Origin of the sequence: Nitrospirillum iridis (genome assembly GCF_014205765.1) — a bacterium.
Classification (GTDB): Bacteria; Pseudomonadota; Alphaproteobacteria; order Azospirillales; family Azospirillaceae; genus Nitrospirillum; species Nitrospirillum iridis.
The window spans coordinates 56,937-171,904 of the sequence record NZ_JACIIZ010000002.1 but is presented as its reverse complement, the minus strand read 5'-3'; the positions used below and the strand labels follow the sequence as shown (position 1 = coordinate 171,904).

Here is a 114,968-nt window from a genome sequence, read left to right as displayed (position 1 = left end):
GAAACACCTGCCCCAATGGATGCGGGCGTCCGGCTACTGGCTGCGGGGCGAGGCCGGCGCACACGAGAACCTCTGATCCCGTTAGCTATAGAGATCGGTGCGCACCGCATGGTCGTAATGCGCATCGATCGCCCGCCCCTCGGCAGCGGTCTTCCGGGTCATGGCGGCCAGCATTTGGCCAGGCGTCGGCAGGCTGCCCCGTTCCAGCCGGGTGGCAGGGTCCCATAGGCGTGCCCGGTTCAGCGCCTTGCCGCAGTGGAACAGGACCTCATCCACCGTCACCACGACGACGACCTTGGGAACCTTGCCGCCCTCCGCGAGATCGGAGCGCAAGGTCGCGTCTTGCGTCAGGCGGCCGCGCCCGTTGATACGCATGAAGACATCCAGGCCGGGGAAGAGAAACAGCATTCCCAACCGGTCGTCCGCCTGAAGGTTGCGCATGGATTCGATACGATTGTTGCCCGGCCAGTCGGCGAACGCCACGGTCTTCGGGTCCAATGTCCGTACGAAGCCAGGCGGCCCGCCGCGCGGCGACGCGTCCAGTCCACCATCCCTTCCGGTGGCCAGGCAAAAGAAGACCGCCTTGCGCAGATACTGGATATGGAAGTCGATCAGTTCGGGCATCACCGCCTTCTGGACGTGTTCCATGGGGGGATCGTAGAGCGCGTCCAGGTTCGGAGTGTCGGCATGCTGGGCGGACATCTGTCTCTCCATGGGGCTCAATCCAATCCAGCCTTGCCCGGTGCCCAATAGGCCTTGGCCTGGCGCCGTGACGCCGCGACGCCCTGGTCCTTCAGTGCCCGGGTCAGTTGCTGGATGGCTGGCGCCCGGCCAGTCAACGTGATCGCCGCCCCGTCACGGGCGGCACGTGTCAGCGCGTCGGCGGCCGCCGTCAGGTGGCCGTCGCCGGCAAGCCGGCCAATCAACGTCGCATCCCCCAGTCCCACCGCATCCAGCACGGACCGGGCCTCCGCCTGGTCCGACACCTCGAAGACACAGCGGAAGCCGCTGCCCAGCGCGATACGGCAGGCCAAGCCCAGGGCGAACGAGGTCTCATCCCCGAACAGCGCCCAAGGCCCCTCGCGGTCCGGAAAATCCAGGGAACGGCGCGGGCCCATGAACTGGCAGTGGTCTCCGACCCTCAGCCCCTCGGCCCACCGGCTGCCCGGTCCGTCACCGTGGGCGAACACCAACAGCTGTGTCGTCCCCCTGATCCCCTCCCAGGACACCGGGGTATAGGTACGGGCGGCCAGACCGGTGCCCATGGCGACCTGTATCTTCTGCCCCGGCGCCCACAACATGCCCTGAAGCGCCTCCCCCTCCAGCCGGATCCGACGGAAACGCGGGGACAAACGCTCAATCGCCCCCACGCGGGCGGAGCGCATGAACCACCGCAGCAAAGTCCGCGTCACAGCGCCCGGTGCCGCTGCGGGGACGTCGCCCCGCTCCCGGCCCAGTTCCTGATTGTCCACCATCGATACTCCCAGGCCCGGCCCAGCGCCGGCGTCCGGGAATTGGTATCTCGATGGGGGCTTGGCGTCATTGGCCAATCATGCCAAATAATTTCGAGAATCCGCCAACATGCGCATGACGGAGCGGAAGCAATTCCATGCCCATTCTGAGAGACTTGGCCGGCAGCGACGGCGACTGGCCAGCCGGTCTGATCAACCCGGATGAGGTGCCCCGCCCCATCGCCGCGTTCGGCGTCATCGGGCTCACCACCGGCATCGAACTGGCACCCCACCGCCACCGCAAGGCGCAGCTGCTGATGGCCTTGCGCGGCATCCTCACCTGTGAGGCTGAAAACGGCCTGTGGATGGTGCCACCCAACTGCGCCTTGTGGATTCCAGGCGGAACGCTGCACGCCATCCAGGTGTCGGGGACGATCGAAGGCTATAACGCCTTCATAGATCCCGCCGAAACGGCGGCGATGCCCGCGCACTGCTGTACGGTGGCGGTGACGCCGCTGCTGGTGGCCCTGCTGGTCCGGGCGTCCGCCCTACCACAGCTCTACCCCGAGGCCGGCGCGGAGGCCCGCCTGGTCACCGTCCTGCTGGATGAAATCGCGGCGGCGCCGGAGGAACGCCTCCACCTGCCCATGCCCAAGGACGACCGCCTGCGCCGGCTGGCAGCCTTGATGATGGCGGCGCCGGGAGAGCGCGGGACCCTGGAGCAGTGGGCCAGACGCACAGGCCTCAGTGGGCGCACCCTGGCCCGCCTCCTGGCGCGGGAAACAGGCATGAGCTTCGGCCAATGGCGCCAGCGGCTGACCATCATGTTGGCCCTGCAGCGGATGGCGGAGGGGGCGCCGGTCCAGCAGGTGGCGCTGGACCTGGGCTATGAGAGCGCCAGCAGCTTCGTCACCATGTTCCGCAAAGTCCTGGGCGCTCCACCCGCCCAGTACATGGCCCGGCAGCGGGAAACCGATTCCATCAGAATCCCATGACCGCGTTTTCCACCGGTAGCTGCCGGTGGCGCGGTTGCGGCGCCTGGTCGGGCCGCCAGGCCTGTCCCTTGTCAAGCGCGTCGGCATCGGGCACCACCCCGGCCAGGGTGAAGGCGTCGAAGACGAAAGGCAGGCCGTCCGCCGCCGCGACGTGGCCCTGGTCGCCCACCTGCAGATGCAGATGTGGCGCGTCGGACTGGCCGGAATTGCCCAGGCGGCCCAGCACCTGGCCCCGGCGCACCGCCTGGCCCGGCCGCACGGCGATGCTGCCGGGAATGAGGTGGGCGTAGACCACGTAGACACCCCCGATGTGCAGGATGACCTGGTTGCCGGCGATGGTATCCAACGTGGCCTTCTGCGCCGCCGGCTGTCCGGGAACATTGTCGGGCAGGCCGTCCCGGATGCTTTCGATCACGCCGTCGGCGACCGCCAGGATCGGTTGGCCGTAACCGGCCCAGGAATCATTGCTCGCCTGGTCCCCACTGAATTCCCGGCCGTCCTCGCCCAGCTTCATGAAGTCGATGGCGTAGCGCTCCGGCACCCGCGCCTGGCCGTCCACCACCATGAGCGTGGTGCGGTGGATGGAGGTGTTGGACAGCGCGTTGAAGGCCACCCACCCCAGCCCCATGAGCGGGGACGACAGGACGACGGCCGGCGTCCGGTCCAGCGGGACCGGAACGGTCGCGTTCAGCGTGGTGTCGGGCAGTCCGGGCCTGAACGGCGCGATGCTGAGCCCCAGGCGCACGTCGCCCACCATGATCCCATCCGACACTGGAACGTCGAAAAGGGCGACGGCGAAGCTGTTGCCGCCAATGGTCGCCGGCGAAGGCCCGCCCTCCGCGGAAGGCTCTGCCGCCTTCCCCCCCGGTCTCTGCAACAGCTCCGCCAAGGCTTTGTCCTCGAACCGGCCCAGCGCCTCCGGCTGCTCCACCGTGCCCAGGCGCAGGGCCGACAAGGTCAGGGGAAGCGTCGAGAAATTGGAGATCACCGCCTCGAACACCAGGTGCCGCCCGTCGGTCGTGGGGACCACGCTGGCGGGTCGCAGCACGCGGATATCCAAGGGCGTAATGGAATGGGCAACCGGCTCCGCCTGTTGGGCGTAAACAGGCACGGTCGTGCCGAAGGTCAGGACGGCACTGACCACCACGCCCAGGACGTAACGGCGGACCATACGGCCTCCCGAAACATGGTTAACGACACGGCCGAGAATGCCGGATCACGCGCGCCGGTCAAGACAAAGTCCCGGCCGCCGATGAGCCCCCGAATACCTCACTGCCCGCGCAGATCAATGAAACATGAGGAACCGATTAACGCCCGGCCTATCCTCCCGGTCACTACGCCAGGTCGTATTGGTCGACAACATGTCCACAGCATGAGTTTCGACCATTCCGGTGAGGGTCCCATGTTTTCGCGCGTTTACCTGCCCCTAGTCGTGGCAATCGGGCTGGCGACGCCTGCCTGGGCCGCAGGTCAAGCCACCAAAACGGAGGCTGTGGCCATGGTGACTCGCGCCGTCGCCCACCTGAAAGAGGTGGGGCGCGAAAAGGCCCTCGCCGATTTCAGCACCGCGGGCGGGCCCTACACCGACCGTGACCTTTACGTGGTCGTGTACGATCTGACCGGCACATGCCTGGCGCACGGCGCCAACGCGAAACTCATCGGCAAGAACCTGAGCGACGCCGAGGATGTGGACGGGAAGCTCTACATCCAGGAGCGCATGGCCCTCGCCAAGGCTAACAAGACCTTCTGGCAGGACTACAAGTTCACAAATCCCTCCACCAAGAAGATAGAACCCAAGGAAATGTACTGCCAGGTGGACAGTGATCTGGCTGTGTGCTCGGGCATCTATAAGCAGTAGCCCCAGACAGGCGGTAGAGTCCGATCGATCATCCAATTTTGATTTCTGGAGGCTGGCATGTCGATCGCCAGACGGGTTTCTTTACTCTTTTTCCTGCTCGCTGGTGCGACGCTGTGCCTCAATCTCGTTCAAGTCGTATCGGTTCATCGACTGGCGACCAAGGCCGACTCCGCCTTTGTCCAAGGGGTGGAAAGCGACGCCATCATCGACAATTTCACCATCACCCTGGCCAACCAGCGCAGAGCGCTTTACGAACTGGTGGCATTGGCGGCCACCGGCGCGCAGGCGGACAAGGTGCGGGTCGCCAAGGAGCAGGTCCAGGCGCTGACGGCTCAGGTGGACCGGGGGAGCCCCCAATTCCTTGCCGTCGCGACCGCCATCGGCCAAGTCCAGAATCTGGACGCGCTGGAACCCCTTCTGCGCAAATACGTCAAGAAAAGCGCCGACCTTCTCGACATCATCGATGGCGATGTCGCCACCACCCTGACCTTCAGCGGCAGCCTGGAACGGGCGGCGGCAAGCCTGCAGGAGACCATCACCGCCATCAAGGGCAGGGAGGCCGCCATCCTGGATGGGGCCAAACGGCAGGTGTCCCAATCCATCCTTGTCACCTATCTCGTGCTAGTGATCGGCGCCTTGGTGCTGGGTAGCGTCATCACCGCCATGTTCCGCTTCATCACCAAAGGCATCGCCCGTCCACTCGCCACCCTCACGGACATCGCCCACCGATTGTCCGCCGGGGCCCAGGATCTGGCCATCGAGCCCGCCCTTAGCCGCCGAAGTGATGAGATCGGACGCATGGCGGCGGCCATCGCCGTCCTGGTGGATCACGAAACCGAACGTTCCCTGCTGCACCATGAGCAAAGCAAGGCCGCCGACAGCGAGCGCAAACGCGCCCATCTGATCGCCAACCTGTCCGCCACCTTTGACAGCGCCGCCCGGTCCACGTTGCAGGAAACCCTGGCCGGCGTGCGGCAGTTGGAGGAAACGGCGCGGACCATCGCCCTGGGCGCGAATGAAACCCGCGACGCGTCGACCGGCATGGCCAGCGCCATCGATACCGCCGCGGACAATGTCCATAAGGTTGCGACCGCCACGACCCACCTCGCCGACGCGCTGACCGAAATCCGGAACCGGGTGGACGTATCCATAGGTGCCGCGCAGGACGCGGTGGCGGAGGCGGAACGGACGGATACCCTGGTAAAAGGTCTGACCGGTGCCGCCGACAAGGTGGGCATGGTCGTCAAGATGATCTCCCAGATCGCCGGACAAACCAATTTGCTGGCCCTGAACGCGACCATCGAGGCGGCGCGCGCCGGCGAAGCCGGCCGCGGGTTCGCCATCGTCGCCGCCGAAGTGAAGTCCCTGGCGCGCCAAACCGCGCAGGCGACGGAAGAGATTGGCGGTCAGATCGGCGAAATCCAGGACGTGGCCCAGACCGCCGTCGCGGCCTTGAACGCCATCGCCACGACCATAGAGGCGATGCGTGACTCCAGCCTGGCCGTCGCCGGCGCCGTGGAGGAACAGACGCGCATGACGGATGAAATCGTCAGAAGCGTGCATCTGGCTGGCGAAAGCACGGCCCAGGTCACCACCCGGGTGGAAAGCGTCCTCCGCGGCGCCACCGGGGCCACGGAAGCCTCACACAACCTCTCGGGCGCCGCCCAGGGGCTGACTCATCGGTCGGAGGCCTTGGCCGCGGCCATCAGCCGATTCCTGGATGACGTGCGCACGGCTTGAGGTCCCATCCATCCACCACCGTCGCAAAGGACGGGTGCCCCGTCAGGGCGTCTCCAGGCGCTTCAGCAACTGGAGCGCCGCGACTTTCTCCGCCGCCCGTTTGGACGGGCCGCTGCCCATCTCGCTGCCCTTGCCCTGGACGGCCACCCGCACGGTGAAGACCGGCTCATGGTCCAGCCCGCTACGCGACACCTGCTCATAGACCGGGAGGGGCAGACCACGGGCGAGTGCCCATTCCTGCAGGGAGGTCTTGGGCTCCACCGGGGGCAGTTCCGCGGCGTCGATGCGGCCCGCCCAATGCCTGCGGATGAAGGCGCCGGCCACATCGAGGCCGCCATCCAGGTAAAGGGCGCCGATCACCGCCTCGCACGCGTCCGCCAGGATGGCGGGCTTGGCCCGGCCGCCGGCGTCGGCCTCACCCGGGGCCAGGCGCAGATAGCGGCCCAGATCAAGGTTTTCGGCCACGCCCGCCAGGGCCTCGGCCCGCACCAGCGCGGTGTGGCGCTTGGCCAGGCCGCCCTCGTTCTCGTCGGGGAAACGCTCCAGCAGCCAGCCGGCGATGACCAGGCCCAGCACCCGGTCGCCCAGGAACTCCAGCCGTTCATAGTGACCGGTGGCGGCGCGGGGACCGCGTCCGATACCAGCCACGCTGGGGTGGGTCACCGCCTCCAGCAAGTGGCGGGGATCGGTGAAGACATGGCCCAAGGCGGCGGCCAGCGTCGCGACATCGGCACCGCCGGTGTCCAGCGGGTTGGCGCCAGGGGCGACGGGCGTGCCCATGGCGTCAATGCGCCTTGTTGAAGATCTGGCCGAAGCGGATGGCGGTCGGCCACTTCCAGATTTCCCAGAAGTGCACCCCCTCCTCCAGCGAGAAGAACTTGAACTGGGCCTTGCCCACCAGGTTCTCCAGCGGCACGTAGCCGACGACGGTCAGGACGCGGCTGTCCTGGCTGTTGTCGCGGTTGTCGCCCATGCAGAAAATGTGGCCCTCGGGCACGGTGTAGACCGGCGTGTTGTCCAGGCCGCCCTCGTCACCCATGATCTCGATGATGGTGTGCTGCACGCCGTTGGGCAGGGTCTCGATATAGCGCGGCACGCTGCTCTCGCGACCGAACGGCGTCTCCATCGTGTAGTCCGCGATGCGCTCGCGCTTCACCGGCTCGCCATTGATGTGCAGGATGCCGTCTATCATCTGGATGCGGTCGCCGGGCAGGCCGATGACGCGCTTGATGTAATCCTGGCTGGTATCGGTCGGCAGGCGGAACACCACCACGTCGCCCCGCTCCGGCACGCTGCCCATGATGCGGCCATGGAACAGCGGCAGGCCCAGCGGCAGGGAGAAGCGGCTGTAGCCGTAGCTGAACTTGGACACGAAAACGTAGTCGCCGATGAGCAGGGTCGGGATCATGGATCCCGAAGGGATGTTGAACGGCTCGAACGCCACGGTGCGCACGCCCAGCGCGATCACCAGGGCATAGATGACCGTCCGCACCACGTCGCCCCAGCTTTCCGCCTGCGGTTGGGTGGCCGCGCGGCCGACGCGATCATTCTGGCTCATAGGACGAAACAACCTCGTAGAGTGGGTGGCACCGATCTAGCGGCCCCACCAGGATTTTCAAGCGATACCACTGTTGCCCGGGCCATTGCCAACCCCATCGGCCGGCGCCGCGGTGATGATGACGAAGGCCTCGGCCAGCGGCGGCTCATCCGTCAGCGTCAGGTGGATGCGGGCCACCATGCCCGGCGGGGTCATCGCCCGCAACCTCTCCAAGGCGCCACCGGTGAGACATAATGTCGGCTGGCCGCTGGGCAGGTTGATGACCCCCATGTCGCGGTGGAACACGCCTTCACGGAAGCCGGTGCCCAGCGCTTTGGAGCAGGCCTCCTTGGCGGCGTAGCGCTTGGCGTAGCTGGCGGCCCGGCCGCCGGACTTGGCGCGACGGTCCGACTTGGCCTGTTCCACATCGGTGAACACCCGCTCGACGAAGCGCTGTCCGAAGCGTGCCAGCGTCTTCTCGATGCGGGTGATGTCGATCAGGTCGTTGCCGATGCCCAGGATCACGCTCCCGGGCTGGAAAGCGCCGGGACTCATCAAATGGCCCGCGCCTGGTCCATCAATACGCGCATCTGGCGGATGGCGCCCTCCAGGCCGACGAAGACGGCCTCGCCCACCAGGAAATGGCCGATGTTCAATTCCCGCAGCTGGGGCAAGGCGGCGACCGGCACGACATTGTCGAAGCGCAGGCCGTGGCCGGCGTGGCATTCCAGGCCGATGGCCTCCGCGTGCCGGGCGGCGTCCGCCAGACGCGCCAGTTCCATCTCCACCTCGGCGGCGTCCTCGGCATCGGCGTAGCGGCCGGTGTGCAGTTCCACCACCGGCGCGCCGACCTTGCGGGCGGCGTCCAGCTGGTCCCGTTCAGGCGCGATGAACAATGACACGCGGATGCCGGCGTCGTTCAGGCGGCCGATGAGGGGGGCAAGATGATCGTATCCGCCGACCACGTCCAGCCCGCCCTCCGTGGTCCGCTCCTGCCGGCGTTCCGGCACCAGGCAGGCCGCATGCGGACGGTGGCGCAGGGCGATGGCCAGCATCTCCTCCGTCGCCGCCATCTCCAGGTTCAGCGGTAGTGAAATCTCCGACATCAGGCGGTCGATGTCGCTGTCCCGGATGTGGCGGCGGTCTTCGCGCAGGTGGGCGGTGATGCCGTCCGCACCAGCGTCGGCGGCCAGATGGGCGGCGCGCAGCACATCGGGATGGGCGCCGCCACGGGCGTTGCGGATGGTGGCCACGTGGTCGATGTTCACGCCCAGTCGCAGGCGCTGGCCCGGGAAGTTGGACGGCGGCACGAGGCTCATATCAATCTCCGGCGGACCTGGGCTGATGTTCCAGGACCGGATGGTGGTGGCTGGCGGCGATACGGTGATGCTTGTAACGCGCGATCAGGGGACGCAACACCATAAAAACCAGGGGCCAGGTCAGGGCGGCGGAGAGGAACCCGCCCACCGTCATGGGCGCCACCACCTGCCAGGCGCTGTGGCGCAGCACGTTCCACGAAAGCTCCATGGGGCCGTTGCCGTGGGGATGCGTGTGCAGGACGAAGCACCCCAGGCGGTAGGTCGCCAGCCAGATGAAGGGCCAAGTCACCGGATTGCCGAACAGGGTGCCCAGCAGCGAGGCGGCGATGGAGCCGCGCAACAGCCAGGCGAGCCCGATGGACAGCGGAAAGTGCACGCCCATGAAGGGGGTCATCGCCATGGCGACGCCGCTGGCGAAGCCGGCGGAAATGCCGTATGGCGTGCCGGGCACGCGGCCCACGCGGTGCATCCAATACCGGCCGGCCCGGCGCCAACCCATGGTGGGCCAGAACGTTTCCTTCACGGCTTCAGCGAATGGCCTTTTTTCACGTCGGCGGAACATAAGCCTGCTGCCCCTGGGATGAGTGTCGGCGGGTGGGTGTCGCCCTCCTGACAAACCTGCACTGTTTTAGACCTAGGGACGACACGGCGCCAGCGCCGTATCACCTTCGTCTAGGCCGTTCGCGCCACAAGCCCCACGGCGCGGCCGGCCCCTCCCCTGCACCGTCTTTTCGCCGGTCAGCGGCCCCGGGCGCGGTCAACGGAATTGATGACCGGCGTGGCCCTGAGGGCGGCGATGATATTGGTCAGATGTTTCACATCATGCACGTCGATATCGATCAGCATCTCGAAAAAGTCGGTCGTCCGGTGGGTGATCTTCAGGTTGGTGATGTTGCCGGCGTTCTTGCCGATCACCGTGGACACGGTGCCCAGGCTGCCCGGCTCATTCGCCACCACCACCGTGATGCGGCCCACCTTCTCGTCCGCACCCTCGGCCTCGTTGTCCCAGGAGACGTCGATCCACCGCTCCGGACTGTCGTGGAAGCTCTCCAGCGTCTCGCAGTCGATGGTGTGGATGGTGACGCCCTTGCCCGTGGTGACGATGCCGACGATGCGGTCACCCGGCAACGGGTGGCAACAGCGGGCATAGTGCACGGCCATGCCCGGGATCAGGCCCTTGATGGGCAGCGGGCTGTCCTTGCCCTTGGGCTTGACCTTGCCGCGGGTCAGCTGGACGATCTTCTCGTCCGGCGTCACCTGCTGCACAACCTTGTGCCCGGGGAAGACGGCGTTGAAGACGTCGCGGGCGCCGGCCAGGCCGGCACCGATGGCGGCGATCAGGTCGTCGACCGACTGGTACTGGAAGATCTTGAGGACGCCGTCCAGCGCCTTGTCCGAATAATCGTAGCCCTCGTGGCGGAAGATCTTCTGGATCATCGCCCGGCCCAGCTCGATATGCTGGGCGCGTTGCTGGGTGCGGATATAGCGGCGGATGCGCGCCCGGGCCTTGCCGGTGACGACGAAATTTTCCCAGTCCGGCGATGGCGTCTGCGCCTTGGAGGTCACCACCTCCACCTGGTCGCCGTTCTGCAGCTGGCTGCGCAGCGGCTGGATGCGGCCGTTGATCTTGGCGCCGACGCAGGTGTCGCCGATCTGGCTGTGCACGGCGTAGGCGAAATCCACCGGCGTGGCGCCGCGCGGCAAGGCGATCAGGTCGCCCTTGGGCGTGAAGCAGAACACCTGGTCCTGGAACAGTTCCAGCTTGGTGTGCTCCAGGAACTCCTCCGGCCGGACCGCGTGCTCCAGGATGTCCAGCAGCTCGCGCAGCCAGCGGTATTGCCGGCCTTCCGTCTTGGGCTGGTTGCTACCGTCCGACTTGTAAGCCCAGTGGGCGGCCACGCCCAGTTCGGACACCTCATGCATCTCGTCGGTGCGGATCTGCACCTCGATGCGCTGACGCTCCGGCCCAATGACGGTGGTGTGCAGCGAGCGGTAGCCGTTGGGCTTGGGCGTGGAGACGTAGTCCTTGAAGCGCCCGGGGACCACCGGATAGCGGGCGTGGATGACGCCCAGCGCCTGGTAGCACTGCTCGATGGAGTTCACGGTGATGCGGAAGGCCATGACGTCGGACAACTGCTCGAACGTCACGTTCTTGCGCTGCATCTTGCGCCAGATGGAATAGGGCGCCTTGCGCCGGCCCGACACGGTGGCCTCGGGCAGGCCGTTCTCGTGCAGCGTGTCGACCAGCTCATGGATGATGCGGTCGACGCGGCCGGCCCCCTGCTCCTCCAGATCCTGCAGGCGCTTGGTGATGCTGTCGTAGGCGTCCGGGTTCAGTTCCTTGAACGACAGCTCTTCCAGCTGGTCCTTCCAGCGCTGGATGCCGATGCGCTCGGCCAGCGGCGCGTAGATCTCCAGCGTCTCGCGAGCGATGCGCTTGCGCTTCTCCGGCTTGGACAGGTAGTGCAACGTCTGCATGTTGTGCAGGCGGTCGGCCAGCTTGACCAGCAGGACGCGGATGTCTTCCGACATCGCCAGCACCAGCTTGCGGAAGTTCTCCGCCTGCTTGGACTGGTCGCTTTCCAGGTTTTGCAGCTCGATGCGCGACAACTTGGTCACGCCATCCACCAGCCGCGCGATCTCCGGCCCGAACAGGCGCTGCACCTCTTCCAAGGTGGTCAGCGTGTCCTCGACCGTGTCATGCAACAACGCCGTGATGATGGAGGCGCTGTCCAGCTTCAGCTGGGTCAGCAGACCGGCCACCTCCAGCGGATGGGAAAAGTAGGGGTCGCCGGAAGCGCGCTTCTGCGAGCCGTGCGCCTTCATGGAGAAGACGTAGGCGCGGTTGAGCTTGTCCTCGTCCGCGTTGGGATCGTAGGACCGGACCCGCTCAACCAACTCGTACTGACGCATCATGAACGCCCTGCCCGGCCCCTGGCCTTAGCGAGAGGGGCCTTGGCAAGGGCGAACCGCGCGGTCACGAAGCAGCCCATGGGTGGAAAACCAGGAGGGACGGGACGTTCACGCACGACCAGCCCCATCACCGGCTCAGAGGCCCTCGTCGTCGCCGAGGTCCTCACCTTGCGCCAGTTCCTCGGCGACCTCGCCCTCACCCGCCAGATCGTCGTCCTCACCGGGGGCGGCCTGCACGGCCCAGGCCTGCTCGCCAGCCATCAGCTCGATGATCTCTTCCTCAGGCTCGTCCTGTTCCTGAACGCGCTGATGGCCCTTGATCAGGGCGTTCTTCAGGTTCTCCAGGACCACCGTCTCGTCCGCGATCTCGCGCAGGGCGACGACCGGGTTCTTGTCGTTGTCGCGATCGACCGACAGCGGCGCGCCGGCCGCCACGTCCCGCGCCCGCTGGGCCGCCATCATCACCAGCTCGAACCGGTTCGGAACCTTCAGGACGCAATCTTCAACGGTAACGCGGGCCATACCTTGCTCACTCCAACAACGAAATGGGTGCCGGGAATAGGGGCACTGAACACCATCCCATAGTTATAAGGGGCCGGTTTCCCGGTTGCAAGGAAGCCGACATTCCCCGCCCCCACTCTGTGGCATGGATGCCACGCGCGAAGACGTTGCGGGAAAAACGTCGCCGGCCCCCGTTCAAATGCGGGCGCCCACCGCATCCAATGGACCGCCCGCGCCGTAATGCGGATGGTCGTCCGAACCGGGACCCAAACCGGGAGACGACCACCCCTCGGACCGGAGACATCCATGCGCGCCCATCTCGCCATTTCCTGCTGCTGCCTCGCCCTGGCGGCGACCCTGTACCCGACCTTCGACGCGACGGCGGCCACGGTTGTCGTCACCCAGAAGGGCCGCGCCTTCGTGCCCTCCCAGATCAAGATCATGGTCGGCGACACCATCACGTTCCGCAACGATGACGTCGTCCCTCATCATGTCGTCTCGCACACCCCCTTGTTTCCCTTCGACCTGGACCTGGAGCAGCCGGGCCAGGAACGGTCACAGACCTTCACCCAGGCGGGCCAGGTGATCGTCGGCTGCGACCTGCACAGCAGCATGGAAGTGGTCGTGGACGTGGTGAAGGCGGCACAGTAAGGCCCCGCCTTGACGTGCCCGCCTTGACGATAAGGCCCCCGATGGCGGCGTCATCGGGGAGGGGACCGGGGCCGGCGGGGCGGATCAATCCACCCGCCGGACCTCACCCGTGTACAGCACCGGCCCGGTGGGGGCACCCGTGGGTGACCCGCCCTTGGGCTCCAGGCTGATGGCCAGGACCACGGCCCCGCCCGCCAATGTGGTTCGCGGCAACGGCAGCCGTTTTCCGGCCTGAACCAGGCCAACGGCCCGGGGCGCGGCCCCCTTGGTGATGCTCCACAATTCCAGATCCTTGCCGGCTGGCGGCTTCCAGGCCGCCAGCGGCGTCAATTCCACGGTCCCGCGGGTACGGCTCTCCACCAGCCAGGTCGGCTGGCCCTGCCCCTCGGCCGCCATCAACGCCAGGTAGCGAGGCGCCCGCTCCGGCACCACCGCGAACCAGGCCAGGGATGCCGCCAGGGCGGCGGCGCCGGCCGCCGACCAGCGCCAGACACCGGGCGAGCCCCAGGCACGCCGCAGGACATGCACCGTCCCCCCGCTGGACCGGCGCCCCGCTGACGCCGGCCCGGCGTTCAAGGCGGTCTCGATCCGGGGCCACAGGTCGACCGGCGGAGCAACCGGTGGCGCCAGGGCGGTCAAGGGGGCCAGGCGGCTTTCCCAGGCCAGCACGGCCGCGCGCAAATCGGGACGGGTGTCCAGCGCGCCCGCCACGGACCGGGCCTGGTCGGCGTTCGCCGTTCCCAGCACGTACTCACCCGCCAGCGTGTCCAGGTCTTCAGGATGATCGGGGATCATGCCGCCAGGCACTCCTTCAAAGAGGACAGGCCGCGCCTGATCCAAGACTTGACCGTACCCAGCGGGGTCGCCAACCGCTCCGCCACCTGCCCATGCGACAGGCCTTCCACGAAGGCGAGAACGATGGCGCGCCGGCTTTTCTCATCCAGCCTATGCAGGCAGCGCGTCACGCCGGCGGCGTCGCGCGCGTCCTCCAGGGCCCGCAAGGGATCCGGCGCGTCATCGGCGGCATCGGGGATGGTGTCGGTGAGGCTCTCCCGCCCCATGCGACGGGCGGCGTCCAAGGCCCGATAGCGGACGATGGAGGTCATCCAGGCCGCCGCCGACCCCATGCCGGTGCTGAAGGCCCCGGCGTTGCGCCAAATCTGCAGGAAGGCGTCATGCAGGGCGTCCGCCGCCACCTCCGGCCGGCGCACGATGCGCAAGGCGACACCATGCAGTCGCGCCGCCTCGCGCTCATAAATCTGGCGCAACGCGCCCTGGTCGCCCTGCGCGACGCGGCCCATCAAAACCTCAAGACTGGTCATCGCCGTCACCGCCCCACCTCCGTCGCCCCGACACGCCCCAGTCGTGTCCCCCCATCTACGCTGGAAACGGAAGGTTGGATGAGGACGCATCCAAATTCAATTGTGCGACGTAAAGGGGGTGATCCTCCTGAAACGCGACGGAGCTTTTGCAAGCGATGCGTCTTTGTTCACTTCTCCCGGCCAGCCTCTGCGGGCTTTTACTGCTCGCCGGCTTGGCCCGCCCCGCCGCCGCCAATGACACTGGCGGCAAACTGCTGGCGACCGGCGGCGTGACCCAACTGGAAGGGGCCGCCGGCGGCGGCCTGACGCCATGGGCGGTCATCGGTGGTTACGAAACCGTCGATCAAGTGGGTGCCAACGCCTTTTACACCCGGGTGCAATCCGGCAGCTACAGCCTGAACAGCTATGGCGCGTTGGTCGGCATCGCCAACCGCGTGGAGTTGTCCGTGGCCCGGCAATCCTTCAACACCGAGGATGTCGGCGCCCTGCTGGGACTGGGCAAGGGGTACACCTTCAACCAGACCATCGTGGGCGCGAAGGTGCGCCTGGCGGGCGACGCGGTGCTGGAGCAGGACAGTTGGCTGCCGCAGATCGCTGTGGGCGCGCAATATAAGCACAACGACCAGGGGGCCGTGCTGCGCGCCATCGGCGCCCGGCATGATGGCGGCACCGACTTTTACGTGTCGGCCACCAAACTGTTCCTGGCGCAAAGCCTGCTGGTCGACGCCACGGTGCGGTTCACCAAGGCCAACCAGATCGGCATCCTGGGGTTCGGCGGCAAGGACGACAGCTATCATGTCGAGCCGGAGGGCAGTGTCGCCTATCTGCTGTCCCGCGATTTCCTCATCGGGGCCGAGTACCGCAAGAAGCCGGACAACCTGGCCATCGCCCATGAGGACGACTGGTACGACCTGTTCGTCGCCTGGGTCCCCACCAAGAACATCTCGGTCACCGTGGCGTTCGCCCCCTTGGGTAACATCGTCATCCGCGACCATCAGAACGCCGCCTACCTGTCGCTGCAGGTTGGCTTCTAAAACCAATCAAGGACTCAATCCATGCGCCCTCACCTGATGTTCACCGGGGCCTCGTCCCGCGCGGCCGTGACCGCCCTCGCCCTGGCCCTCACCCTGAGCGTCGGCCCCGTCCACGCCGCCCGCGCCGATGACGCGACGTTCCAGGCCTTCGGTGGAAAGGCCGGCCTGCAAAGCCTGATGGAGGATTTCATGGCCAACCTGCTGGCGGACGCCCGCACCCGGCCCTTTTTCGAGAAGGCGAACCAGACCCGCATCAAGGCCCAGCTGGTAGACCAGTTCTGCCAGGCGCTGGAAGGCCCATGTCACTACAAGGGTCTGGACATGGCATCCGCGCACAAGGGCCTGCCCCCGATCTCGCGGGAGCATTTCAACGCCCTGGTGGAAGACCTGCAGGACGCCATGGACAAGCACCACGTCCCGTTCACCGCACAGAACAAGCTGCTGGCCCAACTCGCCCCCCTGCATCGCGACATCGAGCATCCCTGACACCGGCATCGGCCAGGGCGGCGCACGCCTTCTTCAGTTGTCGCGGCGGGCATCCACCCGCCGCGATCATAGCGGTTCCGTCACCTGGCCCGGCGGCAGCGCGGCGATCAGCGCGGCCAGATCCAGGCCGGAGACGGGATGGCGCCAATCCGGCGCCAGGTCGCGAAGGGGCAACAGGACGAAGGCCCGCTGGTGCAGCCTGGGATGCGGTAGCAGGGGCGCGTCGGCGCTGACCTGATCATCATAGGCCAGCAGGTCCAGGTCCAGCCCCCGGGCCTCGTTCACCCGGCGGCGGACCCGCCCGAAATCCGCCTCCACCTTATGCAGCGACGCCAGGAGGCCGGCGGCGTCCAGCGCGGTCTCGACCCGCAGGACGCCATTGACATACCAGGGCTGATCGGACGCCGGCACCGGCGCGCTGCGGTACCAGGGCGATTGCGCCGCGATCGACACCCCCTCCGCCGCCAAGGCGCGCACGGCGGCGGCCACCACCTCCAGTGGTCCACCGACATCCGGCACCGACAGATTCGACCCCACCCCCACGAAAATCATTCCCAGCCCCCCGCACAGCGCCCCAGCCCCCGCGCGCGGCACCCGTCCCTTGCGCGGAGCGGCCCCGGATGGTTGAACGGAATATGTTCCAGCGGCTTAATTTCGCGGATTTCCACCATTTTGATAACCTCAAATGGGAGACGGGGCTTTAAATCGGCGCGGTGCGACCATATCTCGCTTGAACCCGTTAACCTATTCACTTTATGTAAAGAGCTTGATGGTTTGGCAAAAAGCCGACATGCTACTCATAATTGAGACCATTGCATTTCTAGCCATATGATATTCAAAGGATACAAAAATGCTGCATTACCCTGAGGAGCGCCTTGCCCTTTTCATTGATGGCGCCAACCTGTTCGCTGCCGCCCGCGCCCTCAATTTCGATATCGACTATAAGCGTTTGCTGAATTTCTGCGGCAAGAAGGGGCGCCTGATTCGCGCCTTCTACTACACCGCCCTGGTCGAGGATCAGGAGTATTCGCCCATTCGGCCACTGGTCGATTGGCTGGACTATAATGGCTACACCATGGTCACCAAGCCGACCAAGGAATACACGGACGCCTCCGGGCGCCGTAAGATCAAAGGCAACATGGACATCGAACTGGCCATCGATGTCATGGAGATGGCGCAGCACCTGGACCACATCATGCTGTTTTCCGGTGATGGCGACTTCCGCCGCCTGGTGGAGGCGGTGCAGCGCAAGGGCGTGCGTGTGTCGGTGATCAGCACGGTGCGGTCCACCCCGCCGATGATCGCCGATGAACTGCGCCGCCAGGCGGACAATTTCATCGAACTGATGGATCTGGCGCCCGATATCGCCCGCGCCCATGCGCCTCGCCCGGCGGTGGATGCCATCCAGCATCTCGACACCACGCCGTTGGAATGATATCCGGCGCCCCACACGACATGTAAGCGGGCGCCCTTTCCATGACGCAGAACCTGACGCCGCCGCGGGATAGCCATTCCCCCGCCCCTCCGGGGCATGACTGCTCCCCTGCCCCTCCGGGGCATGACTGCCCATTGTGTCCCCGGCTGGTGGACTACCGCCTGCGCAACCGCGCGGCCTTCCCCGACAAGTTCAACGGGCCGGTGCCGTCCTTCGGCGGCCTGGACGCGCGCCTGCTGGTGGTGGGCCTGGCGCCAGGCCTGCGCGGCGCCAACTTCAGCGGCCGCCCCTTCACCGGCGACTATGCGGGCGACCTGCTGTACGCCACCCTGCTGAAATTCGGCTTCGCCCGGGGACAGTACCTGGAACGGGCGGACGACGGCTTGACGCTGATCGGTGCCCGCATCACCAACGCCGTGCGTTGCGTGCCGCCGGAAAACAAGCCCACGCCGGAGGAGTCGCACACCTGCCGCCCCTTCCTGGTGGATGAGCTGGCAGCCATGCCGAACCTCAGGGCAATCGTGGCGCTGGGGTCCGTCTCCCACACCAGCGTCATCCGCACCTTTGGCCTGCGCCAGGCCGCCCACCCTTTCGGCCATGCCGCCCGGCATGACCTGGGCACGGGGGTGACGCTGTTCGACAGCTATCACTGCTCCCGCTACAACACCAACACCGGCCGCCTAACCGACGCCATGTTCGAGGACGTGTTCCGCGCGGTGCGCCTGGCGGTCGACGCCTGACAAAAAGGCCGGGGAAAACCCGGCCTTCCGTCGCCACCTGTCAGCCCTTGGCCCGCATCAGGCGGGCCTTGTCGCGCTGCCAGTCGCGCTCCTTCTCCGTCTCGCGCTTGTCGCCCTTCTTCTTGCCCTTGGCGACGCCGATCTCGACCTTGGCGTAGCCACGGTCGCTGAAGTAGATCGACAGCGGGATCAGGGTGACGCCATCACGGCGGACGGCGGCGAACAGCTTGTCCATCTCCCGGCGGCGGACCAGCAGCTTGCGGGGCCGTCGCGGCTCATGCTGGAAGAAGCGGCCCGCCAGCTGGTATTCCGGAAAGTGGGCGTTGATGAGATACAACTCCCCATCCCGCTCCCCGGCGTAGGACTCGGCGATGCTGACCCGGCCGGCGCGAAGCGACTTCACCTCCGTCCCGGTCAGCATGATGCCCGCCTCGATCGTTTCGTTGATGAAAAAATCGAAGCGGGCGCGCCGGTTCTGAGCGGCGTATTTACGTTCGTCGGCGCGTGCCATGGCGGTTTTACCGGCCCTTCCTATCAGCCCAACAGTCCGGTATGGACCAGGGCCGCGCGCACCATCTCCTGGGTCGCGGGCGTGGTTTCCACCAGCGGCAGACGCAGCTCCGGACGGCAGAGGCCCAGCAGATGGGCGGCGTACTTCACCGGCGCCGGGCTGGTTTCCACGAACATGGCGTGGTGCAGCGGCATCAGCAGGTCGCGGATGCGGGCCATCTCCACCATGTCGCCGCGGTTCCAGGCGTTGTGCATCTCCGCGCACAGGCGCGGGGCCACGTTGGCGGTGACCGAGATGCAGCCCACCCCACCCTGGGCCAGGAAGCCCGTGGCGGTGGCATCCTCGCCCGACAGCTGGATGAAATCGGCCCCGATTTCAACCCGGGTGCGCAGGGGCCGCGCCAAATCGGCGGTGGCGTCCTTAACCCCAACGATGTTAGGCAACGCGGCGAGGCGGGCCATGGTGGCGACCGACATGTCGATCACGCTGCGGCCCGGAATGTTATAGATGATGATGGGCAGGTCGGCCGCATCATGGATGGCTTTGAAATGCTGGTAGAGACCTTCTTGCGTCGGCTTGTTGTAATACGGCGTCACCACCAGGGCGGCGTCGGCCCCGACGGCCTTGGCATGCTTGGTCAGGCTGATGGCCTCGGCCGTGGAGTTGGAGCCGGTGCCGGCGACCACGGGGACGCGGCGGTCCGCCACCTCGACGCACAGCTCGACCAGACGGCGGTGCTCCTCATGGCTGAGCGTGGGGGATTCGCCGGTGGTGCCGCAGGGGACAAGACCGTGCGTACCCTCTTTGATCTGCCAGTCCACCAGGGCCTGAAAGGCGCGCTCGTCCACCTTACCGTCGGAAAACGGCGTGATCAGGGCGACGAGGGAACCGGCGAGGGTGGGCGTGGCGGTGGTCATCTCTGCAATCTCCGTGGGCATTCGACCCGAAAGGCGCGAACCTTAGCGGCCCAGCCCCTGGGTGACAAGCGACGAGAAACGGCCCCCTGGGCCCCATTGCGACGGGGGCTGGCGGCCTTGCTGCTGCCATTGTCGCTGCTGGCCTGCCCGATCGCGGCGTCGGCCCAGTCCTCCGTCGATATCGGCACGTATCGCGCGGCCTTCAAGGCGGCCGACAAGGGCAAGTGGGGCGAGGCCCACCGCCTGGCGGAACGGGGCCACGACGCCCTGGCCGACAAGGTCCTGACCTGGATGGACCTCAGCCGCAGCGACACCGACGCCAGCTTCCAGGACCTGAGCGACTTCATCGACAAGAATCCGGACTGGCCCGGCCTGGCGGCGTTGCGCCGCAACGCCGAAATGCGCATGCCCAACTTCGGCGACACGCCGACACGCGACTGGTTCGACAAGCATCCGCCGCTGACCACTGCCGGCTTCAACCGCTATGCCGACGCCCTCCTGAACCTGGGTGACAGCGAGAAGGCCATCGGCCTGATCCGCGATCGCTACATCAAGGGCAACTTCGGCGTGGTGGACGAGCGCACGTTCCGCACCAAGTACGTGGCCATCCTGCGTCCCGCCGACCACTGGGCCCGCCTGGACCGCCTGCTGTGGGAGAATGACGAGGAGGACGCGCGGCGCATGCTGCCCATCGTCGATCCCGGCCACCAGGCCGTGGCCCTGGCGCGGCTGGGCATGGCCGACCTGGATCCGGGGGTGGAGCGGCTGCTGCAACAGGTGCCCGCCCCGCTGATGACCGAACCCGGCATCACGTACGAGCGGCTGCGCTGGCGCCGGCGCAAGGACATGGACGCCGCCGCGCTGGAGATCGTGGAGAACCTGCCCAAGGACGTGGGAAAGGAATTGGGCCATCCCGAGGCCTGGTGGATGGAGCGGCACATCCTGGCCCGCCGGCTGATGGACCAGGGCCAGATGCAGCGGGCCTACCGGCTGGCCGCCAACCACGGCGTCACCGACGGGCTGGGCTTCATCCAGGCGGAGTTCATGGCCGGCTGGCTGTCGCTGCAGTTCCTGAACAAGCCGGAACAGGCGCTGGACCATTTCACCCATTTATATGAAGGCGTGTCGTCACCGATCGGACAGTCGCGCGGCGCCTATTGGGCCGGCCGGGCCTGCGAGAAGCTGGGCAACCCCGAGCGCGCGCGCCAGTGGTACGAGCTGGCCGCCCGTATGGGCAGCACCTTCTACGGCATGATGGCGCAGGAGAAGCTGGGCCAGGCGGAGGCCATTCCCATCGCCCCCACGCCGTCCGCCGACGCCCATGCCAAGTTCGAGAAGAAGGAACTGGTGCGCGCCGCCCGCCTGCTGGACAAGGTGCTGACGGACGATGACGACCGGGTCGACCTGTTCCTGCGCAAACTGACACAGGACGCCAAGACGCCCGACGATTTCGTGCTGGTGGCCAAGGCGGCGCTGGAGATGCATCGCCGCGACCTGGGCGTGGGCATCAGCCGCCAGTCGCTGAGCCAAGGCATCGTGCTGGCCGACGCGGGCTATCCCATCATCTCCTCCCGCCTGCCGCCGCAGCCGGAACCGGCCCTCATCCATGCCCTGATCCGGCAGGAAAGCAGCTTCAAGGTCGACGCCGCCAGCGGCGCCGGCGCGCTGGGCCTCATGCAGCTGATGCCGCCCACGGCGCAGCAACTCGCCCGGCGCGAGGGCATGAAATACGCCGTCACCAAGTTGACCCATGACGCGGACTTCAACATCCGCCTGGGCAGCCTGTATGTGCAGGACCTGCTGGACCGCTTCGGCGGGTCCTACATCCTGGCCATCGCCGCCTACAACGCCGGCCCCGGACGCGTCGCCAACTGGCTGCGCGATTATGGCGACCCGCGCATCGACGCGGTGGATCCGGTGGACTGGGTGGAAACCATCCCGATCTATGAAACGCGCAACTACGTCCAGCGCGTGCTGGAAAACCTGCACGTCTACCGTATTCGGACGGGCACCCGGCAACTGCCCATGACAACCGACCTGAAGCGGGGCACGGCCGGTTAGGATGGACGGCACCTTTTGGTTAATTCGCGCAAAAGGTTAGGCAATTCACCTATAAGCCCACTGTTAACTTGCGATTAATGAGCGGGGCCCTATCCTACGGGGGTAAACAGCACCCACTAGGAATGCGCGATATGGCCTCTGTTCCCCTGGCGCCGCAGTCCCTGCCCGCCCCCCTGTTGCAGGCGGCGGCCGTCCATAACCGATTGGTGGCCGCCTTCATTCAACTGACCCGTGCGGAACTGGCGCGGCAACGCGACGACTACGCCCGCGACAGCCTGAATGAACTGTTGGACGTGCTGAAAGCGCAGCTGACGGCCTATGACACCCGGCTTGCGCGCAGCGGACATGAGGCGGCGAACCAACCCTGATACGCACTCAAGGGAACGACCACGGCACCCGTCACGAGTCGCGCTCCCAAGGCCCATCCGTTCCCAACTTTTCGGCCGCTGAAGGGCTTGACCCACACCACCAGCGTGCACGGAGCGATTGTCGCGGAGACCCGAAAGATGAATACTATTGTATTCTCACAGCTAAACAGCTCTAAAGAAGGAAACCGCGAGGACAGGTTGAGTGGGCCGGGATAATGCCAGTTGTCAGCATCGAGACATCTCCATACTCTCGCCCCAATTCTGACTTCCTACCTTAGTAGGTAATGTTGTCGTCCCATCCGATGAACTGAGGTGGTGCGTCATCGACTTGGAGTAGTGCACATGCCCCGCAGGACTAAGAACACGGTTGTTGCCGAACTTGAAGGCAAGATTGAGAGCCACGTCGCGAGCCGTATCCGCCTACGTCGCGGTCTTTTGGGGATGAGCCAATCGGATCTCGCCCGGGCATTGGGTATTACATTCCAACAGGTGCAGAAGTACGAGCGTGGCTCCAACCGCGTTTCCGTCGGCAAACTGTATCGCCTGGCCGAAATCCTGGACGTGCCGCTGACCTTCTTCTTCGATGACCTGGAAAGCGGCGCCGACCGGCCCGCCCCCACCACCTTCAGCGCGCCGGACGAGGGTTCGCCCCTGCTGTCCCGTCGCGACCTGGACTTGCTGCGCGCCTGGCGCAACGCGCCGGCCGACATCGCCGACTGCGTGGCCGGCCTGCTGCGCGCCGTGTCCCACGATGAGGACGTCGCGGACGCCCCGGCGTCAGCCCCCGCGCCCGCCACCACGGCGGACGATGCCGCCTCGGATGAATCGAAGCCCACCCGCCGCCGCCGCGGCGCCGTCTGGGACCCGGCCGACATGTACAAGGCGGCCGCCAAGCCGCAGAAGCGCGGCAAGACGGCCCCCACGGCGCCATAAAGGCGCGCGGACGACACCATATCGACCACGGGCGCGGCAACCCACTGCCGCGCCCGTTTCGTTTGGTCCGTCTTTTCCGTTTTGGCGCCCCGCGACCGCCCCGACATACGGGGCGCATCTGCGCTCTGACCCGTGCGGCCTATTCATCCATCCGCTGCTGGCTGTTCATCACCCGGCGTACCCGCTCGTAAAGGGAGGCCCGGGCCAGGGCGGCGTCCAGGCGGTCGAGCGTCGACATCACGTCGGCCGCCTCGGCATCAAGCTCAGCCGCCACCACGTCCATCGCCGCCCAGACGGGCGCCAGCCGGCCATAAAGCGCCCGGCCCCGGTCGGATAAATCAAGCCGCCGGCTGCGCGCGTCACGGGGATCCGCCTGGGCCTCGATGAGACCCGCCGCCTCCAGGGAACGGCGGGTCTGACTGACCGACGGCTGGGTGATGCCAAGGGCCCGGGCCAGTTCCGCCACCGACGACGGACCTTGCTCGGCCAGCTGCTCCATCACCCCCCACCACCGCTGCTCGAACACGACCCCGAGGTCGGCATAAATCCGGCCGGCATCCTGGTCCATGCGTTCAACCAGACGGCGCAGGCGGCCACCGATCGCCAGGGGGCCACGCTTGCGGGTGTGATCCGTCGCCATCCGTTCCTCGTTCTTGCATTTGCATAGGCGCCTAACTATTATCCGGGCGGCCCTGGATTGCATACCACTTGGTTACGAAACCAGCGAAGGGGGGATCATGCGGCGCGTTTCCGAAATGCCGATAGGGCGCTGTGCGCAGGCGGCGGCGCTTCTTTGCCTCCTGGCATTGGCTCCGCCACGAGCAAGCGCGCAGCCCATGGGCACGATCCAGGAGAGTTATCCGGCCGACCAGGTCCAAACGGATCTGGACACGCTGTATCAGCGGCTGAAGACCGATGCCTTCGATCTTTTCGCCTTCACGCCGGAGGCTGATCTGGACAATCTCCACCAGGCACTGAGGGCGGGCATCACACGGCCCATGACACGGGGCCAGGCCGAGGAGCGGTTCCAGCGCCTCGCAGCGGCGGCCCACCAAGGCCATACGCGGGTCGAAGGCGTATACGGCGCCTGGGCGGCCTATCAGAAGGCGCAGGCGCGCGCGTTCCCCTTCGCGGTCCGCATCCGGGACGGCCGGCTTTATGTCTCCGCCACTCTCAGCGGTGATCCGCATCTGCCGCCGGGCGGCGAGATCATGGCCATCGATGGCGTTCCGGCGGTGCTGTGGCTGGATCGCGCGCGCGCCCATGTCTCAGCGGAGACGACGGATCTCGCGGACAGCATCCTGGAATACGACTTCCCCATGTACCTCTGGGTGGAGGTCGGCGCCCGGTCCCGTTTCAAGGTGCGCGTGAAGGCGGCCAACGGGGACACGCTCGACGCCGATGTCGCCGCACGAACGGCATCCGAAATCGCCGCAGCGGCCAGCCGGCAGCCTCCCCGCCTGGATCTGGAGCATCCCTTGCGGGATGCCCGCATCCTGGCCAATGGCGTCGGCTATCTGCGCCCCGGTCCGTTTTACAACGAGGCGGCCAAGACCGGCGCGGAGGAATGGGACGTGACCGCGTTCCGGAGGTTCATCGACAACGCCTTCGGCATGTTCGCGGCGAAGAACGTGCACCGTCTGATCATCGACCTTCGCGGCAATCCCGGCGGCGACAGCCTGTTCAGCGACGTCATGGTCTCCTGGATCGCTGACAGGCCCTATCGATTCTTTTCATCGTTCAAGATACGGGTCAGCGCGGACGCCATCGCGGCGAACCAGGACCGGATCCTGCATGACGCGGTCGCGGCGGGCCCGATCTCCCACCGCTTCGCCGAGTTGTACGCCACGGCCAATCTGGGCGACGTCGTGGACTTCACCCTTCCGGAAACGCAGCCCAACCCAAGCGGACGGTTCCAGGGCACGGTGTACGCCCTGATCGATCGACACAGCTATTCCAACGCCGTGGCCGTCGCCGCCACCCTCCAGGACTATGGGTTCGCCAAGGTTCTGGGCGAAGCGACCACCGACATGGCGACCGCCTATGGCGCCATGGAGCGATTCACCCTGCCCGCCACCGGGATCGTCGTCGGCTTCCCCAAGGCGCATATCGTGCGCCCCAACGGCGATACGCGGCCCAAGGGTGTAACCCCGGACATCGTGATCCCCGCGCCGTTGATCGAGACACCGGATGACGCCATGCTTCAACGCGCGGCGGCGATCGCCGCCGCGGGCGGCCAAGGCCAACCGTAGCCTGGCGCCCATGGACGGGTCGGCTGGTTCAGCCCTTCTTCACGAATTCCGCCCGCAGCACCAACCCTTTGATGGTGTCGTGGCGGCAGTCGATCTCCTGCGCGTCGCCGGTCAGGCGGATGGAACGGATGACGGTGCCGCGCTTCAGCACCTGGTTGGCGCCCTTGACCTTCAGGTCCTTGATCAGGGTCACGCTATCGCCGTCGGCCAGCAGGTTGCCCACGGAATCGCGCACCTCGACCACGCCCGCCGCCGCGCCCGCCGCCGCGTTGGCGGCAGCCTGGCTGGCCGGGATCCACTCCCCGCTGGCTTCGTCGTAGACAAATTCTTCATTGTCTGAACTATTCATCGGGCACCTTGATCCTTGCGCAGGCAACGCCGTCGCCCGGAAGGCCTGATGGCACGGGCGCGGCGTTGTCGTGTTTGTCTGAACGCGGGGGAACCTAGCGGACGGACGGGCGGGCGTCACGCCCGAATGCCGAATAGGCGCCCCGCACATCGGCCGCCATGCCCGACATGGCCCCGAGGAAACTGGCCCCTTCTCCTTGTAAAGCGTCGGCGACACCATCAGCCAGCCCCCCAAGGGGCTTTGCCCGAGCAGATTGCTTCAGTACCGCCGACTTGATATGGTCCGATTGTCGAAAAGAGAGCGGGCCAATTGGTAGCATGGCCTGTCCGGCACCGCCGGAAGTCTCGCTCGTGAGAGACCGCGACACCCTGGGGCTGATTTCAGCTCTTCCGGGTGCTCGCGCCGTTTTTCCGGTCAGGGCACCCCTATTATCAAGGTGCGCCGGATGGAAAATCCCCCTCATAGATCGTTGATCATCGGCCATGGTGCCGCATCGGCCGCGCATTGGCCGATACCGTCGCCACGCCCGGGCGCAGTCGCCCCCATGGCGACGTCCGGCGGGCAACCGCCGCACCCCAGGTCCTGATCGCCCCGGCGGGCTTCGTGCGCGCGAGGGGCGGAGGCTTCTTCACACGCATCGTGGACCGACCGCCGGCAACGACCGTGGTTCCCATCAATCTCAAGACATTAGGACATCCCGATGAACGTCATCATAATTGGGGCCGGCCTCGGCGGTCTCTGCCTTGCCCAGAGTCTCAAGCGCGCGGGCGTGGGCGTCAGCGTATTCGAACGCGACGAAGCGCCGGAGGCACGCCGGCAGGGTTACCGCCTGCATCTCGACGCCGATGGGGTCGCCGGACTCAGGGCGGCGTTGCCGGAGGACCGCTTCGCCCTGTTCGAGGCGACCTCCATGGTCCCCCTGCGGTACACCACCATCCTGGGCACCGACTTCGCCATACGGCGCCGCTTCGTGACCGATGAATACAGCCGGACGACCCACCATCTCGACGCGGGGATTGCCACGCACCTCAACGTCGACCGGGCGACCCTCCGCGAAATTCTGCTTTTGGGGTTGGAGGACGTGGTGCGGTTCGGCAAGGCCCTGACCCATTATGAAAGCGGCGAGGACGGCGTCACCGCCTGCTTCAACGACGGTTCGCGCGTGCGGGGCGACCTGCTGGTCGGCGCGGACGGCGCCGCTTCCGCCGTCCGGCGCCAACGTCACCCCCAGGCGCCATGGATGGATTCGGGTGCCCGGTCCATCTATGGCCGGCTTGATCTCGACGTGGCGCGTCGCCTTCTGCCACCGTCGGCACTCGCCGACGTCTTCACCGGTGCCGCCGACGAGCGGAAGCTGCTGCTGGGTGTCGGGCCGGTGATCTATCCGATGCGTCCCGAGCTCGCCGCCGCCGCCCTGACGCCCGGCTGCACGCTGTCGCCCCGCCAGGACTATGTCGGATGCATCATCGCCGGCCGCAAGGAGCATTTCGGCGACGACGCGACGCTGCGCACGCTGGACAGCGTGGGGCTGCAGCGGCTCGCCGCCCGCCTCCTCAGCGGCTGGCCGGCACCGGCCAGCGACGTCGTGCTCGCGGCCCAGCCCGAATCCTTCTTCTACATCGAGATGAGGTCCAGCATTCCCACGACCTTCGACCGGCCGACCAATGTCACGCTGCTCGGCGACGCCGTGCACACGATGACCCCAAGCCTGGGGCGCGGGGCCAATGTGGCGTTGCGCGACGCGGCATCGCTGGGGCAGACGATCCTGACGGCGCTGCGGTCCGGCCAACCCATGGCCGATGCGCTCGCCGGCTATGAGGCGGAGATGCAGCGCTATGGCTTTGATGTCGTGCGCCACTCGGCCGACATGGGGGCGCGCTTGTTGGGACAGGATCCGCTGCCGGACGCATGACCGGCACCTGCCGTCGGCGCGGACATCGGGCTAAGAAGGCCGCGCCGATGGCAGGTTGTCCCACGTGGCCGCGGGGGCAACCCCGTGGCGAAGGACTCAGGCCCAATGCGGCCAAGGCGCCCCCACGGGAAGGCATCCCCCCACGAACGCTGGGCCGCCTGTCCGCCGTGACGATGCCGCGCGCTACGCCAAATAGGCCACGGCGCTTGGGCACCGATACACCGCCGAACCGCCCTTCGTCCCGTCATGGGGCACGGCCTCCGCCCCGACGCGCGGGCGGGCGGTCTTGGGCAGCATCGTCAGGCTCAGCACATAGCCGATCACCGCGCTGCCACCATAACCGACGATTGGCGTGGGGTAATTCCCAAGCGCGGCGGACAGGATCGCGGTAAACCAAACAGCCCCGAATACCAAATAGGTCTCCTGATGATCGGCGTCGCATAGCTTGCCCACGATCGCCGGCACCAAGAGCAGCGCGGCGCCGGTCATCACCAAAAGGCCGGCGACGATGTGAACGTCAAAAGCGGAGTAGAAGACCTTTTCGACATAAGGGGTGGGCCGCAGCGTGTCGGTTCGGATCAACGTCACCGCGAAACTGGCGACGCCACTGGCGAACGCCGGGGTCACGAAGGGGGCGTCGGGACGCATCATCACCAGGACCGCCAAGCCCGTGGCCAGCATCCCGGCCATGGCGCGATCAGGCTGCAGGGCCAACGCCACGGCGGCTATCACCATCCCGAGGGTCGAACGCCCGTTGGGCGACTGGGCGAACCTGACAATCATCACTGGAAGAAGCACAAGGCTGGGCTGGATGAACAGCGGCCCCAACCTCACCCAGCGCGCGGCATCCTGGTCCTTGTCACCGAACAAGGCCGTCCCCAGCAGCAGGATGGCCATGGCCAACGTCATCACCCCAGACCACCGCCGGTCCCGCCACGGGGTGCCGCCGACCATGGCGAGCATCGCCAGGCCGATGAGGAGCGCCCCGGCGTTAACGCCAAGATAGCGCATCGGTGCGCCCGCCATTGTCAGATAGACCAACCCCAGCAAGGCCGCGCCGACCGCACAGACGATGCCGATCGAACGGGGGTGTGACGTGCCGTCATGGCGAAGCGGCATGCCGAGGACATCCCCCCAAGGAAAAACGCGACCTGGAAAGAGCGCTACGATGGGTTGGAACAGGTGATGGGCGAAAATGCGGGGGGCCAAGCCGCACAGGCTGCCGAGCGCGAAGACAAGCGCATCACCATCGTCTTCGATCGCCCTGGTCTCAAGCCGGATGGCCCGTCCCCAGCCCTCAAGGCCAGGCGGCATCGCCCCTTGCAGGAGGTGGCAGGCCAGGACCGCAAGGCAGCGCCGTAACCCAATGCTCATATGATTGCCTCCAGGGGATGGGCGCCGGCGGCTGTCACCGGATCGGGCGGATTGTCATGGGCGAGTTGCACCCCCGCAACTGTCAGGCGGTAGGCATGACGGGGCGGGCGGCCGCCCTCCACCGGCTGTTGCCACTCGGCCTCCAGGTATCCCTGCCCCTCAAGCCGGATCAGCAGAGGATAGAGCGTACCCGACTTCACGCCGGCCAGCCGGACCAGTTCATAGCCATGGCGCCAAGCGTCAGGCTCCTCAAGCAAGACGGCGAGGATCGTTCTGGCGTGGTTTGAGAGGGCTCGCGTCCGTGTCATACAACAATAAATCTACCTATGTAGATTTATTGTCAAGGGAAACCCCAGATACGACAAAGCCGCCCCGAAGGGCGGCTTGTCCATCTTACCTACCCTGATGTGGCCTGGGCAAGTAATGGCGGAGGGGATGGGATTCGAACCCACGGTACCAGTTTCCCGGTACGACGGTTTAGCAAACCGTTGCCTTCAGCCACTCGGCCACCCCTCCGTCCACCGACTGTCGTCGGCGGTTCGCGTATGTACTCGGGCGGCGGCCCCCTTGTCAACGGTAACGGTGAGGGAAAATGAAAAGGGGGACCGTTTGGTCCCCCATCCCCACCGCGTCGGGGCGATCCCCCAGGCGCAAAGGCATTTTTGCCTGTCGGGCCAAGGCCCAACGGCTAAGTCTTAACCTCGCGCCTGCGCCTCAGCCCTTCAGTTTGGCCGCCAGGATCTCGTTGACCAGGGCGGGGTTGGCCTTGCCTTGGGTCGCCTTCATCACCTGGCCGACGAAGAAGCCGAACAGCTTGTCCTTGCCGCTGCGGAACTCCGCCACCTTGTCGGCGTTGGCCGCCATCACGGCCGCGATGGCCTGGTCGATGGCGCCGGTGTCCGTCACCTGGCGCAGGCCCTTCTCCTCCACGATCTGGGCGGCGGGCTTGCCCGTCTCCAGCATGTCGGCGAACACGTCCTTGGCGATGCGCCCGGAAATGGTGTTGTCGGCGATCAGGTCGATCAGGCCGCCCAGGTCGGCGGCGCTGATCGGCGAGTTGTCGATGTCGCGGCCCGTCTTGTTCAGGGCGCCCAGCAGATCGCCGATGACGAAGTTGGCGGCCTGCTTGGGATCGCGGCCCTTGGCCACCTCTTCATAGAAGTCGGCGCGCGACCGCTCCGCCACCAGCACGCCGGCGTCATAGATCGGCAACTTGTAGTCGGCCATGAAGCGGGCCTTCTTGTCGTCCGGCAGTTCCGGCAGGGTGCGCTCGATCTCCGCCACCCAGTCGGCATCCAGTTCCAGCGGCAGCAGATCCGGGTCGGGGAAATAGCGGTAGTCGTGCGCCTCCTCCTTGGAGCGCATGGACCGCGTCTCGCCCTTGTTCGGGTCCCACAGGCGGGTCTCCTGCACCACCACGCCGCCGTCCTCAAGCACCTCGACCTGGCGCTGGGCCTCATACTCGATGGCCTGCTGGACGTAGCGGATGGAGTTGACGTTCTTCGTCTCCGTCCGCGTGCCATAGGGCTGGCCGGGCTTGCGCACCGAGACGTTGATGTCGCAGCGCATGGAGCCTTCCTCCATGTTGCCGTCGCAGGTGCCGAGATAGCGCAGGATGGTGCGCAGCTTGCGCAGGTAGGCCGCAGCCTCCTCCGGCGTGCGCATGTCGGGTTCCGACACGATTTCCATCAGCGCCACGCCCGACCGGTTCAGGTCGATATAGGTCTTGGTCGGGTTCTGGTCGTGCAGGCTTTTGCCCGCATCCATTTCCAGGTGCAGGCGGGTGATGCCCACCTCGCGCGTGCTGCCGTCCGCCAGGTCCAGGACAATGGTGCCCTTGCCCACGATGGGCTGCTGGAACTGGCTGATCTGGTAGCCGGACGGCAAGTCGGCGTAGAAGTAGTTCTTGCGGTCGAAGACCGAGCGCAGGTTGATCTGCGCCTTCAGGCCCAGGCCGGTGCGCACCGCCTGCTCCACACAGACCTCGTTGATCACCGGCAGCATGCCGGGGAAGCCCGCGTCCACGAAGCTGACTTGGCTATTCGGCGCGGCGCCGAAGGCGGTCGCCGCCCCGCTGAACAACTTGGCCTGTGAGACGACCTGGGCATGGACCTCCAGCCCGATCACCACTTCCCATTCGCCCGTCTCGCCTGCAATCCGATAAGCCATCGTCTTCGCCATCAAGTCCAATCATGGAGAGAGGGGTTTTCATGGCCGGAATCGCGTGAAAACGCAACCGGCTTGGGCGGGGGGCAGCCCGGATGATCGCCGGCATGACCTTCCATCGCCCAGCAGACACCCGTCCAAAGTGTTGTGGAAGCCTCCCCTTTCTTCTATTTTGTCAGACAGTCTCTGAATAAAAGTTAATACATTATAAACTAAATGGTGCAAACTAATGGGTTAATACCGAAGGCCTATCCATCTCCCTTCCCCCGCCGCAGCAGGACCCCACGATGCCCCGGACCCTCAAGATCGCCCATAAGCTAGGCCTGGCCGTCCTCCTCTTCCTCATCCCCGTGGGCTATCTGCTCTACGCGCTGATCGCGCAGCAGCAGATCTCCATCGACTTCACGGCGAAGGAATTGGCGGGCACCGCCTATCTGCGGGGTCTGCAGGGCGTCCAGACGGGACTGGCCGCCGCTGAAGCCGGTGGCAAGGCCCTGGACACGGCGGCGGCGGCCGCCACGGTGCGCCAGTTGCAGGCCGCCTGGGGAGAGGACATGGACACCGCGGCCAAGGCGGATGAGGTGCTGGCGGCCCTGGGCAAGACGGGTGGCGCCAGCCGCCCCGAGACCCGCACGGCACTGCGCGCCCTGATCGCCCAGATCGGCGACAAGTCGAACCTGATCCTGGACCCGGATCTCGACAGCTTCTACGTCATGGACATCGTGGTGGTTAAGCTGCCCGAGCTGGTGGACCAGACCACGGGCCTGCGGGCGGTCACCCACCAGCCGGGGGACAACAAGGTTGACCTTCTCATGGCCCTGGGCGGGGTGAAGTCGCTGCTGGCCGGCCTCGATTCCTCGGCCACCTCGGCCTATGGCGGCAATGCCGACGGCAGCGTAAAGGCCGCCCTCGCCACCCCGGTGGGCGGCGTGCAGAAGGCCGTCGCCCTCCTCTCCACCGGCGCCGACAAGGGCGGTGTCAGCGACGGCGACACGCTTGCCGCCCTGAAATCGCAGGACGCCCTGTACGCGGTCGCGTCGGCGGAGTTGGAGCGGTTGCTGCGGGCCCGAATCCAGGGGTTCAAGGCCACGCAGGTCCGCGTGCTGCTGATCAGCCTGGCGCTGTTCGCCGTGGGCAGCGCCGCCGTTTACCTGGTGGTGAGCCGCTTCGTCATCCGCCCCTTGAGCAGCCTTACCGCCGCCATGGGCCACCTGGCGCAAGGACGGTTGGACACGGGAATCCCCCATGCGGACAAGGGTGACGAGGTCGGGGCCATGGCCCGCGCCCTGGCGGTGTTCAAGGAGAACGCCATACGGAACCGCGACCTTGAGGCGGCTCAGGCGGTGGAGGCGGAGCGGCGTCTGCGCCGGCAGCAGGCCCTGGAAACCTTGACCAAGGACTTCCAGATGCTGATCAGCGCGGAATTGCGCAGCGTCGCCGCCGCCGCCACCGAGCTGGAGGCGACCGCCGCGTCGCTGTCCAGCCAGGCCGACCAGACGGCAAGCCGGACCGAAGCCGCTGACGACAGCGCCCAGCGCGCCACCGCAAACACGCAGACGGTCGCCGCGGCGACCGAGGAACTGGCCGCCAGCAGTTCGGAAATCGGCTCCCAGGCGGAGCGCACCGCCGCCACCACCCGGACGGCGGTGGAGGAAACGGAACGGGCCCGCCAGGTGGTCGACGAACTGGCCCATGTCGCGGAAAGCGTGAATGAGGTCGTGCGCTTCATTCAGACCATCGCGGCGCAAACCAACCTGCTGGCGCTGAACGCCACCATCGAGGCCGCGCGGGCTGGCGAGGCCGGCAAGGGCTTCGCCGTGGTCGCCAACGAGGTCAAAGGCCTCGCCAGCCAGACAGCCCAGGCGACGGACGACATCCAGATGAAGGTCAGCGGCGTGAAGGCCGCCGCCGACAGCGCCATCGCCATCATCAGCCGCATCACCTCCACCATCGCCGTTGTCGACGACAATTCCGGCGCCATCGCCGCCGCGGTCAGTCAGCAAAGCGCGGCCACCGGCGAGATCAGCCGCAACGTGGCCGAGGCCGCGGCCCGCACCCAGGAGGTGACATCCTCCCTCGTGTTGGTCCGGGACAGCGCGGAGTTCACCAAGGTGGCGTCGACCCAGCTGCTGGCGGCGGCCAATGAACTGTCCCAGCAGTCCGAACATCTGCGCACGGAGGTGGAGGAGTTCCTGACGGCCATGCAGACGGCCGAAGACCGGCGCCGCTTTGAACGCCATGACCTTGACCGTCCGGTGACGCTGGCCCCGCTGGGCCAGCCCGCGACAGCGAGGGGCCACCGCCTGCTCAACATCGGCCAGGGTGGCTGCGCCATCAGCGGCTCCCCGGTCGCCGCCCCGGGCCGTGACGTGGAGATCACGGTGGATGGCATCCGTCTCGTCGGCAGGGTCATCAGCCAGGATGCGCAAGGCACGCGCGTGCAGTTCCGCCTGAACGACAGCATGGCCCAGGCCGTGGATGATCTCGTCGCGCGCCACAGGGCGGCCTGACCACAAATCCGGCGGCTGGGACGCGAGACGGAACACGTTTTACAGCAAACAGGCCGGGCCGGGGCCGCCGGCCGCGATGGCCAAAAGCATAGCCTTGCCAGAAGGGGTATGCGGGTAACCCCTTATTCAGATATTGCCCTTAGTCCTGGGGATGAAAAACATGTGAGCCCAGGATGAGTCCTCAGAATTCGCCAGCGGCCGCCCCGGGAAATAATGCTTACCCAAGCCTCGGGGGCTGGCTGTCGACAATACGGTCGCGGATCACCCGCGCCGTCGCCATGCCCATTCTTCTACCGTTGCTGGTGCTGACGGTGAGTCTGGCAGGCGCCGCCACCGCCACCTGGTTCACCACCCGTCACAATCGGGCCGTCGCCGCCGACCGTCTGACGGTCCATGCCGGCGAGTTGACGGAGGATTTGCGGCAACGCCTGACCTTGTACCGATACGGCCTGCACGCCGCCCAGGGCGCCCTGGTCGTGGCTGGCCCGGAAGCGCTGACGGCGGAGCGGTTCCGCCGCTACAGCGAAACCTGGTCGCTGGAAACCGAATACCCTGGGGCCCTGGGCTTCGGCCTCATCCGCCGCGTGGCCGCCGTGGATGAGGCCGCCTTTGTCGAGGCGGAGCGTCGGAACGGCCGTCCCGGCTTCCAGGTGCGACAGTTGGCACCCCATGACGGTGAACGGGCCATCATCCAGTTCATCGAACCGGACGCGGACAACGCCGCCGCCCTGGGCCTCGATATCGCGTCCGAGCCGGCGCGCCGCGCGGCCGCCCGTGACGCCATGCTGTCGGGCGAACCCCGCCTGACGGCACCCGTCACCCTTGTGCAGAAGACCGACGGACGGACGCCGGGCTTCCTGTTGTTGCTCCCCATCTATCGCCGGGGCGCCGAAACCACCACACCGGCGGAGCGCGAAGCGGCCGCCCTGGGATGGAGCTATGTGCCCTTCGCCATCGACAGGATGCTGGCCGATTCCGAACTGATGCGTCCGGATATCGGCTTCACCCTGAGCGACGTGACCGACGCGGCCGACCCCGCCCCCTTCTACAGCTCGCCCGAAGAGGCCGGGGTATTGATCCAAGGGTTGGCGAGGGAAGAGACGCTCTCCCTCTTCGGTCGCCTCTGGCTGGTCCGCTTCCACGCCACGCCCGTGTTCCTGCGGTCGCTGAACCTGATGCCGCCATGGGTACCCGCGGCCCGCCTTCTCGTCGGCGGCGTGCTGTTGGCCCTGCTGCTGCGTCTGCACCTCATGAATCTGGCACGCCATCTGGAGGCCAGCCGCGAAAAGGCCAACCAGGCGGACATCCTGGAAGCGGAGGTCAAGACCCGTACGGCCGAACTGGCGGAACGTGAAGCGCGCTTCAAGACGCTCACCGAACTGTCGACGGACTGGTATTGGGAGACGGACGCCGACGGGCGCTTCACCGCCATATCCCAGGGCGTCGCCCGCCTGGGGCTCGACCAGACAGCGGTGATCGGCAAAACCCGGCGGGCGTTGGCGGCCGATCCGGATGACCCGCGCCTGGACGAGTATGAGGGGCATATCCGGAACGGGCGGCCCTTCCGGGACCTCGGCTATGACCTGATGGGACATGACGGGCGGCTGCGCCACATCGTCATCAGCGGCGCCCCCGTGGTCGACCCTGGCGGCGCCTGTGTCGGCTTCCGCGGTTCCGGACGGGATGTCACGGAGCAGTTGCGCGCCCAGGACGCGCTCCGCGCCAGCCAGCGCTTCATCCGCGCCGTCGCCGACGATATCCCCGGCTTGGTCGGCTATTGGGACGCGGAGGAGCGCTGCCGCTTCGCCAACCGGCGGTATCTGGAGTATTTCGGCAGGCCTGCGGAGGAGGTCATGGGCCGCAGCCTGCGCTCCCTGCTGGGCGAGGAGATGTACGGCGCCAACCTCCCGCACATCGAGGCGGCGCTGCGCGGCGAAACGCAGCGCTTCGAGCGCGCCATGATCAAGGCTGACGGCAGCCATAGCGATATCTGGATCAACTACATGCCTGATATCGATCACGGCGGCCACGTCCAGGGCTTCTGCGTGCTGGCGACCGACGTCACCCCGCTGAAACGGGCGGAGCGTGAATTGCGGGCCACCTCATCCCGTCTGGCGCTGGCCACCCAGGCCAGCGGCATCGCCATTTGGGAATATGACGTCAACACGGCCCGCATGGCGTGGGACGAGCAGATGTTCCGCCTCTACGGCGCGCGCCCTGGCGATACCGAGGTTTTCGCCGTCTGGCGGGCTCAGTGCGTGCCGGAGGACCAGCCGCGGGTTCAATCGGAATTCCGCCGCGTGGCCCGTGGTGAGGGGGATCTGGACATCGAATTCCGCATCCGCCACCCCGACGGCGGTCTGCGACAGGTCAAGGCCGCGTCGATCACCGAACGGGATGCCGATGGCCGGCCGCTGCGCATCATCGGGGTGAATTGGGACGTCACGGAGATGCGCGGCCGCGAGGCGGCCTTGGTCGCCGCCCAGGCCGCCGCCGAAGGGGCCAGCCGCGCCAAGACGGATTTCCTGGCCAACATGAGCCATGAAATCCGCACCCCCATGAACGCCATCCTGGGCCTGACCCAGCTTATGGCGGGGTCGGAGCTGTCTGACCAGCAGCGGGACTTCGTCACCAAGATCGCGACCGCCGGCCGCGGCCTTCTCGCCCTGATCAACGACATCCTGGATTTTTCCAAGGTCGAGGCGGGGCGGATGGAACTGGAAAACGCCGAGTTCCATCTGCCGGGCCTGCTGGACGGAATGGTGTCGCTGATGCAGGTCAACGCCAGCGAACGGGGCCTGCGCCTGACGGCCAAGGTGCTGCCGGGGACGCCCGCCGCCGTGATCGGTGACCACCTGCGCCTGCAGCAGGTGCTGCTCAACCTGCTGGGCAACGCGCTGAAGTTCACCCACAGCGGTGGCGTGGCCCTGCGGGTCCGGCAGGACGGCTGGCATGCGGACGGCCGGGCGCTCCTGCGCTTTTCCGTCGCCGATACCGGCATCGGCATCGCCGACGACGCGATCCCGGCGCTGTTCAGCGCCTTCACCCAAGCGGACAGTTCGACCACCCGCCGTTATGGTGGGACCGGCCTGGGCCTCGCGATCTGCAAGCGGCTGGTCACCCTGATGGGCGGTGAGATCGGGGCGGAAAGCCGGCCGGGCCAAGGCAGCACCTTTTGGTTCACGGTCCCCGTCGAGGTCGCGACGAGCGCAACGCCACCGGCACAGGACCCGCCCCCCACACCGCCGGCCAAAAAGCGGCCGGGCGCGAAACGCCTCGACGATGTCCGCGTGTTGATCGTCGAAGACAACGCCATCAACCAGGATGTCAGCACGCTCATCCTGCAATCCGAGGGGGCGTCGGTGACCCTGGCGGCCGACGGCCGCCAGGCCTTGGAGCTGCTGGGCGCGGAGCCGCCGCCGGTCGACATCGTGCTGATGGACATGCAGATGCCGGTGATGGACGGGTATGAGGCCACGCGCCAGATACGCCAGAACCTGGGCCTGCGGACCCTGCCGGTGGTGGCGCTGACAGCGGGCGTCCTGGATGCCGAGCGGCGGCGCGCCTACACCGCCGGCATCACCGACTTCATGACCAAGCCGTTCGATATTGATCAGATGGTCGCCACCATCCGGCGCTATGTGCCCGTCCCCGCCGAACACGAGACGCATCCGCCCCGGTCGCCGGTCGACATCGACAGCTTCCGCGACGTCGTGCCCGGCATAGACGGCCGGCTGGCGGCACTCGGGGTGAACGGCGACCGGGCGCTGTTCGACACCATGCTGCATCGCTTCGTGGTGGAGTTCAGCGGCGCCGCCCCCCGTATCCGCCAGGCCGTGGAGAGCGAAAAGCCGGAGGATGCCGCCCACAGCCTGCACACCCTGCGGGGCACGGCCGCGCAACTTGCCGCCACCGAGGTGGCCGCCGCCGCCGGCGTGGCGGAACAGGCGCTGCGCCGGAAGGACTGGGTCGCCTGGGACGCCGACATGGCCACGCTGACCACCGCGCTGGACGCGCTGACCCGGGTGGTGCTGGCCGATGGCCCGCCCCCCGCCCCCCACCCTGTGGGAGAGCCGCTCGACAGGGCGGCCCTCCCAGGCTGATCGGGCGACGGCAGCGAGGCCCTGGTCAGACCCGGTGGATGGGGTCAGACCTGCTGGATGGCCGACAGCAGCCAGTGGCCGCCATCCGCCCGCACGAAGGTCCACAGTTCCTGGACCTCTTCCGGGCGGTGTTCATCGCCCTCGACCACGCGGCCCGTGGCCTCGTTCACCGTCCAGTCGCGGGCGCGCCAGCGCAGCAGCGCGGTGCAGTAGGTGCGCCCCTCCTCCTGCCAGCTTTCCACCACGTCGCCCTTCACCAGTTGGACGTCCGCCACCTGGTTGCGGATGCCGCGGCTCTGGTTCTCCGTCATCTCCTCGCCGTAATAGGACAGCATTTCCGGCGTCAGGTGGCGGCGCAATGCCGTCAGGTCACCCCGGCTCCAGCCATCCATGATGCCGGTCAGGATCTGCTCGAACGCCGACAAATCCTGGCCCTGCATCTGCACGCCGATGGCGGGCACCGGTGCGGGCGGCGGCATGGCCCCCCCCTGGCCATAGGAGGAACCGAAGGGTGTCGCCTGATAGGGCGGCTCCTGCGGCTGGTACAGCTCATAGGTCATGCCCGAATTCGTGGCGGGGCGTGGGCCGCCCAGGGCCATGCGCACCAGGCGCCAGATCATCCAGGCGATGCCCAGCATGATCAGGATACGCAGAAAGCCACCGAACGCCCCGCCGGAGCCGCTGCCGTAGTCACCGCCCGCGCCGTAGCCATGGTGACCAAAGAACGAGTTGTACAGGCTGGCGCCCAGGAAGCCGCCCATCATGCCCGACAGGAAGGGATGGCGCTGGGTGAAGCTGGGCTGGGCGAACCCGGGCTGGGCGAACGGCTGCTGGAAGCCGGGGCGCGGCTGATAGGCCGGCGCCGCCGGGGCGGCGGCCGGCGGCGGCGTGATGCTGCGCTGGATGGGCTGCCCCGTCACCGACGGCGTGGCGGGCGTGGTGTAGGTCCGGCTGCCGCGGCTGCCGGAGCTGGAACTGCGGCCCGGGCGGGCGTCGGCGGCCAAGGGCGCCAAGGCCAAGGCCACCGCCAGGACGGCGGCGACCGCACGCGAACCAAACCGACCGAACATTCTCTCTCCCCCTTGAAATGCGGGGCCCACCTCCGGCCCCACCCTAATGTGGGCCCGGAAGACAATTTTGCGAGGGCCAGTGTCGCACGGCAAGGCCATACCGCTTTTCCACCCGCCGCGACAGATGGGACCTTTGCCCTGGGGCCGCCCTCATGCCTAGACTGCATCCAGGCGGGCTGGGCGTCGCGGGGAGGCGCCTGACCGCACCGATAATGAAACCAAAGGGTAAAACGGGGGTTCCTTCTCATGCCCGCACCGAAATGGAAGCTGGCGGCCCTGCTGGCCGGCACGGCCATGGTCCTGCTGACCACGCACATGGCCATCACCAGCCGGCCGGCCAACGCCGGCGACAAGCCGGCCGCCGACCAGGCCAAGGCCGACGACAAAGGGGACAAGGCCAGTGGCGACAAGGCCAACGGCGACAAAGACTGGACGCCCAAGCACTTCACCGTCGAGCGCAGCGGCACCTTCAACGGCAAGCGCGTGGATTATCAGGTGCTGGCCGGCGAAACCCATCTGGTGAACGACAAGGAGGAGGATGCGGCCACCGTCTTCTCCACCGCCTATGTGAAGAAGGGCGTGAAGGACCCGACCCAGCGCCCTATCATCTTCCTGTTCAACGGCGGCCCCGGTTCCGCCAGCCTGTGGCTGCACATGGGCGCCTGGGGCCCCAAACGGGTGGACGTGCCCAGCGACGCCACCAGCGCCGGCAGCCCGCCCTATCCCCTGAAGGACAACCCGCAAAGCCTGCTGGACGTGGCCGACCTGGTGTTCATCGACCCGGTGGGCACCGGCTACAGCCGCCTGCTGCCCAAGGGGGAGGAGAAGGACTATTACGGGGTGAAGCAGGACGCCCATTCCATCGCGCAGTTCATGCGCAAATGGCTGACGGAGCACAAACGCTGGAACTCCCCCGTCTTCATCGGCGGCGAGAGCTATGGCGGCATGCGCATCGGCGCCCTGTTGCCCGAACTGCTGGAGAACGGCGCGCCCGTGGGCCTGAACGGCCTGATCGTCGTTTCCGGCGCCGTCGACTACGGCGCGTTCGAATTCAACCGCGGCAACGACCTGCCCTACCCCGCCTTCCTGCCCACATACGCCGCCGTCGCCTGGTATCACAAGAAGATCGCCGACACCGCCATGGGCTTCGACGCCTTCATGAATCAGGTGCGCAAGTTCGCGGTGGAGGAATATCCGGTGGCCCTGCTGAAGGGCAACCGCATGAGCCCGGCCGAGCGCAAGGGCGTGATCGACAAGCTGGCCCGCTTCACCGGCCTGTCGCCTGCCTACCTGGACCGCACCAACCTGCGCATCCGCGACGTGCGCTTCGCCAAGGAACTGCTGCGCGACCAGGGCAAGGTCGTCGGCATCTATGACGGCCGCTATACCGGGCAGGAGTATGATTCGGCCGGTGACGCGGCGGAGAGCGACCCTTCCGGCTATGGCGTGGGTGCGGCCTTCGCCACCACGCTGCAGAGCTATCTGCTGAGCGACCTGAACATCAAGATGGATCGGGAATACCGGACCAGCGGCGACGTGGGCAAGAACTGGGACTGGAAGACCTGGGGGGATGAGGGCGGCGGCTACGCCAACGTGGCGCCCTGGTATGGTGACGCCATGCGCCAGAACCCAAAGCTGAAGGTGTTCATGGCCGGCGGCTGGTACGACATCTGCGTGCCCTTCTTCTCCAACGAGAACGCCATGAACGCCAACGGCGTGCCCACCGACCGCGTGACCTTCAGCTATTACGAGGCCGGGCACATGATGTACCTGAACCGCTCAGCCTTGGATAAGCTGACCGACGACGTCCGCCATTTCGTGAAGGCGGCGGCGCCGGGGGCGACGGAGTAAGACCGGAACCGGCGGGGCGGCGCTGACCGCCCCGCCGACCCATGCTTTTTTTCGTCCGGCTACCGCACAGGGGGGCTCACCGCTTTTCGAAACGCACGGTAAGAATAGCGAGGACAAAAAGCATCCCGGTGACGTCGCCCCGCCAGCATTCCCGGGCGGCGTTCAGATGCGCGAACCGCCGTTGGCGCATTCTTGAAGCGGCCGTCTCAACACGCAACGCGAACAGAGTGAAAATGCAGGAAAGGTCGCCGGCCGCTGATCGAATTCGTGAAAGCGCTTCCGGACAAGGCCGCCTGTTGGGATCAAGGGGCGAATTTTGAGTCTTTTACAGATCGACGAAGACGGTTTTCAAGAAGCCGTGCTCGCCAGCAAAGGGGCACTGCTGCTCGATTTATGGGCGGATTGGTGCGCGCCGTGCCACGCCTTGACACCGATACTTGAACGCTTGGCCCAGGCGTACGATCAATTGATCACGGTTGCGCAACTGGACATCGACACTAATAAATCCCTCAAGGATCGCCTGTCGGTCCGCGGTATTCCAGCCCTGTTGCTGTTCAAGGATGGCGCCGAAGTCGCGCGGCTCACCGGACCCCAATCCTATGGCAAGCTGGTCGCCTGGCTGGACGCCAATGGTGTGGCACCGCCCGATGGCCACGCCAAATCGGTTCAGCATGAAGCGGAGTGGCGCGCCTTCCACGGCGATACGGAACTGAAGCGTTTTTTTTTCGACAGGGTTTTGGCCCACGCCAAGGCCGGCGAAATCACCATCGCCCGCATGTCTTATTGGGGGCCCAAGGGGGGCACGATCTCCGCGGCCTTCATGCGGCAGGTGAAGCCATCCGTTTTCGAGCGGGCCACGGGGCTGCCCATTTCGCTGGGCCTGGCGCTGGAGTTCGCCAGGGTGACCACCGCCGAGCAGGTGGGGCGGGTGTTCGACGTCATCCCGCCTGGCGCCAATCTGGCCGACGTCGCCCCACGACTGATGCTGGCCTGGCTGGGCGCCCCGGACAACCTGACCCCGGCCTACCTCGACGATCCCCGTCTCGACACGATCCGCATGGACTGGGCGCGGCATCTGCGGGCGGCATTGGCGGGGGGAACGGTCGCCCCCGCCATATGGGCAGACCTGCGGTCGCGGGCGACGGAATTCCTTAAAGATTTCGCGCAAGACCGCACGGTGCCGCGGCATGTCGCCATGATGCTGGCCAACCTCTCACCGCCACCGCAACCGGATGACGGAGGCGAGTGGGCGGCGATTCTTCTGCTTACGGGCGTCTATACGATACTGTCCCGATCCGAGTTCGAGGCGGGCTACACGCACTATCATCTTAACCTGGAGGACGTGCGGCATCAGTTTTGCGTGAAGGTCGCCAATGGACGGCCCCCCACTCCCGAGGTCATCGCGGAAATCCACCACAAATGGGAGACTGAGCATGCGGACTTGGAAAAAATCCTCCGGGAGATGAATGAATTTATGTGTGCGAATACGTCTGCGGAAACCAACCGCCTCACTCCGATGCTTATCGCATCCATCGAAGACGCTCTTTCCGCCTGAGGCGGGTCACAGTTCAGGGTTTGGCCGGGACCAGTATGGACGGTTTCATGCCCTTGCCAACCTCCTGGTGAACGTCTGGCAAGGGCAACCGCAATGCAGGCCTAGGCCACCGCCTCCCGCGGCCGGGTGACCAGGAAGGACAGGACCAGCGCCGCCGCCAGCAGCACGGCGGCCAGCAGGAAGGTCGATCCGTGCGGCAGCATGGCGAAGGGTCCCACGCTGTTGGCCAGCACGCTGGTGAACAGCAGGGGGCCGATCATGCCGGTGACACCGCGGATGCTGACCAGCGTGCCCTGCAGCAGCCCCTGCTCCGTCGCCGACACCCGGGCCGACATCAGGCTTTGCGCCGACGGCCCCACCATGCCCCACAGCGCCACCAGGGGGATGCCACAGAGGAACCCCGCCCCCACGGGCGAGGCGCCGAAGACGGCGAAACCGCACACCCCAGCCACCAGGCCCACCATCATGGTGCGGCGCGCGCCCAGGCGCTTGACCACGCGCCCCACCAGGCCGCCCTGCACCAGCGTGCTGCACACGCCCACCCCCGCCAACGTCAGGCCCACCGTCTCCGGGCCCCAGCCATAGCGATCGTTGACGTAGATGACGAAGGTGTTGTTCAGCACCTCATGCGCCAGATAGTAGAGCCAGACCACCCCGCCCAGGCCCAGCAGGCCCGGCGCGCCGCGCAGCAGGGCGAAGGCGCCCAGCGGGTTGGCCCGCCGCCAGGAGAAGGCGGCGCGGCGGTCGGCCGGCAATGATTCCGGCAGGACGAACAGGCCATAGCAGGCGTTCAGCAGGCTGAGCCCCCCCGCCACCCAGAATGGCAGACGCGGGCTCACCGCCCCCAACAGGCCGCCAGCCGCCGGCCCGACGATGAAGCCCAGGCCGAAGGCGGCGCCCAGCATGCCGAAGGCGCCGGCCCGCTTCTCCGCCGGGGTGACGTCAGCGATGTAGGCCGAGGCGGTGGTGAAGCTGGCGGCGGTGATGCCGGAAAGGATGCGCCCCACCACCAGCCAGCTCAGGGTCGGCGCCACGGCCATCAGCAGGTAGTCGGCGCCCAGGCCGAAGCAGGACACCAACAGGATGGGCCGCCGGCCGAAGCGGTCGGACAGCGCGCCGATGAGGGGGGAGAACAGGAACTGCATGGCGGCGAACAGGGTGCCGAACACGCCCACCATGTGCGCCGCCCGGGCATTGTCGCCGCCGACAAAGCCCTTCACCAAGTCGGGCAGGACCGGAATGATGATGCCCAGCGCCAAGACGTCCATGAGCGCGGTGATGAAGACGAAGGCCAGCGCGGCGCGGCGCGGCGTGGGGGATGCGGTCATTGTCAGGCCCAGACTTGAGGCCCGGCGTTGCGGGCACCGGGATAAGGAAGGTCGTTGTCTCGCGGGTCCTACCCTTAATCCTTTTGCGCGGCGGCGGGGAGTCCTGAAACACCCCGGGGGACACTATGTCCGGTGGCCTGTCCGGCGGGCGCTAAGCACTGGCCTTCGCCGCCCCGCTACCCTTATGGTGCCTGCCGGTCACCCCCTGTTGGTCCCCCCCCCCTTCCGATAAACGAGGACGAACGATGCGTCATGTCACCTGTGTTCTGGATGCCCAGGCCCAACTGGGGGAATGCCCGCGTTGGGACGCGGGGGGACGGGACGCGGGGGGGCGGGATGCGGGGACGGGCGTGCTCTACTGGGTGGACATTCCGGCCAAAACCCTGCACCGCTTCGATCCCAGCAGCGGGCAGGACGTGCAGCGCGGCTTCAGCCAGCCGGCGGCCTGCCTGGCCCGCCACGGCGCCCACGGTTTCGCCCTGGGCATGAAGGACGGCTTCGCCCTGCTCTCCGATTTCGGTGCCGAGCCGGAGCCCCTGGGCGCCCAGGTGGAGGAGACACGGCCGGACAACCGCTTCAACGATGGGCGTTGCGACCGGCTGGGACGCTTCTGGTCCGGCACCCTGGACGGCACCAAGCAACACCGGAACGGCACCTTGTACCGCCTGGGCATCGACGGCGTGGTGACGGAAATGGCCACGGGCTTCCTGACCAGCAACGGCATCGCCTTCTCGCCCGATGACCGGACCTTCTACCTGGCGGACACGCCCAACCACGTCATCCACGCTTACGATTTCGACCTGGCGTCAGGCCGCATCGCCAACCAGCGTGTCTTCCACCAGTTCCCCCACGGCCTGGGGCGGCCAGACGGCGCCTCGGTGGACGCGGAGGGCTGTTACTGGACGGCGCTCTATGACGGGGGCCGGGTGGTGCGCCTGTCGCCGGCGGGTGAAATCCTGGAGGAGGTGGCCATCCCCGCCCGCCTCTGCACCATGATCGCCTTCGGCGGCCCGGACCTGAAGACCGCCTACGTCACCACCGCCCGCCAGAAGCTGGATGATGAGGAACTGGCCCGCCATCCGCAGTCCGGCGGCATCTTCAGCTTCCGCGTCGACGTGCCGGGTCTGGCGGAGCACAAATACGGCGGATGACGCCAGGGCAGGCTGGTCGTGCGGCTATCAGAGCGACCGGCCGCCGAGACGTTTTATGAAATCCTGATCGGGATGCGTGTCGGCGTCCGCCGACACGGCGGGGGACGGGCGTTCATGCCTGCCTTCCAGGCGGCTTATGAACAGCCGCGCCGGATCATCCAGGGGCTGGGCCTGGGATGACGGGACCTCCCGTCGCGCGGCAGGTTCCTGTTTTCCCGCCAGCGACGCGATGAAGGCTGCCGCCGGATCCTCATCCGGCGCGGCCAGCGCCGTACCGGACATAACTCCGAACAGGACCAAGGCCGTGACCGGGGCACGCAACATTCCATGGACCGAGGCGAACATCATCTGTCTCCGGGGATGCGCCGAACGCCGCTCGCACAGGGGCGCAACAGGCGATCGGCTGCTGAAACGAACCCGCACCGTTATGGGCGGCTGCAGCTTCAAACTGCACCTTCAAGATATGTGACGAGTGATGAATTATCAATATCGTCACTCGTCAAATTCACGGATGCCCGCCATGCCGTTGGAGCAGCTCGCCGACAGGTTTATCTGTTGAAATGGATCGTTTCGGCCCCATGAGGGCACTGGTGAAAGGTGATCCAGGGAGGGGATAGGTTGGCATGGCCAGCCTGCGGGAGCCCTGTCACGGCCCCCGCGGCGCGGCGCGGACTTCACCAGGATCGGCGGCGGGAAGGAAAGCCCCGACCGCCCATGACCTCAATCATCCCCCGCAGCGCTCTCCGTCGCCGGCTTCAGCGGGTGGGTGTGGTGGCCGCTCATCTCTGCACCCGCGTCCGGGTCCAGGCGGATGAAGTAGAATAGCGAGGCCAGGCCGATGACCATGATGGTCAGGAACGCCACCATGAAATCGTATGGCTCCAGCTTGGCGCCCCCGTGGGTGGCGAGCGTGGTGTGCAGCAGCAGGGCGCCGGCGGCCACGCCCATGCCCAAGGACACCTGCTGCACCATGGATGACAGGCTGGTGGCGGCACTCATGCGGCTGGGCGGGATGTCGGCGAAGGCCAGCGTGTTGAGACCCGTGAACTGCAGCGAGCGGAAGAAGCCCCCGACCAGCAGCACCACCAGGATCAGGGCGATCGGCGTGTCCGGCCGGAACAGGCCGATGGCACCCGTCAGCAGGGCCGACACCACGCTGTTGACCACCAGCGCCTGGCGGAAACCATAGCGCCGCAGGATGGGACCGGCCGTCATCTTCATGACCAACGCGCCGGCGGCGGTGGCGAAGGTCAGCAGGCCGGAGACGAAGGCCGTCATGCCGAATCCCACCTGCAGCATCAACGGCAGCAGGAAGGGGATGGCGCCCATGCAGATGCGGAAGAGGGAGCCGCCCAGCACGCTGATGCGGAAGGTGGCGGTCTTCAGCAGATCCAGGTCGACCAGCGGATGGGGATGGCGGCGGGAATGGCGCACGGCCACCGCCCCCACCAGCACGCCGAAAGCCAGCAGGGCGGGCGCCACGCGCCAGTCCAGGCCGTCGCGGCCGATACACTCGAACCCCGCCATCAGGGCCGCCAGCGCCACCCCGGAATTGACGAAGCCCCAGCCGTCCAGCTTGCCCACCGATTCCTCCCGGTGGTCGGCGATATAGCGCCAGGAGAGGTAAAGGCCCAGCAGGCCGATGGGAATGTTGATGAAGAAAATCCAGCGCCAGGACAGGTATGTCGTCAGCAGGCCGCCAATGGGCGGGCCGATCAGCGGGCCAACCATGGCCGGTGTCGTCAGGTAGTTCATGGCGCGGACCAGCTGGTCCTTGGGCACCGTGCGCAACAGCACCAGGCGGCCCACCGGCACCATCATGGCGCCGCCGACGCCCTGCACCAGGCGGGCCAACGCCAGTTGAGGCAGGGATTGGCTGAGCCCGCAGGCGATGGAGCCCAGGGTGAACAGGACGATGGCGGCGCGGAAGACGCGGCTGGACCCGAAGCGGTCGGCCACCCAGCCACTGATGGGGATGAAAACCGCCAAGCTCAGGATATAGGCGGTGATGGCCAGGCTGAGATGGATGGGACTGACGCCCAGGCTTTCACCCATGGCCGGCAAGGCCGTGGCCAGCACGGTCGCGTCCAGGTTCTCCATGAACAGGGCGCACGATATGATGAGCGCGACGAGCATCGCCGTCACAGTGCCTTTCATCAGGCCGTGGGTGGGGGGCCAAGGGTTGGGGGCCGTTGGTGCGGCCCGGTGGTATGGGCGGCCAGCGGTTGGGGAAGAAAAACGCTGCCTGCCGTTTGAGAATTTGGGCAAAGCCCCCCGGCTGACAAGTGCGGCGCGGGCATGGCTGACCGTCATGGACGCCGCACCCCGTGGGGCCCCCTGCCCGGCTGGCCGCCTCGCCCGCCGTCAGGCCTTGGGGGCCGCGCAATGGTCCTGCCACTTCTGGAAAAGGGTGGCGAGCCGCGCGTCGCGGTTCAGCCATTCCGCCAGGGTGCGGCCTATCCTGTCATTCGCGGCGTCGATGGCCTTCCCCAGGACGGGATGATCTATCGCCCGGATCTGGGAGAGGGCGCTGAGTTGGTCATGGTAATGAAGGACGCTGACGTCGTCCGGCACCGCGCGATAAAGCGACGCCTCCAGATGCAGGGGGAAATTGACGCCTGCCGGGATGTGGTCATACACCAAACCAAGCTGGTCCATCGTCAGCGCCAGGCTGAGCTGGTCGACGAAATTGCGGTACCGGCCCATCCGCTCAATGCTTTCCAGCAAGGCCAGGGCGTGCTCGCGCCAGACCGGGCCGATGGCGCGCAACACGTCGGTCGAGAAGACATAGAAGCCGCCGTTCCAGTTGGTCGCGATGGTCAACCCGTCCGGCGAAGGGGCGAAAGTGGCCGGGACGACCTGAGGCAGGGAAATGCCGCGCCAGTCATAAATTTCTTGAATAATGGGAAGCGGTGGATTGGGGAAATCCACGATCCGGCCCGCCGCCGGGGCGGATATTCCCGATAAATCAGGCGCGGACAGGAAATAAATATCGCAATCACACAGCACGACACGATCATAACCATTGAACGAATCGACCAGAGACTGCTGTATCTTGTTGCAGTAGCCATGCCCCATGGGAAATGGCTCGATCGCCCTGACATCGATCCCCTGATCCGCAGCGAACCGCCGGAAGTCCGAGCCGACCGTCGGGGTCACATGAACCTTGATGTCACCGGCGGGAACGCCCGCGTTCAGCATGAGGCTGAAACATAGGGTCACAGCCTGCCATTCGAACTTGGCGCCGCCATCGACGACACAGGAATAGGCAACCCTCATCGCATCACTCCCTCAGCCCGCCCAGCGCGACACATCACCACCGTTGGTTCGCAAGGGTGAAAATAGGACCACAGCCTGCTCCATCCCAATAGAAATATCGCTTTACAGCACAGCGATGCCAGATGTGAATTCACAGCAGAAAAATTGCAATGAAATAACATTATATTGCATGCATATTCAAATAATGGACGACCCAACAACCGGCGCGACGCCGTCACCTGTTAGCGAATGACGATCCGCGACAGCGCAACGCGCGATCTTCCTGCGCCTTTCAAAGCGCTTGGCATCCCGGGACACCGCCTATAGGAATGGACCCGTGTGCGGCTCCCGCCATGGTCCTGATGCAAGGGGCCGACACCAGGCAAAGAGGATAATCCCATGAAGCTCTACTACAAGGCTGGCGCCTGTTCGCTGTCACCGCACATCGTGGCCCTGGAGGCCGGTCTGGACATCGCCATCGAGGCGGTGGACCTGAAGACCAAGGTGACCGAGAGCGGCGCCAACTTCCTCGACACCAACCCCAAGGGCTCGGTCCCGGCGCTGACGCTGGACGATGGCAGCCTGCTGACCGAGGGCGCGGTGATCGCGCAGTACCTGGCCGACCAGGCCCCCGCCAGCGGCCTGATCCCCGCCGCCGGCAGCCTGGACCGCTACAAGGTGCAGGAATGGCTGAACTTCGTCGGTACGGAGTTGCACAAGGGCTGCAGCCCCCTGTTCAACCCGGCCACCCCCGATGAGTACAAGGCCATCGCCAAGCAGAACCTTGAGCGCCGCCTCGCCTATCTGGAGCAAGTGCTGGCCGATGGCCGTTCCTACCTGACCGGCGAGACCTTCACCGTGGCCGACGCCTACACCTTCGTCGTGCTGAGATGGACGCCCCACCTCGGCATCGACCTCGGCGCCTACGCCAAGGTGGCCGCGTTCTTCGCCCGCGTGGGCCAGCGTCCCAAGGTGCAGGTGGCGTTGAAGGCCGAAGGCCTGCTGGCGGCCTGATCGGACCCCACCAGCGACACCAAAAGGGCCGTCCCAGCCCAGGGCTGGCCCTTCTTGCCAGGCCAGATCGCCCGAAGGGGATTCGCCTCTGGGTGATCTGGTCGCGGACAGACTCATCTATTGCCGGCTGTGGTTCCGATTGAGGCAGCCGGTTATAGCGGGCCCTTGCGATATCCCCATGCGTACGGAGGCGACCCTATGCCCATCCCCATGGAATTGCAGCACGCTTCCCAGGATTTTGAACGGTTCCTGATCGATGCCCGGGACGCGGCGGGCTTGGCCACCCGCAACCAGACCTACACCATGGTGCAAGGGGTGCTGCAGACCTTTCGCCGCCGCCTTTCCTTTGCCGACGCCATACGCTTCGCCGGCGTCCTGCCCCCCATAGTGCGGGCCATCTTCGTGAGCGACTGGGATTTGGACGAACCTCGGCCCCCCTTCGACGACCGCGAATCCATGACCCGGGAGGTGCAGGCGCTGCGCCGCGATCACAACTTCGCCCCCGACACCGCGATCCGCGACGTGGCGGAGGCGCTGCGCCGCCATGTCTACCTGGAGGATTTCACCCGCGTGCTCGCCTCATTGCCCCCAGGCGCGGAGGAGTTCTGGAGTGTGCCGCCCCCCACCGCGCAAGAAGGCGGGCCTGCCATCACTCACATCGCTCCAGCCGAATGCTGACCGCGGCACCGGTGTAGACGAAGGTCCCGCCGTCCGCGCCACCCGACGCCGCGCCGCAGACGATGCGGAAGCGCCGGGACGGGGCCATTCCCGGGAAGGATCCATCCCGCGCCTTGATGGTGAGTTGGCGCTGCTTGTCCGACCAGACGATGGGCGTGACCGCCCGTTTCCCGGCCTGATAGGCGTAGCCATCGCCCTCGTCGTCATAAAGCTCATAGACGGCGTCGCGGCCGGGATAGACACGCAGTTCAACCGGTTCGTCGCTGGGGGCGCCGGCATAGGCGGTGACGGGTCCCAACGGCACGATGCTGCCGCCCCGAACGAACAGCGGCAGCGTCGCCAGGTCCGCCTTCGCGTCAACGAGCCGGCCCGCCGGCTGCGCAGCACCTGTCCAAAAGTCGAACCACCTGCCATCGCCTGGAAGATAAACGCTGCGCGTCGTGGCCCCCGGCTGCAATACAGGCGATACCAGGAACGCCTTGCCGAACATGTACTGATCATTGATCCGCAAAGCTGTCGCGTCCTCCGGAAAATCAAAGGCCAGTGCCCGCATCATTGTTCCACGGTGGCTCAGCACATCCCAGGAGAGTGAGTAGATATAGGGCAGCAGGCGGTAACGCAGCTTGACGTCATCGATCAGGATTTTCTGGATCGCTGGCTCGAAATTCCAGATTTCCTTGCCCTGCCCCGCCCCATGGATCCGGAACATGGGGTTGAAGACGCCGAACTGATGCCAGCGAACGAAAAGTTCGGCATAGCCCGGTTCCTTTTGGGGATCGGGGCTGAAGAAGCCGCCGATGTCCGCGGACCAGTAGGGTTCGCCGCTCAGCGAAAAATTGAGCGCCGCCGGTATCTGCTTGGCCAGGGTCTCCCAACTGGCATGGGTGTCCCCAGACCAGGTGACGACCCCGTTGCGCTGCTGGCCGGCATAGGCGGAGCGGGACAGGATGAACACCCGCTTGTCCGGCTGGTCCCGCCGCATGCCGTCATGAACGCCGCTGGTATGCAGCAGGGGGAAGCTGTTGTTCACCACGATGCCGGGACCGGCGGCGGTCATCTGCTCCCGCATCTCGCCCGTTTGCCCGCCCAGTTCGGCCTCGTCCCCATCCAGCCACCAGCCATCGAAGCCCAGGACACCCAGGTTCCGCATGATTTGAGACCAGTAGATCTCCCGGCCCTTGGCGTTCCAGGCGTCGTACCAGCGGCCGAAGCCAACCGGGTAGACATTGTTGAAGGCGTCCGGAAAGGCGGCGCCGACCTGATCCAGTTCCGCGAGATTGCCGGTGTCGAGGTCGAACCTGGGCCACACCGATATGATGGTGTGGACGTTCAGGTCATGGATCGCCCGCACCATGGACTTGGGGTCGGGGTAGCGCGACGCTTCGAACCTGTGGCTACCCCACTGGCCCGGCGCCCAATATTGCCAATCCTGCACCACGGCATCGATGGGCACGCCCATGTCACGGTAGCGACGCGGAATGGCGACCAGTTCATCCTGCGTGCTGTAATGTTCCTTGGACTGCCACATGCCCCAGGTCCAGCGGGCCATAAGCGGGACATCCCCGGTGAGCACGCGATAACCCGCGATCACGTCATCCAGCTTGGGCCCCAGGATGAAGTGGTAATCGACACCCGGTCCCGCCTCGGATCGGATGCCCAATGGCAGCTTGCCATTGGCGATGTCGACGTCCGTGACCGACGCGTTGTTCCACAGCAGCCCAAAGCCCTTCGGCGACACGAGCATGGGGATGCCGACATCGGTGTTGGCCTGCTGCAGGTGGATGGTGTGGCCCGTATAGTCCAGCAAGCCGTTCTGGTGCTGCCCCAGCCCGTAAACCGGCGTCTCGGTCTTGAACCATTGGGTGGCCCCCAACCCGGCGTCTCGCTCCCCCTCCTCCAGGATGACGTGGTCCGTCGCGTCCAGGAACGTGATGGCGGCCGTCCGCTTGGCGACCCGGACATGAAGCCGCCCGGTGCTGAGGACATAGGCCTCGGGCGTCTCGTCGACACGGAAGGCGACGTTTTCGGGAGCGCCGATGACGGCTGGATTGTAATTGCCGCGATAGCCGGGCGTTCCGAAACGGACGTGGATGATGCCGTCCCGCCACGGCTCGATGGTGAGGACGCCGCGCTCGGTCCGCAGCGCCAGCGCGCCGGCGCCTCCCAACTTCTCCACCACGGTATCGGCCGAGGCCGCGGATGACAGGGCGACCGCCACGGCAAGACCGGACAGCACGGAACGCCAGGACATGAAATACCCCGATGCCATACGCATTTCCTTCCCTGCCGCTTGTTTTATGGGGATGTCGCGTCCAGCGTGACGCGCCGCGTCGGCATGCCCGCAAGGTCAACGTCGATCGTGATGGGGCCCGCCCGCGTCCCGGCCCGCACCGCCAAGACCAACCGGCCGTGGAAGGTGCGGCGCTGGCCGGATTGGAAGCTGGCGGCGTCGCGGGGATTTCCGTTGCCCAGGCCGGCCAGCACGCCGGCCCCATCCACCCGCACCGCGGCCATCCGGTCACCATCCTGGGCATAGACGGGCGCGCCATCGGCATCGACCAGTTCCACCGTCAGATAGGCCAGGTCCTGTCCATTGGCCCGCACCGTCTTCCGGTCCAGCGACAACCGGGCCCCGGCCGGCGCGCCGGCGGTGCGCAGTTCCCACCGCCCCGCCGGCCGGCCATCACGATAGCCGACGGCGACCAGGCGGCCCGGCGCATAGGGAACCTGGAAGGCCGTCTTGTACTCACCCTCCACGCCCACCGGGTGGCGGCCCAGGCTGCGGCCGTTCAGGAAAAGCTCCACCTCCGGAAACTCGGAATAGACCACCACCTCCAGCGGCTTGCCCTCCTGCCCCGGCCAGGTCCAGCTGGGATGCACGTCATCCAGCGACCAGTCCAGGTGCGGGGGTTGGATGGTGAAGTAATGACGGTCGGGGAGGTCCTCCGTCCCCGGCGGCTGGCGGACGAAGGCGGAAATCGGGTCGATGCCGGTCTTCCACAGCACCTCGCGGTAATAGGCCGCCGGGCGCTTGCGTCCCGTGGCGTCGATCTCGCCACAATAGGCCAGGGTCCAGGGATAGGGCGCCAGCTTTTGCCAATCCTGGCTGTAGCCCATCCAGCCGATGCCCGCCTCGCCGATATAATCCACCGCCGTCCAGACGAAATCGCCGATGACCCAGGGCATGGTTTCCACCGGCCGCCAATACTGGAAGGCGTCCTGGGGCGTGGATTCCGTGGTCAGCATGACCCTGTCCGGGAACTGGACATGGTCCGGACCGAACAGATGGGCCCGGTAGTTATAGCCGGCCACGTCCAGCACGGCGAACTGGCGGGCGTTGTCTGGGCCGTCGATGCTCACCGCCTGCGTCACCGGCCGGGTGGGATCCAGGTGGCGCACCCGGTCGGCCAGACGCCGTCCCGTCTCGGCCCCCTGGGGCGTGCCCTGCTCCGGTATCTCGTTGCCGATGCTCCAGAACAGCACGCTGGGATGGTTGCGGCCGCTGACCACCAGGCTGTCGAGGTCCGCCGCCCAGTCGGTCGCGAAGAAACGGGCATAGTCCTGGGCGCGCTTGGGCTTGTCCCAGGCGTCGAAGGCCTCATCGATCACCAGCATGCCCAAGGCGTCAGCGGCGTCCAAGGTGGCCTGGCTGGCCGGGTTGTGGGCGCTGCGGATGGCGTTGTAGCCGGCGGCCTTCATCAGCGCCACCTTGCGGGCGTCCGCGTCCGGCAGGCCGGCGGCGCCGATCATGTAGTTGTCGTGGTGGATGTTGCCACCCTTCAGCACCACCTTCTGGCCGTTGATACGCAGGCCCTGGCGCGCGTCGACGGTGATGGTGCGGATGCCGAACCGGGTACGCCGCTCATCCCTCAAGACACCACCCACACGCACCTGCTGCACCAGGGTGTAAAGGTTGGGCGCGTCCGGCGACCACAGCGCCGGCCGGTTCACCCGCAGGGCTTGGTCCCAATCCACCCGGGCGTTGGCCGCCACCGGCAGCGCCCGCCGCGCCTGGGCGACCACCGTCCCATCGGCGGCCAGCACCCGGGACAGCAGGTCGACGGTCGCCGCGCGCGGTGACCGGTTCACCACCGCCGACCGCACCGCGACCTCGCCCCGCTCTTCCGTCGCCACGGGGGTGGTGACGGCCACGCTGTCCGGTGCCACATGGACAAGGTCCAGAAGGTCCAGGCTGACCGGGCGGATGAGGCCCGTGCCGGCATACCAGCGCGACGACGGGTCGGCATGGTCGACCCGCACGGCGATGACATTGTCGCCCGGCCGGACCTTGCCGGTCAGATCCAGGGTGAAGGCGGTGTAGCCATCGTGGTGCCGGGCGAGAGGCTGGCCGTTGAGCCAGATATCGGCATCCATGTAGACGGCTTCGAAATTCAGGCGGATGACACCCGCCGCCTGTGCCGCGTCCAGAACAATGTGCCGCCGGTACCAGGCCTGCATGCCCGGTAGATAGCCGGAATCCTGGCCGGCGACGGCCTGCGCGTCGAACGGCGGCGTTCCATCGGGATGATCATCGACGGACACGTCATGGGGCACCGTGACCTGCCGCCAATCGCCGTCATCAAACGCCACCGCCTCGGCCCCAACCACGGCACCGGGATGGACACGCCAACCGGACACCAGGGGCATCCGTTCCGCTTCCGCCGCAACGGACAGAAGGGCGAAAATGGCCGCGAGCGACAGAACGCGGCCGTGGCTTGATGACATCGCTATCCCCCCTGGTTTGGGGATCGGCAACCGGTGCCCGCCCGCATCGCCGTCCCCTCACCCTCTTTCATTCTGAGTCGTCAATCACAGCGGTACGGCCCCTCCCCTCCCGGAGGTGAGGGCAAGGGCCGCGCCGATGAGAGCGCTAACATGGGAGGTTATTTGTCTGAGTAATCAGATCAATGTCAAGACACCGCCACCAGCGGCGCTGGGGGGGAGGCCAATGGCGCCATTCGCGCCCGCCTTTACGGCAGGAACGACTGATTGTCGCGCATCCGCTTCAGCATGTCCTTGCCGGCGTCATTCACCGCCTGGGAAAAGGCGCCATACATCATGTCCAGGCTGGCGCGGGCGACGGGGCCGCCGGGGTCGGTCTTTTCGGGTGCGACCCATGGGTATTCGCCACCGTCCACCTCCCCCGTCTTGGGATTGACCAGGGACACCAAACGCTGGGTCTCGACATAGCCCTTGTCGGCCATGTCCTTGGTGGTGGCCAACAGATAGAGGGTGGGGCCGTTCAGGCCGCCGCCGGGAAAGCTGGACAGGAAGCGCTCTTTGTCCACCGCCTGGGTGTCGCCGTCGCTCAACCGGTCATACAGCGCGTCGGCATCGACCCTGCCCCCCTGGCCACCCGTGCCGCTCACCACGGCCTCCACCTCGGACTTGGTAAGGACGCCGTCATGGTCCGTATCGGTGATCTGGAATATCTGGTTCAGCGCCGACTGCCGGGCGGCCGTGTCATCCCCGCCCGGGGCAACCAGCTGGCCAAGGTCCAGATGGTAACTGACTGTCGGAATGTTGGTCATCGTTCCCCTCTCCATTATCTATTGGTGGGTTGTGATTGACAAAAATGCAACTTTCAGGCCGATAACAAGTCCTTGATGCCGTTGGCATCATGCTCCGGCGACACCCGGCAGCGGCGGTGTCGCCGGTCATTTCATGCCGGGTTCCCCGGCGAAAGCTGCCCCCCTCACGCCACGAAGGCGTTGTCCACGCCAGCCCAGCCGGCAGCAACCCTGTGGCCATAATTTGATTGAAGAGTTTCCGCCGACCGCCGCAATCCATCTATCAACTGCTATCGGCCCTTTACACGCCATTCCAGGCCTGACACCCAACCCAAATCATGGCCAAAAGTGCCGTCAGCACCGGAAAGATCATGGCGGCCGACAGCCCGCTTGAGAAGCATACGGGTGGTGAATTGCTCGGTTGGGTGCACATCGGCGCTTATCGGGCAGACGCGGGGCCCAGTGCGGCTTCGAGCCACGCGCGCGTCTGTTCCAGAACCTCATCCGAAAGCGTCGTGTCGTCGATCGCGCGGGAGAGGATAACCGCCCCCACCATCGCAGCCCAGGTTCCGATCGCCGCGCGGCGCCTTTCGGCCGCATCGATATCCGGGAGGGCTTTCATCACACGCTCGATTTGCGACCGGAGCCCGGCGGTCATGGCGGCACGGGCAGCCGGTGTCTGGTGGCGGATATCCGCGGCAAGGCCCGCCGTGGGGCAGCCAGCAGCCGCATTGTCCCTATGTCGGGGCGCCAGATAGTCGTCGAGATACGCGCGGAGGTCGCCGCCCCCCTTTTCATCGTTGGAGAGCACATAAGCAATGGTCTCGGCCACGAGGTCGTCCTTCGAACTGAAGTGGCCATAGAAGCCGCCGTGCGTAAGACCGGCCGCCTTCATCACCTCGGACACGCTGACGGCGTCGAACCCCTTGTCGCGGAACAGCCTGCTGGCGACATCCAGAATCCGGCGGCGGTTCTCCACCATCTGCTCTCGGCTGACCTTCATTTCAAATTTCTCCACCAGGCCCATTGACATATTCATGATAGCCATCATATTTAGGCAATCATGATGATTATCATGAATATAGGTTTCAGCGGAGCAGAGAGCAATCCCATGGCTGCCATTCCCTCAGTCCTTGTTACCGGCGCCTCCACCGGCATCGGCGCCACCTATGCCGATCGCTTCGCCCGGCGCGGCCATGACCTTGTGCTGGTCGCGCGGGACCGGAAGCGCATGGAGGCGCTTGCCACGCGCCTGCGGCAGGAGACCGGCGTGGCGATCGACATCATTCAGGCTGATCTGACCCAGGCCGCCGAGCTTGCGGTGGTGGAGGCGCGTCTGCGCGACGATGCGCGCATCGGCATCCTCATCAACAACGCCGGAACAGCCCTTGGCGGCAGTTTCATCGAGCAGTCCACGGACGATGTCACACGGCTCGTCGCCCTCAACACGACGGCGCTCCTGCGGCTCTCAAGTGCCGTCGCGCCCCGGTTCGCCAAGTCTGGCGAAGGAGCCATCGTCAATATCGGCTCCGTGGTCGGGCTGGCGCCGGAGTTCGCCATGACCGTCTATGGCGCGACCAAGGCGTTCGCGCTGTTCCTGTCACAGGGGCTCAGCGTCGAGCTTGGCCCGAAGGGTGTCTATGTCCAGGCGGTGCTTCCCGCCGCGACGCGCACCGAAATCTGGGAACACGTCGGCGCCGACGTCAACACCATGACCGGTGTGATGGAAGTCGATGAACTCGTCGATGCGGCGCTGGTCGGCTTCGACCGTCGCGAGCCAGTCACGATCCCGCCGCTGCCCGATGTGGAACAGTGGAACACATATCAGGCCGCGCGTCAGGCCATGTTGCCGAACACACGCCAGGAACACGCGGCGGCGCGCTATCGGACGGCGTTCTGAGCAATCTCGCGGCCAATCTCCAATTGGAGGGGGGCGTCGGCAGTTACCTGGAGAGCAGATCATGAAGGCCTTCATCATCGATAAGTACAAGAAGGGCGGCGCCCTACGCTTCGGCGACATGCCGGAGCCCGTGGTGGGGGACGAAGATGTCCTGGTCGAGATCCATGCCGCCGGGCTGAACCCTTTGGATTCCAAAATCCGCGATGGAGCCTTCAAACCCCTCCTTCCGTATCGCCCGCCCTTCATCTTGGGGCACGACATGGCCGGAGTGGTCGCCCGGGTCGGGTCCAAAGTCCGCCAATTCAAGGTGGGGGACGAGGTCTATGCCCGGCCACGCGATGGCCGGGTCGGAACGTTCGCCGAACACATTGCCATAGATGAGGCCGACCTTGCGCTGAAGCCGAAGAACCTCTCCATGAAGGAAGCCGCCTCGATTCCCCTGGTCGGCCTCACCGCCTGGCAGGCGTTGGTCGAGCGGGCCGGCCTGCGGAAAGGGCAGAAGATCCTCATACACGCGGGCTCCGGCGGCGTCGGGACATTCGCCATACAGCTTGCCAAACACCTCGGCGCAACCGTCGCCACGACGACGAGTACGGCCAACGTTGAGTTGGTCAAGAGCCTCGGCGCGGACGTCGTGATCGACTACAAAAAGCAGGATTTCGAGAAGGTCCTGTCCGGTTACGACGTTGTCTTGACCAGCTTGGACGGCGGCACGCTCCAAAAATCCCTGAGTGTGCTGAAGCCCGGTGGCAAACTGATTTCCATTTCCGGTCCGCCAGACCCCGATTTTGCCCGGCAGCAAGGATTGAACTGGTTCCTGCGTCAGGTCATGCGTCTTCTCAGCTTCGGCATCCGACGGAAGGCCGCAAGCCGGGGAATCGGCTATTCGTTCCTGTTCATGCGGGCCGATGGTAGGCAGTTGAGCCAGATCACGTCGCTGATCGAAGCCAGGATCATCCGCCCGACCTTGGATCGAACCTTCCCGTTCAAATCGACCAATGAGGCGTTGGCCTACGTCGAAACTGGACGGTCAAAAGGCAAGGTCGTCCTCACGCTGAGGTGACGGCGGTATCGCTTCCACCCTGAAGCAAGGGTCGGCGCCGCAGCGTATGTCTGCCGCTCATTCCGAAGACACGATCGTGAACACGTCCCATATCCAGCAAGACGGATCGACAGCGATGCACTCAAACTCCCAAAAGACTGCCCTCGTGACAGGCGCATCGTCCGGCATCGGTCGTGCGAGCGCCGAGGCCCTGGCGCGCGCCGGCTTCACCGTCTTCGGCACCAGCCGCAAGCCGAGCGGAAACAACCCGAGCCAGGTTTCCATGCTGGCATGCGACGTGACGGACGAAGCCTCTGTGGCGTCCCTCGTTTCCGAGGTGCGCGCACGCACCGGGCGCATCGATGTTCTCGTCAACAATGCCGGCCTGGGCCTGTTCGGAGGCGCCGAGGAATCCTCGGCCGCACAGGTTCAGCGCCTGTTCGACGTCAATCTGTTCGGTGTTATCCGGGTAACCAACGCGGTGTTGCCGTCGATGCGGGCGCGCGGGCAAGGACGCATCATCAACCTGAGTAGCGCGCTTGGGTTCTTGCCGGCGCCGTATTCGGCACATTATGCCGGGAGCAAGTTCGCCCTCGAAGGCTACTCGGAGTCACTGGATCACGAAATCCGCGCTTTCAATGTCCGCGTGTCATTGATCGAGCCGGGCACGGTGAAAGGTAACTTCGACCAGAGCGCGCTGGAGCCCGACACCAAGATGCCGGAGTATGATGGCGGGCGCGCCTGGGTGCATGGTTTTTACAAGAAGGCGTTGCTGACGGCGGTCACACCAGAAGAGGTGGCGGACGCGGTGCTTCTGGCGGCGACGACACCGCGCCAGCGGCTGCGCTATCCCGTTGGCAAAGTGGCGAGGCAGGTCAGCTTGTTGCGCCGACTCATGCCCGCGCGGATGTTCGACAAGATCTTGCGCCAGCAATTCGGCCTGCCCGGCTGAATGGGGTGGGGCCTCGCCCCCATGGAAAGGCTCCGTCAGCTTTGGGGATTGTAGATCCATGCACTGCGACGCCCTCTCTGGAGAGCATGACGGCATTGCCGACATGGGTGGCCGAGAACTGTCGGCGGCGATCGCATGCGCAGTCCGGTCCTTCCTATCCCTCAATATCCCATTCTACGCCATGACAGTTCCCGCCACTCCCATTCCATCATCTATTGGTGGGTCGTGGTCGACAAACATGCCGCTTTCGGGCCATCGGCAAGCCCTTGACGCCGTTGGCATCATGCTCCAGCGACACCCGGCGGCGGCGGTGTCGCCGGTCATTTCATGCCGGGTCTTCCGGCGAAAGCTGCCCCCTTACGCCACGAAGGCGTTGTCCACGCCGGCCCAGCCGGGCAGCCCTTCGGCCACCACCAGATGGTCGCGCACCTCGCGCACGCCGGCGCCATTCTCGGCCACCACGCGGAAGGCCTGGGCCACGCGCGCGTCATAGACGGCGCCGGTCAGGGTGACGATGCCGTTCTCCACCACCACGTTCACCCGGCTGTCCGCCCACCAGCGCTTGTCGGCCAGTTCCACCAGCAGGCGGTAGCGGATTTCCGTGTCCAGCAGCGGCGGCTCCTCCACCGGGTCGGTGCTGACATCAAAGGCATGCAGCAGGGCCCGCACCACGTCGGCGCGGCTGATCACACCGGCCAGGTGGCCGTGGGCCAGCACCGGCAGGCGCTTCACCTTGTGGCGGTCCATCAAGGCGACGGCGGCGGTGACGTCGTCATCGACGTCGACGCTGATGACGTCCCGCGTCATCACCTCGTCCACGCGCCGGCCGTGGACCTTGCTATACTGGTCGGCTTGGTCGCCCGGGGTGGTGAACATCCGCCGCCACCAGGAGGCCGGCGTCTCCGTGCCGGTTTCCGCCCGGCGCAACAGGTCGCCCTCGGTCAGGACGCCGACCACGCGGACAGCCCCTTCATCATCCACCACCACCGGCAGGCCACTGATGCGGTTGCGCACCATCAGGCGCAGGGCATCCACCAGCGGCGTGTCCGGCCGCACGGTCAGGACGCCGGGCGTCATGATCTGGCGGACGGCGGTGGGGGCGAGGAAATCGACTTTGGGAGCGGGCGCGGTCATGGCGGCATCCTCCGGTTGGGATGCCGCCATACTGCCCCCACGGTCGGGGGGCGTCCTTGATACGGGTCAATCAGCCGTCCATCCAATTGTCGCCTGAACCGAATTCGGCGGCGGCGAAATCCAGGAAGCTACGCAGCTTGGGCGTAACCCGATGATCGGGGGCATAGAGCACGTGCATGGGCCGGGCGGGCACGGTGTAGTCCGGCAGCAGGACGCGCAGGCGGCCGGCCGCCAGGTCGGCCCGCGCCACCTCGACCGGCTGCAACGCGATACCCAGGCCCGCCAATACCGCCACCTGCAGCGCCTCTCCGCTATCGATGCTCAAGCGTCCGGCGACAGGGACGGACACGGAACCATCCGGCCCCACGAACGGCCATGCGCTCCGCAGCGCCGTGTTGGGGAACAGCAGGCACTCATGGTCCCGCAAATCCAGCGGGTGGGTCGGGAGCGGGTGGCTGTCCAGGTAGGACGGGGCGGCGCACAAGATCAGCCGATAGGGAGCCAGCGCGCGGGCCATCAGCCGGCTGTCCGCCAGTTCACCGATGCGGAAGACCACGTCATATCCTTCGTCGATCAAGTCCACCCGCCGGTTGGCCAGGGTCAGGTCCACCGACACCTCCGGATACCGGCGCATGTACACTGGCAGCCGAGCCGCCAGCAGGTGGATACCGAAACTGACCGGGGCGTTGACGCGCAAGCGCCCACGGGGCACGGCACGACTTTCCGCCGCCAGGCTGTCGGCGGCGTCGACTTCCGCCAGGATGATTTTGGCCCGCTCATAATAAATGCGACCGATGTCCGTCAGTCCCTGGCGCCGCGTGGTGCGGTTGAGCAGGCGTACGCCCAGATGCTGCTCCAGCGCCTGGACATGCTTGCCCACCAGTTGGGGCGACAGGTCCAGCGCCGCCGCCGCCGCCGAGAACGAGCCGAGTTCCACCGCCTGGACATAGATGCGCATGCTGGTCAGGCGGTCCATTCCATCCAATTTATTTCTAATGATCAGCGATAACGACGATTTATCACGTTTGATCGCCAACCGTACAGTCCGGCAACGCCAGCCCTTACCGAGACGGACAATGACTGAACAGGATATCGCCGCCGCCGTGGCCCGCATGCGCGCGGAATACCGCGCCATGATCCCTTCCGCCGGCACCCCGGATCTGGTGGCGGAAGAGCGGACGCTGGCCATCCCGGCCAGTGGCCCCGCCCGAACCATCCCGGCGCGGCTGTACGTGCCGGCCACAGCGCCCCAGGGGATGACGCTGCCGGTGATCCTGTTCGTGCACGGCGGCGGCTTCTCCGCCGGAGATCTGGAGACGCATGAGGTGCTGGCGCGGGCCATCGCCAGTAAGGCGTCGGCCCTGGTGGTCTATGTCGACTATCGCCTAGCGCCGGAACACCCCTTCCCCGCCGGACTGAGCGACGTCTATGCCACCCTGGAATGGCTGGCGGCCCACGCCCCGGAGATCGGCGGGGACGCCACCCGCATCGCCCTGGCGGGGGACAGCGCTGGCGGCACCCTGGCGGCGGCCACCGCCCTGCTGGCGCGTGAACGCCGCGGCGCCGCCGTCGTCGCGCAATGGCTTATGTACCCTTCCACCAGCAACAGGATGGACACGCCCTCCTGGGCGGAATATGGCGATACCCATTTCCCCACGCGGGCGGCCAAAGGCATGTTCATGTCGGCCTATATCCCGGCGGGAATCGATCCATACAGTCCGCTGGTGGCGCCGCTATCGGCCCCAAGCCACGCCGGGCTGCCACCGGCCCTGGTGCAGACGGGGGAAATGGACCCCTTGCGGGATGAGGGCGTGGCCTACGCTGAGGCCCTGGCGCGGGCGGGCGTGGACGCCCATGCGGTGGTCTACCCGGGGCAGACGCACGGCTTCATGCAATTCTTCAAGGACAGGGCCAGCAACCCTCTGGGCGAGGCCGCGGTCGACGCGGGCGTCGCCTTCCTACGGTCTGCCTTCGGGACCGCATGAGGGGGACGGTGCCGCCTGCTGGTCAGCAGGCGGCGCCAGCGTCCAGGATAGGCGCCACCAGGGCGTGCAGCGACAGGGCGTCCGGGGCGGCGCGCAGGCTTGCGGCCAGGCCGGGGGTGCGCAGCGCCCTGCTGATGCGCGCCAGGGCCTGGAGATGGGCGTTGCCGCAATGGACGGGCGTCAGCAGGCCGAAGACCAGATCCACGGGCGCGCCATCGATGGCCTCGAACTCCACCGGGCGGGCCAGACGGACGAAGGCGCCGATGGGGCGGCTGATGCTCATGAAGCGGGCGTGCGGGATGGCGATGCCGGCGCCCACGCCGGTGGAGCCCAGCGCCTCACGGGCGCGCAGGTCGTCCATCACGGCGCCGACGTCCAGGCCACCGGCGGCGGCGATGCGCAGGGCCACTTCCTTCAGGACACCATCCTTGGTCGCGACCGTGATTCCCAGCCCCACCGACGACGGGGCCAGCGCCGAGGACGACGGATCGGACGTGATGGAGGCCATGACGTCAGCGACCTTGGGGGCGGGGAAGGCCGGCCCGGCCGCAACGCTTGAGCGGTGCATGAAAACAACCGTACTGGTGACCGATCGCCGTCAAATAAGGGATCTCAGGGCCTTTGGGAAGCCCCATCTGCGGCGGCATAACGCACCCGCGAACCGGGAATGGATGCACGTCCATGATTCGTTTCCGTGAAAAGCCCATGAAATCAGGGGGATTCGTCGCTAATCACCAGGCGGTAGCCGATGCCGGGTTCCGTCTGGATGATTCCCGGCGCGTTGGGATCGTTTTCGATCTTCTGGCGCAACATGCGGATATAGACCCGCAAGTACTGCACCTCGTCTTCCTTGGCCGGGCCCCAGACTTCCTTGAGGATTTGCCGGTGGGTCAAAATCTTGCCGGCATGGGCCGCCAGATAGCGCAAGAGATCGAACTCCGTCGGGGACAGGTGCAGTTTCTCCCCCGCCCGGCTCACATGCCGGTTGATCAGGTCGATCTCCAGCCCGCCGGCGTTCACCACCGACCGCCCCCCCTGCTGCTGCACGGCATGGCGCAGCGCGGCGCGGATGCGGGCCATCAGTTCGGCCGTGCCGAACGGCTTGGTGACATAGTCGTCGGCGCCCAGATCCAGCGCCGCCACCTTGTCATCCTCCTGATCCCGGCTGGACAGGATGATGACGGGCGTGGGCCGTTCGGCCTTCAGCCGCCCCACCAGATCCAGGCCGTCGCCATCCGGCAACCCCAAATCCAGCAGGACCAGGTCGATGCCGGGCAGACGCGCCTGCACCATCCCCTCCTGCGCGGTCGCCGCTTCCACCACGGTCCAGCCCAGGGGCGTCAGCACGGCGCGCAGCAGGCGGCGGATGGCCACCTCGTCCTCGATCACCAGGATGCGATGGGGTTTGCTCATCTTTTCACCCGAGAACCCAGGCATCCAGCGCGTCATCGGTCGGCAGCGTCAGCTCGAACACCGCCCCCGACTTGTCCGTGCGGTTGGTCGCCCTGATGGTGCCGCCCAAGGCGGTCATGAATCCCCGGCAGATGGCCAGGCCCAGGCCGGTCCCGGCCTGGCGGTGGTCACGCTGCTCCACCCTATAGAACTTGTCGAAGATGCGGTCCAGGCTGTCGGGCGGGATGCCGACGCCCTCGTCCATCACCCGGATCAGGACATGGTTGTGCCGCCGCGCCGCCGACACCGTCACCCGCGCGTCGGGCGCCGAGTATTTGGCGGCGTTGTCCAGCAGGTTGAACAGCACCTGTTCCAGCAGCAGATAATCGGTGCGCACCAGCGGCAGGTCGGGGGCGAGGTCCAGGTCCAGGGTCCGCCCGGCCAGCACGGGGCGCGCCCGCTGGGTCGCGGTGTGGACGACGTCCACCAGGTCGGTGGGCTCCCGCTTGATGTCCAGCCCGGCCTCCAGCCGCGTCATGTCCAGCAGGTTGCGCACGAACCGGCCCATGCGCTCGGCCTCCGTCAGCAGGTCGGCGGTCAGTTGGGCGCGGGTGGCGGGTTCCATCCCCTCGCCTTCCCCCTTCAGGGTGGTGGCGGTGCCGATGATGGCGGCCAAGGGGGTGCGCAAATCGTGGGAGAGCGAGGTCAGCATGGCGGAGCGCAGCCGCTCCGTCTCCCCCTCCAGCCGGGCCTTGTCGATGTCCTGGACCAGCTTCACCCGCTCGATGGCCACGGCCGCCTGATCCATGATGGCGTCCAGCAGGCGACGCTGGTCCGGCGTCAGGATGGGGCCGGGGTCGTCGGTGTCCACGCCCACCACCGCCACCACGCCGCGCTCCGTCCGCACCGGCAGGAACAGGCGCTGGGTCCCCGGCAGCGTGGGGGCGCCGCGGCCGGCCGGCTTGGCGTTGTCATAGGCCCAACGGGCGGCGGCCAGGTCCATCTCCCCCACCTGGTCCTCGGGGGGATAGCCGGCCTTCACCTCCAGCGCCGCGTGGTCGTCGGGCATCAGCAGGACGACGCGCACCTTCAGCAACAGCGCCACCTGGTGGGTGGTGGCCCACAGCAAATCCTCCATCTCGCCGATGCCGGCCAGCTTGCGCGCGAAAGAGAACATTTGCGCGGTGATGCGGGCGCGGTTGGCAGCGATGGTCGCCTGTTCGCGCACCCGCGCCGTCAGGCGGCTGGTGAAGACGGCGACGATGGTGAAGAACACCAGCGCCACCACGTTGGACGGATCGCGGATGGTGAAGGTGTAGAGCGGCGGCAGGAAGAAGAAGTTGTAGGCCAGGACGCTGAGGCAGGAGGCGAACAGCGAGGGGCCGTAGCCGTGCAGGATGGCGCTGGCCAGCACGGCGGCGATGTAGACGAGCGAAAGGTTGCGCACGTCCATGGTGTTGCCCAGCAGGCTGCCCACCACGGTGGCCAGCGCCACCATGAGCGTGGCCACGCCATAGGGCCGGAAATCCAGCCCGCCCGCCTCGGGGCGGGTGCGCACCAACTTGGGCGGTATCTCCTCCGTCTCCACCGCCTCGCCGGCGATGACGTGGACGGAGATGGTGCCGGCCTTGCGCACCAGTTCATGCACGACGGAGCCGTGCACGATTTCGAACCAGCGCGGCCGTTCCGACTTGCCGATGATGATATGGGTGAAATTGTTGGATCGGGCATAGCCCAGCACGTCGGCGGCGATGGTGCGGCCGGGAACGGTGATGGCCTCGCCCCCCAACTGCTCCGCCAGGCGCAGGGTGTCGGCGATGCGGTCGCGCGCCGCCTCGCCCAGGCGCTGGGTGCGGGCCGTCTCGACGTAAAGGGCGGTGAAGCGCGTCTTCAGCCGGTCCGCCAGGCGCTTGGCATAGCGCACCAGGCCGCCGGCGGTCTTGTCCTCCGACACGCAGACCAGCACGCGGTCGCCCGCCGCCCACGGCCCCTGGATGGCGTGGCGCTGCATGTAGGACAGCATCTGGTCATCGACCCGCTGCGCCGTACGCCGCAGCGCCAGTTCGCGCAGGGCCGTCAGGTTGCCGGGCGAGAAATAGTGCTTCAGCGCCCGCTGCGCCTGCTCGCGGATATAGACCTTGCCCTCGTTCAGGCGTTTGATCAGGTCTTGCGGCGGCAGGTCGATGACCTCGATCTCATCCGCCGTCTCCAGCACGCTGTCGGGCACCGTCTCGCGCACGCGGATGCGGGTGATCTGAGCCACCACGTCGTTCAGGCTTTCCACATGCTGGATGTTCAGGGTGGTCAGCACGTCGATGCCGGCGGCCAGCAGTTCCTCGACATCGGAGTAGCGCTTGGCGTGGCGGCTGCCGGCGGCGTTGGTGTGGGCCAGCTCATCCACCAGGGCCAGGCGCGGACGGCGGCGCAGCAGGGCGTCGATGTCCATCTCCTCCAAGGTGCGGCCCTTGTAGTCCAGCACCCGGCGGGGCACGACCTCCAGGCCGGCCAGCATGGCCTCCGTCTCCCGCCGGCCATGGGTCTCCACCACGCCGACCACCACGTCCACGCCTTCGGCCTTCAGCTGCCGGGCGGTTTCCAGCATCTGATAGGTTTTGCCCACACCCGGGGCGGCGCCCAGGTAGATGCGCAGCTTGCCCCGGCGCTCCTGCATGGCCTGGCTCAACAGGGCATCGGGCGATGGACGATTGGTATAGTCGGCGTTGGTCACAGCGAACGGTCGATCTTTCAAGGCAAGGCAAGGCAAGGCAAGGAAACAAACGGCAAAAAGCCACCGTCCGGCCCGTTGGCGAGAATAGCGCCAACGGTTCCGGAACAGCGAGCCTTTAGCCTAACCCCCTCACGGATGCGTGGCATCCAAGGCGCGGTTCAGCGCCAGGACGTTCACATGCGGCTCCCCGATCAGGCCCAGCACACGGCCTTCGATGTGGGCGTCCACCAGGCCGCGGACGGCGGCTTCGCTCAGCCCCCGGGCCTTGGCCACGCGGGCCACCTGGTAATAGGCGCCGGCGGGCGAGATGTCCGGGTCCAGGCCGCTGGCCGACGCCGTCACCAGATCCACCGGCACCGGATGGTCCTTGGTGGCGCCATACTTCTCGACATCCCCGGCGATGCGATCGACCAGCGCCTTGGAGGTGGGGCCGAGGTTGGAGCCCGAGGAGTTGGCGGCGTTGTAGGGCGACGCCACCGTCTTGGTGCTGTCGTTGGGGTCGGTGTCGGTGGTGGCCGACGGCCGGCCCCAGAAATACTTCTCCGAGGTGAAGTTCTGCCCGATGAGGGTGGAGCCGACGATGGTGCCGTCCTTGGCCGCGATCAGGCTGCCGCCCGCCTGGGCCGGGAACAGCGCCCGGGCGATGCCGGTCATGCCCAGGGGATAGATCAGGCCGCAGAGCACGGTGAAGAACAGGGCCAGGGTGATGGCCGGGCGGATTTGCTTGAGCATGGGATTGGCCTCCTCAGGCCAGACCGACGGCGGTCACGACCATGTCGATGGCCTTGATGCCGATGAAGGGGATGACGATGCCGCCCAGGCCGTAGACCAGCATGTTGCGCGACAGCAGGCTGGCGGCCGGCAGGGCCCGATAGCGCACGCCCTTCAGGGCCAGCGGGATCAGGGCGATGATGACCAGGGCGTTGAAGATGATGGCCGACAGGATGGCCGATTGCGGTGTGGCCAGGTGCATGATGTTCAGCGCGTTCAGGGCCGGGTACAGGCCCGCGAACATCGCCGGGATGATGGCGAAGTACTTGGCGACGTCGTTGGCGATGGAAAAGGTGGTCAAGGCGCCCCGGGTCATCAGCAGCTGTTTGCCGATGCCGACGATCTCGATCAGCTTGGTGGGGTCGCTGTCCAGATCCACCATGTTGCCGGCCTCACGCGCGGCCTGGGTGCCGGTGTTCATGGCCACACCCACGTCCGCCTGGGCCAGGGCCGGGGCGTCGTTGGTGCCGTCGCCGCACATGGCGACCAGACGACCCTCCGCCTGTTCCTTGCGGATCAGGGCCAACTTGTCCTCCGGCGTCGCCTGGGCCAGGAAGTCGTCCACCCCGGCCTCCGCCGCGATGGCGGCGGCGGTCAGCGGGTTGTCACCGGTGATCATCACCGTGCGGATGCCCATGCGCCGCAGTTCGGCGAAGCGGTCGCGGATGCCGCCCTTGACGATGTCCTTGAGGTAGATGACGCCCAGCACCCGGTCGTTGCGCGCCACCACCAGCGGCGTGCCGCCAGCCTTGGCGATGCGCTCGACGATGGCCTCCAGCTCGGCGTGGCGCACCGGCTGGCTGCCGCGCAAGCTCGCCACATGGCGCAGCACGGCATCGCCGGCACCCTTGCGGATCTGGATGCCGCCCTCCAAATCGACACCGCTCATGCGGGTCTGGGCGGCGAAGGGGACGAAGCGGGCGTTCAGGCCGCCCATGTCCTTGCCGCGCAGGCCGTACTTCTCCTTGGCCAGCACGACGATGGACCGGCCTTCCGGCGTCTCGTCGCTCAGGGACGACAGCTGGGCCGCTTCCGCCAGTTCCTTGTCGCTCACGCCCGACACGGGGATGAACTCGGCGGCATGGCGGTTGCCCAGGGTGATGGTGCCGGTCTTGTCCAACAGCAGGGTGTCGACGTCGCCCGCCGCCTCCACCGCGCGGCCGGACATGGCCAGCACGTTGAAGCGCACCAGGCGGTCCATGCCGGCGATGCCGATGGCCGACAGCAAGGCACCGATGGTGGTGGGGATCAGCGTGACGAACAGGGCGACCAGCACCACCACCGGCACCGCGCCACCGGCGTAGGCGGCGAAGCCGGGGATGGAGACGACGGCCAGGATGAAGATCAGGCTCATACCCACCAGCAGGATGTTGAGCGCGATCTCATTCGGGGTCTTCTGCCGCTCCGCCCCCTCGACCAGGGAGATCATGCGGTCGAGGAAGGTGGAGCCCTGGGCGGCCGTGATGCGGACGATGATGCGGTCGGACAGCACGCGGGTGCCGCCGGTGACGGCCGACCGGTCGCCGCCACTCTCACGGATGACGGGGGCGGATTCACCGGTGATGGCGGACTCGTCCACCGTGGCGATGCCGTCCACCACCTCCCCATCACTGGGGATGATGTCACCGGCGTCGACCACGACATGGTCGCCCACCTTCAGGTCGGCGGCCCCCACTTGCTGAAACGAGGCGGCGGTGAGCGCCGCCCCCTTCTGCACCATGGGGCCGGTCAGGCGCTTGGCCACCGTTTCGGTGCGGGTCTTGCGCAGGCTGTCGGCCTGGGCCTTGCCCCGGCCCTCGGCCACCGCCTCGGCGAAGTTGGCGAACAGCACCGTGAACCACAGCCACAGCACGATCTGGGAGGAGAAGCCGGTGTTCGCGGCCCCCGTCACCAGGTCGCGCGCCAGCAGGACGGTGGTCAGCAGGGCCACCGCCGCCACCAGGAACATGACGGGGTTCCGCACCAGGGTGGCGGGGTTCAGCTTGGTGAAGCTGGCCTTGACGGCCGGGCCCAGGATGGCCGGATCCAGCAGCGCGGACTTGGCGGTCCGGCGGCTCGACGCGGCGGGCGCGGGCTCGGTGGGCTGGGGGGCCACCGGCTGCTGCCCCGGATGGACGATGGAAGGGGATGACATCTCAAAATCTCCGAAGAACGGATGACGCCAAAACATGCGTTTCAACCTTGGGTCTGTGCCCAGGGGATCCAGCCGGGGTCAGTAGGTGGTGCCGGTCATGAGCTGCAGATGCTCGACCACGGGTCCGAGCGCCACGGCGGGGAAGTAGGTCAGGCCGCCGACGATCAGGATCACGCCCACCAGCAGGCCGACGAACAGCGGGCCGGTGGTGGGGAAGGTGCCGGCCGACGCGGGCACCGACTTCTTGGCCGCCAGGGCGCCGGCGATGGCGAGCGCCGGGATGATGATGAAGAAGCGGCCGACGAACATGGTCACGCCCAAGGTCACGTTGTACCAGAGGGTGTTGGCGGAAAGTCCGGCGAAGGCGCTGCCGTTGTTCGCGGCGGCGGAGCTGAAGGCGTAGAAGATCTCCGAGAAGCCGTGCGGGCCGTTGTTGGCGATGCCGGCGGTGCCCAGCGGAACGGCGGAGGAGATGGCGCCGAACACCAGGATGACCAGCGGCATGGCCAGGATGGCCAGCACGGTCATCTTGACCTCCTTGGCCTCCAGCTTCTTGCCGATGTATTCCGGCGTGCGGCCCACCATCAGGCCGGCGACGAACATGGCGATGATGGCCATCAGCAACATGCCGTAGAGACCGGCGCCGACACCGCCGACGATGACCTCGCCCAGCAGCAGGTTGACCAGGGGGACCAGGCCGCCCAGCGGGGTGAAGCTGTCATGCATGCCATTGACGGCGCCGCACGACGCGTCGGTGGTGACGGTGGCGAACAGGGCGCTGTTGGCGATGCCGAAGCGGACCTCCTTGCCCTCCATGTTGCCGCCGGGCGACAGCAGGCTGGACGCCTGGTCCACCGGCAGGCTGGCCAGCAGCGGGTTGCCCTGGGCCTCGGCCCAATAGCAGACGCCAACGCCGACGACGAACAGGGCGCCCATGGCGGCCAGGATGGCCCAGCCTTGGCGCTCATTGCCCACCATGCGGCCGAAGACGTTGGTCAAGCCGGCGCCGATGACGAAGATGGCCAGCATCTGCACCAGGTTGACCAGGGCGTTGGGGTTCTCGAACGGGTGGGCGGAGTTGGCGTTGAAGAAGCCGCCGCCGTTGGTGCCCAGCATCTTGATCGCCAGCTGCGAGGCCACGGGGCCCTGCGCGATCACCTGCTTCGCACCTTCCAGCGTCGTCGCCTCGGTGTAGGCCATCAGGTTCTGCGGCACACCCTGCCAGACGAAGAACAGGGTCATGACGACGCAGACCGGCAGCAGCACGTAAAGGGTGGCGCGGGTGAGATCCACCCAGAAGTTGCCGATGGTCTGCGCGCCGCGGCGGGAGAAGCCCCGCACCAGCGCCAGGGCCAGGACGATGCCGGTGGCCGCCGACAGGAAATTCTGCACGGTCAGGCCCGCCATCTGCACCAGATAGCCCATGGTGGATTCACCGCCGTAGGCCTGCCAGTTGGTGTTGGTGACGAAGCTGATGGCGGTGTTGAAGGCCAGGTCCGGCGCCACCGCCGCCTGGCCCTGCGGGTTGAAGGGCAGCACCGCCTGGAAGCGCATCAGCGCATAGAGCAGCAGGCCGCCCACCAGGTTGAACAGCAGCATGGAGACGGCGTAGGTCAGCCAATGCTGCTCCGTCTTCTCGTCCACGCCGCAGACGCGGTAGATGCCGCGCTCCAGGGGGCCGAAGACCCGGCGAGCCCGAGTGGTCTCGCCGGAAAAGACACGGGTCAGGAAGCCGCCGATGGGCCGCGTCAGGACCAGGATGATCGCCGCGAACAGCGCGATCTGTAGGATGCCGTTGAAGGTCACGGGAAAGGTCTCCGCATACGCGAGGCGGCGCTCAAAAGCGCCTGTCTTAGAACCGTTCTGGCCGGATCAGGACATAGACGAGGTAAAGGGTCAGGCCGACCGAGACGGCGGCGCCCAGGATCAGGTCGAACATGGGCGCCTCACAGCCTTTCGCAGGCATAGGCGTAGGCCACGCCCAGCCCGAAAAGCCCCACCAGGAGGGCGACAAGGATGACGTCGAGCATGCGGTTGTTCCTCACGAACGAAGCCCGGAAGCCTTTCATAAAAGGAGCTTCCGGGCGGAATGGGTCGACGCTGAGGAAACAGCCGATGGCCATCAAAATTCGATGGCAAAGCCGGGGGGCGGAAATAAAAGGATTTTAATGTTTGGCCCCGCGTCCGCCCAAACGGCAGCAAACGTCAAACTGGACGTGTCCGACGTGTCCAGCGTCATGGCGGACATTTGCCCGTTAAAAGATAGCACTATGAAATATATGAAAAACTTTCTGGCGCGTTTCGTGCAAATCGAGATTTTGGACGCCTGCCCACTCCATGGGAAGCTCCCAATCATCATGATAACTCTCGCGCCGCATAACCAAATACGGCCATTGACTTAACGATCAGCAAAAGGAGATTTCTATGTCCACCGTTACCCTTACCTCAAACACGACGGATTTCAATGGCAATGGAATCCACATTTACGCCGACATTGGCGCTTCAACCTATAATAAAAATCCAATCCCGTATGTAAGTCGAAGGGATTTTCAAGTTGATACCGGCTCGAGCGGAATAGTGGTGGGGCTTCTTGATTTTAACAAACCAGTCAGCTACGATATTCTTAACAAATATTATCCTTGCTTCGGCCCATACACAATTAATTACTTTCCAAGCGACGTTTCTCATAGCGGGTATTGGTATTACATGCCCGTGACGCTTTACAGCGGCACATCGACAACCGCAGCGGCCACCTCCTACGGCATGGTGCTGGTTTGCGACGGATCTGTCGGCATGATGGGAGTCTCAGCAAAAGGGGAAAACCCCCTATTCAACAATTTCCTTCAGGTCTCGGATACCAAGGGCAATTTACTTGGCGCCGGGTACAAGATAACGACCACCGGCGGCCCGGCCGTTATCATCGGCCAACTATCAAGCACTACTGACGGCTTCCAATATTCACCACTTTCTCCCGCGACCCTCCCTCCACTTCCCGCGCAAACCAATACAGTTCCCTTTAGTCCTGTCAATACCGCCGCGACATGTTGGACGATGCCGCCGGCCAACCTCTCCATCACCACGACTACAAGCGCTGGCGCCACCTATACGTTACCTTTCGAGCTTGATATCGGAATAAACCAAGTCATGATCTGCATGCCAAATGATATTATCGGATATTCAAGTGGGTTAACACCGATTCCAAGCAATTACCTTCCCCCTGCATCACTTGGGCAATACGACGTATATGGAGCAAGATGGTACTTTTCTACGACAGCGTCTCTGACAGTTAATTTCCCCGCTGGCAATCAAACTCCAGTTCTTTCCTATACCTGGACTGCCGGTTCCACGCCCCCGCAAAGCCCCCCGAGCGCGGCACCAACCGGTGACACGCTTTATTTGGGGCCTCCCAATTTTCTTTCAGCATCTGGCTCGGGTGCCACGGATATTGCCACCGCGCAGGCTTACGCAAGGGTAAATGTTGGGAGATGTCCGTTGAATGTGGTCGACTACATATATGACGCAGTCAATGGGATGATGGGGGTCAAGAAGAATTCATAGCGTTGGATCACAAGTCACACCCAGTCGCGCTGATCCTGGTCAATGACCAGGATCAGCGCCGCCAAGGGCAGACGTTCAAATGGGCCCGGCGCCCTGGGAGCAATGCCGCATCACAGCCCCACCACCACCGCCAGCGCCATGAGGACCAGCGACAGCGCGACCAGCACGCCCCACAGCGGCAGCACGAAGCGCATCCAGGCGCCGTAGCTGACCCGCGCCGCCGCCAGGTAGGCCAGCAGCATGCCGGAGGTGGGCGTCACCATGTTGGTCAGGCCATTGCCGAACAGGAAGGCCATGACGGTCAACTGGCCGCTGACGCCCGACATCTGGGCGATGGGAGCCAGGATGGGCAGGCTGACCGCCGCCTTGCCGGAGGTGGAGGGGATCAGGACGTCCAGCGCCATCTCCACCCCCGTCAGGCTCTGCGCCACCAGCAGCGGCGACCGCTCGTCCGCCACGCTGGCGAAGGCGTGGATGATGGTGTCCAGCACCAGGCCATCCTTCAGCACGGTTTCCACGGCACTGGCCAACCCCACCAGGATGCCGGCCAGCAGCATGCTTTTCATGCCCTCTGTGAAGGCCTCCGCCGCCCGGGCGGAGGACAGCCCGCCCACGCCGGAGATCAGGATGGCCAGCACGATGTAGAAGGCGCCCAATTCGCGGTTGCCCCAGCCCAGTTCCAGGCCACCATAAGGGATGACGGCCATGGCCACCGCCAGCAGCGACAGCACGCCGGCATGGCGGCGGGACAAGCGCCCGGCGGCCGGCGGCGCCACCGGCACCCTGTATCCCACCTGTCGCAGATAGCGCATGACGTACAGCATGCCCAAGGCCATGAAGGCGAGATAGACGGCCAGGCGCAGGCCCACCCCGCTGAAGGCCGGCACGCCGGCGATGGGCTGGGCGATCAGCAGTGCCACCGGATTGGTGACCGAGGCGAGGTAGCCGATCTTGGCCGCCACCGTCACCACCGCCACGGCGAACAGCGGCGCCAGTCCCAGCCGCTCCGCCAGCACCACCATCACCGGGATGATGACCAGGAATTCCGAGATCATGCCCAGGAAGGTGGCGCCGGCGGAGATGACGGCCATCAGGATGGGCACCAGCACATAGGCGTTGCCCCGCGCCACTTCCACCAGGCGGCTGACACCGGAATCCAGCGCGCCCGAGGCCTTGAGCACGCCGAACATGCCGCCGGAGAACATGACCATGAAGATCAGGTTGGCGGTGGTGGTCATGCCCGCCGGGATGGACAAGGCGACGCCCGGAATGCTGGCGGGAAAGGCCTGCTGCGGTCCGCTCTTGTGCGGCAGCAACAGCGCGTCCAGGCCATAGTCCTTGGGCACGGTGTGGAAGGTGCCCGGCACCACCAGCTTGTCCGCCCCCCGCGCATATTCGCCCGACGGCACCAGGTAGGTCAGCAGCGCCGCCCCCAGGATGATGAACAGCATCATCATCACCGGATGCGGCATGCGGCCGTATGAATGCCCGCCCGCCCTGGCGGTACCCTCCTGTTCCCCCTGTGGGCGGCGGGACGCCGCCTCCTCCGAAACCGCCATTTTCCTGTCCCCGGCTTTTCCCTGTTACCGGGCACCTTACCCAAGCATTGCAGAATTACGAGCGATTATTTGATGCCATAACCAAGATGCATAGGATGTTCTGATTCATTCATAATATTGCGGCATTCCTCCCCCATCGTTTACCTAGCCCCATACACAGGGAGCATTGATCCCGGGAAGCCGGGGGGACACCCCCACCACCCGGGACGTCATGGGAAAAATCGGGGGATAGAACAATGAAGACAGCAGTTGGGTCCCGCTTCAGGAAGGCCGCCGGCACCGGCCTTCTCATGTCCACCAGCCTGCTGGCGCTGGCGGCCTGGTCCAATCCGGCCCTGGCGCAGCAGGCCGCCCCGCAGGGGTCGGCCCCAGGGTCGGCCCAGACATCGGCACTCGACGACCTGCAGGAAATCGTCGTCACCGGCACCCACATCAAGGGCCAGGACGCCCAGTCGGTCGGCAACATCCAGAGCCTGTCGATCGAGGACATCCAGGCGGCGGCGCCCCTATCGGTGGGCGACCTGCTGCAAGCCCTGCCCTCGGTGGGTGTCAGCCTCAATTCCAACGGCACCCAGGGCACGTCCTTCGGCGTCAGTTCCATCAACCTGCGCTACCTGGGCAGCGCCGAGGGCAGCGGCAACCGCACGCTGGTGCTGGTGGACGGCCACCGCTGGGTCAACGCCGTCGGCGGCCGGGGCTTCCGTGACTTCGTCGACCTCAACACCATACCGGTGGGCCTGGTGGACACTATGGAGGTGCTGAAGGACGGCGCCTCCGCCATCTATGGCGCCGACGCCATCGCCGGCGTCGTCAACATCCACCTGGTGCGCGACTTTGAAGGCGTGCGGGCCAACGTGCAGTCCGGCATCTCCTCCAACGGGGACGGGCGCAGCGTCTCGGCCGACATGACGGCGGGGGTGAAGCTGGGCCGGGGCACGCTGCTGTTCTCCGCCGACCTGGTCGACATCCTGCCCATCTACACCCAGGACCGCGACCTGACGCGCGTCGCGCTGACCGCCCCGACGTCGCCGCCCATCAGCCCGCGCGGCCTGTACAACCTACCCGGCGTGTCCTCATCCACCCTCACCCGCATCGCCGGCACGGACGGCACGTCCACGTCCAACTTCCGCGCGGCAGCCCTGCCCGGCGACTACTTCAACACCCTGGTCCAGGGGCGCGACGCGACCGGGCCCAGCACGCGCTACGGCACCTTCCTGCGCTACACCACCGACATCACCGACAGCGTCAGCGGCCATGTGGAGTTCCTCTACAACCACCGCCGCTCGGCGCAGCTCTATTCCCCCTTCCTGCTGGACGTGAACGGTGGCCAGGGCATCACCATGCCCGCCAACCAGGCCTACAACATCTTCGGCAAGGCCTTTTCCGGCTCCTCCTTCCGGCTGCGCCGTTACCTGGACGACGTCGGCGACCGGCAGAACGTGCAGGAGGTCAACACCTGGCGGGCGGACGCCGGGCTCGAGGGCAAGGTGGATTTGTGGGGCACCTGGAACTGGGACGCCTTCGTCTCCTACTCCCGCAACGAGGCGACGTTCGACAGCGCCAACAACGTGGACTACGACCACCTCGCCCTGGCCCTGGGCTCCCCCACCCGCTGCGCCGCCACCGCCGGCTGCGTGCCGCTGAACATCTTCGGCAAGATCACGCCGCAAATGGCGAACTACATCCGCTACAACGCCCATGACGAGGACGGGGTGTCGCAGACCAGCGCCGAATTCAACCTGTCGCGCAGCCTGTTCACCCTGCCGGCGGGGGACGTCATGGCGGCGGCCGGCGCCTCCTACCGCCGGGAATACGGCTACGACACGCCGGACGCGGTGGTGAACGCCACCCCCGTCTATGTCACCGGCCTCACCCGCACGTCGGCGGCCACCCGCAACCCCACCAGCGGCAGCTACGACACCAAGGAAGCCTACGCCGAATTCGACATCCCGCTGCTGCGCGATCTGCCGGCCATCTACAAGCTGGATGTGGACGGGGCGCTACGCTACTCCAACTACAGCACCTATGGCGGCAACACGACGAAAAAGGCCGGCGTCGCCTACCGCCCGGTGGAAGACCTGCTGTTCCGCGGCAGCTATTCCGAAGGATTCCGCGCCCCCTCCATCCTTGAGCTGGACCAGGGCGGCCGCAACACCCAGTTCCAGGCCGTCGACCCCTGCAACGGTGGCGGCAAGGGCCTGGCCGGCTGCGCCGGCGTGCCCACCAGCTACAGCCAGTACAACTACGGCAACGGCCTGATCAACGGCAGCACCGGCGGCAATCCCAACCTGAAGCCGGAAACCTCGCGCACCGACAGCGTCGGCCTCGCCTACACCCCGGCGTGGGCCAAGGGCGCGTCCGCCACCGTCGACTATTTCGCCATCGAGGTGGACGACGCCATTTCCAGCCAGACCGCGCAGCAGATCCTGACCAGTTGCGCCAACACCGGCGGCAGCGCCTGCAGCCTGCTGCAGCGTGACGCCACCACCGGGCAGGTGCTGAACGTGCTGCAGGCCGTCAGCAACTTCAGCAAGATCAAGGAAAAGGGCGTCGACGTCTCGCTGGGCTACACCTTCGACAGCGGCTTCGGCATCGTCACCACCGGCGTCAACGCCTCGCGTCTGCTGCAGTTCGACAACTACATCCCCCAGCCTGACGGCAGCATCCTGCGCCAGGAACTGGCCGGCCATTCCGACCAGCCGCGCGCCACATACCCCTACTGGAAGGGGCAGGCCTCCCTCCGCTGGAACCAGGATGACGAGGGGCCGTGGTCGGCCGGGTGGAAGGCGCGCTACATCGGCACCTCGCGCGACATCCCGAACAACGCCGTCAATGGCGGCCGCATCCCGGCCATCGTCTACCAGGACGTTCAGGTGGGCTACAATTTCAGGGACCTGTACACCCGGGTCACCCTGGGCGTGGACAACATCTTCAACGTCCAGCCGCCGGCCTCAGCCGCCAACAACCCCATCAACTTCGACATGTACACCTACGATGTGCGCGGCACGTACCTGTACATGCGCCTGCAATTCCGGATGTGAGGCGGACACGCGACCCTGGGGGCGGGCCGGTTCCGCCCCCCTTCCCCAGAAATGCAGACAAGGTGGCTTTGGCATGAACCGTATTCCTCCGGTCGAGGATGTGCACATCGACAGGGACGTGCCCGTCGCCATGCGCGACGGCGTGACCCTGATGGCGGATGTCTACCGCCCCGTGGTCGGGGGCGCGGTCTGGGACCGGCCCCTGCCCGTCCTGCTGGAACGCACCCCGTATGACCGGCGCGGCCTGGTGCTGTCGGAGATCAGCGTGGCCAACCCGGCGCCCCGCACCCGGCTGGAGGTGGCCAGCGCCTTCGCCCGCGCGGGCTATGTGGTGATGCTGCAGGACTGCCGCGGCCGCTACGGTTCCGAAGGCGTGTTCACCAAGTATGTGAACGAGGCGGCGGACGGCGTGGACACCCTGGCCTGGATCGGCCGGCAACCCTGGTGCGATGGCCAGGTCGGCACCTATGGATTATCGTATTGCGCCCATGTGCAGATGGCGGCGGCCTGCCAGAACCCGCCCCAGCTGGCCTGCATGGTGGTGGATTCCGGCGGCTTCGCGGAGGCCTACCACGCCGGCATCCGCCAGGGCGGCGCCTTCGAGCTTAAGCAGCTGACCTGGGCCTACCGCCAGGCGCTGGTGTCGCCGGCGGTGGAACGGGATCCGGCGCTGCGCGCCGCCATCGAGGCGGAGGACATCGCCGACTGGGTCAAGCGCTGGCCCTGGCGGGAGGGCCACTCCCCCGTCGCGGCCCTGCCGGAGTTCGAGGCCTACGTCCTGGAACAGGCCCGCCATGGCGAGTTCGACGACTACTGGCGGCAGATGGGCCTGGGCGCCGCCCGGCACTACGCCGCCATGGCCGACGTGCCCACCCTGCTGCTGTGCAGCTGGTACGACCCCTACGCCTCGTCCACGCTGGAAAACTACCAGGGCATGCGCGCGCATAAGCACGGCCCCACCCACCTGATCATGGGGCCCTGGACCCATGGCCGCCGGTCGGAAAGCTTCGCCGGCGATGTGGATTTCGGTCCTGCCGCCACCCTGGACGGCAGCTTGGCGCCGGACTACGACACCCTGCGCCTGCGCTGGTTCGACCGGTGGCTGAAGGGCGCCCCCGCCGGGACCGGGGCGACGGCGGACAGGCCGGTGCGCATCTTCGTCATGGGCGGGGGATCGGGCCGCCGGCGGGACGCGGATGGACGGCTGGACCATGGCGGCGCCTGGATGGACGCCCCTGACTGGCCCCTGGCCGGGATGACGCCCATCGCCTATCACCTGCATGCCGACGGCCGCCTGGATCCGGCGGCCCCGGCGGCGGGGCCGGCCAGCAGGGCCTATGACTACGACCCGGCGCGCCCGGTGCCCACCTTGGGCGGGGCCACGGCGTCAGGCGCCCCGGTGATGGAGGCCGGCGCCTTCGACCAAGTGACCCTCCCCGGCAGCTATGGCGCCACCGCACCCTTCGGCCCCTTGGCCGACCGTGACGACGTGCTGGTGTTCGAGACGGCGCCCCTGGCGCGGGACGTGGTGCTGGCCGGCACGCCGCGGGCGGTGCTGCATGTCAGTTCCGACCGGCCGGACACCGACGTCACCGTCAAGCTGGTGGACGTGCACCCGCCCTCAGCCGACTATCCCCGGGGCTATGCCATGAACCTGGCCCACGGCATCCTGCGCACCCGCTATCGCCAGGGGTGGGAGTGGCCGGTGATGATGGAACCTGGGGAGATATACGAACTGACCATTCCCTTCTTCCCCACCGCCAATCGCTTCAAGGCCGGCCATCGCATCCGGGTGGAGGTGTCCAGCAGCAACTTCCCCCATTTCGACGCCAACCCCAACACCGGCGGACCCCAGGGCTGGCCGGGACCGATTCTGGTGGCGCGCAACCGCGTGCACCTGGACGCGGCCCATCCGTCGCAACTGGTGCTGCCGGTGCTGCCCGAATGAAGGGCATGGCATGAGCACGCTGAACCGGCGGGGAATGATGGTGGGCCTGGCCGGCCTGGCGGTGATGCCCGGCGGGCCGGCCGTGGGCGCCGGCGGCGTCCTGCGCCTGACCGCCACGGGCCAGGCGCTGCTGCAGGCCGAAATCTCGGCCCGGCCCTACGAGGGGTTCGCCGACCTCGCGGCACGGCTGGCCCAGGCCGACGCGGTGTTCACGCAGCTGGAGTCCGCCTTGGACGCGCCCGGCGCCGGCCCGCCCACCCGCGCCGCGGAGCTGGAGCACGCGGCCCCACCCGACGTGCTGCGGACCTTGCGGGCGCTGTCGGTGAACCTGGTGGCCACGGCGGGCAATCATGCCTTCGACCTGGGCACCGGCGGCGTGCTGGCGACGCTGGCAGCGCTCGACGCCGCCGGCCTCGCCCACGCCGGCACGGGTGCCGACCGCGCGGCCGCCGCCGCCCCCGCTTTCGTGGACACGCCCGCCGGCCGGGTCGCCCTGGTGGCCATGGCCGCCGGCAAGATCCGGGAGGGCGGGGCCGCCACCGCCGACCGCGCCGGCGTCAACGAAATCCGCCGGCGGCCGGACGGCACCTTCGATCCCGCCGACGAATCCCTGACCTTGGCGGCCATCACCCGGGCCGCCGCCGGGGCGGATTTGGTCGTGGCCTACCACCACAACCATTATTGGGCCGACGACCCGGCGGCGACGCCGGACTGGCTGGCGGCGTGGGCGCGGCGTTGCGTCGACGCCGGCGCCCATGTCTTCGTCGGCCATGGCCATCCGGCATTGCAAGGGATCGAGGTCTATCGCGGCCGGCCGCTGCTGTATGACCTGGGCGGGCTGTTTTTCCAGACCCGCACGCCACTGGGCCGCTACCCGGCGGAGGCTTGGCAAAGCGTGCTGGCGGAGATGGCGTTCCGGGACGGCGCCTTGCAGGGACTGGAACTGGTGCCGGTGGTGCTCAACGAACGGGCCGAGGGCACGGGGGGCGAGACCGACCCCGCCACCCGCGGCCTGCCCCGCCTGGCGCGGGGGGCGGAGGCCGCCGCCATCCTGGACCGGCTGGCGGCCCGCTCGGCCCCTTTCGGCACGCGCTTCACGCGCCAGGGCGACCGGGCGACGCTGATCGTGTAGAAAGGATCCCTACTATCGGGGTAGGCGGCGGGGGGCCGGATCGTGAAGCTGAACCTGCGGGCGCTGGAAGCCTTTCGACTGACATTGGCCACCGGGTCCGGTTCGGCCGCCGCGCGCCAGCTTGGCATCAGCCAGCCGGCGGTCAGCCGCCTGATCGCCCGGCTGCAGAACGACGTGGGCTTCGACCTGTTCTATCGCGAGCGGGGGCGCCTGGTGGCCACACCGGAGGCGCTGATCCTGTCCAATGAGGTGGAAGCGGCGCTGGCCCGCCTGGACCAGGTGGCCTCCCTGGCCCGTAACATCGGCCAGTTGGACATCGGGGAGCTGCGCATCGTCGGACCACCCAGCCTGGTGGAAGGGGCGTTGGCGCCCGTCATCGCCGGCTTCCTCAACAAGCACCCCAAGCTGAAGGCCGTCATCCACCCCCGCGACGTCGACACCACCAAGGAAATGGTGGCGACCAAGGAGGCGGAGTGCGGCTTCGCCAAGCTGCCCATCAACCACGCCGGCATCCGGGCGGAGGTGCTGGTGGTATCGGAAACGGCCTGCGTCCTGCCACCCGGCCACCCCCTGATGGACCACGACATCATCACCCCGGCCGAGTTGCGCAACGTGCCGCTGGTCGTGCTGGGCCAGGGCCGCTGGCCGCGCACCGCCATCGACGCGCAGTTCCACAAGGCCGGCATCGCCCCGCATGTGCGGCTGGAAACGCAGAGCGTCGGTTCCGCCTGCGCCTTCGCCGCCCAGGGCGTGGGCGTCGCGATCGTCAACGAATTCATGGCGCGCGACCATGCCTGGCGGGGCGTGCACATCCGCACCTTCCGCCCCCAGATCCTGCACAAATACGCCTTCATCACCGCCAGCGCCGCCCCCATGGCCAAGGTGACGGAGGCCTTCCTCATCCACTGCCGCAACGCCCTGAAGATGGACGTGGCGGCGGAGTGAGGGGCGGGCTGGTGGCGGCCACCCCCGCGCCCATCAAATCATCGGTTGGAAATCCGGGCGAAGGGGGGATAACGTTCCCCGATAAAAGTCAGGGAGCGTCGCCCGAACTTGGCGGAACCATATTCATGACCAACCATCTTCGCCGGCTGGCCACCCTGGTGGCGGCCCTGGTGGCGGCTGCGGTGCTGGCCGGTGGTGCGGGCGCCGCCGAACCGCCGACCCAGCCGGCCATGGACACGGCGGCACGCCTGGCCCTGGCCGACGCGGCCCGGCAGCGGCAGACGCCGGCGGAGGTCGCCACCGCGCGGGCGCTGACCACCCAGGGGGACCGCGCCTACCGCCGGGGGGATTACGGCAAGGCCTACGCCGCCTACAGCAGCGCCTATCCCAACAGTCCCCTGCCCTACGCCTATGTCATGGCCAGTGACGCCCACTGGCGCGCCGTGGCGCGGACCCACGCGGCGGCCCGCAAGAAGGGCGGCAAGCGCTGTGAACAGGTTGGCAGCGACCGGCTGGCGGGCGACCTGGCGCAAAGCCTGGAGCAGGAGCTGGACTTCGGCCTGGCGCTGGCGGCCCATGACGCCGCCCATGACGGCGACCGTGCCTTCCTGGACTCCCCCCTGGCCATCCGCGCCGGCGGCATCGCCACCTGCCTGCGCGACCTGACCCAGCGCCTGCGCGCCGGCGGCCCCCGCTGCGACGACACCCGCGCCATCGAACACTGCCTGGGCGACCCGCTGCCGGTCGGCGGCGGTTGACCTCCATCCGGCCCTGTCCTATCGTCACCGGGCGCGGCCACCCAAGCCGCCCCCGGACCCGCGGGAAGGGCTGAGCCCACTTGGGATCGATGTCAGCGGTCGTCCCCGACCTTTGTGCAGCCGGATTTGCGGGTCATCGGCATGTCATGCACGGAGGTTCGCCCATGACCAAGCCGCTCCCCGACCATCCCCATATCGACCAGCTGAAACGCCAGGCCAAGGAATTGCTGGCGGCCTACCGGCGCGGCGACGACGCCGCCCTGGCCCGCTTCCGTGGCGCGTTGCCGGCCGCCATGGGCAAGGACGATTCCCAGATCGCCGCCCTGAACCTGCGCCTGCACGATGCCCAGTCCTGCCTGGCGCGCGAATACGGCTTCCCGTCCTGGGCGGAGCTGGACGCCTTCGTCACCACCCGCCGCGCCGCGTCAGCCGACAGGGCGGGCGCGGTGCTGGAGTGGCTACGTCTAGTCTATGCCGGCGACATCAGCGGCACAATGCGCCGCCCGCGCCCGGCCGCCGCCGTCCGCCTGCTGGCTGAGACCCCGCACCTGCTGGCCGGCGATGCCCTGTTGGCTTGCGCCACCGGCGACGTCGACCGGGTGCGTGCGGCGATCGCCCAGGACCCCGCCTGGGTGAACCGCCCCGGCGGCCCCCTGAAGCTGCCGCCCCTGGTGGCGGTCACCCATTCCAGCCTGGTGGGGCTGCCGGCGTTCGCCGGGCGCCTGCGGGCCTGCGCCCGTCTCCTGCTGGAAGCCGGTGCCGACCCCAACCAGTCGGTGGGCAACCGCTGGCCGCCGGCAAGCGCGGACAAGCCGTCGGAGACGGAGCGCTTGTCCGCCCTCTACGGTGCCGCCGGCCAGAACCACGATTCCGGGCTGACCGCCCTGCTGCTGGACGCGGGCGCCGATCCCAACGACGGGGAGTCGCTGTACCATGCCCTGGAGAGCCCGGATTGCGTTGATCTGCTGCTGAAGGCGGGCGCCCGGGTCACCGGCTCCAACGCCCTGTATCGCGTGCTGGATTGGGAGGCGCCCGAGGTCCTGCGCCTGCTGCTGGTCCGGGGCGGCGACGCCAACGAACCAGCCAGCGGCCGGCCCACGGCCGATTGGGGCTCGCCCCTGCTCTGGGCCATCCACCGCCGCCGCTCCCCCGCCTGCGTCCAAGCCTTGCTGGCAGCGGGCGCTAATGTCGCCGCGTCGGCGCCGGATGGAACGAGCGCTTATGCGGCGGCCCTGCGGTTCGGCCTGACGGCGGTGGCGGATGTGTTGCGTCAGGCCGGTGGCGGCGAGGCTTTGTCCGTCGAGGACCAGTTCGTCGCCGCCTGCGCCGGCGGAGACGAGGCGGCGGCACGGGCCATACAGGCTCGGCAGCCGGATCTGCCCGGCGCCTTGTCGGACGCCCAGCTCCGCATCCTGCCGGAATTGGCGGCGCAACCGGGTTGTGGCGAGGCGATCGAGCTGATGGTCCGCCTGGGCTGGCCCCTCACCGTCACGGCCGGCGACTGGAACGCCACCGCCCTGAACCACGCCGTGTTCCGGGGCGATGCCGATCTCGCGCGGTTCCTGCTGGATCACGGCGCCCGTTGGACGGAGGCGCACGGCTTCGGCGACAATGTCAGCGGCACCTTGTCCTGGGCCTCGCTGAACCTGCCGGAGGACAGCGGCGATTGGGTGGCCTGCGCCCATTCCTTGCTGGCCCACGGCATGCCGGTGGCCAGAGCCCCCGCCGATGGCAAGGGCGGACTCATAATCGACGGCCAGCGCAAGTGGTTCTCCGAAGACGTGACGGAGGCCCTGCTGGGCAGCGTCGTTAGCCAGTGAAAAGGCAGGCCCCAGCGAAAACCGGGGCCCTGTGAAAAGCGGGGCCGGCAGTCGCCCGCCGGCCCCCAGTTTTCCCACTGTAAGCCAGTTTTCCCACTGTAAGGACGCCAAGCTGTCAGGGCGCCTCCGCCGTCGCCACCTGGGTTTCCGGGTCGCAGGGCCGGTTGGCGGGACAGACGGCGCCGGTGGGGCGGATGCGGACCATGGCCGTGCCGGTCCGATCCATGCCCAACACCCGGGCGGCGGCGGCCGACAGGTCCAGCACGCGGCCCTTCACGAAGGGCCCCCGGTCGTTGACACGGACCTTGACCAGTTGGCCATGGGCCGACACCTCGATCACCGTGCCCAGGGGCAGGGTGCGGTGCGCGGCGGTCAGGCCCTCGGGATCGTAGGCCTCGCCGCTGGCGGTGCGGTGGCCGGCATGTTCCCGGCCGTACCAGCTGGCCCGGCCCACCTGCCCGCCCCCGACCGACCCGTTATCCGGGGCCAGGTGATCGCGCGCGAACGCCGGCGTCGCCGCCAACCCCGCCACCATCGCCAGGCAACCCCATCGATGCGTCCTCATGGGACTTCACCGTCCTTGTTGTGGAAATCTTCGGGCTCAGCCGCCGAAGGGGATCAGCATGTCCAGACCGAAGGTCGTCTGCCCCTGGTCGCCGGCGAAGGGCCGGGCGTTGCCCAGCGAGCGGTCGTAACGCACCTCCGGCCGCAAGGCGAGGCCATCGGGCAGGGCGTCCCAGCCCAGGCTGGCCGCCGGCTTCCAGGTCACCCCGGCGGTCAGGGCCAGATATGTGGCCCCCTGGCCGGCGGACAGCACCGGCGCCCGGGTCGGCCACCCGGCCTCCGCCAGCACATAGTCCTGGTTGCCCTGGTAGGCGGAGACATAGAAGCCCTGGACATCGCGGAACAGCTCCGTCCGCAGGGTCAGCGACAGGGCATCGTCGTATTTCCAGGTGGCGTACTGGGCGGCGCCGAACGCCTCCGCCTTCACCAGGTCGTCGCGGACGTAGTTCAGTTCGGTGATCAGGGTCAGATTGTCGTTGGGCTTCACCGTCAGCACGGCATCGTTGATCCAGCGCGCCTCATCATTGGCATGGGCCAATCCCAGGGGAGCCTTGGTGCTGGCGTTCTCCGGCCCGACATGGGTCAAGGCCACCAGCGTGACCGTGCTGTCGGCATTGGCGTAACCGAAGCCGAAGATGCCGGACCAGGCGTCGTTGTTGTCCCCGTCCTTGCCGAGGCTGGTGTTCACGCCGCTGTCGACACCGCCATACAGGTCGATGCCGCCCGACAGGTGCAGGGTGGCCAGGGCACCGGTGTGCTTGAACGGCAGGCCGAAGTTGAAGATGTAGCTGTGGCTGTACAGCGGGTTGCTGGACGCCACGATGGTCTCAGCACCCAGGGGCGAGGCGTACTGCCCCACCTTCAGGTCCAGGCTGCCGCCGGCCACCTGCGGGATGTGGGCGGTCACGTTGGCCTCGACGATGTCCAGTTGGGTGCGTTCGCCGATGCTTCGGTCCAGCTCGCCCAGGAAATGGGTGTAGCGGGCGTCGGTGCCATACATCCCCTGCAGCTTGAAGCCCCAGCCGAACTCGTCACCGGAGCCAGCATCCTTGGCGATGGTGCCCACCGCCTGGTTCAGCACCAGCTGGTCGGTGCGGTCGGTGAACAGGTGGCCGTAGTTGGGGCCGCGATCGGCCCCATGGTCGGCGGCGGTGATGCCAGCTTCCACCAAACCGCTGAACGTGATGCCGGCGGGCGCGCCGGCCGGGGCGTCATCGGCACGGGCGGCACCCGCCGCCAGCATCAGGGCGCAGGCGGCCGTCGCCGAGGCGACGCGGACGCCGCGGACGGCGCGGCGGCGGGGAATGGTGGATTGGATGGAGTGCGACATGGCAAGGCGTCTCTTGATCTTCTCTCCGGCGGGGTGCCGGCGTCGCGCCAAGAGACGGCAGGGCGACCTTAAAGTTCGATGTGAAAGCAGGCGGACGAAAATAAAAAAAGTTAAACTCGGGCCGCCCTATCGCATCACTTCCACTTGTAAACCCGATGCTTACACTGTGGCGCTTCCCGAAGCTCACGGCGGACACCGTTCGCTGACCCTGCCGCTGGCACCAGGCATGGGGCCCCATCTCCCAGGCATTGTCCCAAGGTAATGCCCGACGTGTCCGACGTGCCCCCCACCAGCCCAAATGACGCGCCATCGATCATAAACCATTGATATTAAAATATCATTTCTTGGCACAAATACTGCTGTGCAATACGCGCCCCATTCCCCGGTGAAGGACGCGCTTCATTAGCGCAGCGCGCTTTAAGAAACGGGCGGCAACCGAAAAGAGGTCTATAATGTCTTCCACTTTGACAAGCATACCAAGCAATCCGAACGAGGCCGCCCCCTTCATCGGGACACTGCAATGTCAATTGGGCGCCGTGGGCGATTTCGGATCGGGTGGTAATGGAGTCCATCCCACCGCCGCCGCCGCTGTCGCCCAGCAGATGACCTCCTGGCTGCCGCTGTCGCAGGGCCAAGGCGGCGATGGTGATTTGCCATCCTATATCCTGTCGCTGGGCGACCAGGTCTATTACCCGGAAGATGGCAGTGAGCAGACGCCCGGCACGGCTCAGGATTATGTCGCTGCCGTCAGCGACCTCTATGCCCAATACATCGACCTGTCGGCAACGGTCGCGAAGCCTTTCTGGCCAGAGACGGGCAAATTCGCTAGTGGCATGTATTTCTTTCCGGTCATAGGCGATCACGACTGGTGGAAGCAAAAAACCAGAATGACATCATCAGAGTTCGGCACCACCTACATGATGAATGGTGACGACCTATATCAGAGCATATATTCCGGTCTATGCCTTCCCAATAATCCCTACTCCCCTGTGCCGACCTGCGATCCGCCTTACACCGATATTTCTCTCGAGGCTCCATGTATTCGATATTACGCTCTCCCCCTCGATGAAGCGCCTGTCAACATCTTTGCTCTCAGCAACGACCCCAATGAGCAAGCGCTGGGGACACTGGTCCTTGCTGGCGGAAATAAGCGCATCCACCCAGGGGCAAGCGAGGCTGACCTCACCATCGACATTGACGCCTCCCCCCAGGTGCAGTGGTTTATGAAGACCTTGAGTGCATTTCGCCTGGCCCAGGCGGAGGAGGCGGCCCCCGCCTGGAACATCGCTTTCGCTCATCAGCCACCCTTCACCACATCGGGTAAGCAGTATGGCGGCCATTCGAGCACGGGCTATTTCCAATTCTTCGACACGGTGGCCGCCAGCGCCCAAGCCAATGTCGATCTGGTGCTCTCCGGCCACGTCCATGCGTACCAGCGCCTGCACTACTGCGACGGGACCCAATCGCCCATACCCTACATCGTCAACGGCGTTGGCGGATCGCCGGAAGACCCAGCCAGCTTCCCGGCCATCGGCGCGGCGGACAGCTCATCGCTGGGCTTCTCCGCCGACTGCGCGCAGGCGCAGACGACCGGGCTTTACGGCTTTCAAATCATCCTGGTCGGTTCGACCATGCTCAGTGTCCAGTTCTGGGCCGCGCCGCCGCCCTCCAAATCAAAGTCGCACTGGTCCTGGGCCTTGTACGATCACCTGGCCATCCTGCGTGATGGGCAATCGGTGGCGGTCGCCGACCTCACCTACGTGAATGCCCTGCAGGTCCAGTCCGCCGTGGCGGGTCAGCCCAGCGGCTTGACCCTGGCCACGAATGGTGGCGCGCAGAGCCTCAGCCTGAACATCTATATGAATGGCACCCTCTCTGTCGGTGGTGGCGGCACCTTGACCATCGGGCCGGCGGCCCAGCCGGTTGGCGGGGGGAACACCACCGCGGTGCAAACAGACGGCCCGGCTGAGTACAACCCCACCCTTCCCCCCAGCGCCAACACCATGACCATTTCCATCCTGGACGCGGAAACCGCTGTGGTCATGGGCGGGTTCATCTACACGCTGGATCCGGAGACCAACACCACGGTGATGATGCCGATCCTGCCCTGACACCAGGCGCCAGCCGGCTGGCCATTCGGCGGGTAACACAGTGGTCTGGAGGCGATATCCCCGTCCCGTTTCGGCGGGGCGGGGATATCTCGCCGGGGCGCGGTCTTGCCGCGAACCAACCATGCCCCTTGGCAAAGGGCTGCCGCCCATGAAAGCATGGCACCCACCAACCCCGCCTCGGCATGAAGGCGGGCGCATAACGGGAGGAGACCATCGCCATGACGATGCTGTGGGAAAAGTCCTATCCGCCGGGTGTCCAGTGGGACAGCCAGCCGGCCCTGCCCACCCTGGTGGAGGATTTGGACCGCGCCGTGGCCACCTGGCCCGCCAACCCCTTCCTGATCTGCATGGGCCAGACCATGGACTTCGCCACCTTCGGCGCCCTGGCGGACCGTGTGGCGGCCAACCTGGTGAAGATGGGCGTGGGCCCCGGCGTTCATGTCGGCCTGCACCTGCCCAACACCCCCCACTTCGTCCTGGCCTTCTACGCCGTGCTGAAGGCGGGTGGCGTGGTGGTGCCCCTGAGCCCGCTGGACGCGGAACGGGAACTGACGCACAAGCAGACCAAGGCCGACATCCGCCTGATCGTCAGCTTCGCCGGACTGTTGGACAAGCTGCCGCTGGCCAATGGCGTGCGCCTGGTGGTGGCCGGCCCCACCGATTTCGCCGGCAAGGGACTGCCGCCCGAGGCGCTGCCCGCCGGCGCCCTGCCCTTCACCGCCCTGCTGGCGCCGGCGGAGGCGCCCGCCGCCGGCTGGCCCACGCGCTGCCTGAACGATCTGGCCACCCTGCAATTCTCCGGCGGCACCACCGGCCTGCCCAAGCCCGCCATGCTGACCCACCAGAACCTCAGCGCCTCGGCGGACGCCTATGACACCTTCAGCCGCTTCTTGGGCCTGACGCCGGGGCAGGAACGGCTGTTGGTGGTGCTGCCGCTGTTCCACATCTATGCGCTGGACACGCTGATGGTGCGGGCCCTGCGCAACGGCTATTGCATGATCCTGCACCCGCGCTGGGACACCGACGCCGTGCTGGACAGCATCCAGGAACACAAGCCCACGCTGTTCGCCGGCGTGCCCACCATGCACCGGGCCATCGCCTCCTCCCCCCGGGTGAAGGACATCGACTTCTCCAGCTTCAAGTTCGTGGGCAGCGGCGGCGCGCCTTTGCCGGTGGAACTGGCCCATGAGTTCGAGGCGGCGACCGGCAGGCCCGTCCTGGAAGGCTGGGGCATGAGCGAGACCAGCCCCGCCGGCACCATCACCCCGCCCCATAAGCGCAAGGTGGGCTCCGCCGGCATCCCCATGCCGGGCATCACCATCGAGATCCGCGACCTGACCGACCCGCACAAGGGCCTGGGCCCCAATGAGAAGGGGGAGATCTGCATCAAGGGCCGCAACGTCACCCAGGGCTATTACAAACAGCCGGAGGAGACGCGCGAGGCCTTCGTCGACGGCCTGTTCCGCACCGGCGACATCGGCTATCTGGACGAGGACGGCTTCATGTTCATCGTCGACCGGCGCAAGGATATGATCCTGTCCGGCGGCTACAACGTCTATCCCCGCGTGGTGGAGGAGGCGATCTATGAGCACCCCGCCGTGGCGGAGGTCATCGTCATCGGCATCCCCGACAGCTATCGCGGCGAAAGCGCCAAGGCCTTCGTCACCCTGCGTCCCGCCGCGGAGCCTTTCACGCTGGAGCAGCTGCGCGCCTTCCTGGCCGACAAGCTGGGCCGCCATGAATTACCCGTGGCGCTGGAGTTCCGCGACCTGCTGCCCAAGACCGCCGTGGGCAAGCTGTGGAAACAGCCCCTGGTGGCCGAGGAACGGGCCAAGGCCGCCGCCACGGCGGCCTGAAATAGCGCCCACGGCGTGAAGAATCGGAACGGCGCCCCGGCGAAACCGGTGGCGCCGTCGCCGTCTTCACAGGTATTTCCTGAGGGATGCCCATCCCTTACGCCTGAGATCGCCTGATGAGCACCCCGGAAAGCCGCGCCGACTATCGCCACTTCCAGCCCATCACCACCCGCTGGATGGACAACGACGCCTATGGCCACGTCAACAACGTCGTCTACTACAGCTATTTCGACACGGCGGTGAACCAGCACATGATCGAGAAGGGCGTGCTGGCTCCGGACAAGGGCACGGCCATCGCCCTGGTGGTGGAAACGCAGTGCCGCTATTTCGCCCCCATCACCTTTCCCGACCGGGTGACGGTGGGGGTGCGGGTGGCGCATATGGGGCGTAGCAGCGTGCGCTACGAACTGGCGCTGTTCCGCAATGAGGAGGACGCGCCGGCCGCCGCCGGGCACTACGTCCATGTCTATGTCGACAACGCCACCCGGCGGCCCACCCCGATCCCGGAGGATGTGGCCGCCATCCTGCGGGGCATGATGATCGCGCCACCGGACGCCTGACCCTATAGCCGGCTGTGTTTAATCGGAACCACAGCCGGCTATAGCTGAGTCTGTCCGCGAGCAGCTTCACGCCCAAAGGCGATTCCGCCTTCGGGCGATCTGCTCCAGGCCGCCCCCGTCACCGGCCCGTCACGGGGATCAACTGACGCCGCCGCGATGCCGGCGCAGCACCGTGGATGGCGTTTCGCCGAAAGCGGTCAGGAAATCCTTGCTGAAGCGGCTGAGGTCGCCATAGCCGCAGGAAAGGGCGATTTCCGTGACGGTCAAGGGGCCACCGCTCTCGGCCAGGCGGTGGGCGCGCCGCAGGCGCGTGCGCTTGAGGAATTCCATGGGCGTGTAATCCCGATATTGGGCGAACGCGCGAAACACGCTGCGCGCGCTGGCGCCCGTGGCCGCCACGATGTCGTCCAGCGTGATCGGATTGTCCGCGTTGGCCTCGATATAGTCCTCCGCCCGCGTGACCTGCCAGGGGGCCGCACCCGACACCGGCCCCTCCAGCAGATGGCTGTGGTTGTGCCGGCACGCGACCAGCAGGGACGTCGCCAAGGCCTGTTCCAGTTCCGCCGTCACCAAGGCGGCACCCGGGCCCTGCGGGCCATCCGCCACGTCGGCGAGACAGGACAGGATACCGCGCAGATGGGCCCCGCCCGCCGAAGCCAGGTCGATCGAGGCGTCGAAACGCAAAGGGGTGCCAACGGCGTCGCCGGTGAGCGTGGAAAGTTTCCGCACCAGCGCCGCGATCGGCACGCGCCAGACCATCTGCTGAAAATCCGCCGCGAAGTCGATCTCCGCCTCGGCCGCCGAGATACAACCCGCCGTTCCGGTCAACGACACCTGGACGCCGCCGACGCGCGTCTGGCCGGCGCCCGCATGGGGCACCTGAACGCGGAAATAGTCGCCCTCACCGAACCGTAGCGTGACCGGAAAACCATAGGCGCAGAACCACAGCTCACCCACCGGCAGGGCGCGATGGCTGGCGTGGGTGGCGCATGGCGTCGCCGGCACCGGCGCGCGCAGGGCGCGGACACCCAGCCGCGCTTCGGCGGACCCGATGGCCTCATCGACGGTGGAGGCGCGGAACGCGAGGTGTCTATCAAGCGGCATCGGCCCCTCCCTTTCCATCGTCACACGGCGAGATGGCGGCGACCTTAGCGGAACAAGAGCTTCAATACCTTAAAGACAGGCCACCCTATCCTATTTCCCCGATCAAATGGCGCTGTCCGCCAAAGCCAGGCAGCGGCGGCCAAGCATCAGGGAGACTCTGGCGATATAGTAGAAGGTCAAAATTCAAAATGCCGATGGCGCGCCAATCAAGGCAATGAGAAGGGAAATTTACCTATCCGTTTGGTCATAAAGGCGTTTTCTTATGATCAAACCGAAAGCCATAAAGACTGCATTAACGCATTAACGGTAGAAATGACTTCAGACAGAGGGAAATTGGTCGTTTCCGTACGAAGACCATGCCCCGCCAAATCTTACTGACGTCTTAGCGACTTGGAGTGTGCAGCATGTTCGGATTGAAGCGTGATCGGGAGTCGGTGGCGAGCCTGGCGGCCTTGGGCAAAGCCCAGGCCATGATCGAATTCGCCATGGACGGCACCATCCTGACCGCCAACCCCAATTTCCTGAAGGCCGTTGGCTACCGCCTGGATGAGGTCACGGGACGTCATCACAGCATGTTCGTCGAGCCCGGCTACAAGGACAGCGCCGACTACCGGAAGTTCTGGGACGATTTGCGCCGGGGCGAATTCCAGGCGGCGCAGTTCAAGCGCATCGGCAAGGGCGGCAAGGAAGTCTGGATCGAGGCCAGCTACAACCCCGTTCTGGGCGCGGACGGCAAGCCCTTCAAGGTGCTGAAATGCGCCACCGACGTCACGGCGCAAAAGATGGAATATGCTGACCTTCAGGGCCAGATCAACGCCATCCGGAAATCGCAGGCGGTCATCGAATTCACCATGGACGGCACCGTCCTGGACGCCAATGACAACTTCCTGAAGGCGCTGGGCTATACCCTGGCCGAGGTCAAGGGCAAGCACCACAGCCAGTTCGTGGAACCGGCCTATCGCGACAGCGCCGACTACCGGAAATTCTGGGACGATTTGCGCCGGGGCGAGTTCCAGGCGGCGCAGTTCAAGCGCATTGGCAAGGGCGGCAAGGAAGTCTGGATCGAGGCCAGCTACAACCCCATCCTCGACCTCAACGGCAAACCCTTCAAGGTGGTGAAGTACGCCACCGACATCACCCGCCAGATCAAGGTCTTGGACGATCTGAAAGTGCTGATCGACGACAACTTCGGGGAGATCGACAAGGCCGTCGAGCAATCGACCCGCCAGTCGAGCGACGCGGCGCACGCCGCCGGCGAGACATCGGGGGCGGTACAGATGATGGCATCCAGCGCTGAAGAGTTGGCGGCCTCCATCCGTGAAATCTCGCAGAGCATGTCCCAGTCGCGGATGGCGGCCGACAGCGCCGCCGAGCTGGCGACCAAGGCCGACGCCGCCACCCAGCGGCTGGCGGAGGTGGCGACCTCGATGGAGGGGGTGGTGGACGTCATCCGCGCCATCGCCGGCCAGATCAACCTGCTGGCGCTGAACGCCACCATCGAGGCGGCCCGCGCCGGCGATGCCGGCAAGGGCTTCGCCGTGGTGGCGACGGAGGTCAAGAACCTGGCCAACCAATCCGCCAACGCGACACAGAAGATCTCCAACGAGATCGAGGGCATGCAGGCGGTGTCGGGCGATGTCGTCGGGGCCCTGAACGCCATCCGCCAGTCCATCGGCACGGTACGGGAGTATGTCACCTCCACCGCCAGCGCCGTGGAGGAACAGAGCGCCGTCACCCGCGACATGTCATCGAACATGCAGAAGATGGCGAACTCCGTTGAGTCGGTGACCCGCAGCCTGGGAGAGATCTCGGCGGCCAATGACCAGGTGGGTCAGGCCGTCGCCTCCACCAAGGAAGCGGCGCGCGTTCTGGCGCGTTGAGCCGGGATGCGGCGGGGGGCCAGTCCCCCGCCGCACCGCGGCTTGTCAGTTCGACAGCTTGTCAGGGGGCCGAGGTCGCGCGGGCGGCCAAGGTCCGGCTGCCGCGGCCGATCAGGCCGGCGGTGGCGACGAAGCCGGCGCCGATCAACGCCAGCACCAGGTCGATGACCAGGGCGGCGGCGGACACGGGGCCGGCGGCGCCCGGGCCCCCAGCGGCGCCCAGGCCCAAGGCATGCGCGCCGGCCAACAGCGGCAGGGCCAGGCCCAGGGCGAGGCGCAGGGCGCGTGAGGCCCGCTCCCCCGTGGCCAGCGGCAGGCACAGCAGCGGCAGGGCCACCACCAGGCCCCAGAAGATCCGCAGATAGACCGTCTCATGCGCCAGGCCCGGCACCAGGGTGGCGGCGGCGGAGGCGGTCACGGCCAGAGGCACGCCCCACACCACGCCCGCCCAGGCCCGTTCCAGCCGGGGCAGCGGCCGGCCCCGGTCACGCCGGCGGGCCAGGAAGATGGAAAAGCCGGTGGCGGTGATGACGCTGAGCGCCAGGCCCAGGACGCCGTAGACCAGCCGGATGGCCAGCCCGCCATAGGTGGCGCAGTGCAAGGCCAAGGCGGCGCCATAAACCCGCATCCCCACCGGCCCGTCGAAGAAACCCGCCGGGCGCAGCGCCTTACCCGTCCCGTCGAAGTAGAAGCGGTCACCCTGGGTCAGGCCGTCGCCCCGCGTCATGTCCAGCAGGACGCGCTGGCCCTGGGTGCCCGGCCGCTCGACATAGAAGAAGCGGGAGACGCGGGGGGCGGTGGGATCGGGGTCCACCACCTGGCTCCGCAGCAACGCCAGCGGCGGCAAGGGCTGCGGGGTCGCGTCGGCCTGCACCACCGGGCCGGTCAGGGGGGCGTAGGTCCGGTTCAGGTCCCCCTTGTAGCCCACCTGGGCCACGGTCAGGATCATCAGGCTGGCCAACGCGAACAGCACGCCGGTCACGGTGATGGCGATGTGGAAGGGCAGGCCCCAGACGCTGAGGCGGTTGTGCAGGTCGGCCAGGCCCAGGCGCCGCGCGCCGGTCAGGCGCAGGGCGAAGGCGTCGCGGAAGATGCGCGGATGGGCCAGGATACCGGAGACCAGCAGCGACAGCAGCGCGATGCCGACGACGCCCACGGCCAGCCCGCCCCATAGGCCGGGCAGAGTCAGTTCCATGTGCACATCGCCGATGACCCGCGTCCAGTCCTGGGTCGCGGTCTCGGCCAGGACACCGTCGGCGCCGGCCCGCCAGGCCATCTCCCCCTCGGCGGTGTAGGCCATCACCTCCAGGTGGGGCCAGTCCGGCCGGGGCAGGATGCCGTAGAGCGCCGTCACCTTGTCCACCCCACCGGCCTTCTCCGCCGCGCGGGCGAGGCCGGTGGCCATGGCGGCGTCCACCACCTCCGTCGGCAGGCTGGCCGTCTCCCCGATGCCGGACCATTCCCAGCGGCCGAGATCCTCCGCGAAGACGGCGATGGTCCCGGTGAGGCAGACGATGTAGATCAGCGCGCCCAGCGCCAGGCCCAGGGCGGAATGGCCCGCCAGTGACGACTGGACCAGGCCGCCGCCCCTGCCCTGGGCCTGGACCTGGGTTTGGCGGGCCTGGTGGGGCTTGCCACGACGGGCCAGGACGCGGGCGGCGATGTGCTTCAGCATGATCTCTCCTCAGACCCGGGCCAGCCAGGCGGCCGCCACGGCGACGACCGCCATCAGGGGCAGCAGCAGGCCGACGCGGGCCAGGCGGGCATCGGCCAGGGCCCAGGTCATGGCCAGGCCCCAGACGATGGGCCCGATGAAACCGGCCGCCACCAACCGGTTGACCTCCAGCCCACCGGCGCGGACCGCGACCAGGGCCGCCAGCGCCATGCCCAGCACCGCCGCCAAGGGCCCCGCCAGCAGGGTGCGGGCGGCACCGCGCAGGACGGTCACCCCGCGCCGGCCGGCCGGTGCCGGGGGCGGCGTGACGGGAGCCTTGGGCGCGCGGTGCGGCCGGCGGCGCCGGTCCAGGCCCAGGGCGACCACGGCATAGCCCACCAGGGAAAAGGCGAGGATGCCGATGACGATGGCCTTGTCGGCGTCGGCGACGGTCAGCCAGCCGGCGAAACCCGCCAGGATCAGCCCCCAGCCCGGCAAGGTGCGCCGGCGCGGCGCCTCCGCCGACGCCCAGACCCGCCGCAGCTGGGCCACACCCAGCGCCGTCAGGACCAATCCCCCCAGAAACCCGCCGATCGCACCCATGCCGCCGCCTGCGCCCAATCCCAAAACGTCCGGCACTATAAATAAGAGTAATTCGCAATTGCAACTGAGAATGTCAGGCCCCTGACCGTCAGGCCCAGGTAGGGGCGCTGGCGCCCAGCGGTTCCGCCGGCCGGTCCCAGGCCGGCGGCACGCCCGCGACGGTCAGGGGTGCCGCCAGGCGGCGGGCGGGGCCCCAGGCGGTGTGTTCCACCCCCGGCGCCCAATCGGCCGGCGTCTCAGGCGCCGGCGGGACGGCATCCGCCGCTCCTTCCCCGCCGGCCATCAGCAGGCGGGCGGTGGCGGCGAGCGACGTCCGGCCCGCCGTGCCCTGGCCGGTCCGCCGCCGATGCGCCAGGCCGCGCAGCGCCATGGCCGCCAGGATGTAGCCGGTGGCGTGGTCCAGGGCCTGCACCGGCAGGGGCGTGGGCCTGTCGCGCCCCTGCCGCCGCATGCCGGCCTCGGCGATGCCGCAGCTCATCTGCACCAGGCTGTCGAAGCCGCGCCGGCCGGCCCAGGGGCCCGCCCAGCCATAAGCGTCCAGACTGATGTCCACCAGGCCGGGGTTGAGCGCCCGGCGGCGCGCGCTGTCCAGGCCCAGGCGGGCCAGCGCGTCGGGGCGGTAGCCATGGACCAGCACGTCGGCCTGGGCCAGCAGCGCCTCGAACACCGCCCGGCCGTCCGGCCGCTTCAGGTCCAGCCGGGCGCAGCGCTTGCCCAGCGTCACCTCCGGCACCACGCCCGGCTCGTCCCAGTCCGGCGGGTCGAGGCGCAACACCTGGGCGCCGTAGCCCGCCAGGAAGCGGGTGGCCACCGGACCGGCCAGCACGCGGGTCAGGTCCAGCACGCGGATGCCGGCCAGCGGCCGGGCGGAATGCCGGGTCCAATCCACCGGCGCCCCCCGCCCCGCCGCCTCCAGGGTCAGCAGGGGGGCCCGCGCCACCGCCCGGCCCTGGGGGTGGGCGGCCCAGGCATCGGCGCCGCGCATCTCCGCGGCACAGCCGCCGGCCGCCACCACCGCCGTCTCCAACGCGCCCGCCGTCCAGCCGGCGACGGCCCGGGCCACAGCCTCCCGCTCCCCCGCCACGCCCAGGACGGAGAGGGCGGCGGCGCGGTGGTGCGGGGCGTTGGTGTGCAGGCGGATCCAGCCATCGGCCGCCGGATAGTCGCCCGCCACCGGGTCCCACGGCGGCGGCGGGGTCCAGCCCTGGGGCCGCAGGGAGGACGCGAACCAGGCCGACGCCAGGCGCCGGTCGGCCGTCACCTGCCCCCCGTCCATAAGGTCTCCCAGCGCCAGGCCGGCGACGGCGACGGAGGCCACGGCCAGGTCGCTGACCGGGAAGACGGAGGGCAGGCTGCCGGCGCCGGTGAGGGTGACGCGCGCCGCCTCCCCGGCCGCACCGCCCAGGGCCTGCCACAAGGTGTCGAGAAACGTGCGGTCGGGTGCGGTCATCATGGGGCGATTCCATCAAAAAATCGGGATGCCGTGACGATGAACCACTGACATTGATCGTCAATGTTGATTAACTTATTCAACATGGATTGAGATGATCAACATGAAGACCCCCGCCCCCATCCCCGACCTGCTGACCGCCGCCCAGGCCGCCACCCGGCTGGGCGTCTCCCGCCCGACGCTGTACGCCTATGTCAGCCGGGGCCTGCTGCAAGCCCAGCCGGCACCCGACACTCGCGAAAGCCGCTACCTGGCGGCGGAGGTCGAGCGGCTGGCCCTGTCCCGCGTGCGGGGGCGGCGGCCGCGCGACATCGCCAAGGCGACGCTGGACTGGGGCCTGCCGGTGATGGAATCGGCCATCACCCTGATCCGGGACGGGCGGCTCCAGTACCGGGGCCACGACGTCCCCACCCTGGCCGCCCGCGCGACGGTGGAGGAGGTGGCGGGCCTGCTGTGGCAGGTGCCGCCCAGGGAGGCGTTCGGCACCCCCGCCCCCCTCGTCCCCCCGGCCTTCGCCGCCGCCCAGGCGGCCTTCCATGGCCGGCGGGCGGAGGAGGCCCTGCTGCCCCTGCTGGCCCTGGCCAGCGAGGACGCCGACACCGCCCTGTGGCAGCGGGGGCCGGGCCGCCCGGCGCAGGGGGCGGCGGCGCTGGTGCGGCTGCTGACCGCCTGCCTGCTGGGCACCGCCCCCGGGGACGCCCCCATCCACACGCAGTGCGCCACGGCGTGGAACCTGGACCAGGACGGGGCGGAGCTGGTGCGCATGGCCCTGGCGCTGTGCGCCGACCATGAGCTGAACGCCTCCAGCTTCACGGCGCGCTGCGTCGCCTCCACCGGCGCCAGCCTGCGGGCGGCCGTGCTGGCCGGGCTGGCGGCGTTGAGCGGCCCCCGCCACGGCGGCCTGACGGCGCGGGTGGAGGCGCTGTGGGACGAGGTGGGGGCGGACGGCGGCACCGCCGCCCGGCTGCGCCAGCGCCTGGCCCGGGGCGACGACATCCCCGGCTACGGCCACCCGCTGTACCCGGCCGGTGACCCGCGCGCCACCGCGCTGCTGGCCCATATCCTGCCCCAGCGCCCGGCCTGGGCGGTGGTGATGGAACAGGCGCAGCGCCTGGTGGGCCAGCCCCCCACCATCGACCACGCCCTGGTGGTGCTGCGCCGCCATCTGGGCCTGCCGCCCGGCAGCGCCTTCGGCCTGTTCGCGCTCGGCCGCTCCCTGGGCTGGATCGCCCACGCGCTGGAACAGCGCGCCGACGCCCACCTGATCCGCCCCCGCGCGCTGTACACCGGGCCGCAACCGGGCGGTTAGCTAACTTGCCTAAGTCCGTATGGTTGGCTAAATTGATCCTTTGCCGGAAGGCGATTTTGCCGGGAGGCGATGATGCGCCAAGTCACCATTCATGCGGCCAAGACCAACCTTTCCAAGCTGATCGAGGCAGCACTCAAGGGTGAGGAGATCATTATCGCGAAGGGCAGCAAGCCCGTCGTCCGCATCGTTCCGATCAGTCGAAGCGGCTTCAAGATCGGGCTGCTTGAAGGGCAGCTGGGATCCGGTCCCGACTTCTTCGAGCCTTTGGCGGACGACGACCTCGACCTTTGGGAAGGCGGGCAGTGACAGGCATCCTGCTCGACACGCACGCCTGGGCATGGAGCCTGGGCCGTGACCCGCGCCTGTCCCCGGCGGCGCGGGCCGCGATGGAAAAGGCCGACGCCGTCTTCGTCAGTCCGGTTTCCTTCTTCGAGATCGCTCAGAAGGTAAGGCTGGGCAAATGGCCCGAAATGGCCCCGTTCGTCGCCCGGCTGCCCAGCCTGTTGGAAGAGCAAGGCGGCCTGGTCGCCGACGTTGAACCCGCCGTGTGCATCGCGGCGGGTTTGATGGACTGGGCCCATCGCGACCCCTTCGACCGCCTTCTGGCGGCGACCGCGACACACCACAAGCTGCCCTTGGTTTCAGCCGATGCCGTCTTCGACGGTGTCGTCCAACGGGTGTGGTAGCCTCCCCCCCGTCACACCGGCTGCGCCGTCACCTCCAGCATGCGTTTCACCAGGCCCACCCGGTCCACGTCCTGGCGGCGGGCCATCTCCCACTCGCCGGCGAGGATGGAGCTGTCGACGATGAACCGGCAGCGCTCGAACCGCCGCGCCATGTAGCGGGCCAGCAGGTCGTCCAGCGCCGCCGCCTGGGGCAGCAGCTCGGCCAGCACCAGGGCGTCCTCGATGGCCATGCCGGCGCCCTGGCCCAGATGGGGGGTGGTGGCGTGCACGGCGTCGCCCAGCATGACCACGCGGCCCCGGTACCAGGGGGCGGGCATCATCAGCACCTCCATCGGCTTGTAGACCACCTGCGCCGGGTCGGTGATCCGGTCCCGCAGGGTGCCGATCAGGCCGCCGAAGCCCTTCAGGCGGTCGCGCATCAGAGTGTGCAGCTGGTCCGCCGGCATGCGGGGGTTGCCCGGCTCCACCGACGTCACGAACAGGTACATCAGGTCGGCCGCCAGGGGACGGAGGCCGGCGGCGCCGTCCGGGCCGGAGAAGGTGGCCAGGTGGTCGATCTCCGCCGGGCGGGGGAAGTTGTGGCGCCAGACCCACTGGCCGGTGTGGCGGGGCGCCGGCGCCTCCGGGAACGCCAGGCCCCGCACCTTGGAATAGAGGCCGTCCGCCCCCACCACCACGTCATAGCGGCCGGTGGCGCCGTCGCTGAAGGTGACGTTCACGCCGGCCGCGTCCTGGTCCAGCCGCGCCACCGTCGTGCCCAGGCGCACGCGCGTGCCCTTCTCCAGCACGGCCGAGCTCAACACCCGGTGCAGCGCCAGGCGGGAGATGCCGAGGTTGGCGGGATAGCGCGGCCCGGCCAGGCGCTGCCCCGGGATCATGGCCTTCAGCCGGCCGTCGGCGGTGTACATGCCCACGCTCTCGAACGGGAAGCCGGCGTCCAGGTAGCGGTCCACCAGGCCCAGATCGGCCATGGCGCGGACGACGTTGCACTGCTGGATGATGCCGACGCCGTAGACCGTCCATTCCTTCTGGATTTCCACCAGGTCGACATCCAGGCCCCGGTCGCGCAGGGCCGAGGCCAGCGACAGGCCGCCAATGCCGCCGCCCACGATAAGCACCGCCTTCACCGGTTCCACCGACATGCCGTCCTCCCCTCCCCTAAGCCCTCAAGGGACCGGAGCCGACAAAGGCCCGGATTTCCCAAAGGCGTTGTTATGGCGGCCACGGTAAGGCGGCGGGCGGCGATGGTTTGAGGCGTATTTTCCGATGCCGCCCATCGGCGCCACCAATAGCTGGAATTGGCGCGGGCACGCCGCCCGCGACATCAAAACCGTCGACCAGCTATCGGTTTTGTCGTACCAAAATGCGGCGAGCTATCGCTTGAAATAATAAACTTGGGAGGATGGACGCCATGCGCTTCCGCCGTTTGGACCTCAACCTGCTGGTGGCGCTGGATGTGCTGCTGGAGGAGCGCAACGTGTCGCGCGCCGCCCACCGCCTGCACCTCAGCCAATCGGCCATGAGCGGGGCGCTGGCCCGCCTGCGCGATTATTTCGAGGACGAAATCATGGTGATGGTGGGCCGCACCATGGTGCCCACCCCCCTGGCGCTGACCCTGGTGGAGCCGGTGCGCGACATCCTGATCCGGGTGCAGACCACCATCGAGGCCCGCCCCACCTTCGACCCCGCCACCGCCCAGCGCGTGTTCCGCATCGTCGCCTCCGACTACATCACCGAGGTGGTGCTGGCCCGCGCCATCCGCCGCCTGCGGCGCGAGGCCCCCGGCCTGCGGCTGGAGATCAGCGCCGTGGCCGACGCCGTGCATGACCGACTGAACCGGGGCGACGTGGACCTGGTGATCACCCCCAACGACTATCTGGCCAGCGACCAGCCCAAGGAGGTGCTGTTCCACGAGACGCACAGCTGCGTCGTCTGGCAGGGCAACACCGACGTGGGCGAGACCCTGTCGTTCGAGCAGTACCTGGACATGGCCCACGTGGTGGTGGTCATCGGCAACAAGCGCACCCCGGCGTTCGAGCAATGGTTCCTGGACCGCTACGGCTACGCCCGCCGCATCGGCGCCGTCGCCCCCGACTTCTCCTCCGTCCCCACCATCCTGGTGGAGACGGACCTGATCAGCACCATGCACACGCGGCTCGCCCACCTCTACGCCCAGCACCTGCCCCTGCGCGTCCTGCCCGCCCCCATCGAGTTCCCGGTGATGACCGAGATGATGCAGTGGCACTACCAGTTCGACCGCGACCCGGGGCTGATCTGGCTGAGGGGGTATTTAAGGGAGTGCGCGGGGGAGTGAGGGGCGGCGTCAGGCCGGACGCACCGCCACCGTGAGCCCGGCGCCCAGCAGCGTCAGGGCGAAGCACAACACCAGCATGATTTTCAGAAACGATCGCCGTTGGCCCCAGCGATTGCCCGGCAGGTCCGCCGCCAGCAGGAGCCCCCACGCCCCGAGGGTTGCGGCGGCCATGCCCAGGGTGGCGACCTCATACCGCTTGTCCGCCTGCGCGAAGAACGCCAGCAGGCCGCCCAGCAGGATGAACCACTGGCCATGACGGCCAACCCAGCCGCGAAGGGTCACGAGGGTCATCGCATCATCCGCCGGCTGTACTCGTTCATATACCGTGGCCACAGCCGCCCCAGGCGCGCGGCATCCCAAGCGCCGCCGGGCATGAGGTGGCTTGTGATCGCCCCCAAGGCGGTCGAGACGGTGGCCCGCGCCGTCGCGGAGCCCAGCGCCGCCCCGCTGAGAGCGGCCGCCCCCGCCACCTCCGGCAATATGGTCGTGACGGCGGCCCCGACGACGACGCCCGCGCCCACGGCGAAAATATCCTGCGCCAGGGCGGAGTAGAAGCTGGGCGGATTGTAGATGCCTTGGACATCCGGCATCTTCCCGCCGAAATTCTTGGTGGCGTGGTAATCGAACTCCCGGTCCGTCAGGACGAAGGGCCATTCGTCAGGGGCCTGGGTGACCTGGAACTTGGTCATGATCATCCAGGAATAGAATGGTCCCCAGCCGGGCTTGTGACGAAAGCCGTCCAACTCCCTCTCGAAGGCCAGCCTGAACGTGTCGCTCCGGCGGATCAGGCAGAGCCCCGCCACCAGGATGCGGGCGCGTTGTGGGTCGGATGTTTGGCTCAGCAACGCGAAATCGCAATTGGCCTCGTTCAGCAACAGGGCCATGGCGTCATCCTTCAGCCAGCGATGGGCCACAATGATGGTATCGGCCATCCGCACTCTCCCGTCCTCCGCCCGCCCGGCGATAAATAGTTCCGGGCCCCCATCAAATATGGCGTGGCCGCAGACCGGCAAGCGGGCTACACGCAAGAGGTAGGGATGGCTCGGCGCCGTCGCCCCCGACTTCTCCTCCGTCCCCACCATCCAGGTGGAAACCGACCTGATCAGCACCATGCACACCGGCTCGCCCACCTCTACGCCCAGCACCTACCCCTGCGCGTCCTGCCCGCCCCCATCGAATTCCCGGTGATGACCGAGATGATGCAGTGGCACTACCAGTTCGACCGCGACCCGGGGCTGATCTGGCTGCGCGGGTATTTAAGGGAGTGCGCGGGGGAGTGAGGGAGGACAAATCCAGTCGGCGGCATCAAGGGCGTGGGCAAGGTCTACCTGCGGGCCGCCATGGAGTGCCACGGCCACCCCGCCTGGTTTAAGCTCTACGCCAACAAACTGCCGCTGACCGCTGTCCAGAACCTCACATCGACCTTCCGGTGATCCGTCCGGTGGTGACGCGGGTGGAGTTGTTCGGCGGGCGTTGTCGGTGCTGCGGCAAGCGCTATCGGGCGCCCCCTCCGGCCGGGATGGCGCCGGGGACGCCGTTCGGGACATCATCTGAGAATGGATACCAGAGCGTATTTTTGAAAGATTACCAGGAGTCTGGCGCCCAATACGGTATATTCCATGGAATTGGTCACGCCCTTAACGCCACTTGTCATATGACAGCCGCAAGCGATGAGGCGGCTGCCAACACAGCTGGTGGCTCTCTACATAAGCCATCAGTATTTTTACCATAATGGTGGATATATCATGAATCTGCGATTTTTTGTTGTTATGTCAGTGCTTTATATTATAATATTGAATCATTCGCATGCGCGATCGGGCGAGCCCAAATCTGCGAATACGTCGAATGAGAAGTGCCAGGGACGGCTCGATATTGCATATGCCGCCCTCTATGGAACAGTTCATTTAACTGACATCCTTTCTAACGATGCCCCAATTTTTCCTTTGGTTCTGGACAAGGGCAGCGACGGAAATTTCGAGACCGTCCCCCTAAAAGAGAAAAGTGATTTCTGGAAAATAGGTTGGAAAGGAAAATCGCCAGCAGCGGAGATGATTCACTTATCATATTCCACCCCGTACAGGTCATTGGTGAAACATTGTATTCAAGATCACAAGAAGACACGCCCAGTAGGTAGCCTCTTGAGTGATCGCTACAAATTCTACACGCCAACTGTCGCTCCATATTTTACAAGCTATGGCCCCTTGGAAGTAAAAGTCACCGATCCAATCGTCAATTCCGAAGGGACACAGGCGTTGATTTTTTATAGTGTCGCCGAAATAGACGGCATAGGAGGGAGTAACGGAATTGTCTTTCTGAAGGTTAATGAAAACAAATGGGATGTGGTTGGGCGACGTATATTATCGGTGTCATGAAATTCTGAGCGATCAATCGCCCGATAAGTAGCGGCCATACCGGCCACCTAGCCTGGATAATTCACCGCCCCGATTTGCCCGGCTCATGCTGGTGACGCAAGTTCGCGCATAGGATGTGCGTTACCCACCGCCCCCCGCTGGGGGAGCGCGATGGTGCGGGGCTTGTGAGTTGACGGGGAAGGGTTCTGGGGGGGGGGCACGTCGCCCCGGCGCTCACGGCGGCATTGAGGCCAGACGGGTGGCGAGTGCCGAGAAGCCCTGCTGATATGCAAAGCCTGGGGGCAGGGCGACCTTGATCCTTGTGGCCAACTCGCGGACGCGGACCGCGACCTTGATCAGGCCGAGGCGCAGGGTGTCGAACTGGGCGTCGCGCCAGAAGGAGGCTTTCGGCGCCAGTCCCCGCAGGCTGTGCATCAGCCAGTAGGCGGCGGTGTGGATGAGCAGGCGGAACTGGTTGGCCTCCGCCTTGGTGCAGGAGGTGCGGTCGGAGGCGAGGTGCAGCTTGTGGGCCTTGATCAGGTTCTCCGCCTGGCCCCGGGCACAATAGACCTTCTCGTACAATGCCTTGGGCTGACCGGTCAGGTTGGTGACGATGAAGCGGCTGTCCACACCCTGGGATGAGGCTTCGATGCGGGCGATCACGCGGCGCTCGGTCTTCCAGGACTTGGCGGCTAGCGGAACTGGGCGTAGCGCCGCGTCTTGTCGGCGGCGGCGTCCAGGCGCTCCAGGGCGATTTGTTCGGCCTCGGCGGCCACGCTGCGCAGCAGCACCTTGTTGCCGCCCAGGCCGAAGATATAGCCGACCCGATGACGCTCGCACCCGCGGCGAAGCCGCGTCACCCGTGCCGAAGGCCACGGTCGCAGAGCGACCGTGAGGGCCATGGCCTCGGGGCGGCCATAGTGACTGTCGCCCCGGACCAGGATGTCGACACGTGGCCAGCGGGCGCGGAGGACGCGGACCACATGGCGCAGAACCAGGGCCACCTCGGTGCCGTCCGGCGTCTTACCCGGCCTCAGGAAGACCGCCACCGGCTTGCCGGTGACGGCCTCGTAGATATGGATGGGCATGAAGCAGCGGCTGTCGTGATGGGCGTTGAACAGGGACAACTGCTGCTGGCCATAGGCCCGGTCCTCGGTGTCGTCGATGTCCAGGATGATGCGGCGGGGAACGGCGGCGAAGCTGTCGCAGAACAGTTCCACCATGGCCGCCATCATGCGCTTCAGCGCCACCGTGCCCGGCAGGTTCTCCAGCCGGGTCATCGTCGGCTGCGAGCACAGGTCGCCCTCGGTCTCCGGCAGGCGGCCAACCGCCATCTTGAACGCCGGATCCTGGCGCAGCCGGTCGCAGTCGTTGGCGTCGGGATAGCCCGCCGCGATCGCCAAGGCGCGGAACCGGACCATCTCGGCCAACCCATGGACGATCCGCTCCGGCGCGCGCGGGTCTTCGATGCAGCGTGCCAACCGTTCGGCGATCCCCAGCCGGCGTTCCACCTCCGCCAGAAGCAGGACGCCTGCCGTCCGACGACAACCGCCCACCGTCAAAGCGGGCGATGACGGGCTTGCCGCAGACCGGTGACAGGCCCGGCAGCGGCAGGGTAGGATCAACGTCGGCGGGCATGGCGCTCCGGAAACAGCAGGTTCGGCCTCAGCAATCGAATCCTACGTGATTCCAGGGCCTTAGCCCACGCCCGCCAACCCTGGTGAATTATCCAGGCTAGGGGTGATGATGAGATGAAGAAATTAATCGATATTCTTGCATTAATCTTTATGCCGGCGCCATTTATATTTGGCATGTTTTCGATTTTTATTGGTTTTCGATGGAATTTTATGGGGATGCCTATTTTTATTTTTCTTATGATGGTGTCATTGTTTCCGTGCGTTGTTTCATCCATTTGGTGCGCATTCCGAGTCAACTCAGTGGATCATTGTAAGGTCGGATCTTTATATGGAAAGAATACGCTCAAGATAGCTCTGGTTATTCCCGCTGTTATCATGTGTTTGCTAATTATTGTCATGAAGATGATTGGCGTTTAAGTTAATAAAGATCGTATTCCCAGATGGTTATACTGTTTCTGCTGCATTCACTTGGGTTGTCGATCAAATCCGTAATGGATTTATGCCAGACCAGCTCTTAGGTATTCGAAATATCAATGCCGGTGCTCAGCTTGATGCTATTTCGGCTAATTTTTCTGTATCTGTCACTCTGGAAAATCCCTATGCAATTAGTGTCGCGCTGCAGACTAATACATTTGCCTTTTAAACGCAGGTTCTCGTTACTCAATTATAGGTGAATATTCGCGAGGTATTGAACGGCGTCTTCCACGTGCTGATGACCGGGTGCCAATGGGGTGCGCTGCCCAGGGATCTGCCGCCCAGGAGCACCGTGCACGAATATCTTGGTCTTTGGGAATGGGACGGCACCTTGGCCCGCCTCCATCACGCGCTGTTCGTCGAGGTGCGGGAGTTGGCGGGAAAGGAAGCCAGCCCGACGGCGGCGACCATCGACAGCCAAAGCGTCAAGGGCGCGGAAAAAGGGGGGCGCGGATCGATCCGTCCGGCCACGACGCGGGCGAGAAGGCCACAAGGCAAGAAGCGCCACATCGTCGTCGATACGCTCGGCATGATCCTGGCCGCCCACATCCAGCCCGCCGATATCCAGGATCGCGACGGCGCCTTGCCGGTGTTGAGGAGGTCCGTCGCCTGTTCCCGTTTGTCGAGCGGGTCTTCGCCGATGGCGGTTACCAGGGAGCCGCCACGGCGGCGGCGGTGCGGGAACTGGGGGAGTGGCATCTGGAAATCGTCAAGCGGTCCGACACCGCCAAAGGCTTCGAGGTGTTGCCCAAGCGCTGGATTGTCGAGCGCACCTTCGGTTGGCTGGGGCGCTGCCGCCGTCTCGCCAAAGACTTCGAGAACCTGTCCCGGATGTCTCTGGCGTTCTTGCGCCTGGCCCCGATCCTGCTCATGCTACGCAGGATCACAAGACACAGAAAGTCATAGGGAACTTCGCGGACGGACGCTTAGGGAAAGATAAGAATGAAATGATGTTCTATGGATGGGTATCTTGAGGCGAATTCTGGATATTTTGGCATGCCTAGCGATGGTGTCGCCGATATTTTCGCTTATTTGGATTGATATTTGGCCACATTCTCATCTGAATGCCCTTGGTATTCCAAATGCCATTGTATATTCTTTTATTTCAATGCCGGTTTCCTTGATGGGGGCTGGGTGGGTTGTTTACTCGTTATCCGTAATATTATCTGACCCACAAAGAAAGAAGAGACTCGAAAAAATAATACCTTTAGTTCGAAAAATACTTTTTTTATTATTATTGGCTGGCTTTGTTACTTTATTGATAATGAGGGAATAATATGACTACCGCTGCCACCTAGAGCCCGTCCGGAAGGTTCTTGAGCCGCATGAATCAGTTGTGATTCCATGGCCCTCGAAAACGATTTCGAGGGGCGCATGTGGACGAAAGAAAACCGGCAGGTTTATGAGCGGCATGGGCTGCGGTATCCCAGCGACCTGACTGACGAAGAGTGGGCGCCCGCGGAACCGCCGATCCCCCCGGCGAAGCGTGGCGGTCGACAGCGAACGGTGAACATCCGCGAGGTATTGAACGGCGTCTTCCACGTGCTGATGACCGGGTGCCAGTGGCGTGCGCTGCCCAGGGTTCTGCCGCCCAGGAGCACCGTGCACGAATATCTTGGTCTTTGGGAATGGGACGGCACCTTGGCCCGCCTCCATCACGCGCTGTTCGTCGAGGTGCGGGAGTTGGCGGGAAAGGAAGCCAGCCCGACGGCGGCGATCATTGACAGCCAAAGCGTCAAGGGCGCGGAAAAAAGGGGGGCGCGGATCGATCCGTCCGGCTACGACGCTGGCAAGAAGGTCAAAGGCAAGAAGCGCCACATCGTCGTCGATACGCTCGGCATGATCCTGGCCGCCCACATCCAGCCGGCCGATATCCAGGATCGCGACGGCGCCTTGCCGGTGTCGAAGGAGGTCCGTCGCCTGTTCCCGTTTGTCGAGCGGGTCTTCGCCGATGGCGGTTACCAGGGAGCCGCCACGGCGGCGGTGCGGGAACTGGGGGAGTGGCATCTGGAAATCGTCAAGCGGTCCGACACCGCCAAAGGCTTCGAGGTGTTGCCCAAGCGCTGGATTGTCGAGCGAACCTTCGGTTGGCTGGGGCGCTGCCGCCGTCTCGCCAAAGACTTCGAGAACCTGTCCCGGATGTCTCTGGCATTCTTGCGCCTGGCCCTGATCCGGCTCCTGCTGCGCAGGATCGCAAGACACAGAAAGTCATAGGGAACTTCGCGGACGGACTTTAAGGAAGCCGGCGTGGCCATATCCCTTCTGGTGGAGTTTGATGAGGTTGCGAGCAACATCACCCCCGACACTCCCCCCAGGCTGGGCCAAACCTGTTCGACTTTGATGTCGCCAACCCCAGATTAATACCGGTGGGCAAAGACTATGACAGCGACAAGGTCCGGATAGCCCCGGTTGCCCGCAGTGTTCAGCCCATTATTCAGCCCAGATCGAACCGACGCCCCCCATCGCCTGCGGCCTCCTGAGATACATGAGCCGCAACCGCATAGAGTCCATGTCAATCAGCTGAAGCATTTCTAGCGCGTCGCCATCATACACAATAAAATCGAAAATTTATTCCAAATTTTTCTTACTATTACCGTCTCTAAAATCTGATTACTGGCCTCTATCAACCGAAATTGGCTATTACTGATTGCAATAGAAAAGCCACTCATTCCGGAAAAAGCGCCATCCCCCAAAAATCACTTCCCCCGATACACCCCTATCTCGCCTATCGATTTGATGAATGCATAATTGCATTCTACCTTCCCCTGTAGCGGCCCAGCAGGCGCCCATGAGAGGACGCCCCGGCCTTCAGGTCCTTGGAAGAGCACGGACTTTCGTTCGTGGGGACCGGAGGCCGGCCAAGGGAGGCCGCACAGGGAGGGAAAACCATGCACCGGATCGTGCGTCCGGCGACGGCTGTCGTCGCCCTTATGCTGGCGCCTGGCGCCATCGGCATCACCACCACAGCGAGCGCGCAAACGACCGCGCCAGCCCCGCAGGCCGGCGGCGGCGCGCAGGGCCAGGCGGCCCAGCTGGACGAGATCGTCATCACCGCCGAGCGGCGGGAGCAGAGCCTGCAAACCGCGCCGGTGGCGGTGTCCGCCCTGGGCGGCGCCACCCTGAAGGAAGCGGGGGTGGCCGACGTGTCGGACCTGACGCGCAGCGTGCCCTCGGTGGTCATCGCCCCGGCGGCCGGCGGCGTGCCGCAGGTCTATGTGCGCGGTGTGGGCACCTTCGCCAGCAACGCCTATGCCGAGCAGTCGGTGGCGGTGAACCTGGACGGCATCTACATCTCCCGCCCCGCCGGGGCCAACGGCTTCTTCTATGACCTGCAACGGGTGGAGGTGCTGAAGGGCCCGCAGGGCACGCTGTACGGCCGCAACGCCTCGGGCGGGGCGCTCAACGTGCTGCCGGAGACGCCCAAGCTGGGCGAGCAATCGGCCACGGCCACGCTGGACATCGGCAATTACGACCTGCGCAAGGGCGACGCCGCCGTCAACGTGCCGCTGGGCGACAAGGCGGCGCTGCGCGCCTCGGGCATGGTCATCGACCGCAAGGGCTATCTGACCGACGGCTACAACGACGACCAGGGCCAGGCCGGGCGCCTGCAGCTGCTGCTGGAACCGACGGAGGATTGGCGGGTCCGCCTGTCGGGCGATTACTATCACCGGGGCGGCAAGGGCTCGGGCCAGGTGCAGTACCCCTATGTCGACACCGACAACCCGTGGATCGGCCCGTCCGACGCCCGCGCCGTCGCCGCCTATTACGCCGGCCTGCCGGCGGCCTCCGCCCACAGCCCGCTGATCCAGAACGCCAAGAAGGACGGCTTCATCGATGACCAGTTCTGGGGCACGCATGCCGAGATCAGCCACGATTTCAGCTTCGCCACCCTGACCATCATCCCCGCCTACCGCGAGGTCAAGGAGGACTATCTGTCCTACATCCCCAGCGCCTTCCGGGTGAACAGCGAGAGCCAGCAGCGCTCGGTGGAGGCGCGGCTGGCGTCCCGGGACAGCGGCCCCCTCACCTGGCTGGCCGGCGCCTATTACTTCAGCGAGGATGTGGACGCCAAGCAGGACTACAATCACTGGGTCCAGGAAACGGTGATGAATTCCAAGCTGACGGACGAGACGGTGGCGGCCTTCGGCCAGCTGACCTACGCGCTGACCGACGCCCTGCGCCTGACCGCCGGCGGCCGCGTCACCCATGAGGAGAAAAGCCAGGACAGCCAGTTCGGCACCGCCACCTTCAGCCCCACCAAGCCGGCCCTGTCCAGCCGGGCGGACGACCGCATCTGGAACGCCGCCACCTGGAAGGTGGGGGTGGATTACGACCTGGCGCCGCAATCGCTGCTCTACGCCAATGTCGGCACCGGCTTCAAGGCCGGCGGCTTCTACGCCAGCGCCGGGGCCGACACCTTCAACCCCGAGCATCTGACGGCCTATAGCCTGGGCCTGAAGAACCGCTTCTGGGACAACCGGGTGCAGCTGAACCTGGAGGCGTTCGATTACGAATACCGCGACCAGCAGATCAGCTATCTGGCGCCGACGCTGACCGGCGTGTCCAGCTTCCCCTACGCCCCCAGCTTCGTGACGCAGAACGTCGGCCGCTCCCGCATCCGGGGGTTCGAGATCGAGGGGCGGTGGAAGGCGACGTCCAGCGACCTGCTGACCGCCACGGTGCAGTACACCGACACCCGCTACACCAGCTTCACCTATAATTACTTCTCCAACTTCGGCGCCCCACCGTCCGTCGGCTGCCCCTACACCAACGCCTCGGGCACCGCGTCGCCGACGCCGGTCGCCCCCTCCGCCATCTATTCCGTCAATTGCAGCGGCAAGCCCGCCACCAACGCCCCGCGCTGGACCGCGAACATCGGGTATGAGCATGAGTTCGCCTTCGCCGATGGTTCCGGCCTGACGGCGGCGGCGGACGTCTACCTCTCGGCCTCCTACTACACCGCCTATGATTACTTGGCGGAGCAGGTGCAGGGCGGCTATCACATGACCAATCTGCGCCTGACCTACAATGCCGCCAATGACCGCTGGTCCGTCACCGGCTACGTCAACAATGTCGAGAACCAGGCGGTGGTCAACACCAGCTATCAGCCCAACCAGGCCTTCGGCAACGGCCTGAACTTCGCCAACATCCGCCCGCCCCGCACCTACGGCGTGCGCGCCACGGTGCGGTACTGACCCGGCGGTATCAACCCGGCTGTACTGAAACAAACGCGACGGCGGCGGCACCCCCCGGGGGGGGGGGCGCCGCTACCGGGGTAGTAATGCCGGCGTAAAACGGCCCGGCGACGGAAGGGCTGTTTTCCGGGCGGTTCCGCCGCCCAGCGGCGAACCCGCCATGTGTTTCTTGGGCATCAGTGATCGAATCTTACATTAACGAATTTTTCTTCCGTTGCCTTGGATAGCTTCTTTCTGTTTCCTGACCCCGTCTGCAGAGGCACGAAGGGCGCCGACCAATCGGCGCGCCGGTCCCCCACCGGGACCGGTCAACAGCCGCCCTGCGTTGGGGACGATGATGAAACGACTGTTGGGGCCGGCGACGGCCATGGCCACCCTATTGCTGGCCGCCGCCAGCGCGCACGCCGGCGGGCTGCCGGATGACGCTGTTGGGGACGCCACGGGGGGGGACGCCACGGGGAACGCCACGGATGCGGATACCGGCGGCACGCTGAAGGAAGTGGTGGTGACGGCGGAGCAGCGGGCCCAGGCCCTGCAGTCGGCGCCCATCGCGGTGCAGACGGTGGATGGCGCCAGCCTGGCGGTCGCCAGCCTGACCAACACCGCCGACCTCACCCGCACCCTGCCGGCCCTGGTGGTGGCGCCCGCCACCGCCGGCACGCCGCAGCTGTACGTGCGCGGCATCGGCAGCTTCATCAGCACCAGTTATGCCGAGCCGGCGGTGGCCTTCAACCTGGACGGCGTCTACGTCGCCCGGCCGGCCGGCGCCGGCCTGGCGTTCTATGACCTGCAGCGGCTGGAACTGCTGCCCGGCCCGCAGGGCACGCTCTACGGCCGCAACGCGTCGGCCGGCGTGCTGAACGTGGTGCCGGAGGTGCCGCGCCTGGGTGAGACCTCGGGCCACGCCTCGCTGGAGTTCGGCAACTACAACCTGCGCAAGGGCGAAGGCGCGCTAAACGTGCCGCTCTCGCCCAAGGCGGCGCTGCGCGTCGCCGCCCAGGTGGTGGACCGCAAGGGCTATCTCTCCGACGGCTACGACGACGACCAGAGCCAGGCCGGCCGCGTGCAGGTGCTGCTGGAACCGGCGGACGACTGGCACATCCGCCTGGCGGCGGACTACGCCCACCGGGGCGGCAAGGGCGACGCCCAGGTGCAATATCCCTTCGTCGACGCCAACAACCCGTGGATCGGCCCGTCGGACCCCCGGGCGGTGACAGCCTATTACGCCGCCCTGCCGGCGCTGGCCAGCCGGAACCCGCTGATCGGCAACGCCAAGAACGACGGCTTCATCGATGACAAGGCCTGGGGCCTGAAGACCGACATCGTCAAGGATTTCGGCTTCGCCATCCTGACGGTGACGCCGGCCTATCGCGGGATGGATGAGCACTACCTGACCTATGTGCCCAGCGCCTTCAGCCTGACCTCGCGGTCGCGCGCCACCTCGGTGGACGCGCGCCTGGCCTCCACCGGCACGGGGCCGCTGAGCTGGCAGGGCGGCGTCAGCTATTTCCAGGAGACCCTGTACGCCGACCAGGACTTCAACAATTACGTCCAGCACGCCGTGGGCAAGGGCAGGCTGACGACGGAGGCCGAGTCCGTCTACGGCCAGGCGACCTACGCGGCGCTGCCCGACCTGCGCCTGACCGCCGGCGGCCGGCTGTCGCATGACGAGAAGACGCAAGACATCCTGTTCGGCAGCAACACCTTCACCGCCGCCGCCCCCACCCTGCTGCCCCGCAACGACCGGCACGATTGGAACGGCACCAGCTGGAAGGTGGGGGCCGATTACGATCTGGCGCCGGCCTCCCTGCTCTATGCCACCATCGCCACCGGCTACAAGGCGGGGGGCTTCTTCTCCTCCCCCGTCGGCATGAGCGATCATTACGCGCCGGAGCACCTGACCGCCTATACCGTGGGCCTCAAGAACACGCTGTTCGACAAGCGGGTGCAGCTGAACCTGGAGGCGTTCGACTACGAATACCGCGACCAGCAGATCAACTACACGGCACCGGTGCTGACCGGCGTGGCGCGGGCCCCCTATGTCGGCCTTCTGGTGACGCAGAACGCCGGCCGGGCGCATATGCGCGGCCTGGCGGTGGACGGACGCTGGCAGGTGACGGCCGACGATTTGCTGACCGCCAGCGGCCAGTATCTGGACACGGCCTATGACGATTTCAGCTACCGCAACTACAGCGGCCTGGGCCTGGCGCCGGCCTCGGGCTGCCGCTACACCAACGTCTCGGCCACGGCCGTGCCCAAGCCCACCGGCGTCTCCAAGATCTGGGCGGTGAACTGCGCCGGCCAGCCGGCCCTGAACGCCCCGCGCTGGACCGCCACCATCGGCTATCAGCACGATTTCCGCCTGGACGGCCACGGCACCGTCACGGCGGCCGGCGACGTCTATTTCTCCTCCTCCTACCGCACCGCCTATGATTACGACGCGCGGCAGATCCAGGGCGGGTATCACATGACCAACCTGCGCCTGACCTACACGCCGGCGGACGCGTGGTGGAGCCTGACGGGCTATGTCAACAATGTGGAAAACCAGGCGGTGGTGGCCACCGGCTATCAGCCGGCCCAGGGCCTGGGCACCGGCTACAACAGCGAAAGCATCCGCCCGCCCCGGCTCTACGGCGTGCGCGTGCGGGTGGCGTACTGAAGTGAAGACGAACCGCCCCGCCGGGCGCGAAGCCTGGCGGGGCGGCTTTCCTGGGCGGGGCGGTCAGCCCGCCTTGTAGCGGTCGGCGGCGTGGTCGCGCGACAGGTTGGGACCCAGGGCGTAACGGGCGGTGTTCACCGCCGCGAAATCGGCCGGGTCGGGCAGCGAGGGGATGGTGACCAGCTCGCCCTGGTCCAGGCCGGCCAAGGCCGCCGCCACCATCTCGCCCACCTCCATCACCATCTTCGGGTCCAGATCGTCGAAGGACTTGCCCACGCGGTCGAAAATCTCCGTCCGCGTCAGGCCGGGCAGCACCGCCTGGTAGCGCACGCCGGTGACGCCGGCCTTGACCACCTCGGCGTTCAGCGACTGGGTCAGGGCCAGGACGAAGGCCTTGGTGCCGACATAGGTGGCGCTGAACAGCTCCGGGATCAGGGCGACGACCGAGGCGATGTTGATGATGGTGCCGGCCCCCTTGGCGACGAAGGCGTCGGTGGCGGCGATGGCCAGGCGGTTCACCGCCGTGACGTTCACCGCGATCATCGTGTCCTGATAGCCGATGTCGGAGCCCAGCGCCGGCCCCTGCGGCCCCAGCCCGGCATTGTTCACCAGCAGGGTGATGGCGGCGTCGCCGCGCAGGCGCCCCTCCACCCGGGCGACGTCGGCGGGGTTGGCGAGGTCGGCCGGGAAGACCTCGACCGCGACGCCGGTCTCGGCGCGCAGGCGGGCGGCCAGCTCCTCCAGCCTGTCCTGGTTGCGGGCCACCAGGATCAGGTCATGGCCGCGGCGGGCCAGATGGTCGGCATAGGTGGCGCCGATGCCGGATGAGGCGCCGGTGACGAGGGCGGTGCCTTGGGAAGACGGGCTCATGGGGACAACTCCGTAAGGGAAACGGGGAGGAAGAAAAGGCGACGGTGGGCGGGGGTGCCGGCGTCGTTGATCACGAAACTGGTATATGCCACTATCATCATGCAAGTCAATACACCCCCCAGGCGTCGAACCCCGCGCCGGTGGCATCGCTGGCCGGGCGCGAACGCCGGTGAGGATGGCCCCCGCCCCGGCCGGGGCCTATGCTGGCGGTCTTGGCAGGAGGGTGATGAGAATTGGATGAGCGTGTGCCCACAGCGCCGGAAGACGCGGCGACGTCACCGGCGGCGGAAAAATGGGCTTGGGAAAAATGGGGTTGGGATTATTGCACCAACACCGCCCTGCGCCGCGCCACCCGGCGCATCGGCCAGTTGTACGGCGACGTGTCGGCGGCGTCCGGCCTGACGCCACCGCAGCACATCCTGCTGAGCCATCTGAAGCTGGCCGCCGACTCCGCCGACCCGGCGGCCGCCACCCTTCGGGGTCTGGCCGCCGCCATGATCATGGACCTGTCGGCCCTGGGCCACACGCTGAAGCCGCTGATCCGCGATGGTTATGTGGAGTTGGTGCCCGATGCCCGCGACCGCCGCGTCAAGCGCGCCCGCCTGACGCCCAAGGGCGAGGCCAAGCGGGCGGAGGGCCATGCCCTCTGGCTGGTGGCGCAACGGCGCTTCGACGCGCTGTTCGGGCCCGAGGAAGCCGCCGCCCTGCG

At 66.6% G+C, this 114,968-nt stretch carries 98 protein-coding genes, 1 tRNA gene and 2 pseudogenes (2 of these 101 cut by a window edge); 49 read left to right on the top strand and 52 right to left on the bottom strand.

The genetic code is table 11. The features are described 5' to 3' along the window. Positions 1-76: the 3' end of a siderophore-interacting protein gene (locus FHS74_RS03760; protein WP_184797605.1), read on the top strand. It extends 680 nt beyond the left edge of the window; only the last 76 of its 756 coding nucleotides appear in the window; its start codon lies off the left edge, out of view; the stop codon is at positions 74-76. Between the two features lie 5 nt (positions 77-81). On the opposite strand, the gene FHS74_RS03755 is transcribed toward FHS74_RS03760, so the two are convergent. Continuing rightward, on the bottom strand, positions 82-702 hold the full coding sequence (locus tag FHS74_RS03755; protein WP_184797603.1) for an MSMEG_1061 family FMN-dependent PPOX-type flavoprotein: 621 nt from the start codon (positions 700-702) through the stop codon (positions 82-84). A gap of 17 nt (positions 703-719) precedes the next feature. Beyond that, the gene (locus tag FHS74_RS03750) at positions 720-1,475 is read right to left on the bottom strand and encodes a siderophore-interacting protein (protein WP_184797601.1); all 756 of its coding nucleotides are present in this window, start codon (positions 1,473-1,475) and stop codon (positions 720-722) included. 134 nt (positions 1,476-1,609) lie between these two features. Here FHS74_RS03750 and FHS74_RS03745 point away from each other — a divergent pair, with 134 nt between their 5' ends. Beyond that, positions 1,610-2,446 (top strand): AraC family transcriptional regulator, encoded by an 837-nt coding sequence (locus FHS74_RS03745; protein ID WP_184797599.1) that lies wholly within the window; start codon positions 1,610-1,612, stop codon positions 2,444-2,446. Here the strand turns inward: FHS74_RS03745 and FHS74_RS03740 are convergent. Further along, a complete protein-coding gene (locus tag FHS74_RS03740; protein WP_184797597.1) occupies positions 2,433-3,617 on the bottom strand; it encodes a M23 family metallopeptidase in 1,185 nt (394 codons plus the stop codon). The genes FHS74_RS03745 and FHS74_RS03740 overlap by 14 nt on opposite strands. A gap of 231 nt (positions 3,618-3,848) precedes the next feature. On the opposite strand from FHS74_RS03740, the gene FHS74_RS03735 reads away from it, so the two are divergent. Both FHS74_RS03735 and FHS74_RS03730 read left to right on the top strand, forming a co-directional pair. After that, positions 3,849-4,304 carry a cache domain-containing protein gene (locus tag FHS74_RS03735; RefSeq protein ID WP_184797595.1) on the top strand — a complete coding sequence of 152 codons (456 nt, stop codon included), beginning with the start codon at positions 3,849-3,851 and terminating at the stop codon, positions 4,302-4,304. 57 nt (positions 4,305-4,361) lie between these two features. Then, positions 4,362-6,044, top strand: a complete 1,683-nt coding sequence (locus tag FHS74_RS03730; RefSeq protein WP_184797593.1) for a methyl-accepting chemotaxis protein — start codon at positions 4,362-4,364, stop codon at positions 6,042-6,044. 42 nt (positions 6,045-6,086) lie between these two features. Here the strand turns inward: FHS74_RS03730 and rnc are convergent, their stop codons facing one another. The 7 genes from rnc to rpoZ form a co-directional block, all read right to left on the bottom strand. Next, a complete protein-coding gene (rnc, locus tag FHS74_RS03725; RefSeq protein ID WP_184797591.1) occupies positions 6,087-6,824 on the bottom strand; it encodes a ribonuclease III in 738 nt (245 codons plus the stop codon). Between the two features lie 4 nt (positions 6,825-6,828). Further along, positions 6,829-7,602, bottom strand: a complete 774-nt coding sequence (gene lepB / locus FHS74_RS03720) for a signal peptidase I (RefSeq protein ID WP_184797588.1) — start codon at positions 7,600-7,602, stop codon at positions 6,829-6,831. Positions 7,603-7,659: 57 nt separating this feature from the next. Beyond that, entirely contained in the window at positions 7,660-8,136 is a 477-nt protein-coding gene (gene acpS, locus FHS74_RS03715; protein WP_211106091.1) for a holo-ACP synthase, read from the bottom strand. After that, positions 8,136-8,900 carry a pyridoxine 5'-phosphate synthase gene (locus FHS74_RS03710; protein ID WP_184797586.1) on the bottom strand — a complete coding sequence of 255 codons (765 nt, stop codon included), beginning with the start codon at positions 8,898-8,900 and terminating at the stop codon, positions 8,136-8,138. The genes acpS and FHS74_RS03710 overlap by 1 nt, the downstream gene beginning before the upstream one ends. A 1-nt stretch (position 8,901) precedes the next feature. After that, on the bottom strand, positions 8,902-9,399 hold the full coding sequence (locus FHS74_RS03705) for a DUF2062 domain-containing protein (RefSeq protein WP_184797583.1): 498 nt from the start codon (positions 9,397-9,399) through the stop codon (positions 8,902-8,904). A 239-nt stretch (positions 9,400-9,638) separates the two neighbouring features. Further along, on the bottom strand, positions 9,639-11,816 hold the full coding sequence (locus FHS74_RS03700) for a RelA/SpoT family protein (RefSeq protein ID WP_184797581.1): 2,178 nt from the start codon (positions 11,814-11,816) through the stop codon (positions 9,639-9,641). 132 nt (positions 11,817-11,948) lie between these two features. Then, positions 11,949-12,335 (bottom strand): DNA-directed RNA polymerase subunit omega, encoded by a 387-nt coding sequence (gene rpoZ, locus FHS74_RS03695; protein WP_184797579.1) that lies wholly within the window; start codon positions 12,333-12,335, stop codon positions 11,949-11,951. Positions 12,336-12,620: 285 nt separating this feature from the next. Here rpoZ and FHS74_RS03690 point away from each other — a divergent pair, with 285 nt between their 5' ends. After that, the gene (locus FHS74_RS03690; RefSeq protein WP_184797577.1) at positions 12,621-12,965 is read left to right on the top strand and encodes a cupredoxin domain-containing protein; all 345 of its coding nucleotides are present in this window, start codon (positions 12,621-12,623) and stop codon (positions 12,963-12,965) included. 84 nt (positions 12,966-13,049) lie between these two features. Here the strand turns inward: FHS74_RS03690 and FHS74_RS03685 are convergent, their stop codons facing one another. Both FHS74_RS03685 and FHS74_RS03680 read right to left on the bottom strand, forming a co-directional pair. Further along, positions 13,050-13,760: an anti-sigma factor gene (locus FHS74_RS03685; RefSeq protein WP_184797575.1), complete on the bottom strand. Its 711-nt coding sequence runs from the start codon at positions 13,758-13,760 to the stop codon at positions 13,050-13,052. Further along, entirely contained in the window at positions 13,757-14,266 is a 510-nt protein-coding gene (locus FHS74_RS03680) for a sigma-70 family RNA polymerase sigma factor (RefSeq protein WP_246462899.1), read from the bottom strand. Before FHS74_RS03680 ends, FHS74_RS03685 begins: the two co-directional genes overlap by 4 nt. A gap of 233 nt (positions 14,267-14,499) precedes the next feature. Between FHS74_RS03680 and FHS74_RS03675 the strand changes: the two genes are divergently transcribed. Both FHS74_RS03675 and FHS74_RS03670 read left to right on the top strand, forming a co-directional pair. Then, positions 14,500-15,321 (top strand): DUF3034 family protein, encoded by an 822-nt coding sequence (locus FHS74_RS03675; RefSeq protein WP_211106090.1) that lies wholly within the window; start codon positions 14,500-14,502, stop codon positions 15,319-15,321. A gap of 21 nt (positions 15,322-15,342) precedes the next feature. Further along, positions 15,343-15,807, top strand: coding sequence for a group I truncated hemoglobin (locus tag FHS74_RS03670; protein ID WP_184797569.1), 465 nt, complete (start codon positions 15,343-15,345; stop codon positions 15,805-15,807). Positions 15,808-15,873: 66 nt separating this feature from the next. Here FHS74_RS03670 and folK read toward each other — a convergent pair whose 3' ends face one another. Further along, entirely contained in the window at positions 15,874-16,359 is a 486-nt protein-coding gene (gene folK, locus FHS74_RS03665; protein ID WP_184797567.1) for a 2-amino-4-hydroxy-6-hydroxymethyldihydropteridine diphosphokinase, read from the bottom strand. Positions 16,360-16,657: 298 nt separating this feature from the next. Here folK and FHS74_RS03660 point away from each other — a divergent pair, with 298 nt between their 5' ends. Together FHS74_RS03660 and FHS74_RS03655 are read left to right on the top strand one after the other, a co-directional pair. Beyond that, positions 16,658-17,242 carry a LabA-like NYN domain-containing protein gene (locus tag FHS74_RS03660; protein ID WP_184797565.1) on the top strand — a complete coding sequence of 195 codons (585 nt, stop codon included), beginning with the start codon at positions 16,658-16,660 and terminating at the stop codon, positions 17,240-17,242. Positions 17,243-17,283: 41 nt separating this feature from the next. Further along, positions 17,284-17,982: a uracil-DNA glycosylase gene (locus FHS74_RS03655; RefSeq protein ID WP_246462898.1), complete on the top strand. Its 699-nt coding sequence runs from the start codon at positions 17,284-17,286 to the stop codon at positions 17,980-17,982. A 40-nt stretch (positions 17,983-18,022) separates the two neighbouring features. On the opposite strand, the gene smpB is transcribed toward FHS74_RS03655, so the two are convergent. Beyond that, positions 18,023-18,493: an SsrA-binding protein SmpB gene (gene smpB / locus FHS74_RS03650; protein ID WP_184797563.1), complete on the bottom strand. Its 471-nt coding sequence runs from the start codon at positions 18,491-18,493 to the stop codon at positions 18,023-18,025. Positions 18,494-18,516: 23 nt separating this feature from the next. Continuing rightward, positions 18,517-19,410: a 4-hydroxy-tetrahydrodipicolinate synthase gene (gene dapA / locus FHS74_RS03645; RefSeq protein WP_184797561.1), complete on the bottom strand. Its 894-nt coding sequence runs from the start codon at positions 19,408-19,410 to the stop codon at positions 18,517-18,519. A 117-nt stretch (positions 19,411-19,527) separates the two neighbouring features. Between dapA and FHS74_RS03640 the strand changes: the two genes are divergently transcribed. From FHS74_RS03640 to FHS74_RS03630, 3 genes are all read left to right on the top strand, one after another. Further along, positions 19,528-21,471, top strand: a complete 1,944-nt coding sequence (locus tag FHS74_RS03640; protein ID WP_246462897.1) for a lytic transglycosylase domain-containing protein — start codon at positions 19,528-19,530, stop codon at positions 21,469-21,471. Positions 21,472-21,602: 131 nt separating this feature from the next. After that, complete coding sequence (locus tag FHS74_RS03635) at positions 21,603-21,839, top strand: hypothetical protein (RefSeq protein WP_184797559.1); 237 nt, start codon at positions 21,603-21,605, stop codon at positions 21,837-21,839. A 342-nt stretch (positions 21,840-22,181) separates the two neighbouring features. Then, the gene (locus FHS74_RS03630; RefSeq protein WP_184797557.1) at positions 22,182-22,772 is read left to right on the top strand and encodes a helix-turn-helix domain-containing protein; all 591 of its coding nucleotides are present in this window, start codon (positions 22,182-22,184) and stop codon (positions 22,770-22,772) included. A 139-nt stretch (positions 22,773-22,911) separates the two neighbouring features. Here FHS74_RS03630 and FHS74_RS03625 read toward each other — a convergent pair whose 3' ends face one another. Further along, positions 22,912-23,412, bottom strand: coding sequence for a MarR family winged helix-turn-helix transcriptional regulator (locus FHS74_RS03625; protein ID WP_184797555.1), 501 nt, complete (start codon positions 23,410-23,412; stop codon positions 22,912-22,914). 196 nt (positions 23,413-23,608) lie between these two features. On the opposite strand from FHS74_RS03625, the gene FHS74_RS03620 reads away from it, so the two are divergent. Further along, on the top strand, positions 23,609-25,024 hold the full coding sequence (locus FHS74_RS03620) for a S41 family peptidase (protein WP_184797553.1): 1,416 nt from the start codon (positions 23,609-23,611) through the stop codon (positions 25,022-25,024). 28 nt (positions 25,025-25,052) lie between these two features. Here FHS74_RS03620 and FHS74_RS03615 read toward each other — a convergent pair whose 3' ends face one another. After that, positions 25,053-25,373 carry an alkylphosphonate utilization protein gene (locus FHS74_RS03615; RefSeq protein ID WP_184797551.1) on the bottom strand — a complete coding sequence of 107 codons (321 nt, stop codon included), beginning with the start codon at positions 25,371-25,373 and terminating at the stop codon, positions 25,053-25,055. A 700-nt stretch (positions 25,374-26,073) separates the two neighbouring features. Between FHS74_RS03615 and FHS74_RS03610 the strand changes: the two genes are divergently transcribed. After that, positions 26,074-27,285 carry an FAD-dependent oxidoreductase gene (locus FHS74_RS03610; RefSeq protein ID WP_184797549.1) on the top strand — a complete coding sequence of 404 codons (1,212 nt, stop codon included), beginning with the start codon at positions 26,074-26,076 and terminating at the stop codon, positions 27,283-27,285. 183 nt (positions 27,286-27,468) lie between these two features. On the opposite strand, the gene FHS74_RS03605 is transcribed toward FHS74_RS03610, so the two are convergent. Next, a complete protein-coding gene (locus FHS74_RS03605; protein ID WP_211106089.1) occupies positions 27,469-28,404 on the bottom strand; it encodes a hypothetical protein in 936 nt (311 codons plus the stop codon). Here FHS74_RS03605 and FHS74_RS03600 point away from each other — a divergent pair. After that, positions 28,390-28,647: a hypothetical protein gene (locus tag FHS74_RS03600; RefSeq protein ID WP_184797547.1), complete on the top strand. Its 258-nt coding sequence runs from the start codon at positions 28,390-28,392 to the stop codon at positions 28,645-28,647. The two genes, FHS74_RS03605 and FHS74_RS03600, sit on opposite strands and share 15 nt — an antisense overlap. Before the next feature lie 8 nt (positions 28,648-28,655). On the opposite strand, the gene FHS74_RS03595 is transcribed toward FHS74_RS03600, so the two are convergent. From FHS74_RS03595 to gatB, 3 genes are all read right to left on the bottom strand, one after another. Continuing rightward, positions 28,656-28,916: a PadR family transcriptional regulator gene (locus FHS74_RS03595; RefSeq protein ID WP_211106088.1), complete on the bottom strand. Its 261-nt coding sequence runs from the start codon at positions 28,914-28,916 to the stop codon at positions 28,656-28,658. Between the two features lie 167 nt (positions 28,917-29,083). Beyond that, positions 29,084-29,175 (bottom strand) — tRNA-Ser (locus FHS74_RS03590). A gap of 198 nt (positions 29,176-29,373) precedes the next feature. Next, positions 29,374-30,828: an Asp-tRNA(Asn)/Glu-tRNA(Gln) amidotransferase subunit GatB gene (gene gatB, locus FHS74_RS03585; RefSeq protein WP_184798241.1), complete on the bottom strand. Its 1,455-nt coding sequence runs from the start codon at positions 30,826-30,828 to the stop codon at positions 29,374-29,376. A 284-nt stretch (positions 30,829-31,112) separates the two neighbouring features. Here gatB and FHS74_RS03580 point away from each other — a divergent pair, with 284 nt between their 5' ends. Continuing rightward, positions 31,113-33,335, top strand: coding sequence for a methyl-accepting chemotaxis protein (locus tag FHS74_RS03580; RefSeq protein ID WP_184797543.1), 2,223 nt, complete (start codon positions 31,113-31,115; stop codon positions 33,333-33,335). Between the two features lie 278 nt (positions 33,336-33,613). Next, positions 33,614-37,438, top strand: a complete 3,825-nt coding sequence (locus tag FHS74_RS03575) for a CHASE domain-containing protein (RefSeq protein WP_184797541.1) — start codon at positions 33,614-33,616, stop codon at positions 37,436-37,438. A 44-nt stretch (positions 37,439-37,482) separates the two neighbouring features. Here FHS74_RS03575 and FHS74_RS03570 read toward each other — a convergent pair whose 3' ends face one another. Then, a complete protein-coding gene (locus FHS74_RS03570) occupies positions 37,483-38,508 on the bottom strand; it encodes a TIM44-like domain-containing protein (protein WP_184797539.1) in 1,026 nt (341 codons plus the stop codon). A 246-nt stretch (positions 38,509-38,754) separates the two neighbouring features. On the opposite strand from FHS74_RS03570, the gene FHS74_RS03565 reads away from it, so the two are divergent. Then, positions 38,755-40,359, top strand: a complete 1,605-nt coding sequence (locus FHS74_RS03565; RefSeq protein WP_246462895.1) for a S10 family peptidase — start codon at positions 38,755-38,757, stop codon at positions 40,357-40,359. 316 nt (positions 40,360-40,675) lie between these two features. After that, entirely contained in the window at positions 40,676-41,914 is a 1,239-nt protein-coding gene (locus tag FHS74_RS03560; protein ID WP_184797537.1) for a thioredoxin family protein, read from the top strand. A 101-nt stretch (positions 41,915-42,015) separates the two neighbouring features. Here FHS74_RS03560 and FHS74_RS03555 read toward each other — a convergent pair whose 3' ends face one another. Beyond that, positions 42,016-43,242 carry a TCR/Tet family MFS transporter gene (locus FHS74_RS03555; protein WP_184797535.1) on the bottom strand — a complete coding sequence of 409 codons (1,227 nt, stop codon included), beginning with the start codon at positions 43,240-43,242 and terminating at the stop codon, positions 42,016-42,018. 245 nt (positions 43,243-43,487) lie between these two features. Between FHS74_RS03555 and FHS74_RS03550 the strand changes: the two genes are divergently transcribed. Beyond that, the gene (locus FHS74_RS03550; protein WP_184797533.1) at positions 43,488-44,393 is read left to right on the top strand and encodes an SMP-30/gluconolactonase/LRE family protein; all 906 of its coding nucleotides are present in this window, start codon (positions 43,488-43,490) and stop codon (positions 44,391-44,393) included. A gap of 27 nt (positions 44,394-44,420) precedes the next feature. Here the strand turns inward: FHS74_RS03550 and FHS74_RS03545 are convergent, their stop codons facing one another. From FHS74_RS03545 to FHS74_RS03535, 3 genes are all read right to left on the bottom strand, one after another. Further along, entirely contained in the window at positions 44,421-44,840 is a 420-nt protein-coding gene (locus tag FHS74_RS03545; protein ID WP_211106087.1) for a hypothetical protein, read from the bottom strand. Between the two features lie 273 nt (positions 44,841-45,113). Then, on the bottom strand, positions 45,114-46,529 hold the full coding sequence (locus FHS74_RS03540) for a DHA2 family efflux MFS transporter permease subunit (RefSeq protein WP_184798237.1): 1,416 nt from the start codon (positions 46,527-46,529) through the stop codon (positions 45,114-45,116). Positions 46,530-46,757: 228 nt separating this feature from the next. Continuing rightward, a complete protein-coding gene (locus FHS74_RS03535; RefSeq protein ID WP_184797529.1) occupies positions 46,758-47,672 on the bottom strand; it encodes a hypothetical protein in 915 nt (304 codons plus the stop codon). A 378-nt stretch (positions 47,673-48,050) separates the two neighbouring features. On the opposite strand from FHS74_RS03535, the gene gstA reads away from it, so the two are divergent. Together gstA and FHS74_RS03525 are read left to right on the top strand one after the other, a co-directional pair. Next, positions 48,051-48,665 carry a glutathione transferase GstA gene (gene gstA / locus FHS74_RS03530; protein WP_184797527.1) on the top strand — a complete coding sequence of 205 codons (615 nt, stop codon included), beginning with the start codon at positions 48,051-48,053 and terminating at the stop codon, positions 48,663-48,665. Positions 48,666-48,863: 198 nt separating this feature from the next. Continuing rightward, positions 48,864-49,343, top strand: a complete 480-nt coding sequence (locus tag FHS74_RS03525) for a DUF2267 domain-containing protein (RefSeq protein WP_184797525.1) — start codon at positions 48,864-48,866, stop codon at positions 49,341-49,343. On the opposite strand, the gene FHS74_RS03520 is transcribed toward FHS74_RS03525, so the two are convergent. From FHS74_RS03520 to FHS74_RS03505, 4 genes are all read right to left on the bottom strand, one after another. Beyond that, positions 49,315-51,594: a glycoside hydrolase family 31 protein gene (locus tag FHS74_RS03520; protein ID WP_246462894.1), complete on the bottom strand. Its 2,280-nt coding sequence runs from the start codon at positions 51,592-51,594 to the stop codon at positions 49,315-49,317. The two genes, FHS74_RS03525 and FHS74_RS03520, sit on opposite strands and share 29 nt — an antisense overlap. Positions 51,595-51,638: 44 nt before the next feature. Continuing rightward, positions 51,639-54,068, bottom strand: coding sequence for a glycoside hydrolase family 2 TIM barrel-domain containing protein (locus FHS74_RS03515; RefSeq protein WP_184797521.1), 2,430 nt, complete (start codon positions 54,066-54,068; stop codon positions 51,639-51,641). Between the two features lie 245 nt (positions 54,069-54,313). Beyond that, a complete protein-coding gene (locus tag FHS74_RS03510) occupies positions 54,314-54,874 on the bottom strand; it encodes an EF-hand domain-containing protein (protein ID WP_184797519.1) in 561 nt (186 codons plus the stop codon). A 418-nt stretch (positions 54,875-55,292) separates the two neighbouring features. Continuing rightward, on the bottom strand, positions 55,293-55,904 hold the full coding sequence (locus tag FHS74_RS03505; RefSeq protein ID WP_211106086.1) for a TetR/AcrR family transcriptional regulator: 612 nt from the start codon (positions 55,902-55,904) through the stop codon (positions 55,293-55,295). Between the two features lie 60 nt (positions 55,905-55,964). Between FHS74_RS03505 and FHS74_RS03500 the strand changes: the two genes are divergently transcribed. The 3 genes from FHS74_RS03500 (at position 55,965) to FHS74_RS03490 (ending at position 58,747) form a co-directional block, all read left to right on the top strand. Continuing rightward, positions 55,965-56,753 carry an SDR family NAD(P)-dependent oxidoreductase gene (locus FHS74_RS03500; RefSeq protein ID WP_184797517.1) on the top strand — a complete coding sequence of 263 codons (789 nt, stop codon included), beginning with the start codon at positions 55,965-55,967 and terminating at the stop codon, positions 56,751-56,753. A 61-nt stretch (positions 56,754-56,814) separates the two neighbouring features. Continuing rightward, on the top strand, positions 56,815-57,816 hold the full coding sequence (locus FHS74_RS03495) for an NADP-dependent oxidoreductase (protein WP_184797515.1): 1,002 nt from the start codon (positions 56,815-56,817) through the stop codon (positions 57,814-57,816). Positions 57,817-57,892: 76 nt separating this feature from the next. Next, positions 57,893-58,747 (top strand): oxidoreductase, encoded by an 855-nt coding sequence (locus tag FHS74_RS03490; protein ID WP_343066848.1) that lies wholly within the window; start codon positions 57,893-57,895, stop codon positions 58,745-58,747. Between the two features lie 357 nt (positions 58,748-59,104). Here the strand turns inward: FHS74_RS03490 and FHS74_RS03485 are convergent, their stop codons facing one another. Together FHS74_RS03485 and FHS74_RS03480 are read right to left on the bottom strand one after the other, a co-directional pair. Then, positions 59,105-59,881, bottom strand: coding sequence for a CBS domain-containing protein (locus FHS74_RS03485; protein WP_184797513.1), 777 nt, complete (start codon positions 59,879-59,881; stop codon positions 59,105-59,107). Positions 59,882-59,951: 70 nt separating this feature from the next. Beyond that, positions 59,952-60,857, bottom strand: a complete 906-nt coding sequence (locus FHS74_RS03480) for a LysR family transcriptional regulator (RefSeq protein WP_184797511.1) — start codon at positions 60,855-60,857, stop codon at positions 59,952-59,954. Positions 60,858-60,957: 100 nt separating this feature from the next. On the opposite strand from FHS74_RS03480, the gene FHS74_RS03475 reads away from it, so the two are divergent. Next, positions 60,958-61,866: an alpha/beta hydrolase gene (locus FHS74_RS03475; RefSeq protein WP_211106085.1), complete on the top strand. Its 909-nt coding sequence runs from the start codon at positions 60,958-60,960 to the stop codon at positions 61,864-61,866. Between the two features lie 22 nt (positions 61,867-61,888). Here FHS74_RS03475 and FHS74_RS03470 read toward each other — a convergent pair whose 3' ends face one another. The 7 genes from FHS74_RS03470 to kdpF all read right to left on the bottom strand — a co-directional run bounded on the left by FHS74_RS03470 (position 61,889) and on the right by kdpF (position 70,857). After that, entirely contained in the window at positions 61,889-62,434 is a 546-nt protein-coding gene (locus FHS74_RS03470) for a PTS sugar transporter subunit IIA (RefSeq protein ID WP_211106084.1), read from the bottom strand. 143 nt (positions 62,435-62,577) lie between these two features. After that, positions 62,578-63,279 (bottom strand): response regulator, encoded by a 702-nt coding sequence (locus tag FHS74_RS03465; RefSeq protein WP_184797509.1) that lies wholly within the window; start codon positions 63,277-63,279, stop codon positions 62,578-62,580. A gap of 4 nt (positions 63,280-63,283) precedes the next feature. Next, a complete protein-coding gene (locus FHS74_RS03460) occupies positions 63,284-65,986 on the bottom strand; it encodes a DUF4118 domain-containing protein (RefSeq protein ID WP_184797507.1) in 2,703 nt (900 codons plus the stop codon). A 129-nt stretch (positions 65,987-66,115) separates the two neighbouring features. After that, on the bottom strand, positions 66,116-66,718 hold the full coding sequence (gene kdpC, locus FHS74_RS03455; RefSeq protein WP_184797505.1) for a potassium-transporting ATPase subunit KdpC: 603 nt from the start codon (positions 66,716-66,718) through the stop codon (positions 66,116-66,118). 13 nt (positions 66,719-66,731) lie between these two features. Continuing rightward, a complete protein-coding gene (gene kdpB / locus FHS74_RS03450) occupies positions 66,732-68,891 on the bottom strand; it encodes a potassium-transporting ATPase subunit KdpB (RefSeq protein WP_246462893.1) in 2,160 nt (719 codons plus the stop codon). A gap of 78 nt (positions 68,892-68,969) precedes the next feature. Next, positions 68,970-70,697, bottom strand: coding sequence for a potassium-transporting ATPase subunit KdpA (gene kdpA, locus FHS74_RS03445; protein ID WP_184797503.1), 1,728 nt, complete (start codon positions 70,695-70,697; stop codon positions 68,970-68,972). 46 nt (positions 70,698-70,743) lie between these two features. Next, positions 70,744-70,857 carry a K(+)-transporting ATPase subunit F gene (gene kdpF, locus FHS74_RS03440; RefSeq protein ID WP_211106083.1) on the bottom strand — a complete coding sequence of 38 codons (114 nt, stop codon included), beginning with the start codon at positions 70,855-70,857 and terminating at the stop codon, positions 70,744-70,746. 458 nt (positions 70,858-71,315) lie between these two features. Between kdpF and FHS74_RS03435 the strand changes: the two genes are divergently transcribed. After that, complete coding sequence (locus tag FHS74_RS03435) at positions 71,316-72,449, top strand: hypothetical protein (RefSeq protein ID WP_184797501.1); 1,134 nt, start codon at positions 71,316-71,318, stop codon at positions 72,447-72,449. A 110-nt stretch (positions 72,450-72,559) separates the two neighbouring features. On the opposite strand, the gene FHS74_RS03430 is transcribed toward FHS74_RS03435, so the two are convergent. Then, positions 72,560-74,008 carry a YfcC family protein gene (locus FHS74_RS03430; protein ID WP_184797499.1) on the bottom strand — a complete coding sequence of 483 codons (1,449 nt, stop codon included), beginning with the start codon at positions 74,006-74,008 and terminating at the stop codon, positions 72,560-72,562. A gap of 236 nt (positions 74,009-74,244) precedes the next feature. On the opposite strand from FHS74_RS03430, the gene FHS74_RS03425 reads away from it, so the two are divergent. From FHS74_RS03425 to FHS74_RS03400, 6 genes are all read left to right on the top strand, one after another. Beyond that, positions 74,245-77,049, top strand: a complete 2,805-nt coding sequence (locus tag FHS74_RS03425; protein ID WP_184797496.1) for a TonB-dependent receptor — start codon at positions 74,245-74,247, stop codon at positions 77,047-77,049. 73 nt (positions 77,050-77,122) lie between these two features. Continuing rightward, on the top strand, positions 77,123-78,997 hold the full coding sequence (locus FHS74_RS03420) for a CocE/NonD family hydrolase (protein ID WP_184797494.1): 1,875 nt from the start codon (positions 77,123-77,125) through the stop codon (positions 78,995-78,997). Positions 78,998-79,007: 10 nt separating this feature from the next. Next, positions 79,008-80,129 carry a CapA family protein gene (locus tag FHS74_RS03415; RefSeq protein ID WP_184797492.1) on the top strand — a complete coding sequence of 374 codons (1,122 nt, stop codon included), beginning with the start codon at positions 79,008-79,010 and terminating at the stop codon, positions 80,127-80,129. A gap of 42 nt (positions 80,130-80,171) precedes the next feature. Then, positions 80,172-81,074, top strand: a complete 903-nt coding sequence (locus FHS74_RS03410; RefSeq protein WP_184797490.1) for a LysR substrate-binding domain-containing protein — start codon at positions 80,172-80,174, stop codon at positions 81,072-81,074. A 125-nt stretch (positions 81,075-81,199) separates the two neighbouring features. Further along, positions 81,200-81,832 carry a hypothetical protein gene (locus FHS74_RS03405; RefSeq protein WP_184797488.1) on the top strand — a complete coding sequence of 211 codons (633 nt, stop codon included), beginning with the start codon at positions 81,200-81,202 and terminating at the stop codon, positions 81,830-81,832. A gap of 164 nt (positions 81,833-81,996) precedes the next feature. Next, positions 81,997-83,652: an ankyrin repeat domain-containing protein gene (locus tag FHS74_RS03400; protein ID WP_184797486.1), complete on the top strand. Its 1,656-nt coding sequence runs from the start codon at positions 81,997-81,999 to the stop codon at positions 83,650-83,652. Between the two features lie 115 nt (positions 83,653-83,767). Here FHS74_RS03400 and FHS74_RS03395 read toward each other — a convergent pair whose 3' ends face one another. Next, the gene (locus FHS74_RS03395) at positions 83,768-84,217 is read right to left on the bottom strand and encodes a septal ring lytic transglycosylase RlpA family protein (RefSeq protein ID WP_184797484.1); all 450 of its coding nucleotides are present in this window, start codon (positions 84,215-84,217) and stop codon (positions 83,768-83,770) included. 36 nt (positions 84,218-84,253) lie between these two features. Then, positions 84,254-85,546 (bottom strand): outer membrane beta-barrel protein, encoded by a 1,293-nt coding sequence (locus tag FHS74_RS03390; RefSeq protein WP_184797482.1) that lies wholly within the window; start codon positions 85,544-85,546, stop codon positions 84,254-84,256. 452 nt (positions 85,547-85,998) lie between these two features. Between FHS74_RS03390 and FHS74_RS03385 the strand changes: the two genes are divergently transcribed. The 3 genes from FHS74_RS03385 to FHS74_RS03375 all read left to right on the top strand — a co-directional run bounded on the left by FHS74_RS03385 (position 85,999) and on the right by FHS74_RS03375 (position 90,073). Further along, entirely contained in the window at positions 85,999-87,657 is a 1,659-nt protein-coding gene (locus FHS74_RS03385) for a metallophosphoesterase family protein (protein WP_184797480.1), read from the top strand. A gap of 218 nt (positions 87,658-87,875) precedes the next feature. Beyond that, a complete protein-coding gene (locus FHS74_RS03380; RefSeq protein WP_184797478.1) occupies positions 87,876-89,513 on the top strand; it encodes an AMP-binding protein in 1,638 nt (545 codons plus the stop codon). Between the two features lie 116 nt (positions 89,514-89,629). Continuing rightward, positions 89,630-90,073 carry an acyl-CoA thioesterase gene (locus FHS74_RS03375; RefSeq protein WP_184797476.1) on the top strand — a complete coding sequence of 148 codons (444 nt, stop codon included), beginning with the start codon at positions 89,630-89,632 and terminating at the stop codon, positions 90,071-90,073. Positions 90,074-90,211: 138 nt separating this feature from the next. Here FHS74_RS03375 and FHS74_RS03370 read toward each other — a convergent pair whose 3' ends face one another. Continuing rightward, on the bottom strand, positions 90,212-91,177 hold the full coding sequence (locus tag FHS74_RS03370) for an AraC family transcriptional regulator (protein WP_184797474.1): 966 nt from the start codon (positions 91,175-91,177) through the stop codon (positions 90,212-90,214). A 404-nt stretch (positions 91,178-91,581) separates the two neighbouring features. Here FHS74_RS03370 and FHS74_RS03365 point away from each other — a divergent pair, with 404 nt between their 5' ends. Continuing rightward, positions 91,582-93,057, top strand: a complete 1,476-nt coding sequence (locus FHS74_RS03365; protein WP_184797473.1) for a methyl-accepting chemotaxis protein — start codon at positions 91,582-91,584, stop codon at positions 93,055-93,057. Positions 93,058-93,118: 61 nt separating this feature from the next. Here FHS74_RS03365 and FHS74_RS03360 read toward each other — a convergent pair whose 3' ends face one another. The 3 genes from FHS74_RS03360 to FHS74_RS03350 form a co-directional block, all read right to left on the bottom strand. Then, on the bottom strand, positions 93,119-94,732 hold the full coding sequence (locus FHS74_RS03360; RefSeq protein ID WP_184797471.1) for a PepSY-associated TM helix domain-containing protein: 1,614 nt from the start codon (positions 94,730-94,732) through the stop codon (positions 93,119-93,121). 9 nt (positions 94,733-94,741) lie between these two features. Next, positions 94,742-95,314 carry a hypothetical protein gene (locus FHS74_RS03355; RefSeq protein ID WP_184797469.1) on the bottom strand — a complete coding sequence of 191 codons (573 nt, stop codon included), beginning with the start codon at positions 95,312-95,314 and terminating at the stop codon, positions 94,742-94,744. Between the two features lie 88 nt (positions 95,315-95,402). After that, positions 95,403-96,767, bottom strand: a complete 1,365-nt coding sequence (locus tag FHS74_RS03350) for a CoA transferase (RefSeq protein ID WP_211106082.1) — start codon at positions 96,765-96,767, stop codon at positions 95,403-95,405. A 100-nt stretch (positions 96,768-96,867) separates the two neighbouring features. Here FHS74_RS03350 and FHS74_RS03345 point away from each other — a divergent pair, with 100 nt between their 5' ends. The 3 genes from FHS74_RS03345 to FHS74_RS03335 all read left to right on the top strand — a co-directional run bounded on the left by FHS74_RS03345 (position 96,868) and on the right by FHS74_RS03335 (position 98,759). Then, entirely contained in the window at positions 96,868-98,073 is a 1,206-nt protein-coding gene (locus FHS74_RS03345; RefSeq protein WP_211106081.1) for a citrate synthase family protein, read from the top strand. A gap of 72 nt (positions 98,074-98,145) precedes the next feature. Continuing rightward, positions 98,146-98,379, top strand: coding sequence for a type II toxin-antitoxin system Phd/YefM family antitoxin (locus FHS74_RS03340; protein ID WP_184797467.1), 234 nt, complete (start codon positions 98,146-98,148; stop codon positions 98,377-98,379). Beyond that, positions 98,376-98,759, top strand: a complete 384-nt coding sequence (locus FHS74_RS03335; protein ID WP_184797465.1) for a PIN domain-containing protein — start codon at positions 98,376-98,378, stop codon at positions 98,757-98,759. Before FHS74_RS03340 ends, FHS74_RS03335 begins: the two co-directional genes overlap by 4 nt. An 11-nt stretch (positions 98,760-98,770) precedes the next feature. On the opposite strand, the gene FHS74_RS03330 is transcribed toward FHS74_RS03335, so the two are convergent. Further along, on the bottom strand, positions 98,771-99,901 hold the full coding sequence (locus FHS74_RS03330) for an FAD-dependent oxidoreductase (RefSeq protein ID WP_184797462.1): 1,131 nt from the start codon (positions 99,899-99,901) through the stop codon (positions 98,771-98,773). Between the two features lie 269 nt (positions 99,902-100,170). Between FHS74_RS03330 and FHS74_RS03325 the strand changes: the two genes are divergently transcribed. Continuing rightward, positions 100,171-101,073 carry a LysR family transcriptional regulator gene (locus tag FHS74_RS03325; RefSeq protein WP_184797460.1) on the top strand — a complete coding sequence of 301 codons (903 nt, stop codon included), beginning with the start codon at positions 100,171-100,173 and terminating at the stop codon, positions 101,071-101,073. Positions 101,074-101,082: 9 nt separating this feature from the next. On the opposite strand, the gene FHS74_RS03320 is transcribed toward FHS74_RS03325, so the two are convergent. Together FHS74_RS03320 and FHS74_RS03315 are read right to left on the bottom strand one after the other, a co-directional pair. Further along, positions 101,083-101,364, bottom strand: a complete 282-nt coding sequence (locus FHS74_RS03320; protein ID WP_184797458.1) for a hypothetical protein — start codon at positions 101,362-101,364, stop codon at positions 101,083-101,085. Then, a complete protein-coding gene (locus FHS74_RS03315) occupies positions 101,361-102,005 on the bottom strand; it encodes a hypothetical protein (protein ID WP_184797456.1) in 645 nt (214 codons plus the stop codon). The genes FHS74_RS03320 and FHS74_RS03315 overlap by 4 nt, the downstream gene beginning before the upstream one ends. Before the next feature lie 813 nt (positions 102,006-102,818). On the opposite strand from FHS74_RS03315, the gene FHS74_RS03305 reads away from it, so the two are divergent. Next, positions 102,819-103,445, top strand: a complete 627-nt coding sequence (locus FHS74_RS03305) for a hypothetical protein (protein WP_184797454.1) — start codon at positions 102,819-102,821, stop codon at positions 103,443-103,445. 213 nt (positions 103,446-103,658) lie between these two features. On the opposite strand, the gene FHS74_RS30875 is transcribed toward FHS74_RS03305, so the two are convergent. Both FHS74_RS30875 and FHS74_RS03295 read right to left on the bottom strand, forming a co-directional pair. Then, the gene (locus tag FHS74_RS30875) at positions 103,659-104,264 is read right to left on the bottom strand and encodes a transposase (protein WP_343066846.1); all 606 of its coding nucleotides are present in this window, start codon (positions 104,262-104,264) and stop codon (positions 103,659-103,661) included. Positions 104,265-104,377: 113 nt separating this feature from the next. After that, a pseudogene (locus tag FHS74_RS03295) lies at positions 104,378-104,935 on the bottom strand (transposase); the annotation flags it as partial. A 532-nt stretch (positions 104,936-105,467) separates the two neighbouring features. Here FHS74_RS03295 and FHS74_RS03290 point away from each other — a divergent pair. From FHS74_RS03290 to FHS74_RS03270, 6 genes and pseudogenes are all read left to right on the top strand, one after another. Then, the gene (locus FHS74_RS03290) at positions 105,468-105,704 is read left to right on the top strand and encodes a hypothetical protein (RefSeq protein ID WP_184797450.1); all 237 of its coding nucleotides are present in this window, start codon (positions 105,468-105,470) and stop codon (positions 105,702-105,704) included. A 69-nt stretch (positions 105,705-105,773) separates the two neighbouring features. After that, positions 105,774-106,079 (top strand): annotated as a pseudogene (locus FHS74_RS31275) (transposase); the annotation flags it as partial. Beyond that, the gene (locus FHS74_RS31270; protein ID WP_425491260.1) at positions 105,989-106,441 is read left to right on the top strand and encodes a transposase; all 453 of its coding nucleotides are present in this window, start codon (positions 105,989-105,991) and stop codon (positions 106,439-106,441) included. The pseudogene FHS74_RS31275 and the gene FHS74_RS31270, both read left to right, overlap by 91 nt. A 468-nt stretch (positions 106,442-106,909) precedes the next feature. Then, positions 106,910-107,749: an IS5 family transposase gene (locus tag FHS74_RS03280; RefSeq protein WP_184798221.1), complete on the top strand. Its 840-nt coding sequence runs from the start codon at positions 106,910-106,912 to the stop codon at positions 107,747-107,749. 674 nt (positions 107,750-108,423) lie between these two features. Then, complete coding sequence (locus FHS74_RS03275) at positions 108,424-110,730, top strand: TonB-dependent receptor (protein WP_184797448.1); 2,307 nt, start codon at positions 108,424-108,426, stop codon at positions 110,728-110,730. A gap of 337 nt (positions 110,731-111,067) precedes the next feature. Continuing rightward, a complete protein-coding gene (locus FHS74_RS03270; RefSeq protein WP_246462891.1) occupies positions 111,068-113,389 on the top strand; it encodes a TonB-dependent receptor in 2,322 nt (773 codons plus the stop codon). A gap of 63 nt (positions 113,390-113,452) precedes the next feature. Here FHS74_RS03270 and FHS74_RS03265 read toward each other — a convergent pair whose 3' ends face one another. Continuing rightward, complete coding sequence (locus FHS74_RS03265; RefSeq protein ID WP_184797446.1) at positions 113,453-114,259, bottom strand: SDR family NAD(P)-dependent oxidoreductase; 807 nt, start codon at positions 114,257-114,259, stop codon at positions 113,453-113,455. 233 nt (positions 114,260-114,492) lie between these two features. Here FHS74_RS03265 and FHS74_RS03260 point away from each other — a divergent pair, with 233 nt between their 5' ends. Beyond that, positions 114,493-114,968 carry the 5' portion of a MarR family winged helix-turn-helix transcriptional regulator gene (locus FHS74_RS03260; RefSeq protein ID WP_211106079.1) on the top strand. The gene runs 67 nt beyond the window's last position, so only the first 476 of its 543 coding nucleotides appear in the window; it begins with the start codon at positions 114,493-114,495; the stop codon falls past the right edge of the window.

Bases quoted from the DNA above. Each gene is read 5' to 3' on its own strand.
- FHS74_RS03755 (WP_184797603.1), bottom strand. From the start codon at position 702: ATGTCCGCCCAGCATGCCGACACTCCGAACCTGGACGCGCTCTACGAT.
- FHS74_RS03750 (WP_184797601.1), bottom strand. From the start codon at position 1,475: ATGGTGGACAATCAGGAACTGGGCCGGGAGCGGGGCGACGTCCCCGCA.
- FHS74_RS03745 (WP_184797599.1), top strand. From the start codon at position 1,610: ATGCCCATTCTGAGAGACTTGGCCGGCAGCGACGGCGACTGGCCAGCC.
- FHS74_RS03740 (WP_184797597.1), bottom strand. From the start codon at position 3,617: ATGGTCCGCCGTTACGTCCTGGGCGTGGTGGTCAGTGCCGTCCTGACC.
- FHS74_RS03735 (WP_184797595.1), top strand. From the start codon at position 3,849: ATGTTTTCGCGCGTTTACCTGCCCCTAGTCGTGGCAATCGGGCTGGCG.
- FHS74_RS03730 (WP_184797593.1), top strand. From the start codon at position 4,362: ATGTCGATCGCCAGACGGGTTTCTTTACTCTTTTTCCTGCTCGCTGGT.
- rnc (WP_184797591.1), bottom strand. From the start codon at position 6,824: ATGGGCACGCCCGTCGCCCCTGGCGCCAACCCGCTGGACACCGGCGGT.
- lepB (WP_184797588.1), bottom strand. From the start codon at position 7,602: ATGAGCCAGAATGATCGCGTCGGCCGCGCGGCCACCCAACCGCAGGCG.
- acpS (WP_211106091.1), bottom strand. From the start codon at position 8,136: ATGAGTCCCGGCGCTTTCCAGCCCGGGAGCGTGATCCTGGGCATCGGC.
- FHS74_RS03710 (WP_184797586.1), bottom strand. From the start codon at position 8,900: ATGAGCCTCGTGCCGCCGTCCAACTTCCCGGGCCAGCGCCTGCGACTG.
- FHS74_RS03705 (WP_184797583.1), bottom strand. From the start codon at position 9,399: ATGGGTTGGCGCCGGGCCGGCCGGTATTGGATGCACCGCGTGGGCCGC.
- FHS74_RS03700 (WP_184797581.1), bottom strand. From the start codon at position 11,816: ATGATGCGTCAGTACGAGTTGGTTGAGCGGGTCCGGTCCTACGATCCC.
- rpoZ (WP_184797579.1), bottom strand. From the start codon at position 12,335: ATGGCCCGCGTTACCGTTGAAGATTGCGTCCTGAAGGTTCCGAACCGG.
- FHS74_RS03690 (WP_184797577.1), top strand. From the start codon at position 12,621: ATGCGCGCCCATCTCGCCATTTCCTGCTGCTGCCTCGCCCTGGCGGCG.
- FHS74_RS03685 (WP_184797575.1), bottom strand. From the start codon at position 13,760: ATGATCCCCGATCATCCTGAAGACCTGGACACGCTGGCGGGTGAGTAC.
- FHS74_RS03680 (WP_246462899.1), bottom strand. From the start codon at position 14,266: ATGGGCCGCGTCGCGCAGGGCGACCAGGGCGCGTTGCGCCAGATTTAT.
- FHS74_RS03670 (WP_184797569.1), top strand. From the start codon at position 15,343: ATGCGCCCTCACCTGATGTTCACCGGGGCCTCGTCCCGCGCGGCCGTG.
- folK (WP_184797567.1), bottom strand. From the start codon at position 16,359: ATGATTTTCGTGGGGGTGGGGTCGAATCTGTCGGTGCCGGATGTCGGT.
- FHS74_RS03660 (WP_184797565.1), top strand. From the start codon at position 16,658: ATGCTGCATTACCCTGAGGAGCGCCTTGCCCTTTTCATTGATGGCGCC.
- FHS74_RS03655 (WP_246462898.1), top strand. From the start codon at position 17,284: ATGACGCAGAACCTGACGCCGCCGCGGGATAGCCATTCCCCCGCCCCT.
- smpB (WP_184797563.1), bottom strand. From the start codon at position 18,493: ATGGCACGCGCCGACGAACGTAAATACGCCGCTCAGAACCGGCGCGCC.
- dapA (WP_184797561.1), bottom strand. From the start codon at position 19,410: ATGACCACCGCCACGCCCACCCTCGCCGGTTCCCTCGTCGCCCTGATC.
- FHS74_RS03635 (WP_184797559.1), top strand. From the start codon at position 21,603: ATGGCCTCTGTTCCCCTGGCGCCGCAGTCCCTGCCCGCCCCCCTGTTG.
- FHS74_RS03630 (WP_184797557.1), top strand. From the start codon at position 22,182: ATGCCCCGCAGGACTAAGAACACGGTTGTTGCCGAACTTGAAGGCAAG.
- FHS74_RS03625 (WP_184797555.1), bottom strand. From the start codon at position 23,412: ATGGCGACGGATCACACCCGCAAGCGTGGCCCCCTGGCGATCGGTGGC.
- FHS74_RS03620 (WP_184797553.1), top strand. From the start codon at position 23,609: ATGGGCACGATCCAGGAGAGTTATCCGGCCGACCAGGTCCAAACGGAT.
- FHS74_RS03615 (WP_184797551.1), bottom strand. From the start codon at position 25,373: ATGAATAGTTCAGACAATGAAGAATTTGTCTACGACGAAGCCAGCGGG.
- FHS74_RS03610 (WP_184797549.1), top strand. From the start codon at position 26,074: ATGAACGTCATCATAATTGGGGCCGGCCTCGGCGGTCTCTGCCTTGCC.
- FHS74_RS03600 (WP_184797547.1), top strand. From the start codon at position 28,390: ATGGCGAAGCGGCATGCCGAGGACATCCCCCCAAGGAAAAACGCGACC.
- FHS74_RS03605 (WP_211106089.1), bottom strand. From the start codon at position 28,404: ATGCCGCTTCGCCATGACGGCACGTCACACCCCCGTTCGATCGGCATC.
- gatB (WP_184798241.1), bottom strand. From the start codon at position 30,828: ATGGCTTATCGGATTGCAGGCGAGACGGGCGAATGGGAAGTGGTGATC.
- FHS74_RS03580 (WP_184797543.1), top strand. From the start codon at position 31,113: ATGCCCCGGACCCTCAAGATCGCCCATAAGCTAGGCCTGGCCGTCCTC.
- FHS74_RS03575 (WP_184797541.1), top strand. From the start codon at position 33,614: ATGCCCATTCTTCTACCGTTGCTGGTGCTGACGGTGAGTCTGGCAGGC.
- FHS74_RS03570 (WP_184797539.1), bottom strand. From the start codon at position 38,508: ATGTTCGGTCGGTTTGGTTCGCGTGCGGTCGCCGCCGTCCTGGCGGTG.
- FHS74_RS03565 (WP_246462895.1), top strand. From the start codon at position 38,755: ATGCCCGCACCGAAATGGAAGCTGGCGGCCCTGCTGGCCGGCACGGCC.
- FHS74_RS03555 (WP_184797535.1), bottom strand. From the start codon at position 43,242: ATGACCGCATCCCCCACGCCGCGCCGCGCCGCGCTGGCCTTCGTCTTC.
- FHS74_RS03550 (WP_184797533.1), top strand. From the start codon at position 43,488: ATGCGTCATGTCACCTGTGTTCTGGATGCCCAGGCCCAACTGGGGGAA.
- FHS74_RS03540 (WP_184798237.1), bottom strand. From the start codon at position 46,529: ATGCTCGTCGCGCTCATCATATCGTGCGCCCTGTTCATGGAGAACCTG.
- FHS74_RS03535 (WP_184797529.1), bottom strand. From the start codon at position 47,672: ATGAGGGTTGCCTATTCCTGTGTCGTCGATGGCGGCGCCAAGTTCGAA.
- gstA (WP_184797527.1), top strand. From the start codon at position 48,051: ATGAAGCTCTACTACAAGGCTGGCGCCTGTTCGCTGTCACCGCACATC.
- FHS74_RS03525 (WP_184797525.1), top strand. From the start codon at position 48,864: ATGCCCATCCCCATGGAATTGCAGCACGCTTCCCAGGATTTTGAACGG.
- FHS74_RS03520 (WP_246462894.1), bottom strand. From the start codon at position 51,594: ATGTCCTGGCGTTCCGTGCTGTCCGGTCTTGCCGTGGCGGTCGCCCTG.
- FHS74_RS03515 (WP_184797521.1), bottom strand. From the start codon at position 54,068: ATGTCATCAAGCCACGGCCGCGTTCTGTCGCTCGCGGCCATTTTCGCC.
- FHS74_RS03510 (WP_184797519.1), bottom strand. From the start codon at position 54,874: ATGACCAACATTCCGACAGTCAGTTACCATCTGGACCTTGGCCAGCTG.
- FHS74_RS03505 (WP_211106086.1), bottom strand. From the start codon at position 55,904: ATGATGGCTATCATGAATATGTCAATGGGCCTGGTGGAGAAATTTGAA.
- FHS74_RS03500 (WP_184797517.1), top strand. From the start codon at position 55,965: ATGGCTGCCATTCCCTCAGTCCTTGTTACCGGCGCCTCCACCGGCATC.
- FHS74_RS03495 (WP_184797515.1), top strand. From the start codon at position 56,815: ATGAAGGCCTTCATCATCGATAAGTACAAGAAGGGCGGCGCCCTACGC.
- FHS74_RS03485 (WP_184797513.1), bottom strand. From the start codon at position 59,881: ATGACCGCGCCCGCTCCCAAAGTCGATTTCCTCGCCCCCACCGCCGTC.
- FHS74_RS03480 (WP_184797511.1), bottom strand. From the start codon at position 60,857: ATGGACCGCCTGACCAGCATGCGCATCTATGTCCAGGCGGTGGAACTC.
- FHS74_RS03475 (WP_211106085.1), top strand. From the start codon at position 60,958: ATGACTGAACAGGATATCGCCGCCGCCGTGGCCCGCATGCGCGCGGAA.
- FHS74_RS03470 (WP_211106084.1), bottom strand. From the start codon at position 62,434: ATGCACCGCTCAAGCGTTGCGGCCGGGCCGGCCTTCCCCGCCCCCAAG.
- FHS74_RS03465 (WP_184797509.1), bottom strand. From the start codon at position 63,279: ATGAGCAAACCCCATCGCATCCTGGTGATCGAGGACGAGGTGGCCATC.
- kdpC (WP_184797505.1), bottom strand. From the start codon at position 66,718: ATGCTCAAGCAAATCCGCCCGGCCATCACCCTGGCCCTGTTCTTCACC.
- kdpB (WP_246462893.1), bottom strand. From the start codon at position 68,891: ATGTCATCCCCTTCCATCGTCCATCCGGGGCAGCAGCCGGTGGCCCCC.
- kdpF (WP_211106083.1), bottom strand. From the start codon at position 70,857: ATGCCTGCGAAAGGCTGTGAGGCGCCCATGTTCGACCTGATCCTGGGC.
- FHS74_RS03435 (WP_184797501.1), top strand. From the start codon at position 71,316: ATGTCCACCGTTACCCTTACCTCAAACACGACGGATTTCAATGGCAAT.
- FHS74_RS03430 (WP_184797499.1), bottom strand. From the start codon at position 74,008: ATGGCGGTTTCGGAGGAGGCGGCGTCCCGCCGCCCACAGGGGGAACAG.
- FHS74_RS03425 (WP_184797496.1), top strand. From the start codon at position 74,245: ATGAAGACAGCAGTTGGGTCCCGCTTCAGGAAGGCCGCCGGCACCGGC.
- FHS74_RS03420 (WP_184797494.1), top strand. From the start codon at position 77,123: ATGAACCGTATTCCTCCGGTCGAGGATGTGCACATCGACAGGGACGTG.
- FHS74_RS03415 (WP_184797492.1), top strand. From the start codon at position 79,008: ATGAGCACGCTGAACCGGCGGGGAATGATGGTGGGCCTGGCCGGCCTG.
- FHS74_RS03405 (WP_184797488.1), top strand. From the start codon at position 81,200: ATGACCAACCATCTTCGCCGGCTGGCCACCCTGGTGGCGGCCCTGGTG.
- FHS74_RS03400 (WP_184797486.1), top strand. From the start codon at position 81,997: ATGACCAAGCCGCTCCCCGACCATCCCCATATCGACCAGCTGAAACGC.
- FHS74_RS03395 (WP_184797484.1), bottom strand. From the start codon at position 84,217: ATGAGGACGCATCGATGGGGTTGCCTGGCGATGGTGGCGGGGTTGGCG.
- FHS74_RS03390 (WP_184797482.1), bottom strand. From the start codon at position 85,546: ATGTCGCACTCCATCCAATCCACCATTCCCCGCCGCCGCGCCGTCCGC.
- FHS74_RS03385 (WP_184797480.1), top strand. From the start codon at position 85,999: ATGTCTTCCACTTTGACAAGCATACCAAGCAATCCGAACGAGGCCGCC.
- FHS74_RS03380 (WP_184797478.1), top strand. From the start codon at position 87,876: ATGACGATGCTGTGGGAAAAGTCCTATCCGCCGGGTGTCCAGTGGGAC.
- FHS74_RS03375 (WP_184797476.1), top strand. From the start codon at position 89,630: ATGAGCACCCCGGAAAGCCGCGCCGACTATCGCCACTTCCAGCCCATC.
- FHS74_RS03370 (WP_184797474.1), bottom strand. From the start codon at position 91,177: ATGCCGCTTGATAGACACCTCGCGTTCCGCGCCTCCACCGTCGATGAG.
- FHS74_RS03365 (WP_184797473.1), top strand. From the start codon at position 91,582: ATGTTCGGATTGAAGCGTGATCGGGAGTCGGTGGCGAGCCTGGCGGCC.
- FHS74_RS03360 (WP_184797471.1), bottom strand. From the start codon at position 94,732: ATGCTGAAGCACATCGCCGCCCGCGTCCTGGCCCGTCGTGGCAAGCCC.
- FHS74_RS03355 (WP_184797469.1), bottom strand. From the start codon at position 95,314: ATGGGTGCGATCGGCGGGTTTCTGGGGGGATTGGTCCTGACGGCGCTG.
- FHS74_RS03350 (WP_211106082.1), bottom strand. From the start codon at position 96,767: ATGATGACCGCACCCGACCGCACGTTTCTCGACACCTTGTGGCAGGCC.
- FHS74_RS03345 (WP_211106081.1), top strand. From the start codon at position 96,868: ATGAAGACCCCCGCCCCCATCCCCGACCTGCTGACCGCCGCCCAGGCC.
- FHS74_RS03340 (WP_184797467.1), top strand. From the start codon at position 98,146: ATGCGCCAAGTCACCATTCATGCGGCCAAGACCAACCTTTCCAAGCTG.
- FHS74_RS03330 (WP_184797462.1), bottom strand. From the start codon at position 99,901: ATGTCGGTGGAACCGGTGAAGGCGGTGCTTATCGTGGGCGGCGGCATT.
- FHS74_RS03325 (WP_184797460.1), top strand. From the start codon at position 100,171: ATGCGCTTCCGCCGTTTGGACCTCAACCTGCTGGTGGCGCTGGATGTG.
- FHS74_RS03320 (WP_184797458.1), bottom strand. From the start codon at position 101,364: ATGACCCTCGTGACCCTTCGCGGCTGGGTTGGCCGTCATGGCCAGTGG.
- FHS74_RS03315 (WP_184797456.1), bottom strand. From the start codon at position 102,005: ATGGCCGATACCATCATTGTGGCCCATCGCTGGCTGAAGGATGACGCC.
- FHS74_RS03305 (WP_184797454.1), top strand. From the start codon at position 102,819: ATGAATCTGCGATTTTTTGTTGTTATGTCAGTGCTTTATATTATAATA.
- FHS74_RS03280 (WP_184798221.1), top strand. From the start codon at position 106,910: ATGTGGACGAAAGAAAACCGGCAGGTTTATGAGCGGCATGGGCTGCGG.
- FHS74_RS03275 (WP_184797448.1), top strand. From the start codon at position 108,424: ATGCACCGGATCGTGCGTCCGGCGACGGCTGTCGTCGCCCTTATGCTG.
- FHS74_RS03270 (WP_246462891.1), top strand. From the start codon at position 111,068: ATGAAACGACTGTTGGGGCCGGCGACGGCCATGGCCACCCTATTGCTG.
- FHS74_RS03265 (WP_184797446.1), bottom strand. From the start codon at position 114,259: ATGAGCCCGTCTTCCCAAGGCACCGCCCTCGTCACCGGCGCCTCATCC.